Origin of the sequence: Peribacillus loiseleuriae (assembly GCF_001183985.1) — a bacterium.
Classification (GTDB): Bacteria; Bacillota; Bacilli; order Bacillales; family DSM-1321; genus Peribacillus; species Peribacillus loiseleuriae.
Genome location: NZ_LFZW01000001.1, coordinates 3147730 through 3263072, shown reverse-complemented (window position 1 = coordinate 3263072; position 115343 = coordinate 3147730). Strand labels below are relative to the sequence as shown.

Annotated in this window: 118 protein-coding genes, 1 pseudogene and 1 riboswitch (1 of these 120 running past the window's edge); of the genes and pseudogenes, 100 read left to right on the top strand and 19 right to left on the bottom strand. The window is 38.5% G+C overall.

All coding sequences use genetic code 11. From position 1 onward, the window contains the following. Positions 1-52: 52 nt before the first annotated feature. Positions 53-1234, top strand: coding sequence for an acetyl-CoA C-acetyltransferase (locus tag AC625_RS15215; RefSeq protein ID WP_049682045.1), 1182 nt, complete (start codon positions 53-55; stop codon positions 1232-1234). 244 nt (positions 1235-1478) lie between these two features. Here the strand turns inward: AC625_RS15215 and namA are convergent, their stop codons facing one another. Both namA and proC read right to left on the bottom strand, forming a co-directional pair. Then, the gene (gene namA / locus AC625_RS15210; protein WP_049682044.1) at positions 1479-2495 is read right to left on the bottom strand and encodes an NADPH dehydrogenase NamA; all 1017 of its coding nucleotides are present in this window, start codon (positions 2493-2495) and stop codon (positions 1479-1481) included. A gap of 76 nt (positions 2496-2571) precedes the next feature. Then, entirely contained in the window at positions 2572-3423 is an 852-nt protein-coding gene (gene proC / locus AC625_RS15205; RefSeq protein WP_049682043.1) for a pyrroline-5-carboxylate reductase, read from the bottom strand. Between the two features lie 512 nt (positions 3424-3935). On the opposite strand from proC, the gene AC625_RS15200 reads away from it, so the two are divergent. The 11 genes from AC625_RS15200 (at position 3936) to AC625_RS15150 (ending at position 17536) form a co-directional block, all read left to right on the top strand. Next, entirely contained in the window at positions 3936-4901 is a 966-nt protein-coding gene (locus tag AC625_RS15200; protein WP_049682042.1) for an MBL fold metallo-hydrolase, read from the top strand. 17 nt (positions 4902-4918) lie between these two features. Further along, a complete protein-coding gene (locus tag AC625_RS15195) occupies positions 4919-5710 on the top strand; it encodes an SDR family NAD(P)-dependent oxidoreductase (RefSeq protein WP_049682041.1) in 792 nt (263 codons plus the stop codon). Between the two features lie 195 nt (positions 5711-5905). Next, positions 5906-6796 carry a nitrilase-related carbon-nitrogen hydrolase gene (locus tag AC625_RS15190; RefSeq protein ID WP_049682040.1) on the top strand — a complete coding sequence of 297 codons (891 nt, stop codon included), beginning with the start codon at positions 5906-5908 and terminating at the stop codon, positions 6794-6796. A 171-nt stretch (positions 6797-6967) separates the two neighbouring features. After that, positions 6968-8338, top strand: a complete 1371-nt coding sequence (locus tag AC625_RS15185) for an NAD(P)-dependent oxidoreductase (protein ID WP_049682039.1) — start codon at positions 6968-6970, stop codon at positions 8336-8338. 36 nt (positions 8339-8374) lie between these two features. Then, the gene (preA, locus tag AC625_RS15180; protein ID WP_049682038.1) at positions 8375-9652 is read left to right on the top strand and encodes an NAD-dependent dihydropyrimidine dehydrogenase subunit PreA; all 1278 of its coding nucleotides are present in this window, start codon (positions 8375-8377) and stop codon (positions 9650-9652) included. Positions 9653-9696: 44 nt separating this feature from the next. After that, positions 9697-11109 carry a dihydropyrimidinase gene (gene hydA / locus AC625_RS15175; protein ID WP_049682037.1) on the top strand — a complete coding sequence of 471 codons (1413 nt, stop codon included), beginning with the start codon at positions 9697-9699 and terminating at the stop codon, positions 11107-11109. A gap of 319 nt (positions 11110-11428) precedes the next feature. Then, entirely contained in the window at positions 11429-12901 is a 1473-nt protein-coding gene (locus AC625_RS15170; RefSeq protein ID WP_049682036.1) for an NCS1 family transporter, read from the top strand. Between the two features lie 58 nt (positions 12902-12959). Continuing rightward, the gene (locus AC625_RS15165) at positions 12960-13190 is read left to right on the top strand and encodes a hypothetical protein (RefSeq protein WP_049682035.1); all 231 of its coding nucleotides are present in this window, start codon (positions 12960-12962) and stop codon (positions 13188-13190) included. Between the two features lie 225 nt (positions 13191-13415). Continuing rightward, complete coding sequence (locus tag AC625_RS15160; protein WP_049682034.1) at positions 13416-14882, top strand: CoA-acylating methylmalonate-semialdehyde dehydrogenase; 1467 nt, start codon at positions 13416-13418, stop codon at positions 14880-14882. Positions 14883-14901: 19 nt separating this feature from the next. Beyond that, the gene (locus AC625_RS15155; protein ID WP_049682033.1) at positions 14902-16254 is read left to right on the top strand and encodes an aspartate aminotransferase family protein; all 1353 of its coding nucleotides are present in this window, start codon (positions 14902-14904) and stop codon (positions 16252-16254) included. 37 nt (positions 16255-16291) lie between these two features. Beyond that, positions 16292-17536 (top strand): M20 family metallo-hydrolase, encoded by a 1245-nt coding sequence (locus tag AC625_RS15150; RefSeq protein ID WP_180320109.1) that lies wholly within the window; start codon positions 16292-16294, stop codon positions 17534-17536. Between the two features lie 421 nt (positions 17537-17957). Here AC625_RS15150 and AC625_RS15145 read toward each other — a convergent pair whose 3' ends face one another. The 4 genes from AC625_RS15145 to AC625_RS15130 all read right to left on the bottom strand — a co-directional run bounded on the left by AC625_RS15145 (position 17958) and on the right by AC625_RS15130 (position 21432). Next, positions 17958-18491, bottom strand: coding sequence for a TlpA disulfide reductase family protein (locus tag AC625_RS15145; RefSeq protein ID WP_053178113.1), 534 nt, complete (start codon positions 18489-18491; stop codon positions 17958-17960). A 486-nt stretch (positions 18492-18977) separates the two neighbouring features. Continuing rightward, on the bottom strand, positions 18978-20252 hold the full coding sequence (locus tag AC625_RS15140; RefSeq protein WP_049682031.1) for an MFS transporter: 1275 nt from the start codon (positions 20250-20252) through the stop codon (positions 18978-18980). 155 nt (positions 20253-20407) lie between these two features. Continuing rightward, positions 20408-20902: a GNAT family N-acetyltransferase gene (locus AC625_RS15135; protein WP_049682030.1), complete on the bottom strand. Its 495-nt coding sequence runs from the start codon at positions 20900-20902 to the stop codon at positions 20408-20410. Positions 20903-21069: 167 nt separating this feature from the next. Continuing rightward, positions 21070-21432, bottom strand: a complete 363-nt coding sequence (locus AC625_RS15130; protein WP_342670996.1) for a hotdog fold thioesterase — start codon at positions 21430-21432, stop codon at positions 21070-21072. Between the two features lie 131 nt (positions 21433-21563). Here AC625_RS15130 and AC625_RS15125 point away from each other — a divergent pair, with 131 nt between their 5' ends. After that, positions 21564-22478 (top strand): LysR family transcriptional regulator, encoded by a 915-nt coding sequence (locus AC625_RS15125; RefSeq protein WP_049682029.1) that lies wholly within the window; start codon positions 21564-21566, stop codon positions 22476-22478. A 230-nt stretch (positions 22479-22708) separates the two neighbouring features. Here the strand turns inward: AC625_RS15125 and crcB (AC625_RS15120) are convergent, their stop codons facing one another. Next, positions 22709-23068 (bottom strand): fluoride efflux transporter CrcB, encoded by a 360-nt coding sequence (gene crcB / locus AC625_RS15120; protein WP_049682028.1) that lies wholly within the window; start codon positions 23066-23068, stop codon positions 22709-22711. Then, positions 23065-23460: a fluoride efflux transporter CrcB gene (crcB, locus tag AC625_RS15115; RefSeq protein WP_342670995.1), complete on the bottom strand. Its 396-nt coding sequence runs from the start codon at positions 23458-23460 to the stop codon at positions 23065-23067. Before crcB (AC625_RS15115) ends, crcB (AC625_RS15120) begins: the two co-directional genes overlap by 4 nt. A gap of 493 nt (positions 23461-23953) precedes the next feature. Here crcB (AC625_RS15115) and AC625_RS15110 point away from each other — a divergent pair, with 493 nt between their 5' ends. Next, positions 23954-24280, top strand: coding sequence for an iron-sulfur cluster biosynthesis family protein (locus tag AC625_RS15110; RefSeq protein WP_049682027.1), 327 nt, complete (start codon positions 23954-23956; stop codon positions 24278-24280). A 106-nt stretch (positions 24281-24386) separates the two neighbouring features. Here AC625_RS15110 and AC625_RS15105 read toward each other — a convergent pair whose 3' ends face one another. Further along, positions 24387-25304: an alpha/beta hydrolase gene (locus tag AC625_RS15105; RefSeq protein WP_049682026.1), complete on the bottom strand. Its 918-nt coding sequence runs from the start codon at positions 25302-25304 to the stop codon at positions 24387-24389. A gap of 127 nt (positions 25305-25431) precedes the next feature. On the opposite strand from AC625_RS15105, the gene AC625_RS15100 reads away from it, so the two are divergent. Next, complete coding sequence (locus AC625_RS15100) at positions 25432-25683, top strand: YqkE family protein (RefSeq protein ID WP_049682025.1); 252 nt, start codon at positions 25432-25434, stop codon at positions 25681-25683. A 100-nt stretch (positions 25684-25783) separates the two neighbouring features. Here the strand turns inward: AC625_RS15100 and AC625_RS15095 are convergent, their stop codons facing one another. Both AC625_RS15095 and mciZ read right to left on the bottom strand, forming a co-directional pair. After that, on the bottom strand, positions 25784-26704 hold the full coding sequence (locus tag AC625_RS15095) for an aldo/keto reductase (RefSeq protein WP_049682024.1): 921 nt from the start codon (positions 26702-26704) through the stop codon (positions 25784-25786). 147 nt (positions 26705-26851) lie between these two features. Next, positions 26852-27013 carry a Z-ring formation inhibitor MciZ gene (gene mciZ / locus AC625_RS25980; protein ID WP_082191128.1) on the bottom strand — a complete coding sequence of 54 codons (162 nt, stop codon included), beginning with the start codon at positions 27011-27013 and terminating at the stop codon, positions 26852-26854. Between the two features lie 75 nt (positions 27014-27088). Here mciZ and AC625_RS15090 point away from each other — a divergent pair, with 75 nt between their 5' ends. Further along, complete coding sequence (locus AC625_RS15090) at positions 27089-27640, top strand: NUDIX hydrolase (RefSeq protein ID WP_049682023.1); 552 nt, start codon at positions 27089-27091, stop codon at positions 27638-27640. Next, positions 27641-28828 carry an endonuclease Q family protein gene (locus AC625_RS15085; protein ID WP_049682022.1) on the top strand — a complete coding sequence of 396 codons (1188 nt, stop codon included), beginning with the start codon at positions 27641-27643 and terminating at the stop codon, positions 28826-28828. It begins immediately after the preceding gene. Between the two features lie 199 nt (positions 28829-29027). Here the strand turns inward: AC625_RS15085 and AC625_RS15080 are convergent, their stop codons facing one another. Beyond that, positions 29028-29591 (bottom strand): GNAT family N-acetyltransferase, encoded by a 564-nt coding sequence (locus AC625_RS15080; protein ID WP_049682021.1) that lies wholly within the window; start codon positions 29589-29591, stop codon positions 29028-29030. 158 nt (positions 29592-29749) lie between these two features. On the opposite strand from AC625_RS15080, the gene spoIIM reads away from it, so the two are divergent. The 18 genes and pseudogenes from spoIIM to lysA all read left to right on the top strand — a co-directional run bounded on the left by spoIIM (position 29750) and on the right by lysA (position 45619). After that, positions 29750-30397 (top strand): stage II sporulation protein M, encoded by a 648-nt coding sequence (spoIIM, locus tag AC625_RS15075; protein ID WP_049682020.1) that lies wholly within the window; start codon positions 29750-29752, stop codon positions 30395-30397. A gap of 85 nt (positions 30398-30482) precedes the next feature. After that, a complete protein-coding gene (gene fur, locus AC625_RS15070) occupies positions 30483-30962 on the top strand; it encodes a ferric iron uptake transcriptional regulator (RefSeq protein ID WP_049682019.1) in 480 nt (159 codons plus the stop codon). 233 nt (positions 30963-31195) lie between these two features. Then, the gene (locus tag AC625_RS15065; RefSeq protein ID WP_049682018.1) at positions 31196-31423 is read left to right on the top strand and encodes a YqzK family protein; all 228 of its coding nucleotides are present in this window, start codon (positions 31196-31198) and stop codon (positions 31421-31423) included. Between the two features lie 5 nt (positions 31424-31428). Next, on the top strand, positions 31429-32322 hold the full coding sequence (gene xerD, locus AC625_RS15060; RefSeq protein WP_049682017.1) for a site-specific tyrosine recombinase XerD: 894 nt from the start codon (positions 31429-31431) through the stop codon (positions 32320-32322). Positions 32323-32583: 261 nt separating this feature from the next. Then, positions 32584-33771, top strand: a complete 1188-nt coding sequence (gene deoB / locus AC625_RS15055) for a phosphopentomutase (RefSeq protein ID WP_049682016.1) — start codon at positions 32584-32586, stop codon at positions 33769-33771. 105 nt (positions 33772-33876) lie between these two features. Further along, the gene (locus AC625_RS15050; protein ID WP_049682015.1) at positions 33877-34689 is read left to right on the top strand and encodes a purine-nucleoside phosphorylase; all 813 of its coding nucleotides are present in this window, start codon (positions 33877-33879) and stop codon (positions 34687-34689) included. 31 nt (positions 34690-34720) lie between these two features. After that, positions 34721-36025, top strand: coding sequence for a pyrimidine-nucleoside phosphorylase (locus AC625_RS15045; protein ID WP_049682014.1), 1305 nt, complete (start codon positions 34721-34723; stop codon positions 36023-36025). A 565-nt stretch (positions 36026-36590) separates the two neighbouring features. Continuing rightward, positions 36591-36755, top strand: coding sequence for a GNAT family N-acetyltransferase (locus AC625_RS25975; protein ID WP_245645017.1), 165 nt, complete (start codon positions 36591-36593; stop codon positions 36753-36755). 2 nt (positions 36756-36757) lie between these two features. Continuing rightward, positions 36758-37164, top strand: a pseudogene (locus tag AC625_RS26865) (transposase); the annotation flags it as partial. Positions 37165-37599: 435 nt separating this feature from the next. Beyond that, positions 37600-38766, top strand: a complete 1167-nt coding sequence (locus AC625_RS15040) for a D-alanyl-D-alanine carboxypeptidase family protein (protein WP_049682013.1) — start codon at positions 37600-37602, stop codon at positions 38764-38766. Positions 38767-38897: 131 nt separating this feature from the next. Further along, positions 38898-39248 carry an anti-sigma F factor antagonist gene (gene spoIIAA, locus AC625_RS15035; RefSeq protein WP_049682012.1) on the top strand — a complete coding sequence of 117 codons (351 nt, stop codon included), beginning with the start codon at positions 38898-38900 and terminating at the stop codon, positions 39246-39248. Position 39249: 1 nt separating this feature from the next. Beyond that, complete coding sequence (spoIIAB, locus tag AC625_RS15030; protein WP_049682011.1) at positions 39250-39690, top strand: anti-sigma F factor; 441 nt, start codon at positions 39250-39252, stop codon at positions 39688-39690. Between the two features lie 13 nt (positions 39691-39703). Then, positions 39704-40462: an RNA polymerase sporulation sigma factor SigF gene (gene sigF, locus AC625_RS15025; protein WP_049682010.1), complete on the top strand. Its 759-nt coding sequence runs from the start codon at positions 39704-39706 to the stop codon at positions 40460-40462. Positions 40463-40607: 145 nt separating this feature from the next. Then, positions 40608-41225, top strand: a complete 618-nt coding sequence (locus AC625_RS15020; RefSeq protein ID WP_049682009.1) for a stage V sporulation protein AA — start codon at positions 40608-40610, stop codon at positions 41223-41225. Beyond that, a complete protein-coding gene (locus AC625_RS15015; RefSeq protein WP_049682008.1) occupies positions 41215-41637 on the top strand; it encodes a stage V sporulation protein AB in 423 nt (140 codons plus the stop codon). The genes AC625_RS15020 and AC625_RS15015 overlap by 11 nt, the downstream gene beginning before the upstream one ends. Positions 41638-41841: 204 nt before the next feature. Further along, positions 41842-42444: a stage V sporulation protein SpoVABEA gene (spoVAEA, locus tag AC625_RS15010; RefSeq protein ID WP_049682007.1), complete on the top strand. Its 603-nt coding sequence runs from the start codon at positions 41842-41844 to the stop codon at positions 42442-42444. Next, positions 42404-43882 carry a spore germination protein gene (locus AC625_RS15005; protein ID WP_049682006.1) on the top strand — a complete coding sequence of 493 codons (1479 nt, stop codon included), beginning with the start codon at positions 42404-42406 and terminating at the stop codon, positions 43880-43882. The genes spoVAEA and AC625_RS15005 overlap by 41 nt, the downstream gene beginning before the upstream one ends. 414 nt (positions 43883-44296) lie before the next feature. Continuing rightward, on the top strand, positions 44297-45619 hold the full coding sequence (gene lysA, locus AC625_RS15000; protein ID WP_049682005.1) for a diaminopimelate decarboxylase: 1323 nt from the start codon (positions 44297-44299) through the stop codon (positions 45617-45619). Between the two features lie 352 nt (positions 45620-45971). Here lysA and AC625_RS14995 read toward each other — a convergent pair whose 3' ends face one another. Then, positions 45972-46841 carry a DUF1002 domain-containing protein gene (locus AC625_RS14995; RefSeq protein ID WP_049682004.1) on the bottom strand — a complete coding sequence of 290 codons (870 nt, stop codon included), beginning with the start codon at positions 46839-46841 and terminating at the stop codon, positions 45972-45974. Positions 46842-47448: 607 nt separating this feature from the next. Between AC625_RS14995 and AC625_RS14990 the strand changes: the two genes are divergently transcribed. Beyond that, positions 47449-47808, top strand: coding sequence for a GNAT family N-acetyltransferase (locus AC625_RS14990; RefSeq protein WP_049682003.1), 360 nt, complete (start codon positions 47449-47451; stop codon positions 47806-47808). A 264-nt stretch (positions 47809-48072) separates the two neighbouring features. Here the strand turns inward: AC625_RS14990 and AC625_RS14985 are convergent, their stop codons facing one another. Then, positions 48073-48600 carry a DUF309 domain-containing protein gene (locus AC625_RS14985; protein ID WP_049682002.1) on the bottom strand — a complete coding sequence of 176 codons (528 nt, stop codon included), beginning with the start codon at positions 48598-48600 and terminating at the stop codon, positions 48073-48075. Positions 48601-49022: 422 nt separating this feature from the next. Then, a complete protein-coding gene (locus AC625_RS14980; RefSeq protein ID WP_049682001.1) occupies positions 49023-49112 on the bottom strand; it encodes a YjcZ family sporulation protein in 90 nt (29 codons plus the stop codon). Positions 49113-49368: 256 nt separating this feature from the next. Here AC625_RS14980 and AC625_RS14975 point away from each other — a divergent pair, with 256 nt between their 5' ends. The 16 genes from AC625_RS14975 (at position 49369) to AC625_RS26860 (ending at position 65370) form a co-directional block, all read left to right on the top strand. After that, positions 49369-50136: a segregation/condensation protein A gene (locus AC625_RS14975; protein WP_049682000.1), complete on the top strand. Its 768-nt coding sequence runs from the start codon at positions 49369-49371 to the stop codon at positions 50134-50136. Next, a complete protein-coding gene (gene scpB, locus AC625_RS14970; RefSeq protein ID WP_049681999.1) occupies positions 50123-50704 on the top strand; it encodes an SMC-Scp complex subunit ScpB in 582 nt (193 codons plus the stop codon). The genes AC625_RS14975 and scpB overlap by 14 nt, the downstream gene beginning before the upstream one ends. 115 nt (positions 50705-50819) lie before the next feature. Then, positions 50820-51308 (top strand): DUF3907 family protein, encoded by a 489-nt coding sequence (locus tag AC625_RS14965; RefSeq protein WP_049681998.1) that lies wholly within the window; start codon positions 50820-50822, stop codon positions 51306-51308. Positions 51309-51665: 357 nt separating this feature from the next. After that, entirely contained in the window at positions 51666-52541 is an 876-nt protein-coding gene (locus AC625_RS14960; RefSeq protein ID WP_049681997.1) for a superoxide dismutase, read from the top strand. Between the two features lie 189 nt (positions 52542-52730). Continuing rightward, on the top strand, positions 52731-53888 hold the full coding sequence (locus AC625_RS14955) for a D-alanyl-D-alanine carboxypeptidase family protein (RefSeq protein WP_049681996.1): 1158 nt from the start codon (positions 52731-52733) through the stop codon (positions 53886-53888). Continuing rightward, complete coding sequence (locus AC625_RS14950) at positions 53881-54474, top strand: nucleoside recognition domain-containing protein (protein WP_049681995.1); 594 nt, start codon at positions 53881-53883, stop codon at positions 54472-54474. The genes AC625_RS14955 and AC625_RS14950 overlap by 8 nt, the downstream gene beginning before the upstream one ends. Before the next feature lie 5 nt (positions 54475-54479). Continuing rightward, the gene (locus AC625_RS14945) at positions 54480-55016 is read left to right on the top strand and encodes a spore maturation protein (RefSeq protein WP_049681994.1); all 537 of its coding nucleotides are present in this window, start codon (positions 54480-54482) and stop codon (positions 55014-55016) included. Positions 55017-55505: 489 nt separating this feature from the next. Next, entirely contained in the window at positions 55506-56249 is a 744-nt protein-coding gene (gene rluB, locus AC625_RS14940; RefSeq protein WP_049681993.1) for a 23S rRNA pseudouridine(2605) synthase RluB, read from the top strand. A 105-nt stretch (positions 56250-56354) separates the two neighbouring features. Continuing rightward, a complete protein-coding gene (gene resA / locus AC625_RS14935) occupies positions 56355-56885 on the top strand; it encodes a thiol-disulfide oxidoreductase ResA (protein ID WP_049681992.1) in 531 nt (176 codons plus the stop codon). A gap of 18 nt (positions 56886-56903) precedes the next feature. Continuing rightward, positions 56904-58547 (top strand): cytochrome c biogenesis protein ResB, encoded by a 1644-nt coding sequence (gene resB, locus AC625_RS14930; RefSeq protein ID WP_049681991.1) that lies wholly within the window; start codon positions 56904-56906, stop codon positions 58545-58547. A 12-nt stretch (positions 58548-58559) separates the two neighbouring features. Beyond that, complete coding sequence (ccsB, locus tag AC625_RS14925; RefSeq protein ID WP_049681990.1) at positions 58560-59738, top strand: c-type cytochrome biogenesis protein CcsB; 1179 nt, start codon at positions 58560-58562, stop codon at positions 59736-59738. Positions 59739-60296: 558 nt separating this feature from the next. Next, complete coding sequence (locus AC625_RS14920; protein ID WP_049681989.1) at positions 60297-61013, top strand: response regulator transcription factor; 717 nt, start codon at positions 60297-60299, stop codon at positions 61011-61013. After that, on the top strand, positions 61010-62785 hold the full coding sequence (locus tag AC625_RS14915; protein ID WP_049681988.1) for an ATP-binding protein: 1776 nt from the start codon (positions 61010-61012) through the stop codon (positions 62783-62785). The genes AC625_RS14920 and AC625_RS14915 overlap by 4 nt, the downstream gene beginning before the upstream one ends. A 363-nt stretch (positions 62786-63148) precedes the next feature. Beyond that, positions 63149-63718: an RNA polymerase sigma factor SigX gene (gene sigX / locus AC625_RS14910; RefSeq protein ID WP_281177245.1), complete on the top strand. Its 570-nt coding sequence runs from the start codon at positions 63149-63151 to the stop codon at positions 63716-63718. Then, positions 63696-64877 carry a hypothetical protein gene (locus AC625_RS14905; protein ID WP_049681986.1) on the top strand — a complete coding sequence of 394 codons (1182 nt, stop codon included), beginning with the start codon at positions 63696-63698 and terminating at the stop codon, positions 64875-64877. Before sigX ends, AC625_RS14905 begins: the two co-directional genes overlap by 23 nt. A gap of 334 nt (positions 64878-65211) precedes the next feature. Next, the gene (locus tag AC625_RS26860; protein ID WP_156187552.1) at positions 65212-65370 is read left to right on the top strand and encodes a hypothetical protein; all 159 of its coding nucleotides are present in this window, start codon (positions 65212-65214) and stop codon (positions 65368-65370) included. Between the two features lie 201 nt (positions 65371-65571). Here AC625_RS26860 and serA read toward each other — a convergent pair whose 3' ends face one another. After that, entirely contained in the window at positions 65572-67146 is a 1575-nt protein-coding gene (serA, locus tag AC625_RS14900) for a phosphoglycerate dehydrogenase (RefSeq protein ID WP_049683763.1), read from the bottom strand. Positions 67147-67819: 673 nt separating this feature from the next. Further along, positions 67820-67950, top strand: a riboswitch (FMN riboswitch). Positions 67951-68120: 170 nt separating this feature from the next. On the opposite strand from serA, the gene AC625_RS14895 reads away from it, so the two are divergent. After that, positions 68121-68702 (top strand): ECF transporter S component, encoded by a 582-nt coding sequence (locus AC625_RS14895; RefSeq protein WP_049683762.1) that lies wholly within the window; start codon positions 68121-68123, stop codon positions 68700-68702. Between the two features lie 162 nt (positions 68703-68864). Here AC625_RS14895 and AC625_RS14890 read toward each other — a convergent pair whose 3' ends face one another. Further along, on the bottom strand, positions 68865-69113 hold the full coding sequence (locus tag AC625_RS14890; protein WP_028391585.1) for a ferredoxin: 249 nt from the start codon (positions 69111-69113) through the stop codon (positions 68865-68867). A gap of 285 nt (positions 69114-69398) precedes the next feature. Between AC625_RS14890 and AC625_RS14885 the strand changes: the two genes are divergently transcribed. The 10 genes from AC625_RS14885 (at position 69399) to AC625_RS28625 (ending at position 79029) form a co-directional block, all read left to right on the top strand. Next, complete coding sequence (locus tag AC625_RS14885) at positions 69399-70478, top strand: YpbB family protein (protein ID WP_049681985.1); 1080 nt, start codon at positions 69399-69401, stop codon at positions 70476-70478. Continuing rightward, a complete protein-coding gene (locus tag AC625_RS14880) occupies positions 70475-72001 on the top strand; it encodes a RecQ family ATP-dependent DNA helicase (protein ID WP_049681984.1) in 1527 nt (508 codons plus the stop codon). The genes AC625_RS14885 and AC625_RS14880 overlap by 4 nt, the downstream gene beginning before the upstream one ends. Continuing rightward, on the top strand, positions 71982-72581 hold the full coding sequence (locus AC625_RS14875) for a CPBP family intramembrane glutamic endopeptidase (RefSeq protein ID WP_049681983.1): 600 nt from the start codon (positions 71982-71984) through the stop codon (positions 72579-72581). Before AC625_RS14880 ends, AC625_RS14875 begins: the two co-directional genes overlap by 20 nt. After that, the gene (locus tag AC625_RS14870; protein WP_049681982.1) at positions 72581-73198 is read left to right on the top strand and encodes a LysM peptidoglycan-binding domain-containing protein; all 618 of its coding nucleotides are present in this window, start codon (positions 72581-72583) and stop codon (positions 73196-73198) included. Before AC625_RS14875 ends, AC625_RS14870 begins: the two co-directional genes overlap by 1 nt. A gap of 69 nt (positions 73199-73267) precedes the next feature. Next, positions 73268-73726, top strand: a complete 459-nt coding sequence (locus tag AC625_RS14865) for a YpbF family protein (RefSeq protein ID WP_049681981.1) — start codon at positions 73268-73270, stop codon at positions 73724-73726. Positions 73727-73857: 131 nt separating this feature from the next. Then, positions 73858-74664: a metallophosphoesterase gene (locus tag AC625_RS14860; protein ID WP_049681980.1), complete on the top strand. Its 807-nt coding sequence runs from the start codon at positions 73858-73860 to the stop codon at positions 74662-74664. 275 nt (positions 74665-74939) lie between these two features. Next, a complete protein-coding gene (locus AC625_RS14855; RefSeq protein ID WP_049681979.1) occupies positions 74940-75515 on the top strand; it encodes an adaptor protein MecA in 576 nt (191 codons plus the stop codon). A gap of 433 nt (positions 75516-75948) precedes the next feature. Next, complete coding sequence (locus AC625_RS14850) at positions 75949-77226, top strand: Glu/Leu/Phe/Val family dehydrogenase (RefSeq protein WP_049681978.1); 1278 nt, start codon at positions 75949-75951, stop codon at positions 77224-77226. Between the two features lie 189 nt (positions 77227-77415). Next, positions 77416-78384: a YpdA family putative bacillithiol disulfide reductase gene (locus AC625_RS14845; protein WP_049681977.1), complete on the top strand. Its 969-nt coding sequence runs from the start codon at positions 77416-77418 to the stop codon at positions 78382-78384. Between the two features lie 360 nt (positions 78385-78744). Continuing rightward, entirely contained in the window at positions 78745-79029 is a 285-nt protein-coding gene (locus tag AC625_RS28625; RefSeq protein WP_082191271.1) for an HXXEE domain-containing protein, read from the top strand. Positions 79030-79074: 45 nt separating this feature from the next. On the opposite strand, the gene AC625_RS14840 is transcribed toward AC625_RS28625, so the two are convergent. Further along, positions 79075-80046 carry an asparaginase gene (locus AC625_RS14840; protein WP_082191125.1) on the bottom strand — a complete coding sequence of 324 codons (972 nt, stop codon included), beginning with the start codon at positions 80044-80046 and terminating at the stop codon, positions 79075-79077. A 112-nt stretch (positions 80047-80158) separates the two neighbouring features. On the opposite strand from AC625_RS14840, the gene prsW reads away from it, so the two are divergent. The 7 genes from prsW to rpsA all read left to right on the top strand — a co-directional run bounded on the left by prsW (position 80159) and on the right by rpsA (position 86610). Continuing rightward, positions 80159-80824: a glutamic-type intramembrane protease PrsW gene (prsW, locus tag AC625_RS14835; protein ID WP_049681976.1), complete on the top strand. Its 666-nt coding sequence runs from the start codon at positions 80159-80161 to the stop codon at positions 80822-80824. A gap of 198 nt (positions 80825-81022) precedes the next feature. Continuing rightward, positions 81023-81874 (top strand): spore cortex-lytic enzyme, encoded by an 852-nt coding sequence (sleB, locus tag AC625_RS14830; RefSeq protein ID WP_245645103.1) that lies wholly within the window; start codon positions 81023-81025, stop codon positions 81872-81874. Between the two features lie 13 nt (positions 81875-81887). Further along, positions 81888-83240, top strand: a complete 1353-nt coding sequence (gene ypeB / locus AC625_RS14825; RefSeq protein WP_049681975.1) for a germination protein YpeB — start codon at positions 81888-81890, stop codon at positions 83238-83240. 273 nt (positions 83241-83513) lie between these two features. After that, the gene (locus tag AC625_RS14820; RefSeq protein ID WP_180320107.1) at positions 83514-83762 is read left to right on the top strand and encodes a YpfB family protein; all 249 of its coding nucleotides are present in this window, start codon (positions 83514-83516) and stop codon (positions 83760-83762) included. Positions 83763-84029: 267 nt separating this feature from the next. Then, the gene (cmk, locus tag AC625_RS14815; protein WP_049681973.1) at positions 84030-84704 is read left to right on the top strand and encodes a (d)CMP kinase; all 675 of its coding nucleotides are present in this window, start codon (positions 84030-84032) and stop codon (positions 84702-84704) included. Positions 84705-84706: 2 nt separating this feature from the next. After that, positions 84707-85288, top strand: coding sequence for a lysophospholipid acyltransferase family protein (locus tag AC625_RS14810; protein ID WP_049683759.1), 582 nt, complete (start codon positions 84707-84709; stop codon positions 85286-85288). A gap of 185 nt (positions 85289-85473) precedes the next feature. Next, a complete protein-coding gene (gene rpsA / locus AC625_RS14805) occupies positions 85474-86610 on the top strand; it encodes a 30S ribosomal protein S1 (RefSeq protein ID WP_049681972.1) in 1137 nt (378 codons plus the stop codon). 154 nt (positions 86611-86764) lie between these two features. Here rpsA and AC625_RS25960 read toward each other — a convergent pair whose 3' ends face one another. Continuing rightward, positions 86765-86899 (bottom strand): YpzI family protein, encoded by a 135-nt coding sequence (locus tag AC625_RS25960; protein WP_082191124.1) that lies wholly within the window; start codon positions 86897-86899, stop codon positions 86765-86767. Between the two features lie 141 nt (positions 86900-87040). On the opposite strand from AC625_RS25960, the gene AC625_RS14800 reads away from it, so the two are divergent. From AC625_RS14800 to AC625_RS14655, 30 genes are all read left to right on the top strand, one after another. Continuing rightward, complete coding sequence (locus AC625_RS14800; protein WP_049681971.1) at positions 87041-87649, top strand: YphA family membrane protein; 609 nt, start codon at positions 87041-87043, stop codon at positions 87647-87649. A 517-nt stretch (positions 87650-88166) separates the two neighbouring features. Beyond that, positions 88167-89477 (top strand): ribosome biogenesis GTPase Der, encoded by a 1311-nt coding sequence (der, locus tag AC625_RS14795; RefSeq protein WP_049681970.1) that lies wholly within the window; start codon positions 88167-88169, stop codon positions 89475-89477. Positions 89478-89493: 16 nt separating this feature from the next. Then, positions 89494-90546 carry an NAD(P)H-dependent glycerol-3-phosphate dehydrogenase gene (locus AC625_RS14790; protein WP_049681969.1) on the top strand — a complete coding sequence of 351 codons (1053 nt, stop codon included), beginning with the start codon at positions 89494-89496 and terminating at the stop codon, positions 90544-90546. Positions 90547-90930: 384 nt separating this feature from the next. Continuing rightward, positions 90931-91128, top strand: a complete 198-nt coding sequence (locus AC625_RS14785; protein WP_049681968.1) for a DUF2768 domain-containing protein — start codon at positions 90931-90933, stop codon at positions 91126-91128. A 13-nt stretch (positions 91129-91141) separates the two neighbouring features. Beyond that, positions 91142-91861, top strand: a complete 720-nt coding sequence (locus AC625_RS14780) for a hypothetical protein (protein WP_049681967.1) — start codon at positions 91142-91144, stop codon at positions 91859-91861. A gap of 199 nt (positions 91862-92060) precedes the next feature. Next, on the top strand, positions 92061-93539 hold the full coding sequence (gene spoIVA / locus AC625_RS14775) for a stage IV sporulation protein A (RefSeq protein WP_049681966.1): 1479 nt from the start codon (positions 92061-92063) through the stop codon (positions 93537-93539). An 873-nt stretch (positions 93540-94412) separates the two neighbouring features. Then, the gene (locus AC625_RS14770; protein ID WP_028391560.1) at positions 94413-94685 is read left to right on the top strand and encodes an HU family DNA-binding protein; all 273 of its coding nucleotides are present in this window, start codon (positions 94413-94415) and stop codon (positions 94683-94685) included. A gap of 287 nt (positions 94686-94972) precedes the next feature. Continuing rightward, positions 94973-95539: a GTP cyclohydrolase I FolE gene (gene folE / locus AC625_RS14765; protein WP_049681965.1), complete on the top strand. Its 567-nt coding sequence runs from the start codon at positions 94973-94975 to the stop codon at positions 95537-95539. 20 nt (positions 95540-95559) lie between these two features. Further along, complete coding sequence (gene mtrB, locus AC625_RS14760; protein ID WP_049681964.1) at positions 95560-95793, top strand: trp RNA-binding attenuation protein MtrB; 234 nt, start codon at positions 95560-95562, stop codon at positions 95791-95793. 237 nt (positions 95794-96030) lie between these two features. After that, positions 96031-96861, top strand: coding sequence for a heptaprenyl diphosphate synthase component 1 (locus tag AC625_RS14755; protein WP_049681963.1), 831 nt, complete (start codon positions 96031-96033; stop codon positions 96859-96861). A 2-nt stretch (positions 96862-96863) separates the two neighbouring features. Beyond that, positions 96864-97568, top strand: coding sequence for a demethylmenaquinone methyltransferase (locus AC625_RS14750; protein WP_049681962.1), 705 nt, complete (start codon positions 96864-96866; stop codon positions 97566-97568). A gap of 34 nt (positions 97569-97602) precedes the next feature. After that, positions 97603-98565, top strand: a complete 963-nt coding sequence (gene hepT / locus AC625_RS14745) for a heptaprenyl diphosphate synthase component II (RefSeq protein ID WP_049681961.1) — start codon at positions 97603-97605, stop codon at positions 98563-98565. A 270-nt stretch (positions 98566-98835) separates the two neighbouring features. Next, a complete protein-coding gene (gene ndk, locus AC625_RS14740) occupies positions 98836-99282 on the top strand; it encodes a nucleoside-diphosphate kinase (protein ID WP_049681960.1) in 447 nt (148 codons plus the stop codon). 264 nt (positions 99283-99546) lie between these two features. Continuing rightward, the gene (locus tag AC625_RS14735; RefSeq protein WP_049681959.1) at positions 99547-100323 is read left to right on the top strand and encodes a CheR family methyltransferase; all 777 of its coding nucleotides are present in this window, start codon (positions 99547-99549) and stop codon (positions 100321-100323) included. A gap of 488 nt (positions 100324-100811) precedes the next feature. After that, entirely contained in the window at positions 100812-101984 is a 1173-nt protein-coding gene (gene aroC, locus AC625_RS14730; protein WP_049681958.1) for a chorismate synthase, read from the top strand. 3 nt (positions 101985-101987) lie between these two features. Next, on the top strand, positions 101988-103064 hold the full coding sequence (gene aroB, locus AC625_RS14725) for a 3-dehydroquinate synthase (RefSeq protein ID WP_049681957.1): 1077 nt from the start codon (positions 101988-101990) through the stop codon (positions 103062-103064). A gap of 41 nt (positions 103065-103105) precedes the next feature. Beyond that, the gene (gene aroH, locus AC625_RS14720; RefSeq protein ID WP_049681956.1) at positions 103106-103468 is read left to right on the top strand and encodes a chorismate mutase; all 363 of its coding nucleotides are present in this window, start codon (positions 103106-103108) and stop codon (positions 103466-103468) included. 61 nt (positions 103469-103529) lie between these two features. Beyond that, positions 103530-104642 (top strand): histidinol-phosphate transaminase, encoded by a 1113-nt coding sequence (hisC, locus tag AC625_RS14715; protein WP_049681955.1) that lies wholly within the window; start codon positions 103530-103532, stop codon positions 104640-104642. Between the two features lie 130 nt (positions 104643-104772). Continuing rightward, entirely contained in the window at positions 104773-105876 is a 1104-nt protein-coding gene (locus tag AC625_RS14710; protein ID WP_049681954.1) for a prephenate dehydrogenase, read from the top strand. Between the two features lie 30 nt (positions 105877-105906). Continuing rightward, positions 105907-107193 carry a 3-phosphoshikimate 1-carboxyvinyltransferase gene (gene aroA / locus AC625_RS14705; RefSeq protein ID WP_049681953.1) on the top strand — a complete coding sequence of 429 codons (1287 nt, stop codon included), beginning with the start codon at positions 105907-105909 and terminating at the stop codon, positions 107191-107193. Positions 107194-107575: 382 nt separating this feature from the next. Continuing rightward, positions 107576-108448 carry a hypothetical protein gene (locus AC625_RS14700; protein WP_049681952.1) on the top strand — a complete coding sequence of 291 codons (873 nt, stop codon included), beginning with the start codon at positions 107576-107578 and terminating at the stop codon, positions 108446-108448. Positions 108449-108479: 31 nt separating this feature from the next. Beyond that, positions 108480-109739, top strand: a complete 1260-nt coding sequence (locus AC625_RS14695; protein WP_049681951.1) for a tetratricopeptide repeat protein — start codon at positions 108480-108482, stop codon at positions 109737-109739. 55 nt (positions 109740-109794) lie between these two features. Beyond that, on the top strand, positions 109795-110331 hold the full coding sequence (locus tag AC625_RS14690) for a ReoY family proteolytic degradation factor (protein WP_049683758.1): 537 nt from the start codon (positions 109795-109797) through the stop codon (positions 110329-110331). A gap of 587 nt (positions 110332-110918) precedes the next feature. Continuing rightward, positions 110919-111371: a YpiF family protein gene (locus AC625_RS14685; protein WP_049681950.1), complete on the top strand. Its 453-nt coding sequence runs from the start codon at positions 110919-110921 to the stop codon at positions 111369-111371. A 160-nt stretch (positions 111372-111531) separates the two neighbouring features. After that, positions 111532-112038 (top strand): QcrA and Rieske domain-containing protein, encoded by a 507-nt coding sequence (locus AC625_RS14680; protein ID WP_049681949.1) that lies wholly within the window; start codon positions 111532-111534, stop codon positions 112036-112038. A gap of 3 nt (positions 112039-112041) precedes the next feature. Beyond that, entirely contained in the window at positions 112042-112716 is a 675-nt protein-coding gene (qcrB, locus tag AC625_RS14675) for a menaquinol-cytochrome c reductase cytochrome b subunit (protein WP_049681948.1), read from the top strand. 149 nt (positions 112717-112865) lie between these two features. Further along, positions 112866-113630, top strand: coding sequence for a menaquinol-cytochrome c reductase cytochrome b/c subunit (locus AC625_RS14670; protein WP_049681947.1), 765 nt, complete (start codon positions 112866-112868; stop codon positions 113628-113630). 181 nt (positions 113631-113811) lie between these two features. Then, positions 113812-114402, top strand: a complete 591-nt coding sequence (gene lhaT, locus AC625_RS14665) for a lipoprotein heptaprenylglyceryl N-acetyltransferase LhaT (RefSeq protein ID WP_049681946.1) — start codon at positions 113812-113814, stop codon at positions 114400-114402. Positions 114403-114479: 77 nt separating this feature from the next. After that, positions 114480-115274, top strand: coding sequence for a sporulation protein YpjB (gene ypjB / locus AC625_RS14660; RefSeq protein WP_049681945.1), 795 nt, complete (start codon positions 114480-114482; stop codon positions 115272-115274). Between the two features lie 54 nt (positions 115275-115328). Further along, on the top strand, positions 115329-115343 hold the start of the coding sequence (locus tag AC625_RS14655; RefSeq protein ID WP_049681944.1) for a zinc metallopeptidase. 663 nt of this gene lie beyond the right edge of the window; 15 of the gene's 678 nt are visible here — the first part of the coding sequence; it begins with the start codon at positions 115329-115331; its stop codon lies beyond the right edge, outside the window.

The following is a 115343-nucleotide window of genomic DNA, read 5'->3' as shown; positions in this document are numbered from 1 at the left end:
ATCTTGTCCTATATTGAGAATTCTGATAGTTGGCAAAGGAGGAGGTAGAAGCATGAGTGATGTGTACGTAATTGAAGGAGCACGAACGGCATTTACGAGTTTCGGAGGATCCTTTGCATCAGTTCTTGCAGCTGATTTAGGGGCAGCAACTGCGCGGGAGGCTTTAAGAAGAGCAAAAATAGCGGCAACAGATGTAGATCATGTCATTTATGGGAATGTGATTCATACTTCTACGAATGCATCCTATTTGGCGAGGCACATTGGCTTAAAGGCTGCTGTGCCCTATGAGGTTCCCGCATACACTGTGAATCGTTTATGTGGCTCAGGAGCACAGGCCATTGTATCGGCTGCCCAACATATATTATTAGGCGAGGCCCAAATCATCCTTGCTGGGGGTGCAGAAAATATGTCAATGTCCCCTTATGCAAATTTTACTGCCCGTTTTGGCGGCTCTGAATTTGGCTCGCTTGTTTTGGATGATATGCTGAAATGTACATTAACGGATGAGTATGCAGGTAGTGGAATGGGCATGACGGCAGAGAAATTGGCATCCATCTACTCGATTTCCCGAGAAGAACAAGATTCGTTCGCTTTGTTAAGTCAAAAACGTGCAGTGAAAGCGAGAGATACTGGTGTATTTGCGAAAGAAATTGTTCCTGTTGAAGTTCCACACCGAAAAGGCAACATGTCTGTTTCTGTGGATGAACATATAAAAGGGGATGTAACACCAGAGAAAATGGCGTCATTAACCCCGTCATTTAAAAAGGATGGAACCGTGACACCAGGAAACGCAAGTGGGATTAATGATGGCGCAGCTTCTGTTATTGTTGCTAGTAAAAGAGCAGTGGAGGAAAGAGGCTTATATCCACTAGCGAGAATAGTGTCATGGGGAGTAGCTGGTGTGGATCCATCCATTATGGGAATTGGCCCTGTGCCAGCAATCCATCAAGCGTTGGAAAAGGCTGGATTGACAATCGCGGAAATGGATGTAGTCGAAGTAAACGAAGCATTTGCTGCACAGTATTTGTCAGTTGAGAAGGAGCTTGGACTTGACCGTGATAAAACGAATGTCCATGGTGGAGCGATTGCATTAGGTCATCCAGTTGGTGCTAGTGGGGCACGCATTCTATTATTGCTAACGTATGAGCTTAAACGACGGGGTGGACGATTTGGAATTGCAAGTCTTTGTATTGGTGGTGGCCAAGGAATCGCTGTTGTTTTAGAAAACGTCTAAAGAATGTATATTTTACAGGCTCAAGTATTTAGAAACTAAAAAGGGGATTTTTTCTGGTTTTGGAGAAATGAATGTACTCGTTGACAGGAATCCCCTTAACAATGAGTTTTTGTTTCTAGCTAAAGCAGGCTAATTCTAGGGAATCAAATACAGGCAAGAAATATGTAGAGGAAACGGCCTCTCATATTTCTTGCCTGGCTTATGTTAGCCTTTAGTTAAGAAAAAGGCGCTTGTGTTGTTGTTCTTACCAGCCTCTCTCATACTGTACAGGTGGTGTGAGAGAGGCATTCAGTTCTTGTGCCGCTGTTCTGGGCCAGTACGGGTTTCTAAGTAGCTCCCGTGCAAGAAAAACTAAGTCTGCACGGTCATTTTGCAGGATTTCTTCTGCATGAATGCTAGATGTGATTAGGCCAACTGTGCCAGTCGCAATCTCTGCGCCGTGTTTAATGGTTTCACTGAATGGAACTTGATAACCTGGGAAGACATGAATGCGGGCAGGAGCCACCGCGCCAGAGCTTACGTCGATTAAATCTACGCCATCTTCTTTCATCCATTTGACAATTTCGATATACTGTTCTGGAGTCATGCCATCTTCTAAATAGTCATTAGCTGAAATTCGGATGAATAATGGTCCATCCCATACTTCTCTTACAGCGGCAATCGTCTCTTTAACGATCCGATAGCGATTTTCAGCAGAACCGCCGTATTCATCCGCTCGTTTGTTACTGATCGGTGAAAGAAATTGATTGAGCAAATAGCCGTGGGCACCGTGCAATTCAATCACTTCAAAGCCTGCTTTTTTGGCACGTTCAGCTCCTTTTTGAAAAGCGGCAACCGTTTCTTGAATCGTTTCTTTGGTCATTTCTTTTGGAGTTTGATAACGATCATTAAAGGCAATGGCAGAAGGAGCGATAATATCTTCTTTCAGCTCAGCTTTACGACCGGCATGAGCAATTTGTATGCCGGTTGTTGCTCCTTGTTCTTTGATGAGTGAGACTAGTTCCGATAGTCCTGATACATGCTCGTCACTCCAAATACCAAGATCATTCGGAGAGATTCTTCCCTGTTCCGTAACTGCTGTCGCTTCCACGATAATTAAGCCTACGCCGCCGACTGCACGACTTGTATAGTGGGTCTTATGCCAGTTTTGGACGATTCCGTCTTCATCTGGACAGGAATACATACACATTGGAGACATAACAATCCTGTTTTTCAACGTAATATTCTTGATTGCATAGGGAGAAAATAGCTTAGCACTCAATTTGTTCAACTCCTTGGATTATGTTATGGCTAGTATATCAACTTCATTTCGATTCTGCCAAAAATTTGATTATCTGTTAGAAATGAAGACTGGAAATCTCCTTTTTAATTTCTTTAGAAATTTCATCACCCATTCGTTTCGCTTGGTTGGTTGCTTCTTCAATACAAGCGATAAAAGCATTCTGCACATGGTGTTGTTCCAATACTTTTAGCCCTGCTTCTGTAGTGCCTCCAGGTGAGGTTACTTCTTTACGAAGCGTTTGAGGCGTTTTTGGTGATTGTTTAAGCATTTCTGCTGCCCCTTGAATCGTTTGGATAATCAACTGTTTGGCTGTAACAGGATCAAGGCCGATTTCTTGGGCAGACTTTTCCATTGCTTCTACAACGTAATATATATAGGCTGGGCCGCTCCCTGAAAGGCCAGTTACGGCGTTCAATTTGTGTTCCTCGACAACAGAGACTGTGCCAATGGTTGTGAAGAGATCAATGGCTGTTTGAAGCTGTGCATTTCCTGCTAATGAATTAGCGGCAAGAGCAGTAGCCGATAAGCCGACAGCAGCGGAGGTGTTTGGCATGGCCCGGACTATCGCCATTTTCTTTTCAATAATACCTTCAAGGCTTGCTAGATTAATACCTGCCGCTACGGAAATAAGTAGCATATTTTCCGTTAAATAGGGGCGGGCCGCTGTTAGAGCAGCAAGCACATCTTTAGGTTTCACCGCAAGAAATACGACATCTGCATCAGTTAGAGCCGCTTCAAGAGATGTGTGACCACAAACACCATACTGTTGTTGGATATAAGCTAACCGTTCTTGATTTGATTTATTGGCTACTTTAATTTGCCTAGGGTTGATACCTCCTCTTGCAATCATGCCTGATATAATCGCTTCTGCCATTGAACCGATGCCGATACATACGATATTGTTCATTTCATTCGCTCCTTTTTTGATCAATAAAAAAGCCTTTCATCCAATAAAGGACGAAAGACATGACTTCCGTGGTACCACCTTTGTTCATCTTTCTTTTGAAAGACGCAGCTCATAGTCCGTTATCGCCGGACGGACGTCAGGTTTGCCTGATGGCTCATAAGGAAGGTTCGATAAACAGCGGGTGGTGAAGCCTTGCAGCCTGTTGAGCTTCACTCTCTTGCACCATTTTTTATGTACTAGCCTTATTCACAGCCTACTATTTGTGGGATTTGTATGGGATGTAGCTGTTCTGTATCCCTTTAATAGGATACAGTTGATTTCTAATTATAAATTATGATGGAAGTTTCAACTTGTTGTCAAGAACTATGTCGATAATCTGATGAATCGTTATGGAAAAATCATGACAATTCTAGCATGTAGTTGTAAACTATAGACTACATCTTATTAAAAAAAACGATTCTTATTGAAATCTTACATATGATTTTTTATTTTATACTAAAGGTGGTATCCACATGACAAGATTAGACACGGAAATTAAAAAACTATCGATCCCGACTCCTTATGCTGTTGGCGATGTAAATGTTTATGTGATAAAGGGGGAGGCGCTTACACTTGTGGATGCAGGACCGAGAACTCATGAGGGAAAAGAGGTTTTAGAAAAAAGTCTTCGTGATTTAGGGCTCTTGATAAGTGATTTTGATCAAATCGTGCTCACACATCATCACCCTGATCATGCTGGAGGCATTGATTTTTTTCCTGAACAGGCAATCGTATTTGGACATGCTTACAATCAAAGATGGCTTGAACTGACAGCGGAATTCAGAGCGGAACTTGATCAATTTTACCTAAATATCGGAAAAGAATTGGGTGTTCCAGAAGAAAAGGCCGCTTCGATGAATAATTATCGCGGTTCAGGAGGGTATATCAGTAAGCGCACAGTACAGTCGTATTTGAAAGAAGGAGATGAAATTCCTGGTCTTTTTGGCTGGCAAGTGATTGAAACACCAGGGCATGCCCAAAGTCACATTTCGCTTTTTCGGGAAAGGGATGGGGTGATGATTGGCGGGGATCATCTGCTGAACAAAATCTCACCAAATCCGATATTGGAACCGCCATTTTCGCCTGCTGAAAGCCGTCCCGAGCCTCTAAATCAATACAATAACTCACTTAGAAAATGGCTGGAGGTTCCCATTTCACTCACTCTTACAGGACATGGTGGGGACATTTCCGAAACGCGTAAATTGATTAGGCATAATCTAGCTCGGCAGCATGGGCGTGCTATGCGAGTTAAACAAATGCTTGAAGCTAAGTCTCAAACAGGGTTTGAGATTTGTAAACAGCTTTTCCCGAAAGTATATCACAGAGAGCTTGGCTTAACGATTTCTGAAACAGTCGGTCAGCTTGACTATTTAGAGGGTTTAGGCGAAATTAAAAAGGAAGATCAAAATGGGATTTATATGTATTCAGTACATAGCTAAAAAAAGAGAGGTGGACAATGAGTAGATTACATAACAAATGCGTCGTCATTACAGGTGCTTCTGGTGGAATTGGTAAAGAAATTGCGAAGAAGGCAGCAGAACAGGGAGCTCGTGTCGTTTTGCTTGCACGAAATACGGATAAATTAGAGGAGTTAAGGAACGAGCTAAACAACCAGTATGGCGATGTAGCTTATGCGTATACATTAGATGTTTCAGATATGAAAAAGATTGTTAATGTGTTTACAGATATTTATGCACATATTGGTGAAATCGATGTTCTCGTAAATAATGCCGGGTATGGCACATTTAAGGAAGTCGATGAGACAGATACCGAGGAAATCCAAGCCATGTTCCGTGTAAATGTAATCGGCTTGATGGCTTGTACGAAAATGGTCGTTCCTGCGATGAAAAGGCGGAAATCCGGTCATATCATCAATGTCGCTTCAATGGCAGGGAAGATTGCCACTCCGAAGTCTACCCTGTATTCTTCAACGAAGTTTGCCGTGATTGGCTATTCCAATGCGTTGCGTTTGGAATTAATGCGCGATGGAATTCGTGTCACAACCGTTAATCCAGGACCGATTCAAACAAACTTCTTCGACATTGCTGATGAAAGTGGAACATATGTGAAAAATATTGAAAAGTTCATACTCCAGCCAGCTTATGTAGCGGATAAAATCGTTGCAGCGATGCTTACGAAAAAACGCGAAATCAATTTACCACGCTTCATGAATGCAATTAGTAAGATGCATACACTTTTCCCCAATACCGTTGAAACGCTTGGAAAAAATGCGTTTTTTAAAAAATAATGGCTGTAATTTGGTAAGACCAGTTTGAGTATTCGCTGGTCTTATCATCTTTCTTCACTTCATTTTTTGGTACAAACCCTCCATTTTAGTAATCACTTACTTTTCAAGATTATTTGTAAGCGTTTTCTTTGCGGCGATAAAATAATTCATATATACCTTTGGTACATGCATAACATAATTGAGGAGGGATTATTTATGGCAGATAACGTGAAAATTGGTCTTATTCAAGCTTCGAATGATGTGGATGGAAATCAACCTGTGGAAGTCCACAAGCAACAGGCAATTGAAAAGCATATGAAGCTTGTTAGAGAAGCAAAAGAAAAGGGTGCACAAATAATCTGTTTACAAGAGATTTTTTATGGACCTTATTTTTGCTCAGAGCAAAATACAAAATGGTATGATGCAGCGGAAGAAATACCGAACGGCCCGACAACAAAATTGTTTCAGGAGCTAGCAAAAGAACTATCTGTAGTGATTGTTTTACCAATCTATGAGAGGGAAGGGATTGCAACATACTATAATACGGCAGCCGTCATTGATGCAGATGGATCGTATTTAGGAAAATATCGAAAACAACATATCCCACATGTAGGAGTAGGAGACGACGGCTATGGGTTCTGGGAAAAATTCTATTTTAAACCAGGTAATTTAGGATATCCGGTGTTTGACACCGCCTTTGCAAAAGTAGGGGTTTACATTTGCTATGATCGTCATTTTCCAGAGGGTGCGAGAATACTAGGATTAAAAGGTGCGGAGATTGTGTTAAATCCATCTGCAACAGTAGCTGGACTTTCTGAATACTTATGGAAACTTGAACAACCTGCACATGCTGTAGCGAATGGATACTATCTTGGAGCCATTAATAGGGTAGGAACAGAAGGCCCTTGGAATATGGGGGAATTTTACGGACAATCCTATCTTGTTGACCCAAGAGGGAACTTTGTAGCAATGGGAAGTCGTGATCGTGATGAAGTAATCATTGGGGAAATGAATAAAAAAATGATTAGAGAAGTTCGTGATACATGGCAATTTTACCGGGATCGAAGACCGGAAACGTATCAAGAAATGTCTGAGTTATTACCTTAATAAATTAATTTTCAAACGAATAACGAAAGGGTCAGACCCACAGCTACTTTATATCGTTTATATGAATTGTAAATGACACAATAATCGGCATATAGAGTGTGAGGTCAGACTCTAATGTGTAGTATGGCCCTTTGCAGCTATTAAGGATCGTCTCTCAAGGAGGTTTTTATAGTGAGTAACGTAAATCAAGCAAGAATCTCAGTTGAAGATTTAAGCGGGAATTTCCAAGAAGTTCATCCGGGGTTAACGAATCAGGAAGCAATGGAAGAATCGAACCGTTGTCTCTATTGTTACGATGCTCCATGTATCACTGCTTGTCCAACTGGAATTGATATTCCGACATTCATTAAAAAAATTGCGTCAGGGAATGTGTTAGGGTCGGCCAAAACGATTATGACGGCGAATCCGATTGGGGCAAGCTGTGCCCGTGTATGTCCGACTGAAGAATTATGTGAAGGTGCTTGTGTACTAAACCATTCGACCAAACCAATCATGATCGGCAACTTACAGCGCTATGCAACAGACTGGGCCATACAACATGAACAGATTTTGTTCCAACCAGGGAAGAAGAACGGTAAAACAGTCGCCATTATTGGAGGAGGTCCAGCTGGCTTGGCTTGTGCCCGCGAACTTGGACGATTAGGCTATGAAGTGACTATTTTTGAAGCAGAAGAAAAAGCGGGTGGATTAAACACCTATGGCATTGTTTCATTCAGACTCCCTAAAGAAATCTCTTATTGGGAAGTGAAGCAAGTAGAAAGCTTACATGTGAGAATTCGTACAAATACACGAGTAGGTAAAGATATTTCAGTAGAAGAAATTCTTGAAAATCACGACATTATCATTCTAGCAATTGGCATGTCTAGTGTTCCAGATATAGGGGTTAGCGGAGAAGATTTAAATGGTGTATATGATGCGATTGAATTTGTGAAGGAAACGAAAACAAAGCCTATTTCAAATCAATTTCTCGGCAAGCGAGTCGTTGTGATCGGAGCAGGCAATACAGCGATTGATGGAGCAACTTGTTCCGTTCGTCTTGGAGCTGAAAATGTAAAAATTCTATACAGACGTACAATCGAAGAAATGACAGCGTACGAGTTTGAATATGAATTTGCGAAACAAGATGGGGTTGAATTTAGATGGCTTACTGCTCCAAAACGGATCATCGGCGACGGGCAAGGGCGTGTAAAGGGAATCGAATGTATAAAGATGGAATTAGGTGAACCTGGAGAAGATGGCCGCCGCCGTCCAGTTCCAATTGAGGGTTCTGAATTCACACTTGAAGTAGATGCAGTCATCAAAGCAATTGGACAATCAAGATATGTAGACCTAATTGAGGAATTTGCGTTAGAGCATAATGGTGGCGTAGTGAAAATTAATCCAAACACCTTTCAAACATCCAATGAGAAGGTGTTTGCATGTGGGGATGTGATTTTTGGAAAAGGGCAAGGCGAGGCAATGGTTGTCTCAGCTGCACAGCAAGGAAAAGAAACAGCTTATGCTATTCATAAATTGTTTCATTCCGTCTCAGAAACAGCATAAGTAAAAACACACCTTACTAATAAGGGAGGTAAAATCATGGCTGATTTATCTATTAATTTAGCAGGTATTGAATCCCCCAATCCATTTTGGTTAGCCTCTGCTCCTCCAACAAATTCAGGCTATCAAGTTCAACGTGCATTTGAAGCAGGTTGGGGAGGAGCCGTTTGGAAGACATTGGGTGACCCTATATTAAATGTTACATCGCGTTTTGCAGCAGTTAGCTTCAATGGCCAAAAAGTAGCGGGGTTTAACAATATCGAATTAATCACCGATCGACCGCTGGAAGTAAACTTAAAGGAAATTTATGAAACAAAAAAGCGGTTTCCTAATCATACAATCATCGCATCACTGATGGTGGAGCCTAACCAAGAACAGTGGCATGAAATTGTCAAAAGAGTAGAAGACGTCGGGGTAGATGGTTTAGAACTCAACTTTGGTTGTCCACATGGTATGGCTGAAAGAGGGATGGGTTCTGCTTCAGGTCAGGTGCCAGAACTAGTGGAAAAACAAACGTATTGGGCAAAGGAGGCTGCAAAAACGCCTGTAATCGTTAAGCTGACACCTAATATAACAGATATTACGGTTACAGCTGAAGCGGCCGTAAAAGGTGGTGCTGATGCGATTAGCATGATCAATACGATTAACAGTTTAGCAGGGGTAGATATTGATTCTTGGAATACGATACCCCATGTCGGTGGGAAAGGGGCTCATGGTGGCTATTGTGGACCTGCTGTCAAACCAATTGCCCTTCATATGGTTGGCGAATGTGCGAGAAATCCTCGAATCAATATCCCGATATCTGGAATAGGTGGCATATCTAACTGGAAAAATGCGGTTGAATTCCTGTTAATGGGTGCAACGGGCGTGCAAGTTTGTACAGCGGCTATGCACCATGGTTTTAGAATTGTCGAGGATATGATTGAAGGATTGGATCATTACTTAGATGAAAAAGGAATCGCCTCTGTCATGGAATTAGTCGGAAAATCTGCGGCGAGATATTCAGATTGGGGCAATTTAGATCTCAATTATAAAGTTGTTGCCAAAATTAACAATGATGTCTGTATTCATTGTAATAAATGCCATATAGCCTGTGAAGATACGTCACATCAATGTATTGATATGTTGAAAGACCCATCGGGAACTAGCATTTTAAAAGTCAGAGAAGAGGACTGCGTAGGCTGTAATTTATGCTCCATCGTATGCCCAGTGGATGGTGCCATTGACATGATTGAAATCCCTAGTGGACTTCCGCCCATGACATGGAATGAACGCGAAGCAGCGCTCGGAGCAGCTTCATGTGAATCAACCAAATGAATAAATCTGAATATTCGTGATTATTTTAAAGGTGGAGGATAAATATGAAAAAATTGATAAAAAACGGTACGATTGTCACCGCAACGGATACGTATCATGCAGATCTATTGATTGAAAATGGAGTGATTAGCCAAATTGGCAAGCAGATTTCCCTTGACGGGGCAGAGGTTATTGATGCAAAAGGCTGTTATGTCTTGCCTGGTGGCGTTGATCCACATACTCACTTGGAAATGCCGTTTGGGGGGACGGTAACAAAAGATGATTTTGAAACGGGTACAATTGCAGCAGCCTTTGGTGGTACAACAACAGTCATTGACTTTTGTTTAACCAATAAAGGTGAAACATTAAAAAGCGCCATCGAGACATGGCATGCAAAATCAAATGAAAAAGCGGTCATTGATTACGGATTCCACCTGCAGATTGTTGAAATGAATGATGCTGTGTTACATGAACTTCCTAAAGTGATTGAACAGGAGGGAATCACGTCTTTTAAAGTATTTATGGCATATAAAAATGTGCTGCAAGCCGATGACGAAACACTTTTCCGAACACTTCTTTCAGCAAAAGAATTTGGAGCGCTCGTCATGGTCCATGCAGAAAATGGCGATGTCATTGATTATTTAGTGAAAAAAGCATTAGAACAAGGGAACACTGATCCAATCTACCATGCGTTAACAAGACCTCCTGAAGCGGAAGGGGAAGCGACAGGAAGAGCAGCAACCTTAACAGGACTAGCAAACTCTCAACTTTATGTTGTCCATGTGTCTTGTGCAGATTCAGCTAGAAAAATTGCTGAAGCAAGAAATAATGGCATCGATATTTGGGGTGAAACTTGTCCGCAGTATTTAGTGTTAGATCAGTCTGATTTAGAAAGACCGAATTTCGAAGGAGCAAAGTATGTGTGGTCCCCGCCCTTACGTGAGAAATGGAACCAAGATGTGTTATGGAATGCTCTAAAAACCGGGCAACTGCAAACGGTAGGTTCCGATCAATGCTCGTTTGACTTCAATGGACAAAAAGATCTCGGAAAAGGTGATTTTTCAAAAATCCCGAACGGGGGACCTATTATCGAGGATCGGGTTAGTCTCCTATTCTCTGAAGGGGTAAAAAAGGGCAGAATTACACTCAATCAGTTTGTAGACCTTATTTCAACAAGAGCAGCCAAATTATTTGGCTTATATCCAAGAAAAGGAACCATTGCTGTTGGGGGTGATGCGGACATTGTCATCTTTGATCCAACAGTTGAGAGGACGATTTCAGCTGAAACACATCATATGGCTGTAGATTACAATGCATTTGAAGGAATGCAAGTCATAGGAGAACCAGTTTCCGTCTTATCACGAGGCGAATTTGTTATCCGAGATAAGAAATTTGTCGGGCAATTAGGAGCTGGACAGTATTTAAAACGAGAGAAATATGGTGCAAACAATCAATCAGTAACAACAAATCTAGTTTAACTTTCCGTTGATAACAATGTTTAAATTAGCGAAGCTCGGTTCCCTTTTCCGTTCTAAAAAAATGAAACAAATTGAGTTAGTGGAGGCACAAATATTTAGTGGCCTCTCCTTGCTTTCTGCGAAAGAGGGGCGGGGCTTCGCAAAATCCGTTCCGCACTGCCACCTTCATAAGGTGATACAATTTTTAGAACCTGAACCTTTTTCAACGTTTTAGTTTCAGAGCAGACGCTCATGGATTTTTTTCTCAAAAAATAGCTAACGTGTCAAATGTGATAATGCCCAGAGGATTATAAAAACAACGAAGAAAAGGGGTGCTTCAATGAAAAAGAGTGGGAATTATCTCAAGTCTCCAGATTTACTGCCAATTTCGCATAGTGATAGAAAGATAGGGACTAAAGGTTTTGCGGTTATATGGGTGGGGATGGCTGTTGTATTAGCCGCATTTGCTATTGGGGGTGCGGGTGTACAAAGTTTACCGCTAGGATGGGTGATTGTTGCGACGATTATAGGGTCTGTTGCGATTGGGATATTCATGACTATTATTGGTGATATCGGCATTGAACACGGTCTTTCCTTTCCTGTGTATATGAGGGCGCCATTTGGAACAATAGGCACACATATCCCTTCCTTAGTACGTGGTGTAACCGCTGCTTGTTGGTTCGGTATCAATACGTTTTTCGGAGCAACTGCCATGAATGGAATCTTAAATATCCTCTTTGATTTTGATAATTGGTTTGTTTGCTTCCTGATATTTGCAGCCGTTCAATTAGTAAATACAGCTCTTGGAATCAAGGCAATTGAGCGATTTGCCGATTTGGCAGCGCCAATCATTATTATTATTTCTGCCTGGATGTACACTTCCCTTTCTGATAAAGCAATGGAGCAAGGAAGAGAAATCTGGTCATGGGTGGAAAGTCCTGTTGTGGGCGGAGCCGCTATAACCGCTTTTATGGTCGTAGTTATGAGTAATATGGGCTTTTGGGCAACGTTGGCAGCGGATATGCCTTCTTTATCCAGATTTTTTAAAGCGCCAAAAAACGAACGGAACTGGTTTAAACGAAATAAATCGCAAATTGTAGGAAGCATTATTGTCATGCCGATTGTCAACACATTTATGATCATTATCGGGGCCGTTTCTTACATTGCTGTATCTAATTTTAATCCTGTTGCTGCCCTTCAAGAAGCGGCAAGTGGCTTTATCTTAGGAATTCTTTTATTGATGATTGTGTTTGCCCAATGGTCTACGAATACGTCTGCCAATGTAGTCCCAGCTGCTACTATTTTTTCCAATATTGGTGGTCCAAAGGTGCCGTTTTGGGCAGGGGTTATTATAGCGGGTATCATTGGGATCGTTGTCCAACCGTGGAGTTTATTTGATGTCATTATCCCAGCTCTCCTTGTTATTGGGGGAATCTTGTCTGCGATTGTCGGTATTTTATTTACGGACTATTATGTGCTTCGTAAGAGACGAGTAAATGTGCATGAGCTCTATGAAGATCATGGCCAATTTAAATACATGAATGGATTTAACCTAGCTGGAATGATTGCGTGGGTCATTGGCGGTTTTGCTGCCTATTGGTTACCCGCCTATTCATTTCTCGTTGGCTTTGTAGTTGGTGCTGTTATTTACTATTTCTTAGCAAAATATTGGTGGTTTAAGAAATATCAACAAGCAGAAATTGCAGACCCAAGTGATGAAAAATATTTGGGTATCACGGTTGGGCGCGATTGGGTCATTGATACAGGGGAAGAAGCGGTTGTCGTTCCTGAAAGTGTCGATACACCATTGTAACAATTGATGGTCTTTGTCCTTCATTTTTGAATATAAATGTGATAAAGGAGAGAAAGCAATGTCCGAGTACCAGCAGTTTTTACAAGAGCGAGATCAAATCGATATCCTCCTACAAAAGGGATTCAAAATCAAGCATATTACGGAAAACTTGAGTGGTGCTTTTGTAGAATTTGAAAAAAGGGAAAATCATGACGGGGAAAGTGATAATGAAACATTACACATTACAACACCTGAAGCACGTAAATATTTTTCAATTATTATGATAAAACAACAAACAGAAGAAGCCTAAGCTGTTTTCTAATGAATAAGACGTGGTTGTCTAAAAAGGGTCTGACCTCACACTCTAAGCACAAAATATTGTGTCATTTATACGTCAGATAAACAATATATCGTAGATGTAGGGTCTGCCCCTTTCGTGGGGACAGCTCCGCTATTTATGAATTTGGAAAGTGAACATATTCTTTTCTTGCACATACCGGTTTTAAAAAACAAATGAAAGGAAGGCTGCTTATTCATGACAGAAATCAAAAAAGAAACAATAGTTTTAAAAAATTATATTAATGGAGAATGGGTAGAGGCAAGAAGTACGGAAACAGCTGTTGTACCAAACCCAGCGACTGGAGAAACATTAGTAAGAGTTCCTATTTCCTCAAAAGAAGATGTCGATCAAGCGGTACGTGCTGCTGATGAAGCATTTAAGACTTGGAAAAATACGCCTGTACCAAAACGGGCGAGAATTTTATATAAATATCATTATCTTTTAACAGAGAATCATGAAAAACTAGCCAGACTTGTTGTGGAAGAGAACGGAAAAGCATACAAGGAAGCGTATGGTGAAGTGCAAAGAGGGATTGAATGTGTAGAATTTGCAGCAGGTGCTCCAACCTTAATGATGGGGGAAACGTTATCCAATATTGCTGAAGAGATTGATTCAGAGATGTTCCGATATCCGCTTGGTGTTGTTGGCGGAATAACACCGTTTAACTTTCCGATGATGGTTCCTACTTGGATGTTTCCATTGGCAATTGCCTGTGGGAACACATTTGTGCTGAAGCCTTCTGAACGTACGCCGATTTTGGCAAATGAGCTCGTTGAACTATTTACTCAAGCAGGAGCTCCAAAGGGAGTTTTAAATATCGTTCATGGTGGACACGACGTTGTAAATGGGCTATTAGAACATAAAGATATAAAAGCAATTTCGTTCGTTGGCTCCCAGCCAGTTGCTAAATATGTATATAAGCGGGCAGCGGCAAATGGAAAACGTGTTCAAGCTCTATCTGGTGCGAAAAATCATCATATTGTTATGCCAGACGCGAATATTGAAAAGGCGGTAGCGAATATTATCAGCTCTGCTTATGGCAGTGCAGGTCAGCGATGTATGGCTTGTAGTGCGGTCGTCGTTGTAGGAAACGGTGACGAGTTTGTTAATCTGCTAAAGCAGAAAGCAGATGAGTTAATGATCGGAAACGGGTTAGATGAAGAAGTATTACTAACACCAGTTATTAGAGACTCTCATCGTGAGAAGGCATTGCATTATATCAAAATAGGTTTAAAGGAAGGAGCATCTTTAGTCCGAGACGGTCGAAAAGAAATGGCTGAAATGGAGGAAGGAAATTTCTTAGGTCCGACTATATTTGACCATGTTACCCCCGAAATGACGATTGCAAAGGATGAAATCTTCGCACCCGTTCTCAGTTTATTACGGGCAAAGGATTTAGATGAGGGGCTTGAATACATTCGCAAGTCTCGCTATGGGAACGGTGCAACAATCTATACGAAAGATGCAAAAACCATTAGAAAATTTAGAGAAGAAGCAGATGCAGGCATGTTAGGGATTAATGTGGGTGTACCAGCCACGATGGCCTTTTTCCCGTTTTCCGGATGGAAGGATTCCTTTTATGGAGATCTGCATGTGAATGGAAAAGATGGTGTAAACTTTTATACGCAAAAAAAGATGATTACGTCTAGATATGACTATTAAATGTGAGAGGTGGAACAAAATGGCGAATATTAAGCAAAGTGAAGATATCCAAGCGCTGGATCAAGAATATGTTTGGCATGCAATGAAGCCCTATAGCCCTGACGCTACAATGGTTATTGAAAAAGCGGAAGGCTCTTGGATAACGGATCACACTGGCAAACGCTATTTAGATGCTATGTCGGGTTTATGGTGTGTAAATATTGGCTATGGAAGAACGGAACTCGCTGACGCTGCTTATGAACAGTTAAAAGAAATGGCTTATTTTCCACTTACTCAGAGTCATACTCCAGCCATTAAATTAGCAGAGAAGCTAAACGAAATGTTAGATGGCGAATATGTCATATTTTTTTCCAATAGCGGATCAGAAGCAAATGAAACGGCATTTAAATTAGCGAGACAGTATCATCAACAAAAAGGCGATCATGCTCGTTACAAATTTATTTCTAGGTATCGAGCCTATCATGGGAATTCAATGGGCTCGTTAGCGGCAACAGGTCAAGCGCAACGCAAATATAAATATGAACCGTTGGCTCCTGGATTCATCCATGTTGCACCGCCAGATTCATATCGTTCTAAAGACGATGCAGACTGTACACCTACAGAATTGGAGTCCGTGAAAGATATTGATCGCGTGATGACATGGGAGTTAAGCGAAACAATCGCTGGTGTTATCATGGAACCGATCATTACGGGGGGCGGCATTTTAGTCCCACCTGATGGCTATATGGCAGGAGTCAAAGAGGTTTGTGAAAAGCATGGCGCCTTACTAATTGTAGATGAGGTAATCTGCGGATTTGGTCGTACAGGGAAACCATTTGGCTTCATGAATTACGGCGTCCAACCGGATATTATTACAATGGCCAAAGGGATTACAAGTGCCTATCTCCCATTATCAGCGACTGCCGTGAAAAAGGAAATCTATGAGGCGTTTAAGGGCTCAGAAGAATACGATTATTTTCGCCATGTTAATACTTTTGGGGGGAATCCTGCAGCATGTGCTCTTGCCTTAAAGAACCTTGAAATGATGGATGATGAAAAATTATATGAAAGATCAAAAACATTAGGGGAGCGCCTGAAACAAAGCTTATCATCTCTTACAGAAGAACATCCATTTGTCGGCGATGTAAGAGGAAAAGGTCTGTTGGTAGGAATTGAACTTGTAAAAGATAAGGTAACGAAAGAACCACTAGAAATCGGGTTCGTCAATAAAGTTATTGCAGGCTGTAAACAAAAAGGACTCATTATCGGAAAAAATGGAGCCACGGTTGCTGGATATAACAATGTAATAACCCTAGCTCCACCATTAAACATTGCGGAAGAAGATTTAGAATTTATGATTAAAACGTTAATAGAAGAGTTGAAAGCGATTTAGAATGTCGCTCTTAGAAGGAGGTGGGACGTACGACGTTATGCAAACTTTAACGATAAACAAAAAACGATTAGAGCAAAAAATAAATGCTCTCTCGCAAATTGGGAAAATTGCCGAGACGGGAGTTTGTCGACTTACACTGTCAGACGAGGATCGGCAGGCAGTCGAGACAGTGAAGCAATGGATGGAGGAAGCTGGACTAACGACAAGAATCGATCATTTCGGTAATCTAATTGGCCGATTAGAAGGAGAAAATCCGGAAGTTCCGATTTTGATGCTAGGTTCACATATCGATTCACAGCCATATGGCGGAAGATTTGATGGTGTTATCGGAGTACTTGGTGCACTTGAAGTCGTTCAAACGATGAAGGAGCAAAACATTGTACCGAGCATGCCCATTGAAGTCGTAGCGTTTTCGGATGAAGAAGGTTGTCGTTTTAATAAGGGGTTATTTGGGGTCAGAGGGATACTAGGGAAACTAGAAGACGGTGAATTAGAACGGACTGACAAAAATGGAATCACAAGAAAAGAGGCATTAATTCATTTCGGATGTGACCCTACTAAATTAAAGGAGTCGGAATATCCAGAAGGAAAGATTGCAGCGTTTCTTGAGATGCATATTGAACAAGGACCTGTTCTGGAAGCGAAGGATAAACCTGTTGGAATTGTTACGGGTATTTCGGGACCATTATGGTTAACGGTAGAATTAGAGGGCTTTGCTGGTCATGCCGGCTCAGTGCCAATGCCAATGCGAAAGGATGCCCTTGTTGGAGCAGCGAAGATCATTGTAGCGCTAAATGAACTAACTAGCGCAGATTGTTCGGCTCCTACAGTAGGTACTGTAGGAAGTATGAATATTTTTCCAGACTCACGGAACATCATCCCAGAGAAGGTGAGTTTTACAGTCGATTTAAGAGATATTGATATCGACCGACGACATAGAATTGAAAAGCAATTAAGAACAAGAATTACGGAAATCACAGAGGAGCATCAATTAATTTGTAAAATCACAGAAGATACCAATAGTGAGCCACGCTATTGTTCCGAAAGAATTATGAATGTCATGAGAGAAGAAAGTGAGCAAATCGGTTTAAATCCAATTGATTTAATGAGCGGACCATTTCATGATTCTCTCGCGATGTCATACGTTTGTGAATATGGAATGATCTTCGTGCGCTGTAAGGATGGTATTAGCCATAATCCGAAAGAGTTTTCCACCATTGAGGACATATCGTTAGGAACGGAACTGTTGTACCGGACGACTATTAAGATGGCGAGTGAATAACTGTTATCTATAAATTGAACGATTGAATTCCCTCTTTTATTTCGAAAGCTATGTAAAGTCAAAGTAAAAATCAGGGTAATAGGAAAAAACGCATTCAAATCCGACCTTCTCATCAGGAAAAGTAGGGAAGCCCAGTACAGTTGATTAAGATTACGAGTCGGAATCAAGATTTGCGCGCGGGAATGAGCAATTTTCGATCCAGAATCGAAAATTACATGGAAAAATCGTTTTATCGTTCGTGTGCAACACCCGCCTTCAGTGGTCTAATGAATGACCTGTGAAGGTAGGTGTTTTTTTCTTCCACATAGGATACAGAAGGCATTCTGCTTCGAAGTCGGAACAAAAGATATGGAAAAATCAGCGAGTAGTCTTTATCCACAGCGAAACAATGGGGAAATTCTTTGTACTGCTTTCAGATTTTTCAGCTCGCCCCGTGTGCCAAAATAGCCAATTTCTCTTCATCCATCGGCCCAATGATCTTTTCTCTAATGATGCCCTCGCGATCGATAATATAGCTTGTTGGGATGGAAATGGTTTTGTACAGCTTCCCAACAGTGTCTGTTTTGTCTAACAAAATCGGGAATGTTAATTGATAGTTTGCAACGAAATCAGCGACCGCTTTTTCATTTTTTTCTTGAGCTGTTAAATTTACTGACAACAGCGTAATATCGGAATTACGACTTTTTTCATAAAAACTTTGCATTTCCGGCATCTCTGCTTTGCAAGGCGGACACCATGTCGCCCACAAGTTTAGAATTACGACTTTGCCTCGATAATCCGAAAGCTTTATTTGCTCTCCTGATAACGTCGTTAATTCAAAATTCGGAGCAGGATTACCTATTTTTACAACAGGCCGAGTCTGTCTGGAGTCCGTTAGCTCCTCAGCACTGACGTATGAGTTTGCGGCTATTAGTCCAATCCATACAAATAGGATTGTATAACATAGTTTTTTCACTAACCTATCCCTCCTTGCTAACACCATCTTTTCTTAATTTCCCCTGAACGCTGTCAAATATGAAAAATGATTTATAACAGAAATGTTAGGCGACAATAAAGTTATTTAATTACAAATAAAATCGTTACATTTACAATATAGAAGTATTTGTATATATTATAAGTACTCTTTCCAAGTCAATAATAAGAGAATGTGAAGAAATGAACTTAAATTAATGACGCAGGTTAGTAAAAGAAGGAAAAAGATAATTAAGATAGCGTTAGGAAAATGCAGATATACAACATTAAGGAAATCCAAATATAAATGCCTGATTTCTGGCTTCTAGCATCTGGGAATTAGGCTTTAGTTACTCCAGAACAGCACCTTTTAGTAATTAAAATATAGATTCTCTTGAATACAGGCTGCTTGCCAGAATCTATAAAAACTTTGTCAATCCTGTGCGGTGAGAGTAAAGTAAATACATCAGTTTTAGCTTTCTATGCATTGCTATATATTCATTAATCCTTCTTTTGTTAATTGACTTGAATGTTGTTTTTTAATAATAATGACAAATAAGCTTGCTAATAAACAGAAAACTCCTGCCAAGAAGAATCCCCAAGTGTAAGTGTTGAAAAATTTATAGATCAGCCCCCCTCCATAAGCAGCAACTGCTGCGCCTGCCTGATGGAATGCATAAATCCAACCATAAACTATTCCACTTTTATTGATGCCGAAGATTTGTCTTGAGATACTAATCGTTGGTGGAACAGTTGCAATCCAATCTAATCCATAAAACACAGTAAAGATAACTAGCATAGTAATGGAACCTTCATTTAATGCATAGGGAAGAAATACAAGAGAAACCGCTCTTAAACCGTAGTACCAAAATAATAGCCATCGATTATCGAATCGATCTGACAGCCAACCGGATAGAGTTGTTCCTACTAGATTAAAGATTCCCATAAACGAAAGAATCGAAGCTGCTGTAACTAAAGGTACTCCAAAACTAATACAGTAAGAAACAAAATGTGTACCAATTAAACCACTCGTTGAAAGCCCACAAATAAAGAAACTACCAGCTAATAACCAAAATTCCTTTACTTTCACAGCTTCGAATAAACCATTGAAGGCGATAACAATAGGATTTTCCTTTAGTCCTTCATTGCTCTCTTGTATTGCCTCTTCAAGTCCATATGGAAGAATACCAACATCCTTTGGTGTGTTTTTCATAAATAAAAAAATTATGATAAGCATAATGAAACTAAGGATCATCATTAAACCAATCGCTGGGCGCCACGAATAATTCTCTATAATAGCTGCTAAGACAGGAAGTAGAATTAATTGGCCTGTCGCTGTACTTGCCGTTAATATTCCTACTGCAAGACCTCTTCGTTTCTCAAACCAATGATTCGCTACATATGGACTTAATACCGTTAAAAAAAGACTTGATCCTAGCCCAATAATAAAGCCCCAAATGATGATCAGCTGCCATGATTGATTCATTATGACGGTTAGTATGATACCCGTCAGCAAAGTTGCCATAGAAACAATCATCATTTTCTTTAAGCCAATCACATCAAGTAATGCTGCTATAAACGGACCTGATATACCATATAAAAACATACTAATGGCAAAAGCTAGTGCAATAACAGATCGATCCCAACCAAATTCATTTTCGAAAGGATTTATGAAAACCCCTGATGATGACATGACAATTCCGGCTACAATAATGGAGAAAAATGTTACGGTAAGAATAAACCAGCTATAGTGTATACGTTTCAAAACTCAACCCTCATTCTATGGATATTTTTTCATCATGTTCTACATTCTTGGTGTAAGATGCAATCTAATTCCCAAGGAGTTACTTAAAATATTTTTCTGACTTTTTAGATGCACGGTGGCTATTTAATCGTTTCTAACTACATATTCTCAAAAGTTCAATATTCTTTCTTAGATAGGTCTAATTCAAAAATAAGTGAATCTCTATCAGGGTAGTCATATTTAATCGGCAAATCCTCTTTGACAATCTCCTTAAATCCAACTTTTTTATAGAAACGATGTGACCTAGTAGCTTTGGATGGAGTATCCAAAATTACCTTAGTAAACCCTTGTTTCTTCGCAAAAACAAGTAATGTTTCATAAAGACCTGTTCCTATCCCAACCTCTTTACCACGGTAATCTTTATAAACGAAAAATTTCTTTAATACTGCAACCTCATTGTTTTTTTTCTGCAAACCAATAGAACCTACAACCTCTCCGTTATCATTTAACGCTACCCAAAAGTTACCACCGTCATATATATAATTCGATTGGATGTCTAGAATATCTGGCTGTTCTTCGACACGAATACCCACTTCATACTCCACATTCTGTACATGCAATATTAATTTAATGACTTTTTCTTTATACCTATCATCGTAAACCGTAATCATTTATTAACTCCCCCAATTGTGTTTATAAAAAGATATACTATTTATCTTTTTGTAATGGAAATATTGAATTAATCTACTTTACCTACTGAAATCAACAACAATGTTTAACAGAGTACGGGTCAACTTAAAATATTGGTTTAAAGTTGTTGTATTACTAGTTGAACTATTTATGAATTATTTTTCTTTATCCTTTTGTTGACAGCCGTTGTACATCTAGAAAAACAGATAGGCTTATCATTCTCATCTGTAATTTGAATTTCCCAAACCATGGTTGTTTTGTGGATGGGAAAACCAGTAGCTTTTACAGTTCCTTCACTCTCTCCACGAATGTGATTGGCACTGATCTCCAATCCAATTGCATATTCATTCTCCATATCCAAGAGATTCCAACTTCCTACACTTGCCACAGTTTCACTATTGAAGCTCCCCATGAAGCTGTCCAAAGTGTTGTCTGGTTGCATCATGAACGGGCATCGGGCGACTACCTTCTCATTTGACACTTCAACAATTTCGATTCTAAGGGCATCCAATATGTATCCTCCTGTTTTCTATTTTTCTTAACATTAACTCGTACCTGATTATTAGTAAAATTGAAGTTTATGAAGTTATCCATTGATTTTTTTGATACTATAGAAGTAAGAGTAAAATAAAGGTTGGTGAAATGATGGAAATACGCCATTTTGTTACGTTTAACAAGGTCATTGAAACGGGTAGCTTCACACAAGCAGCAGAACATTTAGGTTACACTCAATCCACGGTGACTTCTCATATTCAGGCGCTTGAAGAACATTTAGGCGCACCTCTGTTTGATCGGATGGGCCGAAAGATAAGATTGACTGATATTGGCAAGAAGTTGTTGCCCTATACTCAAGAGATTTTAGATACCTATGGAAAGATCGAAAGCATTACCAGTGATGGAGAGGATATGAGAGGGGAGTTAAAGATTGCGGCTCCGGAATCACTAACGGTATATCGCCTAGAACCAATATTAAGAGAATATAGAAAGAAGTTTCCTCATGTAAGCATCAGTTTAAGTAACGCCACCTGTGGAGATAACAAGAGAGCAATATTTAATGGTAGTGCAGATATTGCATTTGTCATGTTGCCACAGTTGCAGGATTCAGATTTAATCGTCCATTCGTTATTAGACGAACCTATTGTCCTTGTTGGAAGTCCTGACTGTTCGCTGAATAATTTAGATAAAAGCTACGAAAATCAAAAGATAAGCGAGTGTTTGATTGCGAACGAGAAAGAATGCAGTTATCGAACGATGTTTGAAAAATACCTCGGAGAACGGGGGATCGTACCTTCCCACACGATGGAGCTTTGGAGTATAGAAGCGATGAAACGTTGTGTAATGAGTGGGCTTGGTATGGCTTGTTTACCTTTAATGACAGTAAATGATGAAATCAAGGAAGGAAGGTTAAAAATAATTCCCTGTGTTGGTGGCTTTAAACAGATTTTCTCCCAAGTCGCTTATCACAAAAACAAGTGGATTTCCCCAGCTTTATCAATGTTTATCGATATTACTTTGAAACATGCAAGAGACTGGTCATGTGCGGAGACTACTTGTTGAGCGAAAATGGTGCTTTTCTTGAATAAGGTTGAAGAACACTTAGATTTATATGATTTTATTGTTATATGATTAAGCGTAGTGAAGATTTTACATTTAAAAAGTAACCAACTTTATTTTAACCCCATCCTAAAATCAGAACGGGGTTATTCGTGTTTGAGGTTGTAAAATTAAATAACTTTATTGTCACTTTACAGCTGGTTTAGTGAATCCTAATAGATACGTTTCTTTCTTTAAATAACTAGACCAGCCCATGCTGAAATACCACCTATTATGACTGAAGTTAATACATAAATGATTGCTAATTTTATTTTATTCGTTTGGATTAACGTTATGGTTTCATGTCCAAAGGTAGAAAAGGTTGTATATGCACCACAGAAACCAACCCCCAAAAACCCCCATACCCAATCACTGATTTGATTTGTCTGATGAAGACCGGCAATAATTCCAAGTAAAAATGAGCCTGTAATATTAATAATCCAAGTACCGATTGGGAATGGATGCACTCTTTGAGCTTTGTTCGTAATAAAACTGCCTAATAAAAATCTAGCAGTAGCACCTAATGAACCACCTAGTCCTATTAACCAAATCATACTACATCTCCTTTTGCTTTATATGTTACTGCCAATTTACGACCTAAATATGCTAATAGTAAGCCGAGTATTGTGGTAGTTAAAATATAGAGTAGGGCTAGAAAAACAAGACCTTCTTGGAATAAATGAATCGTCTCCACTGAAAAGGTAGAAAAGGTTGTAAATGAACCGATAAATCCTGTTCCAATAATTAAAGTAAATTCAGGTCTTATTGTTTTCTTTTGGCTCACAAATGTTAGAAACCAACCGAGGAAGATGCACCCAATCAGATTTATTAGTAAGGTACCCAAAGGAAACCCATTAGTTGTAGGTATCCATTCTCCCAAAGCATACCTACATACAGCACCGAAAAAGCCACCAAGCATAACTGCTAATACATTTATTTTAATCACCTATTTCTTTTTTTTGGACGTATTTTTTTAAGAAATATAAAGGATATTATCGATTTCAAGTTCAAGCCAAACTGAAGCATATCTAATGGACAAAAAACAATTACATAACTTATCCCAATAACTAAAAAAGGAAGGGGGTACTAAGTCGCATAGACTTTTACCAATAATGGCAACATCATACACTATTTGATAATCCCTCATTCATATTTCTTCACTCTATTTTACTCTTTTTTTGAATGTGAGATTAAAAATACTTAACCTACTCTTTTTTCGCTATAATTAATCATGATCAGCTCATTGTTCTCAGAAAAAGTACTACGACTAGATGATTATAGTAGATCAAGAAAAGGGAGCTTCTTCATCACAGAATAAATGAGTTCGATAGGCAGTACATAAAGTACACATTGAAGATGTAGATAATCGGCTTATAAGCAGATTAATTAACGCAATAGGAGAGATTCGGTATAATAGGGCTCGATAAGGAGTGGAAAGTATGAAAATCGAATGGACAGAGACGGCTCAACAGAAAATGATGGAAATACTTAATGGACAGAATGGCTATATGAAATTAAAGTATGATACAGAAGGCTGCGGCTGTGTGATGAGCGGGGTAACGGCATTATGGCTGGTGCGTGAAACCAATGCAGACGACGAGCTAATTGACACGAATCATATGCCTGTATATATAGAGCGTACAAAGGCCATTTTTCTCGATGAAGTAATGAAAATTGATTTTGTACCGGAAGTGAACAGTTTTCAGCTAAAAAGCCCAAATGGCATGCTGAATCCGCGATTAAGCTTTCATAATAAAATGGTATGAAAAAAGCCGTTTGCAGGAGAGAATTCCTACAAAGCGGCTTTTTCGTTGAAAGATAAGGATAAGTTTTTTTCATGGAGTTTAGTGTCTAACTTTACAATAAAACAGATTATGTCTCCTTGGCCAATACATAGTTATTAAGAAATTCATCAATCGCCTGCTCATACTCTTCGCGATTTTCATTGTATGATTGAGCATGTGCGCCGTTGACTGCTAAATATAGCTGCTTGGGCCCTTGTTTCTTTTCGAATAGATCAACGGTCATCGAAGCTGGAATGAACGAGTCATTTTGACTATGAATGAACAGAACCGGTTTCTTAATATTTTGCACAAAGTCAATCGGCGAGATTTCACTCGTCCAATAATGGTCGCGAATCCTGATGAAGGCGCGGCCAATTGGAAGTACTGTCCAGGCAGGCAAAGGAATCTCCTTCGTAATTTGATACTGCAACTGCTCGTCAAAATTAGAAAATGGACAATCGGCGATATAAAAATCAGCTCCGTCTTCAACCATTCCAGCATACAAAAGTAAAGTTGCCGCCCCCATAGATTCACCATGAATGCCAATAAGAAGATTGTCACCTTTTTGTTTCTTTAATTTAGTAATTACCGCCTGTAAATCGAATTTCTCATAATGGCCATAGCTGCTTGTTTTACCACCAGATTCCCCGTGGCGGCGGTGATCATAAATGATTGTATTAAAGCCACGTTCAAGAAAAATTGCACTATATTTAATCGAGTTTACCTTATTTTCCGTCACCCCATGGCAAATAATTACCCATTTATTCGTATCATGTGGCTCAATAAATAAACATTTCAATGGATAGCCTGAAGGCGAATCCACCCAGCTTTCCGTTTTTGGTAGCGCCGCAAAATCTTGTGGATTCAAGCGCTTTGCTGTAATTTCACGATTTTTAATAAATTCATCTTCTTTTTTCTTCATAAACATGACTCGATTGGAAAAATAGATGCCGATTCCGATTATGTAAATCAGCACTCCGGCTAACGCAAAAAACCACTTTTTCAAAGTACATCCCTCGATTTCCATGAAATACTATTATTATATAGCTGGCAGAATCAGATGACAAATGAATCCAAACAATGAAGCAATCGTGATATACTAATAGATACGAATTTAGAGGAGGTTTTTAACGATGAAGAAAAAGCAAACGAAGCAACAACAACCCAAAAGAGAAAAAGACGATTCGTTAAAGCTTGGCGATTTAATCGGTGGGGATATTATGGCGCAGCTTAAAAGCAAACAGAAAGAGCTGACTGAAGCTCAAGCGGCGGAAAAAGCAGCGGAAGAAGCGAAAAAGAAAGAAGAACGAAGATTACGTGAGAAAAACAAGTCGTTTGAAGAACTTCTCGGTGAAAGTGATCTAAATTGGAAGAATTATAAATAAACACGAAAAGGGTCTGACCTCGCACTCTATGAACAGGTTAAAGCGTTACTTACGCTTAATTTGAGGTGGATATGTAGTTGCGGGGTCTGACCCTTCTTAGTTAATCACGGTGGTTGTCGTAAATTCCTGCTTTCGTCAATTGTTTTACGAAAAGAATCTCAACTTCAGAAAGTGGAGTACCACAAGCGGCACGGCAGTTTTCACGAAGCTGCTGTACGGAGCTTGCTCCTGGAATAACTGCGCCGATCTCTGGTTGTGATAGAACATATTGTAGTGCTGTTTCATTCATATTGCGTGGAGATAGTTTTTCTTTTATCTGTGGCAGGATGTCTTCTAATTCTGTAAAGCTATAATCTAAGTATCCGTTCTGTGTTATATTTTCAGAAGCTTTCTCAAGCATTTTTTCGCTTAGAATCCCTTTCGCAACGGGTCCTCGGGCAATCATGCTGATTTTATTATCAAAAAGCAGCGGTAGCCATTCTTCAGGTCGACGATCAAGCAGGCTGTATTGCATCATCACGGATTCAATGTTGGAATTCGCAGCAAATTCTTTAATGACATTCGGTCGAATGGAAGAAATGCCGTAATAGCGGATATAGCCTTCTTTTTTTAATTCTTCGAACGCATCAATCGTTTCCTCAATATTATCTTCCATCGTGCCTCCGTGGAGCTGGTAGAGATCGATATAGTCCGTCCCCAGACGGTGCAGGCTATCTTTTACCGCTTTTTTAATATAGCCTGCGGAAGGATCCCAGCCCCAGCTGTCATGATTTTCATTCCAACGATTGCCAACTTTTGTGGCAATCACCACATCATCGCGGACAGATTGGAGCGATTCCCCAACAATCTTTTCATTTTGACCAAAATGATATAAATCTGCCGTATCAAAGTAATTGATTCCTTCATCAAGCGCAGCCATAATGATTTCCTTTGCTTGGTTTTCATCTGTCCCTAGCGACATACAGCCCAGACCAATCTTAGAAACATGTAAGTCAGAATTCCCTAACTTTCTCTTTTCCAATGTATTCACTCCTCATCATGACTGTTTCATTATACAATTTAATTATAAATCAATTGTAAAGGAGGAAGGTAACTTACTCAAAGAATTAACATTATCGGAATAGAAAGTGGTGGTTCTCTTTAAAATAATCAAGAAACAGTCTGTTTTTCACTTGATACGTGTTAGAACTCGTTCTTTTTTCGATGAGTGAATGTCGTGAATCCAATCGCTGACAAATTCATATTTCAATTGAAATTCTTTGAGCTTTTGCTTAATTTCCCAACTCTTTCCCGTAAGAACAATCCCTTTTTCCAATACATACAGCTTCATAAAAATCACTCTCCAGCATTATTATGGTAAAATATATGAACGATCATGCTAGAAGTAGAACAAGGAGTGGATAAAATGAAAAAGTTTGAAGAAAAAACACTTACGTCTCAATCTATATTTAAAGGAAGAATCATCAGCTTACAGGTGGATGAAGTCGAGCTGCCAGACGGGAATACGAGCAAACGGGAAATTATTAAGCATCCGGGGGCAGTTGCTGTCATTGCGGTAACCGATGAAGGGAAGATTATCATGGTCGAGCAGTATCGAAAGGCAATGGAGAGAAGTCTCGTTGAGATTCCTGCGGGTAAGCTTGAACCAGGAGAAGATCCTGCTGCTTCGGCTGCACGTGAATTAGAAGAAGAAACAGGGTATGGCTGTAAGAAAATGGAGCATCTTACGTCTTTCTATACATCACCTGGGTTTGCCGATGAAATTGTGCATATGTATGTGGCTCATGGTTTGCGAAAAATAGAGCAGCCAGCAGTAACAGATGATGATGAATTTGTCGAACTGATGGAATTAACCTTAGAAGAAGCTATTAAGTATGAAACAGAAGGAAAAATCAAAGATGCAAAAACGGCATATGCGGTTCAATATTTACAACTACAAAAAGCGATCAACAAATAAATGAATGAATATTATGCAGATCTTCACATTCATATCGGGCGGACATGGACGGGCAAAGCAGTTAAAATCACTGGTGCTAAATCCTTAACGTTAACGGAAGTGTTAAAGGTCTCAAGTGAACGTAAAGGGCTGGATATGATTGGTGTCATTGATTGTCATTCACCAGAAGTCATGGAAGAAATAGAGGAGCTGATGAGGCAGGGAAGTGTAGCTGAAATAGAGGGGGGCGGTTTGCAGTTCGGCAAAACGACCCTCATTCCTGGTTCAGAAATCGAAATCTATGATAGCCAGTGTCAGGGACCAGTCCATGTACTAGTTTATTTTCCAACATTAGATAAGATGAAGCTTTTCTCAAATTGGATGGCGCAGCATGTAACAAATATTCAACTCAGCTCGCAACGCATTTATTGTGATGGAAAAACACTGCAGTTAAAGGTGAAAGAGCTAGATGGTCTGTTCATCCCCGCCCATGTGTTTACCCCATTTAAAAGTTTGTACGGAAAAGGGGTCAGTGAAAGTTTAGCAGAAGTATTTGACCCGAAACTAATTGATGCGATAGAACTTGGATTAAGCTCAGATACAAGCATGGCTAAAGAGATGAATGAGCTAAACGATTATGTATTTATTACGAACTCTGATGCCCATTCACTCGGAAAAATTGCTAGGGAATATCAAAGACTGGAGCTTGAAAAACCAAGCTTTTCCGAGCTTAGCATGGCACTTCGAGAAACCGGTGGCAGAAGAGTTGCCACGAATTATGGACTGAATCCAAAGCTAGGCAAATATCATAATACCGTCTGTGCGAAATGTTTGACACCGGCTGAACCAAATACGAAATTGTGCTTGAATTGCGGAGCAAAAGCAATCGTCAAAGGTGTTGCATTACGGATTACAGAGCTTGCGAAAAATAATCACACCCACAACTACCGCGAGAGGCCACCATATATTCACCAAATTCCACTCGATTTCATTCCAGGACTTGGACCGAAAACAATGGACAAACTTCTGGATTATTTCGGTACAGAAATGAATATTTTGCATGAAGCAACCTTTGAACAATTAAAGCAGGTCGTCCCTGAAAAAATCGCTCGTTATATTGATTTAGCACGTAAAGGGAAATTGCTAATTGAGACAGGTGGCGGTGGAAGATATGGCAAAGTAAAGGCAAATGATGAGGAATCTCATTGAAGAATTTTCCATCTAGTCATAAACTAGCTACTAAAAGAGTAGAAATGCGAAAACAATGAACAAAGATTGCGACGATACGATATAGCTGCAAAGAAAGAGGATGTCCCAAGAGAGTTTGACCCAACACTCATCACACAGTTTATTTAAACTATATGTAGCAGTTGCGGAGTCTAACTTTTCTTATGGGACATCCTCTTTCTTATTTTGTAATTTTCGAAAACACGCAAGTATCCCGCACTGATTCGCCATCCACGCTCACACTATCATTTCTGAGAATCGCCTCAAGAACAAAGCCTAATTTCTCGGGAATCCGTCTGCTATTGACATTGTTCGGGTCACAGCGGATTTCAATTCGTTTCGCTTCATAATAGTCAAAGACGAAATCGGTTAAAGCTTCTACGGCCTCTGTAATATACCCTTGTTTGCTATGGCGAGTATCAATCCAATAGCCGATTTCAAATTTAGGAACATTCCAGTTGATTCTGTGAAGTCCGGTTGACCCTATAAAAGAATCGTCCTCTTTTCGGTAGATATGTAGCCGAATATCTTCCATTAAAATAAAATCAGCATAAGAACGGCGAATATTTTCTTCCGTATGTTCCAAAGCAGGTTCATGGATAGCGAAGGGAAGCCATTCTTTTAACTGATCACGGGAATGCACAATGGCCCGATAAACATCATGTCCATCTCCTGGCCGACATGGTCTCATATAAAGCCTCTCTGTTTCAATTCTCTCCGGGAAATCCTTTAGTATCGCCTTCATTTCATTACCTCCTACGTGAAAATGAGCTTGGGAAATTATAACACGAAACCTATCCGTTATCCGAAAAAACAAATAAGTTTTTAAATTCGAAAAATACAGAGTCATATTGAACACAACTCGTCATACAATCTAGTAAGCAATAGTCGGGAGGAAAAAAGATGAAGAAAAAATCCGTCGTACAAAACGCAGCAATTAATCATATCAACGAACATTCCTCATTGTACGTGTTTATTACCGTGCTATTTTTAATGGGGGTCATCTTTGGGGCCATCCTTGTAAATAGTTTGAGCTTCACTCAGAGCGATGACTTATTTTATTATCTATCGCAATTTTTTGGACAAGTATCCGAGGCGAAAATTACGGCTGATTGGGACATGTTTACTCAAAGCGTTTCTCATAATGTGAAATATATAGCGGTTATGTGGATATTAGGAGTGTCTGTAATCGGCCTGCCTGTAATTTTGGTTTTACTGTTTTTAAAAGGAATAGTAGTTGGATTTACGGTTGGCTTCTTGGTTAGCCAAATGGGGTGGGGGGGCTTTTTGCTTTCGTTTGTTTCGATTCTGCCGCAAAATATTATTATCGTTCCTGTATTTATCATCATCGCCGTCATATCCGTTTCGTTATCGACGAAAATGATTCAAAGAATTCTAATGAAACAAATTCGCGAGCCTTTAAAGCCGATTATCATGCGTTATATATTTGCGTTGACCGTATCGGTCGTATTCCTAGCCGGAGCTGGTGCAATTGAAGCCTACGTATCACCATCTCTAATGAAAAATGTTGTTAGTTTATTAAATAGGTAAAAAATAAACAGATAGCGATTTTCTCTTTTGACAGTTTACCCTCTTTTGATATAATAGAAACGATACGGCGCGGGAGGGAAAAGGTATGGAGACTAGAATCGATCGAATAAAAAAGCAGTTGCACTCGTCCAGCTATAAATTGACGCCTCAGCGAGAAGCGACGGTCCGCGTTTTACTTGAACATGAAGAGGATCATTTAAGCGCTGAAGACGTTTACCTCCTTGTCAAAGAGAAGTCGCCGGAGATAGGCTTGGCAACAGTATATCGTACGCTTGAATTGCTTACTGAATTAAAAATAGTTGATAAAATTAACTTTGGTGACGGAGTGTCCCGATACGATTTAAGACAGGAAGGCGCAGCACATTTTCATCATCATCTTGTCTGTGTGGAATGCGGAGCAGTGGACGAAATTCAGGAAGATTTGCTTGAAGATGTAGAAGTAATCGTTGAACGTGATTGGAATTTTAAAATAAAAGATCATAGATTGACCTTCCACGGAATTTGCCACAGATGTCATGATAAAACAGAAGATGATAACACAGAAGATGATAAAGCAACTGAATGAGTCACGCAGCCTTTTCCTACACAAGGAGAAGGTTTTTTGCATATTTCCCTTATTTAAAGCAAAAACCCGTATAAAACCTGTCTGACTTGGCATAGATTGAAGTAAGACAAGTTATTCGAACTGTGAACCAAAGAGCACAGACTCGAATAAAGTGAAACTTCCATCAGTGAGGTTTTTTCATCCTCCCACAGATGGTTAATTAAAGCGGGATAAATAGGGGACGGAGGGACGAAATGAAGACATCATTATCCATGTTACTTCATACGGCAAAAGTATTGCTGCTCTTTGTTAGCTTTACTGTTCTTTTTTATAGCGGCATGGTATGGTTAAATCAAGAGTTTGAAGGGTATCATCGCTATGATGAGCCGAAAGGAACAGCGATTAAAGTAACAACAGCGGAACATCCGGAAGAAGAGACCTGGTTTAGCAGGCTCATGCTGTTTTATTTAAATGGGGAGTAATGCATATGGAAGACCAAATAAGAGATTATATTCACTTTCTGACCGTAGAGAAAGGGCTTGCTGCGAATACTCTTGTTTCCTATGAGCGAGATTTGAAATCGTATCAAACCTACTTGAAAAATGTCTGTCAACTGGCAAGCTGGAACGATTCACGCCGGACGAACATTATCCATTTTCTTGCTCATTTGAAAGACCGAGGGAAATCCTCGAAAACTATTGCCAGGCATATTGCTTCGATACGGTCCTTTCACCAATTTCTCATCCGTGAAAAAGTAACAGATCAAGATCCGTCTGTACATATTGAATCACCAAAGCCAGAGCGAAGCCTTCCAAAAGTGCTAGGCATGGAAGAAGTTGAATCATTGCTTGAATCACCAAAGCTTATCGAGCCATATGGATTTAGGGATAAAGCGATGCTTGAGCTCTTGTATGCAACTGGAATGCGGGTGAGTGAATTGATTAATCTCAATGTATCTGACGTTCACTCGACAATGGGCTTTGTACGTTGTATCGGTAAAGGGAATAAAGAAAGAATTATTCCGATTGGAAAAACAGCACTTGGAGCAATTGATCAGTATTTAGGTCAAGCTCGCGGAAAATTTGTTAGTAAAAACTATAAAACCGATTCACTGTTTCTAAATCATCATGGAAATCGACTGACCCGCCAAGGCTTTTGGAAAATTTTAAAGAAACTTGCGAAAGAAGCAAACATTGAAAAAGACCTAACGCCACATACATTACGCCATTCGTTCGCCACGCACTTATTAATGAACGGAGCCGATTTAAGAGCGGTGCAGGAAATGCTCGGGCATGCTGATATATCAACAACGCAAATCTATACACATGTGACAAACGTTCGTTTGAAAGATGTGTATTCGAAGTTCCATCCAAGAGCTTAATAGATTGATAGGAATGTACCAAAAGGTTCAGACCTCGTACACTACACTACACTTTGCTTATCGGTTAAAGTACTGCAATTAGACTGTAAGTAGTGGTTGCGGGGTTTTTAAAATATAAAATCGTTGAAAAAAGGATAGCAAATCGATTACAATGTAGTTGTCAGACTTCTGACTTCAAAGAACGCTTACATATTTAGAGATTTAATCAATATTGTTACGGGTAGTATAAAAGATAGAGACAAAAAGCAAGGAGGAATGAATATGACGCAAGGAGCTAGTTTTAAACGTATCTTCTTAGTTGTAATGGATTCAGTAGGTATTGGTGAGGCACCTGATGCTGAATTATTCGGTGATAAGGGTGCAGATACATTCGGTCATATCGCGCAGAAAATGAACGGATTGAAGATGCCAAATTTAGGTAAATTGGGCCTTAGTAATATCCGAGAAATTCAAGGTGTAGACAAAGCGGTACAACCATTAGGGTACTTCTCAAAAATGCAAGAAGCATCAACGGGAAAAGATACAATGACTGGTCATTGGGAAATTATGGGTTTGAATATTACGAAGCCATTCCAAGTTTTCCCTGATGGATTCCCTAAGTTGCTTATTCAGGAATTAGAAGCAAGAACAGGACGTGCAATCATCGGGAATATCCCAGCAAGTGGCACAGAAATTCTTGACCAACTTGGTGAAGAGCATATGAAAACAGGGGCGCTGATTGTTTATACTTCCGCTGATTCTGTCCTTCAGATTGCCGCGCATGAAGAAGTCGTCCCACTGGATGAATTATATAAAATTTGTGAAATTGCGCGTGAATTGACATTGGCTGATGAATATAAAATAGGTCGTGTCATTGCTAGACCGTTTATCGGGGATCCAGGCCACTTCCAAAGAACGTCAAATCGCCATGACTATGCATTAAAACCGTTCGACCGAACTGTTATGAACGAATTAAAAGATGCAGGTCTTGATGTTCTTGCACTCGGGAAAATTTCCGATATTTTTGATGGAGAAGGAGTGACTAAATCCTTACGAACGGTGTCCAATATGGATGGCATGGACAAATTACTGGAGACGCTAGACATGGACTTTACGGGTCTAAGCTTCTTGAATTTGGTTGACTTCGATGCATTATTCGGACATCGCCGCGATCCAATCGGATACGGAAAAGCCTTAGAGGAATTCGACGCACGTATGCCAGAAGTGTTTAGTAAGTTGAAGGAAGATGATTTATTAATCATTACTGCAGACCATGGGAATGATCCCGTTCACGCAGGAACCGACCATACACGTGAATACGTGCCATTACTTATTTATTCAAAACGCTTTACAAATGGTAAGGAATTGCCAATTAGTCAAACGTTTGCAGATCTCGGCGCAACAGTAGCAGATAATTTCAATGTGAAGATGCCGGCATTCGGAAAAAGCCTGTTAGGATATCTTAAGTAAAAGGGTGATGATGTTGATTCATCTCACATGAATTAGTGAAAAAAGTGTTATCAACCATTTTGTTTAGCAAAATCTAATAAAAAGAATTTAAGGGAGAGTAGTGAAATGTACGGAAAAATTGAAAAAGCAGCATCATTTATAAAAGAAAAGTTTAATGCTACACCAGAAATCGGCTTAATTTTAGGATCAGGTCTAGGGGTATTAGCGGACGAAATTGAAAATGCGGTGAAAATTCCGTACAGTGAAATTCCAGAGTTTCCAGTGTCAACCGTTGAAGGTCATGCTGGGCAGCTTGTACTTGGCGAGCTAAGCGGGAAAAAGGTTGTCGCTATGCAAGGACGTTTCCATTATTACGAAGGATATCCTATGGAATTGGTCACGTTCCCTGTTCGTGTTATGAAGCTTCTTGGTGTTGAGAAGATGATTGTGACGAATGCTGCAGGTAGCGTGAATGAAAGTTTTGTTCCAGGTGATTTAATGCTCATTACAGATCATATAAATTATACAGGTACAAATCCATTGATCGGACCGAATGATGAGCGCTTTGGCCCACGCTTCCCGGATATGTCTGAAGCCTACAGTAAGCAGCTTCGTGCAAAAGCGAAGGAAATTGCTTCTTCTCTTAAAATCGATACAAAAGAGGGAGTTTACTTAGGATTTAGCGGTCCAACTTATGAAACACCAGCAGAAATCCGTCTCGCGAGGGTTATGGGCGGAGACGCAGTAGGGATGTCTACTGTACCAGAGGTGATCATCGCTCGTCATTCAGGGATTGAAGTGCTAGGTATTTCTTGTATTACAAATATGGCAGCCGGTATCTTAGATCAGCCATTATCGCATGAAGAAGTGATTGAAACGACGGAGAAAGTAAAAAGTAGTTTCTTGAGCTTTGTAAAAGAAATTGTTAAACAAATGTAAATAAAAAATATTTTAAGAAGTGGTGATTTCAATGAGAATGGTTGATTTAATTGAAAAAAAACGGGATGGCTTTGAACTATCAACAGAGGAAATTAACTTTATAATAAATGGTTACACTGATGGTTCAATTCCTGATTACCAAATGAGTGCGTTAGCAATGGCTATTTACTTTAATGGCATGGGTGAAAAAGAGCGTGCTGACTTAACGATGGCGATGGTCCACTCTGGAGATACGATTGATCTATCAGAAATTGAAGGAATTAAAGTGGATAAGCATAGCACGGGTGGTGTAGGTGATACGACAACGCTAGTTCTTGGACCTCTTGTTGCTGCAGTTGGCGTACCAGTTGCGAAAATGTCAGGCCGCGGTCTTGGTCACACGGGTGGTACTATTGACAAATTAGAAGCGGTAGAAGGCTTCCATGTTGAAATTGAAAATGAAGAATTTATCAATCTTGTCAACAAAAACAAAATTGCAGTAATCGGCCAAAGTGGGAATCTGACTCCAGCTGATAAAAAGCTCTATGCTCTTCGTGATGTAACAGCAACAGTTGACAATATTGCGTTGATAGCAAGCTCGATTATGAGTAAGAAAATTGCCGCTGGTGCTGACGCTATCGTCTTGGATGTGAAAACAGGCGCGGGTGCATTTATGAAAACAGTAGAAGATTCTGAACAACTGGCTAAAGCGATGGTAAGTATCGGGAATAACGTAGGTCGTAATACAATGGCCATTATTTCAGACATGAGTCAGCCGCTTGGCTTTGCCATCGGTAACGCATTAGAAGTAAAAGAAGCCATCGATACATTAAAAGGTGAGGGACCAGAAGATCTAACGGAACTTTCCTTAACGCTTGGCAGCTATATGGTCTATTTAGCGAAGAAAGCGGAATCGATTGAAAGTGCTAGAACGATGCTTAAACAAGCAATCAAGGACGGCTCAGCACTAGCTTCTTTCAAAACTTTCCTTGAAGCCCAAGGGGGAGACGGCACGATCGTTGATAATCCAGAAAAACTTCCCAAAGCCCAATATACATTTGAGCTTGAAGCAAAAGAAGATGGCTATGTTTCTACAATCGTAGCAGACGAAGTGGGTACAGCAGCGATGCTTCTAGGAGCAGGACGGGCTACAAAGGAATCTGAGATTGATTTAGCTGTAGGTCTTATGCTAAATAAGAAGATTGGGGATAGCGTCGTCAAAGGGGAATCCCTTGTTACGATTTATAGTAACTTTGAAGATGTGTCTGCTGTCAAAGAAAAACTATATGCTAATATAACAATTTCTTCAGAAAGAGTTGAAAAACCAACCCTTATTTATAAACAAATTACGGAATAATCTTGGGTGGAACTAAGTCGTTTCTTAAAGCATGTTGAGCTTTAAGAAACGGCTTTTTTGTTTTAATTAAAGGATCATACGACTCGGTGATGAAGTAATTTGGAATTGGTTGATATACTACCTAGGCCATTATTTTGACAGTTAAACTTGGATGAATCAGTTCTATATACAAAAAATTCCACATGATCTATAGAAAATAAATGGGGAAATTTATTAATGCGTCAAAGAGAGCAGATGCCAATATAATTTTGGTATCTGCTCTTTGGTTACAATGATCAGTTCTAAAGAATGAGTTTCATTTACGGTAAATTGGAAAGCGTTCCACCATTAAGCAACAGTTAGATAAATCAGAGTTTCAATCAATTCATCCTATTTTAGTCGGTGAATTAAAAGCCATTGATATGGTAATCAACGAATTTATTTAATTATTTGAAATACATGAGATTGAAGCAATGGACATACCCAAAAAAAGTTAATAAATAGAAAACTCAGTGTTTTATAGTAAAAAGTCTATAGATACTGGTGAGGAAGGAATTGGATGTAATAAAATAAATTAACAGTTATTTTGATTCAGTGTTTCATATCAAATATTGGTAATTTAAAAGAATACAGAAGGCGTGGTATAGGTACAAAACTATTCCAAAAGTTAGAAGAGTGGGCAATAACTCATAATATATTACGATTAGAACTTACAGTGGCCACTCAAAATGAAATAGGAGTATCTCTATAAGGGAAGAATATAAAATGATCCAATCGATTCTCGGTATAAGAGAAAAAAATTGCAGCCACGATTATCTTTGGAATTGGTGAAATTGATCGGTTTAATCATCTGAAAAAACTCGTTGCCTACACTGAAATCGACCTTAGTGTTCACTCATCAGGAAAGTTTACGGCAACAATTAAACGTATTACGAAAAGAGGTTCGAGCAGACTGCGCCATTCCCTGTATCTTGCCGTTTTATAGAGTATAAGGAGTTCAAGAAACAAAAGCTTAAAGCTTTCTATTATAAGAAAAAATCAGAAGGAATCCAGCCAAAGTGGCACTCGTTGCCTGTATAAATAAACTCCTTCATTGGATTTACGCTTTATTAAAGAGAAAAGAAATGTTCCTCGATTTAGCCCAATCAACGGTTTTGTGAAACAGAGAAAAATCCTTCCAAAATGGTTTTGGAGGGTTATTTGGCATAGCTGAAAATTGTATATCATAAGGGAAATGAAAATTTTAGAGAAAGATATTGATATCCTAATTAACTGATTTAGATCTATAAGGAACATAATAATGATCGATCTTTTTTATAAAAGAATAACCTGTTTAAATATTATAAGAGCATGTTTTAATCAATCTATTTTCAAAACACGTTCTTTCAATTTGTTCTTATATCAAGTTTATTAGGGTTAGTTTAATCAAACTTTATTATCAAGATAAATTTAGCTCTTTTAATTGGAATATTTTTCTGATTTATACTTTTTCCACCTTCATAACTTCCATCATTCCCCTTTTTAATTATCGGAATCTGTATATTAATGATTATTTTGGAAAAAATAAAACTAACAAGAATAGGAGGGGTTTGCAGATGAAGCGGATAGTGAGTATATGCGCAGCCATTCTACTACTAACAAGCATGAGCATTCCACATAGTTTTGCTGCTGAGACAAGAGGCGTTGAATTAGCAGAACAGGCGAAGTCGGCCATTTTAATTGAAAGAGATACTGGAACAGTTTTATATGACAAAAACGCAGAAGAGCAGCTGCCGCCTGCTAGCATGACAAAAATTATGACTATGTTGCTAATCATGGAGGCACTTGATAAAGGTGAGTTAAAGCTAAATGAAAAGATTAGCACAAGCGAATATGCAGCCTCAATGGGAGGGTCGCAAATCTTTCTAGAACCAGGAGAAGCCATGACCGTTGAACAGATGCTCAAAGGAATTGCGATTGGCTCTGGAAATGATGCATCAGTTGCAATGGCAGAAAGACTGGCAGGATCAGAAGAAGCTTTTGTCGAAAAAATGAATAAAAAAGCGAAAGAATTAGGAGCAACACATACCAAATTCCAAAATTCTACAGGACTTCCAGCGTCTGATCATTATAGTACAGCACATGATATGGCGGTTATGGCCAAAGAATTATTGAAATATGACTTAATTACCAAATTTACAGGTACATATGAAGCATTCCTCCGTGAAAATACGGACAAGAAATTTTGGCTTGTAAATACAAATAAACTGGTTAAATTTTATCCAGGTGTAGATGGATTGAAAACTGGATTTACAAATGACGCGAAATATTGCTTAACTGCAACAGCAAAAAAAGGGGATATGCGTGTCATTGCAGTTGTGATGGGGGCCCCGACACCGAAGGAACGGAACGCACAAGTGACGAAAATGCTTGATTATGCATTTTCACAATACATGACCCACCCACTATATAAGCGCGGTGTTAGCCTTAAGACGGTTTCTGTAAGTAAAGGGAATAAGAAAATGGTTACAGGTGTTACGAGTGAGCCGATTTCTGTATTAACTGCAAAAGGCGGATCAGTCAAAGATTTCACAAAAAAAATCACACTTGACAAACATATAAAAGCACCGATCAAGAAGGGTGAAAAAATTGGAACACTTGAAATCTTAAAAGATGGAAAAAAAATTACGAGCTCACCCGTTGTAGCGAAAAACACAGTGAAAAAAGCAAGCTGGTGGGATCTATATAAACGCTCTTTCGGTATGTTAACAAAAACGGAGTAGCATTTTGTGTCAAAATTAAGCCCAATTCTACTATTTTAGCCGAAAAACCACTAGTTTTGCCAATAAGAAGGAATTGACCCTCTAAAAGTAGAAATTCACTCCTTATACGACAGATAAGGAGGCATGGAGTTTTGAGCCTGATAATTGAAATGGAAACGAGAAACCGAGTCTTATGTATTCGCCTAAAAGGAGAATTGGACCATCATACAGCTGCCAACTTAAAAAAACAGGCAGAATCAGTGTTGGAGCAACAGGAGATTAAACATATCGTGCTTAACTTAGAAGAGCTAACATTTATGGACAGCTCAGGGTTGGGTGTTATTCTTGGGCGGTATAACCAGATAAAGAAAAACGAAGGTGAAATGGTCGTCTGTGCAATCTCACCATCTGTAAAGCGTTTGTTTGATATGTCAGGATTGTTTAAAATTATCAAGCTTGATATTTCAGAAGAAAATGCTTTACAAAGATTGGGGGTTGCCTAATATGAAAAATAAAATGGAATTGACATTCTCGGCACTCAGCCAAAACGAATCCTTTGCGAGAGTGTCTGTCGCATCATTTATCGCACAATTAGATCCGACGTTGGATGAATTAACAGAGATTAAGACCGTTGTATCTGAAGCAGTGACGAATTCCATCATTCACGGTTATGAAAATGACCCAACTGGTGTCGTTTATATTTCTGTCATCCTCGAAGAAGACATGGTTGAACTGGAAATTCGTGATGAGGGTCTTGGTATCGAAGACTTAGACGAAGCGCTTCAGCCGCTTTATACGACAAAGCCAGAACTCGAAAGATCGGGAATGGGCTTTACGATTATGGAAAATTTCATGGACGAAATGCATGTCATTTCTCATAAAGGCGAAGGAACCATCATTCGACTAAAAAAGCACTTAACTAAAACCAAAGCTTTGTGCAATTAAGGGAGACACGCTTATGGATGTGGAGGTTAAAAACAAGAAGAACCAGGTCCATTTAAAAGATGATGAATTACGGAGTCTAATCCGACGCAGCCAGAGTGGGGACCAAGAAGCTAGGGACAAAATTGTAAATAGTAATCTAAGATTAGTTTGGTCGGTCGTGCAGCGATTTTTGAATCGAGGCTATGAGCCAGATGATTTATATCAAATCGGCTGTATCGGTCTTCTGAAATCTGTTGACAAGTTCGATCTATCATTTGAAGTTAAATTTTCTACGTATGCAGTTCCGATGATTATTGGTGAAATTCAACGTTTCATTCGTGATGATGGGACCGTAAAAGTAAGTCGATCGTTAAAGGAAATGGCTCATAAAGTCCGTCGTGCCAAGGAAGAACTTTCGAAGACATATGGGCGGGTTCCGACATTAGCCGAACTGGCTGAGCACTTGGAGCTAACGCCAGAAGAAATTGTTCTTGCACAGGAAGCGAGCCGTAGTCCATCATCGATTCATGAAACCGTATATGAAAATGATGGAGATCCTATCACCCTGCTCGACCAAATTGCAGATACGAATGAAACAAAATGGTTTGATAAGATCGCCCTAAAAGAAGCGATTCATGGATTGGATGAACGAGAGCGATTAATTGTCTATTTGCGCTATTATAAGGATCAAACTCAATCAGAGGTGGCAGTACGTTTAGGCATCTCTCAAGTGCAAGTATCCCGTTTGGAAAAGAAAATTCTTCAACAAATGAAAGACCATATGAATCAATGATTCATATGGTTTTTGGCGTGTAAAAAAAGAATATAGTACGGTTGAATTAAATGGTAATTTTTAGTCTTCACTATTCTCCCGTATGCTCCTCTGATTTCCAATCCATACTACAAATATAAGGAAAATAACGTGCGGGGTGAGTGAAATGGAATTAATTTATGTACGAATGCGAAACCGCGTACACGTCAAATTAAATCAGGAAGTGAAGGTTAAAGATGTAGTAAAAGTAATTGGTCCTGAGGATATAGTCAGAAAGCTAGAGGATATTACGCTGCTAAAAGTAAAAAAAGAGGACAAAAATATCATTATTATTGATCTAGTTCAAATTATCCAGGAAATAGGGGGAATGGATGCTGAGCTTGAGGTACAGACGTTTGGTCCTGCCCAAACGATCGTTGAAGTAGTCTATGAAAAAAGAAAATTCTCGTTTTTATTTTTCATTGGAGTATGGATGCTTCTGTTTATAGGTACAGGAATCACGATTATGAACTATCATGTCGATGTGAGTATGCAAGAAGTCCATCAAAAATTATTTAAGCTTATTACAGGCAGGGAAGATAAAAGTCCGTTGTTGATTCAAATTCCTTATAGCATTGGCTTGGGACTAGGGATGGTCCTGTTTTTTAATCACTTTTTTAAAAAACGATTCAATGAAGAACCAAGTCCGCTTGAAGTAGAAATGTTCAATTACCAGCAAGATTTAGACCAATACGTGATTATGAATGAAAATAAGGAAAGTATTCGTCAGATTGATGACAGGTAATTTGATTTTAGTTGCCATTATCGGTTTTGCAGGCGGACTTTCTGTTGGTGCTGGATTTGTCGCTTTCTTGACTGTTCTCGGACTACTACCAAGGCTAACTCAACTGACAAAAACGACGAAAATGATTCATTATTACGAATGGGCCGTGGTATTCGGAGTGCTTGCTGGAGGATGGCTTGGCCTGCAAGGAACTATTTTGCATTGGAATCAATACGTATTGCCAATCATTGGTGTGGCAAACGGCATATTCAATGGAATGCTAGCAGCTGCATTAACGGAAGTGCTAAATGTGTTTCCGATTCTATCTAAACGGATTGGGATACAAGATAAAATGGTTTATCTAATTATGGCAGTTGTTTTTGGAAAGGTGATTGGATCATTGTTTCAGTGGATTTATTTCGTAAACTTGTGAAGGAAGATGAACATATGGAAAATGACTTTATCAAAAATTGAAGAAATGACTTATGCATGAATGTAACTATAAACCTTTATTCTGCTCATTTCATTTTAACAAGCTATAAGATCCCCACTTCAATTTTGATGAGAGAATCAAGAAAAAATAGGTAGGAAAAAACACTAATCGAAATTTCACTTTAACATAGAAAGGATACTTTTAATGATCAACAAACGAAAAGTAATCCTCATAACCGATGGTGACGAATATGCAAGAAGGGTTGTTGAGATTGTAGCCAAGGAAATTGGCGGTCGATGTATCTCCATGTCTTGGGGGAACCCTACCATTCTTTCAGGCCAGGCTATTGTTAAGTTAATAAAAAAAACCCCCAATGATCCCGTATTAGTGATGTTTGACGATAGCGGGATTGTAGGAGAAGGTGCAGGAGAGACTGCCATGCGCTATGTAGCTAATCACGAGGACATTGAAGTACTCGGCATCATTGCTGTTGCTTCAAGAACACGGCACGAAGAATGGACGAAAGTGGATGTTAGTATTGATCGTGACGGTAAATTAACAGGAAATGGCGTAGATAAGTTTGGGTCAGAAGAGTTTGAACCAGGCAAGATTACCGGAGATACCGTTTATTGTATCGATCAGTTACATGCACCGATTGTCGTAGGAATTGGTGATATCGGAAAAATGTCAAAAAAAGATGATTATGTAAAAGGAGCGCCAATTACAAAGCTTGCAGTCGAACTTATATTAGAAAGGAGCGGGCATAATGACGAACGAAAAAAAGCAAGAAATGACCCCGATTCCTGAGCGGGTAGAACAAATTGAAGCCTTTATGGAGGAGAGAATTGGTTTAGGAGTAAGTTTTGATTTAGGGGTTAGGAAACTAATTGTTCTAAAAAAGCAAGTTCATATTTATTATGTGAACGGACTTACAGATACGGAATTTATCATTGAAATTCTTGATCAGCTGATCGATCAAAATGATACCGAGAGGCATACTCAAAAAGTATTTGAAAAAATCGAAAATAATCTTATTCATCAATCAGTCGAAGAGATTGATACACTTGATGAGTTAGTCGATCAGGTTCTTTCTGGGCTGATTGCAATCGTTGTGGATGGAGTTCCAAAAGCTCTTATTGTAGATGTTAGAAGTTATCCAGGGCGAAACCCAGAAGAGCCGGATACAGAAAAGGTTGTCCGTGGATCTCGTGATGGTTATGTTGAAAATATTATCATCAACACTGCGCTAACACGTAGAAGAATACGAGATGAAAGGCTCCGCTTTGAAATGTTGAAAGTAGGGGAACGCTCAAAGACGGATGTTGCCATTGGCTATATTAAGGACCTTGCGGATCCAGACCTTATTGAGATTGTTCGCAAGGAATTAAATAATATAAAGATTGATGGATTGACCATGGCTGATAAAACTGTCGAGGAATTTATAGTCAAACAAGGCTATAATCCATATCCGCTAATTCGGTACACGGAACGTCCGGATGTTGCGTCAGCGCATTTATTGGAAGGACATGTCATTATTTACGTGGATACGTCACCTAGTGTCATCATTACACCCGCGCCAATTTTTCATCATATGCAGCATGCTGAGGAATACCGACAAGCTCCGGCTATTGGTACAATGGAAAGGTGGGTTCGGTTTTTAGGGATTTTTGCTTCTGTTTTTTTATTACCGGTTTGGCTCTTATTTTGTCTAGATCCATCCTTATTGCCTGAAAAACTTGCATTTGTTGGACCGAACGAAACAACGAATATTCCGATAGTCTTGCAAATTATTATTGCGGACATCGGAATTGAATTTCTGAGAATGGCTGCCATTCATACACCAACCCCACTTTCAACAGCCATGGGACTAATTGCGGCCGTCTTGATTGGACAGATTGCCATCGATGTTGGATTTTTCGTACCGGAAGTCATTCTCTACTCGTCTATTGCTACAATTGGAATATTTATTACACCAAGTTTGGAACTGGGAATTGCAAATAAAATCTCACGGTTCTTTCTTTTGATATTAGTTGCATTATTTAAACTGCCTGGTTTAATGATTGGCATAACAATATATATTATTTTGCTAACTAGTATAAAAACATTGAATACCCCGTACTTATGGCCGTTTATCCCGTTTCGACCTAAAGCGCTTTCGCATATTTTGTTTAGAAGACCTGTTCCAGGTTCAAAAATTCGACCGAGCATTGTGCATCCACAGAATCGCTATCGTCAACCGAAATAAATGGAAAAACTAAAGGACTCCCTTTATAAAAGGTTATGGTAAACTGTATTATTGGTTCATTCGTGCGAATCTGTGGTTTCACATGCCTTTTAGCTAAAATAAGCCAAAAATCAACAGCGTGATCAAAAGAAGTTTCACATAAGTATTGCTGTTGTCGAAAAGTTGTGGTAATTTAACTTTATTCTAAAATCAATAGTAAAAGCTAAGTATAGCTATTGATTGAAACAGATTCCAAATGAAAGAGAGTGTCCCAATAGGCAAGAGTCAGACCCCACAACCACAAAATACAGTTCAAATGAAGCATAAGTACCACTATGAACTTTGTGTGTATAGAGTGCATGGTCAGACCCTTTGAGACACCCTCCTGATGAATTTCGGGAATTGGCTTTAGAGTCAGGAAAGGGAGAGACACATATGCACTTTTATGGAACAGGAAAAGTAAATGATGCAAACCATCTTGAAATAGGCGGAGTAGATACTGTACAGCTTGCTGCCGAATATGGAACACCTCTATACGTATATGATATCGAATTAATTAGAGAAAGAGCGAGAGGATTCAAGCAAACATTTGAAAAACTGGGAATCTCTGCTCAAGTAGCATATGCAAGCAAAGCATTTTCTTCAATCGCCATGATTCAACTAGTGAAAGAAGAAGGACTTTCTCTTGATGTTGTTTCTGGAGGAGAGCTTTATACGGCATTAAAGGCTGAATTTCCAGTAGAACGGATTCATTTCCATGGCAATAACAAGAGCGAAGAAGAACTAATGATGGCATTAGAGCATCATATCGGTTGTATTGTCGTAGATAATTTTTCCGAACTGGAATTATTAGAAGAATTATGCGTGTTTAGAGAGCAGAAAGTAAATATTTTACTAAGGGTAACACCTGGGATTGAAGCCCATACACATGACTATATTCTGACAGGGCAAGAAGATTCGAAATTTGGCTTTGATTTACTAAATGGGCAAGCAGAGCAAGCGTTAAAACAGGCTTTAAATAGTAAGTGGATGAATGTACAAGGACTTCATTGCCATATCGGTTCACAGATTTTTCAAACGACCGGTTTTGTCTTAGCTGCAAAAAAGATTATCGGACAATTAAAGAAATGGAATGAAGACTTCGGCTATCAACCTCCAGTGCTAAATTTAGGAGGAGGTTTTGGGATTCGCTACACAGAAGAAGATACTCCCATCCCTGCTTCTCAATATGTAGAGGAAATTGTTCGTGAAGTTCAAAATGAGCTTCAAGGAACAAACATTCCAATGCCTGAAATTTGGATTGAACCAGGACGTTCCCTTGTAGGGGATGCGGGGATTACTTTATATAAAGTCGGTTCTGAAAAAGAAGTTCCACAAGTCCGTAAATACGTTGCGGTTGACGGTGGAATGAGTGATAATATTCGTCCAGCGCTGTACGAAGCAAAGTATGAGGCTGTCCTAGCGAATCGACCATTAGATGAAGTAGAAGAGACGGTTTCAATTGCCGGCAAGTGCTGCGAAAGCGGCGATATGCTTATTTGGGATTTGCCTTTGCCAAAGTCTGGCCGCGGTGATCTTCTAGCGGTATTTTGTACAGGAGCGTACGGGTATTCGATGGCTAATAACTATAATCGGATTCCACGTCCAGCAGTGGTCTTTGTGGAAAATGGTGAGGCGAAACAAGTGATTAAACGAGAAACATATGAAGATTTAGTCCGTTTGGATTTAGAATTAAAAGAAATCGTCAAAACAAAATAAAAAACGAGGCTGCCTAAAAGGGTCTGACCTTACACTCTATACACTGTTCATAGCATAACTTGCTTAAATTAAACTGTATATAGTAGTTGTTGGATCAGACCCTTTGGTTTTACAGCCTCGTTTTGTCACTTTTTAGGGGTTGTTCAAAAAGTCCGGTAAAAATAGCTTGCGAATTGCATCAAAGCTCATGAATGACCATCTGTTAAAATCGCGCACGTCATGACGAGCAACACAGAAGTCAGCACATCCTGTGCAAGTCCGGTCCCAAGCGTTACTGCATACGCGGAAGGTTTGAGACGATTACTCGCAGGACTTCTAGGCTCTTTTTATCCTCTTTTTTGAACACACACTTTTAAGAGAAGAAGGATTTTATCGCATCAATCAAGCTACTAAAAAAGCTTTTAAGCTTATCGAGGAAAGATTGACCTTCTTCAGAGTGAAGGAAGGTAGACAATTTTTCTTTTGCTTCTGTCAATTGATTGCCGACAGCATTCCAGTCAATATTTAAATCTTTTAATTTATTAAACAAATCAATAAGACTTTGGATTTGTTCCTCCGTTAAGGTAATCCCGAGTTCTTTTGCAGCGGACTCAATGATTGCTCGAACATCCGCTTCTGTTTTCGGAGGATTTATTGCCATTTTTTCTTTTATCTTTGTAATAAGAGCAGTGGCTTCGTCTGTACCAACCTGGTCACCGAGTTGAGCGGTTTTTACCATCTCCTCGTTCGCCGCTTGTTTTACTTCTTCAGGTATCGTTTTATCTGATGAAAGTTCATAGGCTTTAATCACACCAGTTAACGCTGCCGTCCCTGAAACGGGAATCGGAGCCGTTACATGAACGGTAGCATCTTTGACTCCAGCAGTAGCAAGTGCATTAACGTACATCTCTTCTGTAACCCAGTTAATATTCTTTGAATCAACTTTCAATCCCGTACCGGCTTTTTCTAATGTAATGGAAGAAGAAGAGATTGCTTTAGTTCCGATCAATCGGCTTGCGATATAACTTCCTAAATAATCGTGTTCTTCCTTATTGGTGACTGTTAAAATCTCAGCGTCAGCCGGTGCACCCATTTCTGCAAGTAGCATCTGTTTCTGCTCTGCTGTAAGATTTTCACCAAGAGTAATAATCATGTCGCCTACCGCGGCATCGGCAAATGCACGAATTGGTAAGAACATACAGAGTATCAGGGCCAATAATCCCCATTTCATTATTCTTTTCATTGTATTTCCTCCTTCAATTTAGTAGACGAACGTTTTTAGAAAAAGTTTCATAGTGTGAGAGGAACTATCACCAGTCATGGTTTACAGAAAGCTGGATCCTAGCTCAGAAGCTATTAGATTGGTTCAACTAACCATCAGTGGAGACCACTGATGGAAGTTTCACTTTTATAGTATAAGCAGATTGTAGAGAAGTTTCAAAATAAAAGTGGAAAAGTATCTGCTTTTATGGTAGAAAATTGAAATAATATTGTCAGAAAGTAAAGATTGTAGTAGAATGGAAGCATATGCAAATTGAGAGCGGCTGCCATATGCCGAAAGTTTATTTATATGTACTATACAAACAATTGCTGGGTGATAAGGGAGTTCATGAATGAGAAAAAATAATCTAGCTCTAATCTTCATATTGATTGCACTTGGGCTTACTTGGGGAATAGTATACTGGATATGGATCGCGTAATGCTAAACTTTCATCAATTGGAGTCAAACTGTTTGTAAAACCGGGGTAAAAAGGAATTTTGGCGGATGTTGAAACAAAAGAAGTTTTTATGTATGATGAATATCAGTTCAATTATTAAAATACAACGTTCTTTTAGTAACGAGGGATATTATGTTAATCAAATATAAAAAAGCATACGAGAAATTTGCGATGGGTCTATTGTCGTTTATGCCAGAGGAAAAGGATATAAAAAAATTGCAAAACACTATGAAAGAGTACGAAATCAATGATAATATGCAATTGTATCTTTGGAAAGATGAGGAAATCATCGGTGCGATTGGAATCGACCTATCATTTTCTGACGTGATTATCATTAAGCATATTTCTGTTAACCCTTCTTTTCGTCAGCAAGGCATTGGTAAGACCATGATAAAAGAAATTCAAGAGCTTTTCCCAAATAAAGAAATTAAGCCGAATGAAAATACCGTATCCTTCTTTGAAAAATGCGAGAATATCAAAGAAGTTGAATAATAAGAAAGTGCAAGAGATTTAGTATTCATGTAAATAAATGATTGTTAAAAACGAGGATGAACCAAAAGATCTGACCAAGCAACCTATATATACACAATAGATAGTGGTACTGAGGCTGACCTTTTTTATGGGGCATTCTCGTTTTTATAACTTATTGGGATAATCGAAAATCTATGGGCAAAGGCTGAAAAAATCAGTCTTTTTCTTTTGGACAAAAACCTCGATTCACTTACATATAGATTATACCTTTAAAACTTGGAAGAATCAGTCATTTTTGGTTTTTCGTATTTGTAGCTGTTTGTTGCGTTCCGTAATGACCTCTGAACGATCGCGAAGTACATGCCTGTTAATAAGGAGAGAATCATTGAGATCACTTTCCTTCATCCATCGATAACCAGCTTCACGGCAACCAGCAAGACAGGCTTCAATTAATTTTTTGTCGCAAATCGGCAAACTTACACTTTGATAAGGTTTTTTTAAGGTGATTTTTTCGGTTATATCATGGATGAGTTCCATTAATTCATCATACTCTATTCCAAGCTTGCGGATTTGAGCAGGATTCATTTGAAGAATACTATCTGCTTTTCGAATAGTCTTTATTGCTCCAGCAAGATTTCCTCTACGGTAATGATAGAGCGCCACGGCTATTTGGATGAATCCTACCCAATAGGAGTCCCTTTCGCGAGGTGATACCTCTTTCCAATATTCTTCTAGAATTTCGTGGCATTCGAAGTAATCCCTGCTAGCATGGAAATGAACTAAATAAGACACATATTCTTTGGGGTAGCACATTTTTGTCCACTCCTTTATTCACTTATTACTGTGATTGTAGCATAAGCCCTGTTTAGAAGTGAATCGGTACAGTCATAAAGACTTTGTTAAGGAACATAAGAAGAGCGAAGAGCCTTGTTCAATCAAAAGACTTGCAAGTAATATGGAGAGTGGGTTTCTTCCCATCAGATGATTGGCTATGGCTTTTAGGAAGTATCAGCTTACGTTGGATATGGGCGGACATATAATGTTATACAAATAGATAATTTCGTATAGTACGCCAAGCAATGAAAAAAGAGGATTTGACTTATAGTCAAATCCCTTTTTGTAAAATAATTTGATACATATTAACTAGGCAAAGTATTTCAAGTTGTTCTATTCAGTTTAGTACTGTTATTTTGGAGCTCCTAGTCGCCTTTCTAATACGGCATATGAGTTAGAAATTAAAACCAAGACGCACCTACGATAATTAACAAAATGAATAATACAACAATCAAAGCAAAGCCTCCACCGTGAAATCCTCCATCGCCCATGTTAGTACCTCCCTTAATTCTAATTTCTTTACAGTGTCAGAGTATGCAATTTTTAAGAAAAGTGTTTGGGCAGAAACCTAAATTGGAGAAATGTTCCTAGAAAAAAACAACCTCTTTGTTTTTGCACACTATTGGATAACGGCCGATAATCCACTATACTATAGTGTGGCATATTATGAACAAGGTAGAAAAGGAACGAATCTCAATTCGGTTTGCCAGGGATTTGCTACCGAAAATGATGTAATGGGGTTTTAAAATGGCTTATAATATTAAAATTGATGCTTTTGAAGGGCCAATGGATTTACTGCTTCATTTAATCAATCGGCTCGAAATAGATATTTATGATATTCCGATGGCTGAGATAACCGAACAGTATCTTAGTTATATTCATACAATGAAGCATCTAGAATTGGATGTAGCGAGTGAATATTTAGTAATGGCTGCCTCGCTGCTTGCCATCAAAAGCAAAATGTTAGTACCAAAACATGAAGAGGAACGCTTATACGATGAAGAAGGCATAGAATATGAAGAAGATCCTCGTGATGAGCTTGTAGAGAAATTGATTGAATACAAGAAATACAAACTTGCAGCTCATGAACTAAAGATGCTTGAAGAGGACAGAAGTTTAATGTTTATGAAGCCTCCAAGTGACCTGGGGGAATTTGCAAAAGAAGCCGAAATGAATCATCCAAATCTTAATGTAAGCTTGTATGATATGCTTGGCGCACTGCAAAAATTGCTTCGCAGGAAAAAGCTTCAGAAACCGATGTATACAAAAGTGACGAGACAGGAAGTATCTATAGAAAAACGGATGGATCAAATCATGGCGGATCTACAAGCTATTAAAGGCAGAAAAAGCTTTTTTGAATTATTCCTAGAACCAGAAAAAGAGCAGATTGTTATTACTTTTTTAGCGATATTAGAGTTAGTGAAACTAAATGAAATCTTTCTCGAACAAGAGCAGAACTTTGCTGAAATATTCGTTGCAACTAAGGATGGTGTAAGAAAAGTTGGAAGTGATTAATTGGAAAGGTATAGTTGAAGCTCTGTTGTTCGCAGCTGGGGATGAAGGATTATCTCTGAAACAATTAACTTCAGTGCTTGAAATGGCTGAACTTCAGACAAAAGAGGTTCTCCAAGATCTTAAAGAATACTATGAAGAAAATGAAAGTGGTCTTCAGCTAGTTGAAATAGCTGACGTTTATCAATTGGCTACTAAAAAGGAACATTCAGATTATATTAAGAAGCTTGTGGAATCATCCGGTTCGGGTGGATTGTCTCAAGCTTCTCTGGAAACACTGGCCATCATTGCATATAAACAGCCAATAACGAGGACTGAGATTGAGGAAATACGTGGTGTAAAAACTGATCGGCCTTTGCAGACGCTTATATCTAAAGCGTTAGTCAAAGAAATAGGTAGGGCCGAGGGAGCTGGAAGGGCATACTTATTCGGAACAACAAAAGAGTTTCTCGATTATTTTGGACTGAAAACACTTAAGGAATTACCCGCTCTCGGCGCCTCTACTGAGGAAAACTTTGAACAAGGTGAAGCTGATTTATTTTTTGAAAAATTCCAGGAAACACTTGAATGACATTATTATCATAATTGTGTTAATATACTAACAATACCATCTTAGCCAGACCATAATAGATCGTTGAAGACTAAAATGGATTGGCGGATGAAATTTCTTTAAGGAGGTTTCGCTGTTGGATAATACAATGATTCAGTCCCAGCTAATAAATGTACGAAACTTTTTAGAGATAACGATAAGTGAGCTTGAGACATATCTTAATGAAACGACCATGCATGAGCTGAAGCAAGAAAAACCAGGGGATGAAACGTATTACAAAGGGATTTTATCGACCATTCGCCGCTTGTTGGTGAACAGTGAACATTGTTTGGAGGAATGTCAGATTATCCTAAAGAACACCACCTTTCATAAAGCGGCAGCTGAGAAAACGTTATATCAAATTTTTCATGGGTGTGTAGAAGAATTCTTTACCCCCAGATCAGATGTTTGGTATGAAGACAGTCGTTCTGCCTATACAGGTGCACACGCGATTAGATTCCAAAAGGAAGCCCCTGACAGTGTAGACAGGTTGTTGAAAAATCTTGAAGGTAGCTTTCAAAGAATACGTGAAGAGCTGGAATTTTATGAAACCGATTATCGAACTAAAATGACGCAGTCCAATTGATTATAAAGTGAAACTCCAATCAGTGGGGGTTTTACTGCCTGTTAATGCGGAATAAATGAAAAGCCGATTTGCGTAGAATCCACTAGCAAATCGGCTTTTTATATAGAAGTAAGCATAAGTTTTTAAAAGGTGGTTCAGTGTCTACCATACGCATGCTTGGACTATTACAGGATGTGTTGGCTAGAACAAACAAAAGAAGCTATTCAAGGCGTTTACGCTTTTGTTCTTTCGATAATTTCTCACACAACTTATACCTTTTCATAGGATACTTCTGTATGGGCGGAGTCGATTATGATTGGTCCATAATCCACTCCGTTAAAAAAGGAAGATTCCAGTAAAAATGGGGGAACTAAAGCGATGAATAAACAGTATATAGAAGATGTAGTAGAATGGCTTAAAGGTATGGAGATTTATCTTGAAACAAGACAGGGTGGTGCTGGCCAATTAAATGATGAACTACATCAGCTTTTAGAACGGGCATCTAGAATAAGTGAAGAGGACCGGCCTGCTTCTGAAATCGAGCAGTTTCAACAGCGTATCTATACTCTCCATCATAACGTAACCAAACCTTCACAGGGGCAAGCTCAGCAGCCAGATTTAAATAAATCCGTGCCGATTGGAAAACACACCCTTCCGCCGCTCCCATACTCCTACAATGCATTAGAACCGGTCATATCAGAAGAAATTATGAAACTTCATCATGATAAACATCATCAAGCCTATGTAGATGGACTTAACAAAGCTGAACTTATGATGCAAAAAGCTCGTGAAACCAATGATTTTTCCTTAATTAAGCACTGGGAAAGAGAAGCAGCTTTTCATGGATCAGGACATTACTTACACACACTATTTTGGGAAAATATGAGTCCGAAAGGCGGCGGAAAACCAAAAGGGAGTTTGCAAAAGCAATTGGTGCATGACTTTGGTAGCTTTGAAGCCTTTAAAAAACATTTTAGTGAAGCGGCAAAAGCGGTTGAAGGGATTGGTTGGGCGCTATTAGTATGGGCTCCTAGAGCGAAGAAGTTAGAAATTCTTCAGTCGGAACGACATATGATATTGACGCAGTGGGATACGATACCCTTACTTGTTTTGGATGTTTGGGAGCATGCCTATTACTTGCAATATAAAACAAATCGAGCAGGCTATGTAGATAACTGGTGGAGAATCGTGAACTGGCCAGACGTGCAATATAGATTTGATAATGCAAGTCAACTTACATGGAAAACTCAATAATAAAACAATGAAAAAAACAATTGTAAAAACCAAGTTGGTTCATACTATGCTTGGTTTTTTGCGATTTTAATGAATCTTGGTGAGTTTAGACCCTCGAGGACATAAGACGAGCACTTTACGCTTTTCTTATCATATCCGTTGACTTTATGCATAAACTTGTACAAAACCATAAAGGGACGAGGGGACTGCATGCGTTTTCGATATCGAGTTTTTCCATATATATGCATGATGATGATCGTCTTTACACTCTTTCCAGCCAAAGCCAAAGCAAGCCTTCCTGTTGTAAGCGCCCATAGTGCAATTTTGATGGATCAGGAAAGCGGACGAGTCATTTATGAGGAGAATGCCCATGAAAAAAGCCGCATTGCTAGCATAACAAAAATCATGACAGCAATCTTAGCCATAGAATCCGGTAAACTAGATCATACAGTAACAATAAGCCCAAATGCTGTTGGGACGGAAGGTTCTTCTCTTTATTTAAAAAAAGGGGAAAAAATCACATTGGAAAACTTAGTTTATGGCTTAATGCTACGATCCGGAAATGATGCAGCTGTCGCCATCGCAGAAGAGGTAGGCGGCAGTTTGGACGGATTTGTCTGGATGATGAATCAAAAGGCAGAAGAAATTGGCATGACAGATAGTCATTTTTCAAACCCGCATGGACTCGATAACACGGAGAACCATTACTCGACTGCCTATGATATGGCACTATTAACACGCTATGCCATGAAAAATGAGGCATACAGAGTGATTTCAGGCTCGAAAAAGCATCGAGCTTCGAATTCAGAAGAAGACTGGGACTATGTATGGAAAAATAAAAATCGTTTGCTTACTGAATTATATGAATACACAACAGGAGGCAAGACAGGCTATACAAAACTTGCAAAGAGGACACTTGTTACAACAGCCACTAAAGATGACCTAAATTTGATTGCGGTCACACTAAATGGTCCAGATGACTGGAACGATCATATTTACATGTATGAACATGCCTTTTCGGATTTTAGACCAATTGAATTGTTACAAGCAGGACCTGTTAAGGATGTAGGGATTAAGCAATATAAAGGGAAAATCTATGTAAAGCACGCCTTTACCTATCCGCTTTCGGATGAAGAAGAAAAAAATGTGGAAGTGAAAATCAAACTAATTAAGCCAAAGGAAGAATGGAAAGACGAACGGAGTACTCCAGAGGTTGTCGGGAAAGCAGAAATATTTTATGACAATAAGCGGGTCGGATCCCGATCAATCTATTATGGGGAATCTAAAGAAGCGTACAGTGAACAAAACTGGAGCAAGATATGGAAAGACTTCATACAATCATTTGTAAGGATTGGTCGCCATGATTAATTATATATGGGTAGGCATGACTTTGATTGGTGTCATATTTGCCATGGTAAATGGGACAATGGATGCTGTTAATGAGGCATTGTTTAAAGGTGCGAAGGAAGCTGTTACGCTTTGTTTTGGTTTGATGAGTATCCTTGTGTTTTGGCTTGGCTTAATGAAGATTGCACAGGATTCAGGACTACTGGATAAGTTATCTGCATTATTCCGTCCGTTTATCAGATTGTTATTTCCGGAAATACCAGCAAATCATCCTGCAATGGGCTATATTTTATCCAATATGATGGCTAATTTCTTCGGGTTGGGCAATGCCGCGACTCCGCTCGGAATAAAAGCGATGGAGCAATTGAAAATATTAAACGGCGGCAAGGACTCAGCGAGTAGATCCATGATTACCTTTCTTGCTATTAATACGTCAAGTATTACCCTCGTTCCGACCACAGTCATCGCGATTCGTATGACGTATGATTCAGCCTCACCAACTGATATTGTATTTCCTACAATCATTGCAACGGCGATATCAGCTGTAGGGGCCATTTTGATAGACCGTTACTTTCATAGAAAACGAGTCCGGAATGGAAGGAGGTAGCTTGTATGTATTGGATGACCGTTATATCCATCTGGATGATTCCATTTTTAATTTGTAGTATTTTGTTATATGGAACGTATAAAAAAATTCCCACCTATGAGACGTTTGTGGAAGGAGGAAAGGAAGGAATCCAGATGTCCTTTTCAATCATACCTTATTTAGTTGGTATGCTTGTCGCTATTTCCGTTTTTCGCGCTTCTGGAGCACTAGAATTTTTTGTCCAATTTCTCAGACCGTTACTTGAATTACTCCATGTACCTGCAGAAATCGTCCCTCTTGCTATTATCCGCCCCATTTCAGGTACGGCTGCACTCGGGATGACGAGCGATTTAATATCCGTTTATGGACCGGATTCTTTTATCGGCAGACTTGCCGCAACGATACAAGGAAGTACGGATACAACGTTTTATGTATTAACCGTTTACTTTGGTGCTGTTGGGATTAAAAAAATGGGTGACGCGTTAAAGGTTGGATTGCTGGCAGATCTAGTCGGTCTGGTTGCAGCAATCGTAGTAGTTACTCTTGTATTTGGTGTTAAATAATGAAGGGACGGGGATGGATTCCGTCTCTTTTTTTTCTGAAAAATTAGTGAAACATAATAAATGAAAATATTTTCAGCATATTGGCAATTTGTCGAAATATCGTCATCTTTTTTTGGCTAAGTATCAGATGTCTGTGGTAAACTCATATTGAATAATTCTCCATATTTCTGTGGGAAATGGGCGGGACTTCGCAAAATCAGCTCCGCACCGCTACCTTCATAAGGTTATACAATATGAGAACCTGAATCTTTTTCATCGTTGGATTTTAGAGCAGACGCTTATGGGTGTTTTTAATGAAAAAACTGTAAAAAATATTGTCTTTGTTAGAAAAATAGCGCTGGTTGGTAAGTGCTCAAATTTAAAGTAAAATCATCTCTTTTCTTTAAAAAATTTCAATCACCTTCTTTTTTTCGGTACAATGTGTAATAATTGTATGATTGCGTTACAACTACAAACATGTTAAACAACATTTGATGAGGTGAAAGATAGATGGAGAGATTACAAAAAGTTATTGCACATGCTGGCATGAGCTCAAGAAGAAAAGCAGAAGAGTGGATTCAAGAAGGAAGAGTAAAAGTAAACGGTACAGTCGTGAAAGAATTAGGAATCAAAGTAGGCCCGAATGATAAAGTAGAGGTAAATGGTGTCCCTCTTGAAAAAGAAAAACCTGTTTATTTCCTATTTTATAAACCACGAGGTGTCATCTCGGCTGTATCGGATGATAAAAACAGAAAGGTCGTAACAGATTACTTTTACGAAATTGAGGAGCGAATTTATCCGGTTGGACGCCTTGACTATGATACATCTGGCTTATTGTTGATGACAAATGATGGAGACTTTGCTAACGTTTTAATGCATCCGAAGCATGAGGTGGATAAAGTATACGTGGCAAAGGTAAAAGGAATTCCACTACGTGAAAGCCTGAAAAAGCTTGAAAAAGGTATCGTATTAGAAGATGGAAAAACAGCACCTGCGAAAGTGAAATTCCTTTCCAGTGACAAGAAAAAACAGACTTCAATCATTGAGATCACGATTCACGAAGGAAGAAATCGTCAAGTAAGAAGAATGTTCGATGCAATTGGTCATCCGGTTCAGAAACTGAAAAGAGAACGTTACGGATTTTTAACATTACAGGGACTTACTACAGGGGATGCACGTGAATTGACGCCTCATGAAGTGAAACAACTGAGAGCATTAGCAACCACTGATGGGAAAAGCAACAGATTAAAATAGGGAGAACTTCCACCTAAGGCATTCCTGTCTGTTAAACTGGGATAAGTGCCAACATGTGCAATTTGCAACATTGAAATCATTTATGAAGTGCGTAGGGGGATGGATATGGATAAAAAACAGCGCCGTCTTATTATGAGAACATCAATCCTTGTTCTTTTAGGTGCAGCTTTAGTTTTTTCACTGTATGCGAATTTTACAAAAGAGAAAGTAGCAGCCGTACAAAAGGGTGAAATGGCTCGAGATTTTGTGTTAACCGATATGGATGGAAATACGCATAAGCTTTCTGATTATAAGGGGCAGGGAGTGTTTTTGAATTTTTGGGGGACATGGTGTAAGCCATGTGAATATGAAATGCCGTATATGGATAAACAATATCAGAAATATAAAGATCAAGGCGTACAAATTTTGGCAGTAAACGTTGGAGAATCCAATTATTCTGTCAAGAAATTTGTCGAGAAGCATTATTTAACATTTCCCATCATGATTGATAAGAACAAACAAGTACAAACGGCTTACAAAATAGATCCGTTGCCGGTCACCTTTTTAATAGACAAAAATGGAAAAATTATCGATAAACTTACCGGTAGCCTAAGTGAAGAAAGCATTCAAAAACATATGGAGAGAATTAAACCATAATATTGGGGAGATTTTGACATGAAAGAAGTGGTGAATTGTGTTTGTGGCCATGTGAATCCGCATGGCACTATTCTGTGTGAATCTTGCGGTCGGGTGCTTGACGAAACACAAAAAGACTCAAAGATGATTGATATGCGTTATGAGGGGAGCGCACGTCGGTCACAAACCTATAATAAATCGATCATTGATAAGATTTGGAATTTCTTCTCTTCTGTAAAGGTAGGCGTCAGTTTGATTGTGATCCTACTCATTGCTTCATCTGTGGGAACGATTTTTCCTCAAGAACAGTACATCCCGCCCACAGAATTACCTGAAGTTTTTTACGAAAAAGAGTATGGTTTTTCAGGCAAGTTGTACTATTTATTAGGGTTTCATAACTTATACAGCTCGTGGTGGTATTTAATTTGTATCGCGATGCTTGGGACATCTCTCCTGATTGCAAGTATTGACCGAGTGGTTCCGCTTTATCGGTCGTTGAAAAAGCAGAAAGTTTCAAGACATGATGGTTTTTTAAAGAAGCAGCGAATCTTTGGGATAACGAAAACAGATCAACAGGACATCGAATTTGCAGAACTCAAGAAAATATTAGAATCTAGACGATATAAAATCAAAGAAGAAAACGGTAACTTACTCGCGGAAAAGGGACGATTCGCAAGATGGGGTCCTTATGTCAACCATGCTGGTCTCATCATCGTTTTGATTGCTGGAATGCTTAGATTCTTACCAGGCATGTATGTGGATGAAGTTCTTTGGCTCCGTGAAGGTGAAACGAAAGGAATTCCTGGAACAGATGGACGATATGCCTTGAAAAACAATCAATTTAAAGTAGAAATCTATGATAAAAAAAACAAGGAAGATCAAACATTCAATGCTGCTATTGATAAAGTGGGAACAATCGTAAAAAATTATCAAGCTGATGTAACACTTTATGAAAAAGAAGGCAATACCCTTCCAGGAGAAGAGGCAAAGTTTAAAAAAGTCAAAGACCATTCAATCAAAGTGAATAATCCATTAAAACACGATCATTATGCACTCTATCAAGTCGATTTTAAACTAGATGAATTAAGTGAAATGTCATTTAATTTAATGAATAAAAACACGAAAGAAACGTTCGGGATGATAACCATTTCGTTGGACGACCCGAAAACTATGTATAAATTGAAAGATGGCTATTCAGTTGAGCTGTTGAGCTATTTTCCTGATTTCGAATTTGATGAAAATCAGGAACCGGTTACTAAATCACCAATTCCAAACAATCCAGCATTCATATTTAACATGAAGACACCAGATAAACCAGAAGGTGAAGTCAGTTTTGTTGCAATTCAACAAACGCTTGAACCGTTAGGAGAAAATACATATAAGATGGCTTTCGCAGGAGTAGATACACGAAATGTCACGGCGCTTACTGTTAGAAAAGATCTTACACTCTGGATCTTTTTCCTTGGCGGGGCCATATTCATGATTGGTGTTATTCAAGGGGCATATTGGAATCACCGACGTATTTGGATTCAAAGAAAAGACGGGGAAATTTGGCTTGCAGGACATACGAACAAAAACTGGCATGGATTAAAACGTGATATATCCATGACACTTGAAGGCACCAATATAGACGAGCCTGAAGACCAGTTGGAGCCAAAAAATTTAGGAGAATTAGAGAAATAAGGTGGGGTATACGTGGTAGAACTAAGTGGGAACTTGTTATATGCTTCTTTTATCCTTTATTTAATTGGTACATTTTTCTTTGGTGGTGCAATTAGGGATAAAAAAGGAGCATTGGAGAAAAAACAAAATAAATGGGCCGTAATTGCCATTGGATTAACAATATTGGGATTTGTTGCGCAGCTCGGCTATTTTATTACAAGATGGGTTGCAAGCGGGCATGCACCTGTAAGTAATCTATTTGAATTCACAACTTTTTTTGGAATGATGCTTGTTGCTGCATTTATTCTGATTTATTTTATCTATAAAACACCTGCACTAGGATTATTTGCTTTACCAATTGCCCTTCTTATTATTGCTTATGCAAGTATGTTCCCGCGGGAAATATCACCGCTCATTCCGGCGCTTCAGAGCGATTGGCTGCATATTCATGTAACGACGGCAGCTACAGGACAAGCCGTACTATCGATTAGTTTTGTTGCGGCTATTTTATATCTTGTAAAGTCTGTTGATCAGACGCGCCGGAGCAAGAAAACAGCTTGGCTCGAAGTGATTATGTTCGCCATGGTAGCAACTATTGGTTTTGTCATCATCACATCGACTTTTTCGGCAATCGATTATAAAGCAAATTTTAAATGGGTGAACAAATATGATGAAGAAGCCGTATTTGAATATCATTTGCCTGCATTGATTGGTCCACATGAAGGGGAATTAATGACAGAAGGAAAAATGGAACCGTTTGTAAAAATGCCGGCAATTATCGATGCAAATAAAGCAAATACAGTTGTATGGTCGCTTTTTTCCGGATTAATCTTATACGTGTTAATTCGCTTACTTTTCCGTAAAAGGGTGGCGGCCATTTTCAAGCCACTAGTTAAGAATGTGAACTTAGATTTAGTCGATGAAATCAGCTATCGATCCATTTTAATTGGGTTCCCAATCTTTACTCTCGGTGCCTTAATATTCGCGATGATTTGGGCACAAATTGCTTGGACACGTTTCTGGGGATGGGATCCTAAAGAAGTATGGGCACTAATTACCTGGCTGTTTTATGCTGCGTTTCTTCATCTTCGTCTTTCGAAGGGGTGGCAAGGTGAAAAATCAGCATGGCTTGCGGTAGTCGGCTTTGCTATCATTATGTTCAATCTAATCGTCGTGAACTTGATTTTAGCTGGACTCCATTCATACGCATAACTAAATCAAGAGGCGCTCTCCATTCAACAGAAAAGGATCGCCTCTTTTCTATGTGATAGACTAGTTTTCTCGCAAAAGGCTCTTTATCATTTCAGGCGATTCAACTCCCACTTCAATTTTGTGCAAGGCGACGCCCAAAAATAAGTGGGAGATGAATCGCCCTTTTGCATAGAGGAACGCTTGTTTGTGCGATGTAATATTCCTGTACAAGTTGTTCTTCGAAGACTTAAGATATGAGGTTGTGACAGGAAAAACGTCTGTCATGTAAAATCTTCAACGTTCTTTCGCTACCACACGTACCGAAGTTGCTAATCTTAGCTAAAGTAGGGCATGTGGCGAGTCAACGTGCGAGATATTAAGCTATCACTGTAAGGACTACGGGGTAGTTCAAGGGAAATAATATCTACATGAGTGCTTGTAGTAGATTGAGACATAAAAGCCTGTATAAGTGAAAGATTTGTGACAAACTAAGCCATTCAATCCGTACAAAAACAGAAAGAGAATAGAAATATCGGCTTTCATTTTGTAAAATAGAGGTAAGAAGGGGTGCATATATACATGGGAAATCCTATTAAAGTTTTAGTTGTAGATGATGAAGAGAGAATTCGTCGCTTATTACGAATGTATCTTGAAAGGGAGGACTATGAAATTGATGAGGCGGAAAATGGTAATATAGCGCTCATGAAGGCAATCGCAATCGATTATGATGTCATTCTTCTAGATATTATGATGCCTGGTAAAGATGGAATCGAAATGTGCCAGGAATTAAGAGAGAAAAAGGCGACACCTATTATTATGCTGACGGCAAAAGGAGAAGAGGTTAACCGCGTACAGGGCTTTGAAGTTGGCACGGATGACTATATTGTGAAGCCATTTAGCCCTAGGGAAGTTGTTCTACGGGTAAAAGCATTGCTGCGTCGTTCCTCGAGAATTACCTCTGTTCAAGCCGATACAACTACGAGGGATATTATTGTGTTTCCTCATTTAACGATCGATCATGATGCACATCGGGTAACGGCTGTCGGAGAAGAAGTATCCTTGACGCCAAAGGAATATGAATTATTATATTTCTTAGCTAAGTCTCCTGACAAAGTGTTTGATCGTGAGCAATTACTAAAAGAAGTATGGCATTATGAATTTTTTGGAGACCTTCGAACTGTAGACACCCATGTAAAACGACTGCGTGAAAAACTGAATCGCATTTCAGAAGATGCTGCTAAGATGATAACAACCGTATGGGGTGTTGGGTATAAGTTTGAAGTTATACAAGAATGAGGCTGTGGAGAAGTGTAGTTGGGAAACTATGGGCGACCATTTTATTATTGGTATCCCTCGTTTTGATTATTTTAACGATTTTACTCGTTGAGTTTTTTGGGAATTTTCAAATTGATGAAGTGGAAAATAATTTAATGAAGACCGCAAAACGAATTGTTGAAATAACCAATACCCATGCTGATACAGATGAAGTGTTACAGATTGCCTCGGAAATGATTGGAATAGAAACTAAAATGCTCGTTTTGAATGATGACAACATTATTTTCAGCTCAGAAGCAATGGAGGAATATGGTGTTAATCCAGAATTTCTTAAAAATGACCCTAATCTAATCAAGGTATTCACAAAAAGAGAAATGGTGAAAAAGGAACTGCTGCTCCCGCTAAAGGTTGGTAATCAGGAGATATCGGCAATTGTTGTTGGAGTTCCGCTTGATTTAAATGGTCAACAAGATGAAGTCTTTCTCTTTCAATCATTAGAAATAATGGAAGAAGCTATTACATCCACTACAAAATTCATATTGCTGGCAGCTGGCGTCGCAATTATCCTCACAACCATCTTTGCGTTCTTTTTATCAACGAGGATCAATGCCCCATTAACGAAAATGCGGGAAGTGGCGTTTGAAGTGGCAAAAGGCAAATTTGATACGAAAGTTCCAATTTTAACCGGTGATGAGATTGGCGAATTGGCCATTGCATTTAACCAAATGGGTAAACAGCTGAAGTTTAACATTAGTGCCTTAAACCAAGAAAAAGAGCATCTAGCAAGCATTTTAAGAAGTATGGCAGATGGCGTCATTACGTTTAATCGAGATGGAACCATTTTGCAAACAAACCCGCCTGCGGAGCGTTTTTTGCATAGCTGGACTTTCGAAAAACTTGAGAATAATGGAATGGTTCCGTCTGTACTTATGAATTTATTCGATCGCTCGGAGCTACTTGACAAAGAACAAGTTGGTGAAATTTCTCTACAAGGTCACGATTGGGTGTTGATCGTCAGTCCTTTATATGGAAGCGAGAGTATCCGGGGAGCTGTGGCAATTATCCGTGATATGACGGACGAAAGGAAAATGGATAAACTCCGCACTGACTTTATTGCAAACGTCTCCCACGAATTGCGAACACCGATTAGTATGCTCCAAGGGTATAGTGAAGCAATCATTGATGATATTGCCGAAAGTGAAGAGGACAAAAAGGAAATGGCAAAGGTAATTTATGATGAATCGCTCAGAATGGGACGACTCGTTAATGATTTGCTTGATTTAGCCAGATTAGAATCGGAAAATATGCAACTTTGTTATGACTGGGTTCAAATGGAAGATTATTTAGAAAGAATCGTCTATAAATTTTCCGGGCTTGCTAAGGAAAAAGAAATTATTCTGATAACAACCTTGAGGAATCCAGATCCTGAATGGACATTCGATCCAGACCGAATTGAACAAGTATTAACGAATTTAATTGATAATGCCATTCGTCATACACCAATTGGTGGAAGAGTTGAAATCATACAACGGATAGATGAGCAACATGGGTTGATGATAGAAGTGAAGGATTCAGGTTCTGGGATTCCCAAAGAGGATTTAGCCTTTGTGTTCGAACGCTTTTATAAAGCAGACAAGGCAAGAACTAGAGGGGGTTCAGGTACAGGTCTGGGGCTTTCTATTGCTAAAAATATTATCAATGCACATGAAGGGAAAATATCAGTGAACAGCTTACATGGAGTTGGAACCACTTTTACCTTTAGTTTGCCTCGAAAAATGAAAGAAAATGAATAAAACACAAAAAGCTTGCCGGAAAATCTCGTTTCATAAGAAACTTTCATCATGTTAAAACGTCTTCACCTAGTATTCAGTTAGATTGATTTCAAACAGAGAAGCCGACTTCAATTAGGTGGTGGAGCGGAGCAACATATTTGTAAATGTCCACATGAAATCCAGTTTACTTTCGATGTAATGGGTAACAGTTTTTAGTTAATGAAGCCCGCCCACTTGTATAAAAAACTAGAAAGACGATAGAGGAGACTGCTCATGCTATCCTCTATTTGTCTATGGAAACAGCAATAATCCTCATTATAATTTGATAAGGTGTTTTTGCTTCCTTACAGGTGTAACCTTTTTTATGGAAATCCGACTAATAGTATGAACGGAGGGGAGGAAATTATGGACTCCGTTTTCGATGAATTATATGACAAATATCATCAAGAACTATATCAATTTTTATTTTATATGGTGAAAAATCATGAAACGGCTGAAGATCTAGTACAAGAGGTTTATATAAGAGTACTTAAATCATATGAGCATTTTGAGGGTAAAAGCAGTCAAAAGACTTGGCTTTATTCGATAGCGAAAAATACAGCAATCGATCACTTCAGAAAACAAAAAGGATGGAAGCAACGATTATTAGACAACTTTGATTGGGATAAGCAGCCGCTTAAGGATGATCATCCTCTTCCAGAAGAAATTGCACTATTAAATGATGAGATGCAATTCATCTATCACAGTTTGAATCGATGCACAGTCAATCAGAAATCTGTGATTATTCTCCGTTTTATTCAAGGTTTATCTATTTTTGAAACAGCCGAGATATTAAATTGGAGCGAAAGTAAAGTGAAAACAACCCAGCATCGCGCCTTGAAAGCAATCAAGAAGTACATGCAGAATCATGCAGAAGAGGAGGGCCATCACAATGAAGAAATCCCAATGGAATGATGAGGAAATTGAAACCTTATTGAGAAATTTTCCGAAAATCCGGGATAAACGTGACTCTCAAGAAATTTATCAGCACATCATCAAGAAGGAAAGCCGTAAACAACGATATTGGATTCCTGTTCTGGCAACAATGGCCACTATTTTCCTGCTTGGCATCCTTGCTGCGTCCATGATAGACAATCGAAATGAATATGTAGGTTTTGAAAACAAAGCCATAGAACAGGTGAAAAGTGATTCTGATAGTGGGTATAGAGTACTGCAAAATAAAAAAATAGAGTCTACAGAAGCTCCATCAGATTCTATCGATATGAATGAAAAAGGTGAACAAGTAGACATAGCGAATCAAGAAGTGACACCTATTTCCGTTTATCACATAGATTCTGCCACCCAATCACTTGTTATCATTCCATTATTTGATAAAAGAAATGTCAATTATTTTGTACCTGTTACAAGGCTTGTAGATAAGTTTGCAAAAGGTCAGCTTGGAGAGAATACGGTACAGACACTATCAGAATTGGATGTAGCTGCACTCGGACTTACTGAACTCGATCTAGATGGAATCAAAATAACTGAAGGTGAAAATGAAAAAACGATAAATATCGATTTTCCGAAAGACAGTTCACTTCTTAAAAATGATTTGAATGTAGAAAGTCTTTTCATAACCATGTTGAAGTATCAAAATATCGACAAAATTACGTATTCTACAGAAGGTATGCCAGGTGCGGAATTTTCACATAGGGGATACCTAACTGAAGATAATATTCCTCATATTGAGAAAAAAGCGTATGTAGCTTATCAATTTGATAAAAAATCGCCACAATTTCTCGTACCTACTAATGTGAGCTATGAAAGAATCGAAGAAGCATTAGAAGTTACAAAAACCACGCAAGCTGGAGATGGTATATCTTCGTCAGTACCGAAAGAGTTTATATGGAAACAAGTATTTGACGAAGGAGAACAATTAACCGTGGTGTTAGCAGAAGAGGCAATTCTGCAAAACACTAAATCGGATATGTTAGCCTTAGAAGCTATTTTATTAACGGCTAAGGATTTTGGATTTGAAACCGTTGAAATTCAGAATTCGACAATTGAACATGTGGGTTCGTTTGATTTAAATGAGCCAATTCAGGTTCCGCTCGCACCAAATAGAATAAAGTGAGACTTCCATCAGTGTTTTTTTCATCCGCTACTTATGGTTAGTCCCGTTCAAGAGTCGCTAAATCTTCAGTTAACACTTCGATAAATCGACACTACGAATACAAAGGTTCAGTGAACACAGACTAAATACGTCGTCCCTCATGTCATCGTCTGTATAATCTACATCTGTGGACAAAACTTTACCTCTGCTTAACTCACGGTAGGTTTCACTGACTTTCACCAATTGGGAGATTACAACTTTGTAGATCCGGAATAAAAAATGAACTAAGTGGTCTACATTTCAATTATATCTCATACAAATAGAGGGTTAATGAAATCGGTGTGAGGGGATAAATATGCTAGATTATGGAAAACGTTTATTGATCGTGTTGATTTTTGGAATTTGTATCAGTTTGATGTTTATTGGTGGGAAAGGTAAACATGAAGTAGACGAAGGATTCTTTACTAGGAATCTTAACGAAAATGTGAAGGACAAATATGGATACTTCATGTGAATTTTGTGTTTCTGACTATGAGTAACTACACGATATGATTCATGAATTGGCAAAAGAAGAAATCCCAAAATGGTCAGACCTCACACTCTATACACCGTTTAATCTGTCATGTATCTGTCATATAAACGATATAAAGGTGGGTTTTGACCATTTGGTTATGGGACAGCCTCTTTGTTTATTCGTCGATATTTAGTTACTTCACTATAACGTGATTCGATATAAGAATGTAATATCCTCGAGTTGTTTTAGTTTCTCTAGCATGTCATCACTTAAAGGATTATCAAAAGAGAGAACCATGATGGCTTCTCCACCAGCTTGTTTACGACCGACTTGCATGGTCGCGATGTTCTCACCATGGTCACCGAGAATTTTACCAACCCGCCCAATGACCCCTGGGCGATCCATATGCTGTACATACAGCAGATTTCCTTCAGGGTGGAAATCGATTGTGAAATCATTTAAACGAACGATGCGTGAACCATAGTTCTCCACATAAGTTCCACTAATATCAAGTTGTTTGTTATCTCCCTTGGCTGTAACAGTAATTAAGTTACTGTACCCAAACGTATCGTGGGAAGTCTTTTCGCCTATTGTCAGTCCACGTTCTTTAGCAATCAAAAGAGCATTGACCTCATTAACGGGGACATCTAATCTGGGCTTGAAGAACCCAGATAACAAGCTTTTTGTCAAAATACTTGTATCAAAATCCAATGCCTCACCTGCATAATTCACTGAGATTTCATGAATTCCCTCAGGCATACTTTGACTGATAATAGATCCCATCTGTTTTACTAGTTCATAAAAAGGTTGAACCTTCGCAAAAACTTCTTTGGATATCGCCGGAAGATTGATAGAACTCGTGACAGGTTTGCCAGTAAGGAAAGATAGAACTTCCTGGGCAACTTGAGTAGCAACATTTAATTGCGCTTCTTTGGTAGATGCCCCAAGGTGAGGTGTCGCAATAACTGAATCAAGTTCGAGTAACTTATGCCCTAGTGGCGGTTCTTCTGCAAAAACATCAATAGCAGCACCAGCAACATGCCCTATGACAATTAATTCGTACAAATCATCTTCATTAATAATGCCGCCTCTAGCACAATTTAATAGATAAACACCTTTTTTACATGTTAATAAATTATCTTTATTAATAATGCCTCTTGTTTCTGGTGTAAGAGGGGTATGTACCGTGATAATATCAGCCAAGGTTAGTAGTTTTGCCAGGTCAAGCGAAGTAACTCCCATTTTCTTCGCCCGATCTGTCGTTAAGAAAGGATCATAGACGAGTACGTCCATCCCGAAAACTTTTGCACGTTTCACGATTTCACTACCGATTCTGCCCATACCGACAATTCCTAGGCTTTTCCCATAAAGTTCTGTACCTGTAAAAGAAGATCGTCTCCATTCCCCATTCTTAAGTGAAGCATGAGCTTGAGGAATATGGCGCATTAAAGAAGCCATCATGGCAAAAGTGTGCTCAGCTGTAGATATTGTATTTCCATCTGGCGCATTAACAACGACGATTCCACGTTTAGTAGCAGCGGGTACGTCGATATTATCGATCCCGACTCCAGCACGGGCAATGATTTTAAGATTTGGCATAGAAGAAATTAATTCTTCAGTTACTGTTGTTGCGCTTCTAACGAGGATTGCATCAATTTCATGAAGTACATTTTTTGCTTCTTCTACAGTTTTTTCAATTAGATTCACCAATGGCGCTTCTAATAATGGTCCTAGTCCCTCTGGTTTAATTGCGTCTGCTACTAAGATCTGAAACAACATAAAACACCACCCATGAAATAATTTTCTTAAATTTCAGTTAATTTTACAGGATGGATATACAAGTGTCAATTTGAGAAAAATGATGAGAGTGTGCAATATTTTTTGCTTTTTCTCAAATACCCCGAGTATGAACATATTTAGATCCAATAATAAAATAGCAACGAATTTTTATTACAATTTTTCAGGGTCTTCACCAAAACATGTACTTGACGAAACTAACTTACGTTCTGTTCATCCTAGCACCTTAGTAAATCCCTTTGTTTATAACAAGTTGGATTGAATGTACAAAGTTGTTTTTTATGTCAAGAACAGACTTTGGTGTTGAGCCATTTTTCAATATGGAATTTTTGTATCGCTCGTTTTTTAGAGAATCAGAGAAAAATAATAATGTCCCTATTTAGAAAATGTCCCAAGTTAAAAACGAAGAGGATTTAATTACTTAACATTCATTCGGTCATGATGCAAATTTAAATCCTTGCTTTTTATTCCATTCGATGTTAAATTAAAACCAATCAAGGCAGTATGAATATTTGAGAATGTATGTGAAATAGATTAGTAGCCGCTCGTTATCAATCTTAAGATAGGTAACAGAGGATAATCTGGTCGCATAAACTACTACTTGTATCGTCCTGCTTGGAACACGTTTTGGAAACGGAAAAAAATCGAATAGGTCTATCTTCGGGGCGGGGTGTAATTCCCCACCGGCGGTGATGAAGGGACACCTTCAAAGCCCGCGAGCCTTCGGGTTGATTTGGTGAGAATCCAAAGCCGACAGTATAGTCTGGATGGGAGAAGATGGAGGTCTCTTGAGAAATGTTCAAATTTACTTGAATTGAACGTTTATTTGACGATACCTTTAAAGCTCCCTTTAGTTCTATGAATTAAAGGGTATTTGAATGGGCGCAAATAATTTCGATGGAACCAATCCTCTTTTTCGTGGGGTAGATCACAAAAAAGAAGGAGAGAGATCTATGAAGGTGTACAATGTAAAGAAGCTGGTCATTTTGGCAATGCTGGGGAGTATTTCTTATGTGTTAATGGTATTGAATTTTCCATTTCCTGGTTTACCGCCGTTTTTAAAGATTGATTTCAGTGATATTCCCGCGATAATAGCTGCGCTGATTTTCGGCCCTGTCGCAGGGATTATAGTTGAATTGCTGAAAAATATATTGGATTTTGTCATGATTGGAAGTCCGACGGGTGTTCCTGTAGGGCATATTGCTAACTTTGTAGCTGGAATACTATTCGTTCTGCCAACTTATTATATCTTTAAGAAGTTAAATTCAAAACACGGAATGACAATTGCTTTAGTTATGGGTACTATTATCATGTCCTTGTTAATGAGCGTGCTAAATTATTATGTGGTTCTTCCAGCGTATACGTTATTTATGAACTGGGATGCGATGTCATCTCAGGAAACAAGACAATTTGTTACAACTGCAATTCTTCCATTCAACATTTTGAAGGGTGGATTGATTACAATCGTATTTACGCTGCTTTATATTAGAATGAAAACATGGATTCATAAACAAGCATTATCTCATAATGGTTGAAGCGAATAGGTGAAAAGAGGATGTCATAACAGGGCCTGACCTATTGCGGCAGCCTCTTTTTCATTAACAACATTGATTAATAATTACTTTGAAAAACTCCACCTTACATATACAAGGTGGAGTTTTTCAAAATAGTATAGAGTTGTTTGCTCTTATTTGTACTTACTCAAATTTAGTAGCATCTCCATCAAATGGTTCATCTGCAATTTTGATGGAATCTGTTGGACAGCCTTCGAAAGCGTCCATCATATCATCTAAAAGAACATCAGGAACTTCAACAGTTCCTTCATTATCATCTAGTATTACGAAAGCAATGCCTTCATCATCATAATCATAAATGTCAGGCGCTGCAGCTCCACAAGCACCACAAGCGATGCATGTATCCTTGTCAACGATTGTATATTTAGCCATTACAAAACTCCTCTCGGTAAATCCGCACTTTTCTACTTCTAAATTGGTTCATGCCCTTCATACTTCCTTATTGTAAAACTGAATGTAGAAATTTTCAATATAAATGTAATGAAAACACTTTTTATATCAGGTTTTGTCAAACGATATTAATAGGATATTGTGACAAAATTATTATTGATATTCAAAAAAATGACCAATTTTTTATAAATCAATCAGGTTTCATAACCAATAGGCTTCAATGTTTTGGTACAATGATAAGAGGTAAAGATTATAACAAGGTTGTGAATGTATAAAATGCAAAATTACTTTGAAATGATCGTCCTATATTGTATTCGTATTTTTAACGGTGAACGCTCTGTTTACGCTATTTTGCATATGCTAAAGGGGAAAAAGTCATCTCAAACGATTCAAGATGTTCATCTGTTTGGACTAACGAACCTGTTAGGTACATTACCTGATATAACGAGAAGACAGCTTGAAATAACTGTAGATAAACTGCTTCAATCAGGGCTACTTATTGTATTACCTCAAAATGGCTATTATCTGATAACCTCAATCGGTCAAGAACTACTACAACAGCATGTGAAAAAGTACCCATTCCCAGAAACTTTGAATGGATTCAGATTTCAAAATCGTACCCAACCGTATTGGAGTAGATTAAGCCTCTTGATTCAAACTATATCACATATTATTCACAAGCAAAATCGTTTCTATCCGATTCAACGGAATTTCCAAACACAAACATGGGTAAAACGGTATTTAGCCCAAAATCGGCAAAATAGAGTGGAAATTGGCCGTCATTTATTTGACGAATTATCTACTCTTTTAGAAAAGAGACCTGAAAAGGAACGAGCCATTTTTGTAAAAAGATTAACAGGTATTCATCGCATAGGAAGTACTTATTCGCAAATTAGCAAAGAATTACATGAAGACGAATGGTATGTGCGGTACTTATTTCTCGGAACGATTCATTTTATGTTACAGGAATTTGATGATTCATCTGTGCAGTATCCTTATTTATATAGCATTATTAAAGATATTCAAGGCAATTCTCACACTCAGTTAACTAACTCGACGCAAATGACTTTAAAGTATTTACAGACAGGCAAATCGTTAGAAGAGATTGCCTTTATTCGAAGATTGAAGCGAAGTACAATTGAAGATCATATTGTGGAGCTCGCTTACTCTGATCCACTGTTTAATATTTCGCGCTTTATGTCTCAAAAAATTGAAGAAGTAATAAGAATAGCTTCTAAAACGAGCCGAACGAAACAATTACGTGCTATTAAAGAAATCGTGGCCAATGATGAAATCAGCTTTTTTCAAATCCGCCTTGTCCTGGCAAAAGCAGGTGATGATCAGTGAACGTAGAAGAAATTTTAGTCAAACAGTTTGGGTATAGCACGTTTCGTCCCGGTCAAAAAGAGGTTATCGATTCTCTACTTGAGGGCAATCATACATTGGCAATGTTACCAACTGGTTCTGGGAAATCATTATGCTATCAGCTCCCATCCTATGTATTAAATAAAGTAGTTATAATTGTTTCGCCTTTACTTTCACTTATGCAGGACCAAGCAGAGCAGCTTAAAATGCGAGGCGAAAAAAGCGTAATTACACTGAATTCATTTTTGACCTCGGTTCAAAAAAGGGAAGCGATTGAGCGTTTAGACTCGTATCGCTTTATTTACTTATCGCCCGAAATGCTTGCCATTCCTCGTATTATCGAACGGTTGCAAAAGCTTGAAATTGGATTGTTCGTCATTGATGAAGCGCATTGTATTTCACAATGGGGGTATGATTTCAGAACGGATTACTTGAACTTAGGAAATATAAGGAGTAAATTGAATAATCCGCTTACGTTGGCATTGACGGCAACTGCTACAAAAACGGTTCAAGCAGATATTAAAGAAAAGCTGAAACTTGAACATCCAAATGAAGTCATTACTTCCGTAGACCGCAGTAATATTGCTTATATTGTCGAGGAGCACTCTTCGTATGATGAAAAACTTGCAAGGCTCAAGGAATTGGTGAATAGCTTCGATGGCTCAGGGATTATTTACTTTTCAAGTAAGAAAGCGGCAGAATCAGTTACGAGATTTTTACAAGAAAATGGTGTTAAGGATATTGATTATTATCACGGGGGTATGGAACAGGAGCAAAGGATGCTGATTCAACAGCAGTTTCTCCATGGACAATTACGTATCATTTGTGCGACGTCTGCATTTGGTATGGGTGTGAATAAAAATAATGTAAGAGTCGTTATTCATTTTCATTTGCCAGGAGGGATGGAAGCTTATTTACAGGAAATAGGCAGAGCAGGCCGTGACGGAAAGCAAAGTGCAGCCATCCTATTGTATTGTGACGGTGATGAAGGGTTACCACTCCATCTAGCAGAGCAGCAGTTGCCTACGTTTTATCAAATTGAAGAGACTTTGGCATCTCTTCATATACTTGAAGCGGGGATCTGGAATATTGAACCGAAACAAGAAATAGAATTAAGAGAAATGTATGCTTTAACAGATGTGCAGTGGAGATGGATTACGCATTTTGTAAAAGAATTTGAATATGAAGATCAGTTTATGATAACTGAGAAGTTAAAGGGAATTTCTAAAGCGAGAAGGATTGAAAATCAAAATAAACTTGAGCGTTTCTTTCGTTGGGTTTCTGTTTCTTGCTGCAGACGGGTAAATATTCTGTCTTACTTTGATGTGGCGCTGACAGAAAAAAATCAAACATGCTGTGACCGTTGTGGAGTGGTGACGGATGAGCTTTTAGCATCCTTACCACATGATGATCTAGAGGTTAAAGAGTTGAAAAAAACATGGAGGCAGGAATTGGCTGCCATTTTGATAGGAGAAGCAAAAACTAATGAAGAACAAACAAGCTGAGCTCATTGCGCGGCTTTCCAATCATGAGCTACATAAGCAGTTATTTTTAACACAAATTCTGCTTTTGGTCATTTCCGCCATACTTGGGATCATTCTGTTTGATTATTATTCATCCTTCATGAAGCTTTTTCGAATGGAATGGAAAATAATTTATATCGGAGTTAGTGCAGGACTCATTGTTGTTTTGCTGGATTTAGTGATGATGAAACGACTGCCAGAAGCTTATCACAATGATGGGGGAATCAATGAAAGAATCTTCACTAGTTTGTCATGCCCGATGATTGCCGTGGTCGCATTATTGGTTGCAATAAGTGAGGAACTTCTATTTAGAGGTGTATTACAAACTCATATTGGCTTAATATGGACAAGTGTTCTCTTTGCTCTTGTTCATTATCGCTACTTATTTCATCCATTTTTATTCATCAATATTATTTTATTAAGCTTTTTTATTGGTTTCATTTTTGAAATGACAGGTAATTTATATGTGACGATTAGTATGCATTTCACGATTGATTTCATTTTAGGGCTAATTATTAAACTGACAAAAGGAAAGAACCTAGATAGAAAGAGGGAAGAATGATGAATCCCGAGAATATAACAAAAGAGTATCAAAAAAATAATGTAGGAATGAACTCGAAACCTTTACCAAGCAGGAGCGAGCTTCGAGCAAAAAAGAAAAAAAAGCGCAAGAATAAGTTTCCGTTAATTAAGATATTAGCTGCTTTTTTTATTGCTATGCCGGTTGCGATTTATTTTTTATTACCGTACTTAGAAAAACAAGAGCCTATTTCATTAACTCCACAAAAGAAAATAAGTGGGTTTGAAACGGTAGAAGTTACAAAGCGCATAAACAGTGTAGAATCAAACGAAACAGTAGGTCCAGAGCAAGGAAAAACGACTGATATGAAAGCGGTCCCTGCTGTTTCTAAACTACCTAAAGGGATTGAAGAACCTGAGGGGAAATCTTCAGCATCTGTTTCAGAAATGAAAGAGAAGAAAGACAAAAAACAGGACTCCAAAGATGGATATCAAATTGTTTACCATACTGTTTCACCAAATGAAAGTTTGTTTATTATTGCAATGAACTATTATAAATCTGCTGCTGGTATCGAACGGATTAAAGAATGGAATCATATAAAGGGAGATGAAATACAGGTAGGTCAAGTTTTAAAAATCCCTGTTAAGGAAAACGAATAAGAGTTTTCAGTCATAGTTTTTGGACAAGTACATATAGTGATGGTGTAGACGCATTGGAGGGGAAAATGAATGGAGTCAGCCATCCTATTATTGGACGATAATACTGATCAGGCGACGAAACAAATGCTACAACATGTCGTAGAGCGAAAAAGAAAATATGAAACATTGAAAAAAAAGCATATCATGACGATGTGGGCAACAATTATTTCCGCAGGCTCATTGTTTGCCTACCTATATGCTGCTATAATTATTCCCTATTCTTATTCTTTTTTTACAATGTTTTCTGTGTTCGTTGATCAGTTTACACATATGTTATTTTTACTAATGACAGTGGGCCTGTACGGCTACATGGGAATCATGAAGAAAAAGGTTGATAAAGCAGAGCTTGAATACCATACGATGAGAAAAGAAATCATTCATAAAAGCAAAGAGCTGTGGAAACCTGAAATGAAATGGAAAGATCGGCATAAGGTGTTTGAAATGATGAAGAAAAATTATGATATAAATCTGTATCATGAAAGTAAATAGTGTCATAATAAACGTGCTTTTTCAGTATGACGTGTAAATTGTTTCATCGGGGGCATGACTCTTTGACTTTGAGTCAGCCTATTTTTGTTTAAAATCAATTGGTAAGTGACTAGAAAGAAGGCAGACAATAGATGATATTGAACGGAATAATTATAGGTATTGCCATAATTGTATTCCTGATTTTGTATATGTGGCGAATGGCATTTTTAAATAGAATTTTAGTACAATCCTTGAATTTCGAAGATTTTTCGGAATCGGCACATCCTTTTTCTTTATTTTTTATATCTGACATTCATAGAAGGAAGATTTCTCCTAAACTAATTGATTTTGTTCGTAATAAAGCGGACATTGTTATCATTGGCGGCGATTTAAGAGAAGGTGGCGTTCCATTGAAACGGGTGACAGAGAATATTGAAAAGCTAAAAGAAATTGGACCTGTCTACTTTGTATGGGGAAATAATGATTATGAACAAAATGAGCAAGAATTATGGACTATGCTTGAACGGCAAAACGTGACAATCCTTAACAATAAATCAGCGAGACTTAAAAATTCAGAACATCTAAAAATCACACTAATAGGTATTGAGGATATAGGTGAAAAAAAGGCGAATTATGAATTAGCTCGTAAAGATGCTGCTGAGAATGATTTCAGAATATTAATCAGTCACAACCCACTTATTTCCAACGAAGTGAAAAAGGAACATAATATTCATCTTGTTTTATCAGGCCATACTCACGGAGGACAAATCCGGTTTTTCGGAATCGGACCATATAAGCATGGAGGAATAACTAAAACGGAAAAATCGCTTTTTTTAACGAGTAATGGGTACGGAACAAGTTCGATACCGTTACGATTGGGGGCAAAACCAGAGACCCATTTGCTGACGCTTCGCAATGGAAAGAATACGGAATATAACCCAAAAGTTATTGAACTGTAGCTTGGATAAATGTCGATTTTACGGTTTCTAAATCTTTGAATTACCTTGTATTAATTGTTACATGAAAGGATAAGACTATTAGAAATTGTTAAACTAGATTTATTATAATTATCCTGTGCTTGGGATGGAAAAAGTGAAACATGCAAACCCTGAAATAATAATTATCGGAATCAGTGGTGAGAATGAAGGATCATTTAGAGGCGAAAAATGATATGCACCGTGAATAATCGTTTTCATATGATGTATGAAAAAGGTTATTCAGGGGGCATTCTTTTATGAAGCTTGAGCGATTGACGAATAACAAGATTAAAATATTTTTAACATTCGATGACTTGTTTGATCGAGGGATAACCATAGAAGATATTAAAGCTAATTCGCTTAAGGTTCACAAACTTTTTCAGGAAATGGTGGAAGAAGCATGTGAGGAAATGAACTTTAAAATGAGCGGATCGATTGCGGTTGAGATTTTTTCTTTACAGGCACAAGGGGTAATTATTGTTGTGTCTAAGGACGAGGAAGACATTTTGATAGATGAAGATGAATATCTGGATTTAGATGTTCGGATTGGTGAGCATCCTTATATACTTTATACGTTTGCAGATATTGAAGCAGTTATTCAGCTCGCACATTGTGTAAAACAAATGAATGTTTGCATAACCCTTTATAAATTTGAAAGTCAATATTATTTGCTGATTGAAAAGGTGCCGGAAGAGTTGTATGATACAATCATTTCGCTTTCTGCTGAATATGGGTATGCATCTACGTTGACTTTATACAAATTAAAGGAGTATGGAAATTGTATAATATCGGAAAACGCTCATTTAATACTTACGAAGTATTTTTCCAAATAATTATGTTTTAAAAGGTTAAGAGCAATGGCAAGAAAAACAACGTTCAATTGCTCTTTCCTGCTTTGTAAATCCAGGGCCTAACTGTTATATTATGAGGTATAAAGCAAGATGAATGATACCGCTTTCAAAAAGGTTTGTGATTATTCTTCTTTTCCCAATTTTAAAGCTTTGCAGAAGTGATACAAAGGTGTATACTTTTGAATGAAGGACATGGGGACGGGGCTTCGCGACTTACTCATATAGCTAATCCATTTAACGGGTATACTTATAAAGTATCCGATATTCCAGCTTTGCACCGCCACCATTGTGATTAAGCGAGTGTAGCGTGCTTAATGATCTATCCTTCATTGTAGCAAGTGGCGTTTTAAAGCCATTCAGGTTTTGTATGAAAGATGACTCAAAGTAATTACTGAAGATTCTAGGAGGTATACAGATGGTAGCCGAGAAAGGTACTGACCATACTAACCAAGAACAAGAATATGATGTGCTGAAGTCTACTCAGACTGTAATACATAAAGCATTGGACAAGCTTGGTTATCCTGAGGAAGTTTATGAGCTGCTTAAAGAACCATTGCGTTTGTTAACAGTGAAGATTCCAGTAAGAATGGATGATGGTTCAGTAAAAATATTCACTGGATATCGTGCACAACATAATGATGCGGTAGGACCTACTAAGGGTGGAATCCGCTTTCATCCGGATGTGACTGAAAAAGAAGTGAAGGCATTATCTATTTGGATGAGCTTAAAATGTGGAATTGTTGATTTACCATATGGAGGCGGAAAAGGCGGAATCGTTTGTGATCCTCGTAATATGTCGTTCCGTGAGCTAGAAAGATTAAGCCGTGGTTATGTGCGTGCGATTAGCCAAATTGTCGGACCAACAAAGGATATTCCTGCTCCTGATGTATTTACCAACTCGCAAATCATGGCTTGGATGATGGATGAATATAGTCGAATGGATGAATTCAACTCCCCTGGTTTCATTACGGGTAAGCCGCTTGTTTTAGGCGGTTCACACGGTCGTGATTCAGCTACGGCAAAAGGGGTTACAATTGTCATTCATGAAGCAGCTAAGAAAAGAGACATCGATGTAAAAGGTGCGCGCGTCGTTGTTCAAGGATTCGGTAACGCTGGAAGCTATCTTGCGAAGTTTATGCATGATGCAGGTGCGAAGGTCGTAGGGATTTCTGATGCTTATGGGGCCCTTTACGACCAGGATGGACTGGATATTGATTATTTACTTGATCGCCGTGACAGTTTTGGAACGGTTACAAAGTTATTTAAGAATACGATTACAAATAAAGAGTTGTTAGAGCTTGAATGTGATATTCTTGTGCCAGCAGCTATTGAAAACCAAATAACAGAAGATAATGCTCACAATATACAGGCGAAGATTGTTGTCGAGGCAGCTAATGGTCCGACAACAATGGAAGCTACACAAATCTTAACTGACCGCGGCATTCTACTTGTACCAGACGTACTTGCTTCATCCGGTGGAGTTACCGTTTCTTATTTTGAATGGGTTCAGAATAACCAAGGGTACTACTGGAGCGAAGAAGAAGTAGAAGAGAAACTAGAAAAAATCTTGATCAAAGCGTTCAATAATATTTATGACACTGCACAAACAAGACGTGTTGATATGCGATTGGCTGCCTATATGGTCGGCGTAAGAAAAATGGCAGAAGCTTCACGTTTCCGTGGTTGGATTTAAGCCTTAAGCTTAATTAATTGATGAAAGTGACAAAATCTCCTATTCTTAATGAAAAGGAGATTTTTTTTTGAAAAGTTTCTTGAAATGTAAGGGATCGTATCTAACAACAGGCACCTTGCGCCAGCAGCTCGAGATCAAAAGCTATTAAGAGGACGCCTTGTGCTTTGATAACAAGAAAGAGGGTAAAACATGATTCAAGAAGAAGTGATTATTATTGGCGGGGGACCATGTGGACTCGCTGCAGCCATTGCATTAGGAGAGGTTGGAATTCAGGCCCTCGTGATTGAAAAGGGTAATATTGTGAATTCCATTTACAACTACCCGACTCATCAAACGTTTTTTAGTACGAGTGAAAAACTTGAAATTGGCGAAGTTGCTTTTATTACAGAAAATCGAAAACCGGTCCGGAATCAGGCTCTGGCCTACTATCGTGAAGTGGTGAAAAGAAAACAATTACGAATTTCATCATTTGAAAATGTGATCAGTGTTGAGAAAAAAGAAAGTGGTTCCTTTGTCGTTATTACTTCTAAGGCAACATATTCAGCTAAAGCCGTCATTGTGGCAACTGGTTATTATGATCACCCGAATCACCTAAATGTTCCAGGTGAAAATCTTCCACATGTATTCCATTATTTTAAGGAAGGTCACCCATACTTCGATAAAGACGTAACAGTGATTGGTGGGAAAAATTCAAGTATAGATGCTGCGTTGGAACTGGTGAAGGCAGGTTCCAGGGTTACCGTTCTCTATCGCGGTATGGAATATTCTCCAAGCATTAAACCGTGGATCTTACCGGAGTTTGAATCACTAGTTAGAAATGGAACAATCGTAATGGAATTTGGGGCTCATATTGATGAAATTACAGAAAACCAAGTAATTTACCATACAGCGGAGCGTGTCGAAACCATTAAATGCGATTATGTATTTGCTATGACAGGCTATCATCCGGATTATTCCTTTTTAGAAAAAATGGGGATTCACATTGATGAAGAAAGTGGACGGCCAACATTTGACTGTGAGACAATGGAAACAAATGTACCTGGTATATACATTGCTGGAGTTATTGCTGCTGGGAATAATGCGAATGAAATCTTTATTGAAAATGGTCGTTTCCATGGTGGAATGATCGCTACAGATATCGCTTCTAAAATTCACTAATTCGCACATGTCAAACAAAATAGAGTGCTAAATCAAAATTCGATTAAGCACTCTATTTTGTTAACTCGTACATGCATGAAGACAATCTAGATTCACTATCCAAAAGCTGAGAAACCTAATGTCGGGGTAATTCAGATAGAGTATTAAGTGGTAAACTTCGCGAAATTAAATTGATTAATTTGACTATCCCCGCACCTTTATTCCATTCACGATTTGGAAGAAATTTTGACTGTAGAGACATTTCTTTTTAATCATTCCGATACAATCCCTTTAGTCTAACAACAAGGCATTTACATTTTCCTTTTTTATACTATGGAACATATCAGTAATTGGATGCTGTCAAGCGTTAAAGAATAGAATATATTTAGGAATGGAACCTATTCCATTTTTTCATTCTTAGTATCTGGTCTCTTTTTAGCAAACGGTGTAAGTCATTTATTTCAATTCATTAGTTTAAAAGACTATGTTCCAGGTATCGTTACATTTATAATTGTCATCTATCCATACTCTATTTTCACTCTCAAACACTTGCTCAAAGAGAAGTTAATCACGATGAAAAAAATTTTAGGGCATCTGTTTTTAGGTTTTATTTTACAAGTTCCTTTTGCGCTATTATCCCTTTGGTTGGCCAGATTATTGTTTTAATTCAGCTATTTTTCTTTGAAACGAGTAAGTGTCCTCTGTTAAAATTTACAGAGAAAACATTCGCTGAATTTCTAATTGTGATTCCGTGTTATGAAGGCCAATCAATAATTTGATCCGAGCTTTCTGACCATTTAGGCCATTTGAGAAAATGATGCCTATATCTTTCAAATGCTTTCCGCCTCCGTTATACCCATACACATCTTGCACGATTCCGTTAAAGCAACGGGACACAATAACTACAGGGATATTTGCCGCTAATAAGGCCTCGATTCCTTTTATTGTTTGGGGAGGCATATTTCCTTGGCCGAGGGCTTCAATTACTAATCCATCAATATTCATATCCTTTAATGCATAAAATAAGGAAGAGTCCATTCCGGCATGCGCTTTAAGCAAGGTTACTCGTTTTGATACTTTTTCCAGCGGGTATTTTTCTTGATGCTCAGGATGATGGTGGAAAAAAACCGCACGCTTTGTCACAATTCCAATAGGACCATATTGTGGACTTTGAAAGGTAGAAACGTTGCTAGTATGCGTTTTGGTAGCATTGGCGGCTGTATGAATTTCATCGTTTAAGACGATGAGGACACCTTTCCCGATAGCCTGATCACAGATTGCGACCTTAATGGATGAAATGAAATTGTATAATCCGTCAGAGCCAATTTCATTGCTCGAACGCATAGCACCTGTGACAACAATGGGGATACTTGTCTGTATCGTCAAGTCAAGAAAATAGGCTGTTTCTTCAAGCGTGTCTGTACCGTGCGTGATCACAACGCCATCGATTGGCTGTTCTAGAATTGATGCCTCTACTAGCTTCTTAATCGAAAGCATTTCTGCAGCTGTGATATGTGGCGAAGGCAAGTTAAAAGGTTCCTTAACGATTAAATTAGCCATATCGTGTATCGTCTCAGACGTTATTTTAATTGGGTTTTCATGGGCTAGCTTTACAGCTCCAGCTGAATCCTCCATCATAGAAATTGTCCCGCCTGTATGAATAATTAACACGTTTTTTTTCACAAATAGTCACCTCCGGGTTGGTTAAAAAAGCCAATTACAGAAATTAAGCTGTCATTTTCTTTTTCCTTATTCCATGATACGATTAAATAAAAGATAAGAAAAGGGGTCAGCCATGCTGGTCATTTTAACTGCAGGCATTGCACCCGGTTTAGCATTGCTGAGTTACTTTTATTTAAAAGATCAATATGACTCTGAACCGGTTTCTGCCGTGTTTAAGACGTTTTTATATGGAGTTTCACTAGTTCTTCCGATTATGTTTCTCCAATATGTGATGCAAACGGAAAATGTCTTCACATCCCAATTTGGCGAAGCGTTTCTAAAAGCTTCACTGCTGGAGGAATTCATGAAGTGGTTTTTCCTTTTGTATATTATTTATCCGTTTGCTGTATTCGATGAACCGTATGATGGAATTGTTTATGGTGTTTCTGTTTCACTAGGGTTTGCGACGATGGAGAATATATTATACTTAATTGCGAATGGAGTTGAACATGCATTAGGCAGAGCGATACTTCCTGTGTCTAGTCACGCTTTATTTGGTGTAATTATGGGGTACTATTTAGGTAAAGCCAAATTCTCCAATACACATAAAAAACTATTCTTGTTCTTATCATTAGGAATATCGGTGTTTCTTCATGGCTTGTATGACTTTATTCTCTTAACAGATCGATTCTGGATTTATTTGATCTTGCCATTTATGACTTTTCTTTGGTGGTTAGCTTTGAAAAAAGTAAAATCAGCACGACGTTTATCTGAATTTCATGATTCAACAAGTTATTAAATAATAGGCAATGCTAGAAGCCAAATATCGATTTTTTAACTCAAATAATTTAAAACTGAGAAAAGAGGGAGACCATTTGGTTTTCCTCTTTTTTCTATTAAGATTTTTCTACTTATCATGGAATAAAAACGGCGCTTAAGAAGAAAATAGGTATACATTACATCATGAGAAAAAGAGGGTGTGTAGTTGATGAAAGGAATTTCGTCAAAATGGAAAGGTGTAATAGCGACAGGCTTAGCTGTTTGCTGCATAACATTTTCCGACTTCCATACTGAGGCCTTTACGAGCCAAGTTATTCAAAAAGGTGCGGTCGGAGACGATGTCATTGAGCTTCAGGCACGTTTGCAAAATATCGGCTATTATCATGGTAAAATCGACGGGGTGTATGGGTGGGGGACGTATTGGGCTTTGCGAAACTTTCAACAAAAATTTGGGCTACCTATTGATGGTTTAGCTGGTTTTGCAACGAAAAAAAAGCTTGCAGATGCATCGAATTTTAATGCGAAATTTGTCCATGAACAAATTCAAAAAGGCAACGAGTTTACGTATTATGGTGGCGTAGATATTGAAAAGCAAATTAAGCCAAATACAAATAAGAAGAATACGAATACGGCGGGGAAAACGAATACTAGTACGAAACAAGCTACCAAAAGCAATCAAAAAACAAATACCGCATCGAATCTCCCAGCTGGGTATTCACAGAATGATATCCAATTATTAGCGAATGCAGTGTACGGTGAATCTAGAGGTGAACCTTATATAGGACAGGTTGCAGTTGCTGCTGTAATCTTAAATCGTCTGGATAGTCCTTCGTTTCCAAATACGATATCTGGGGTTATTTTTGAGCCTGGAGCGTTTACGGCTGTAGCGGATGGCCAAATCTGGCTGACTCCCAATGAGAGAGCAAAAGAAGCAGTAATTGACGCAATCAATGGCTGGGACCCAAGTGGAAATGCGGAGTATTACTTTAACCCAGCAACAGCAACAAGTAAATGGATTTGGACAAGACCGCAAATTAAACAAATCGGCAAACATATTTTCTGTCATTGAGAGGTGAAACGAATTGATTAGAAACGTAGTGATCGGTGTATTAGTATTAGCTGTAGCGGGTTCTGGCTTTTGGGGCTACCAAGAACATAAGGAAAAAAACGCAATCTTGATTAATGCTGAAAATACGTATCAACGTGCATTTCATGATTTATCGTATCAGGTAGATATTTTGCAAGATAAGATTGGTAATACATTAGCGATGAATTCTCGGACATCTCTTAGTCCAGCCCTTACGGATGTTTGGAGAATTACATCCGAAGCACAAAATGATGTAGGTCAGCTTCCATTGACATTACTTCCGTTTAATAAAACAGAAGAGTTCTTGTCAAATATCGGTGATTTTAGCTATCAAACAGCTGTAAGAGATTTGGAAAAAGAACCGCTTAATGATAAGGAATATGCTAGACTTGAATCTCTTTACGGACAAGCTGGAGAAATTCAGAAGGAATTAAGAAAGGTCCAATATCTTGTAATAAAGAATAATCTTCGTTGGATGGACGTTGAAATGGCGTTAGCATCAGGGAAAGAGAATACAGACAACACGATTATTGATGGGTTTGAAACGGTTGAAAAAACAGTGTCAGGTTACTCGGAATCTCAATCAGGGGACCCTACATTTACAAGTGCGAAGCAAGAAAATAAAAACTTTCAAAACATAAAAGGGGAAGTCATTTCGAAAGAAGAAGCAATTAAAAAAGCTAAGAAATATGCAAAAATGACAGAACCGATCGAGGTGAAAATTGAGGAAAATGGAAAAGGGTCGAAATACGGATTTTATAGTATAAGTCTCGTTGAAACAAAGACGAATAACGAAGTAGATATGGACTTAACTAAAAAAGGAGGCTACCCAGTTTGGTATATTAACAATCGTGACATTCAGAACAGTAAATTGGATTTAAGTACAGCCAGTCAAAAAGCGGTTCAATTTCTAAAAGAAAATGATTTTGAATCATTGGATCTGTTTGAAAGTGCTCAATATGATCATGTAGGATTATTTAATTTCGTTACTTTACAGGATGGTGTAAGAATCTATCCAGATTCGGTGAAAATTAAAATTGCACTTGATGATGGATCGGTGCTTGGCTTTTCAGCTGATGACTTCTTTCAATCACATAAAAAACGTGATATTCCTAAAGCTACACTAACTGCTGAAGAAGCAAAAACAAAAATTAATCAGAAAGTAACTATTATGGAGGAAAGAAAAGCGTTAATTATTAACGATCTTGATCAAGAAGTTCTTTGCTATGAATTTTTAGGAACCATTAATCAGGATACGTATCGGATTTTTATCAATGCCAATTCGGGCAGAGAAGAAAAAGTGGAAAAATTAAAAAATGCTGAGCCGGTTTACGAAAATTTATTATAAGAAATGATTATGTAAAAAAAAGAAGTCCCAACGGCAAGACCAATGGGATAGAGGGTCTGGGTGTGTGTAGTCCACCGATGTGACAGCACCGTTGCTCGTTAATCGTTCCGGTTCACGTAGAACTTTTAGGTGAGCACATCGATACGACAGAAACCCCTTCCTCAAAAATGCGTTAGCATTTTAGATGGGGGAGAATGCATGACTGAAGAAATGCATAAAGCAATGGCAGTAGAGATTGAGGATAGCGGATTATAATTTAAAGAGTTTGAATGAATGACATATCATTACTCCATACTGTTAGAAAGACTTGATCGCAGATGGAGGGGTAGAACAAACTTGGAAATGGTAGAACGATTTATTATTAAATTGATTTGGATTCAATTGATTTTCTTACTTGCCTTTCAACTTTTTTTGAATCGTGAAGATACTTTTGTTCAATTTAAAAAACTTGCTCGGTATGAAGGGGTCAATAGCAATAATTATACGAAAGTCATTGAAACATTCGATGATTTGAAAGACTAAAAGAAAGCGAATTTTTTTCGCTTTTTTTTGTTGAAATAACCTTTGAGGATTAAAAAGGTCATTTAGTTCTTGACGTACGGAACCGTTATTTTATATGAATGAGCTAAAAACGATTTAACAACAATAACGTAGCCTAGTTTTTATGGTTCTTCACTTGGGAATATGAATTCTATTTGTTAGGCAAAAGTATTTCTGTTTCCTTAAGTGAATGTGATAAAATAAACAGGATAAGATACTACAGCATTAGATAGGATTTTAGGAGGATTTATGATAAAGAAAATATCTGTTGCCATTGATGGACCTGCAGCAGCGGGGAAGAGTACCGTGGCAAAAATAGTGGCAGAAAAATTTAATTATATTTACGTGGATACAGGAGCCATGTATCGCGCATTAACATACAAAGCTTATAGTGAAAGCATCAATCCTGCAAATGAGCTAGAACTTTTTTCATTGCTGACACAAACGGAAATTGAGTTAAAGCCAAGTGAACATGGACAGCTTGTGTTTCTTGATGGTGAAAACGTCACTGCACAAATTAGGAATAACGAAGTGACAGCTGCAGTATCTGAAGTATCTAAGCATCGTTCGATTCGAGAAGAAATGGTTCGCAGACAGCAACAGCTAGCAAAAGGCGGCGGGGTTGTCATGGATGGGCGCGATATCGGTACACATGTACTTCCGGATGCAAAAGTAAAAGTGTTCTTAATTGCTTCCGTAGAAGAACGTGCACACCGTAGATACCAGGAAAATTCACAAAAAGGATTTTCAGCAGATATAGAGAAATTAAAAGAAGAGATTGCTTTACGCGATAAGCTGGATTCGGAACGAGAAGTATCCCCATTGAGAAAGGCGAAAGATGCCTTGGAACTAGATACTACCTCTATGTCGATCGAAGAGGTAGCAAAAACAATCATTTCGCTCATAGAAGAAAGGATAAGATGAATTTGAATTTTTACACATTTGCCAAAAACGCTGTAAAAATTGTTCTATTGCCATTCTATAGGGCTAAAGCGATAGGAAAGGAAAATATCCCAGGAGAGGGGGGAGTACTAATCTGTTCCAACCATATTAACAACTTAGATCCGCCAATGGTTGGAATTGCATCGAAAAGAGATATTCACTTTATGGCTAAAGAAGAATTGTTTCAGATTCCTATTTTGAAGGGGATATTACCTAAAGTTCATGCATTTCCAGTAAAACGTGGATTAAGTGACAGGGAGGCATTGCGAAAAGGCCTAGCGGTACTTAAAGATGGGCAAGTATTAGGGCTTTTCCCAGAAGGAACACGAAGTAAGGATGGTCAATTAGGTGAGGGATTAGCCGGAGCAGGCTTTTTCGCTCTCCGATCAAAAGCAGCGGTCCTCCCATGTGCCGTTATCGGCCCTTATAAAGCGTTTAGACCTGTAAAGATTGTCTTTGGACAACCGATGGATTTTGAAAGATTGCGTGAAGAGAAAGTTTCAGCAGACGTCGCAACGAAGGCTATCATGGATGAAATTCAAACATTGATTAATGAGCATAAATAATTCATCTTGCTTGACAATTTATCGTTTTTATTAGAGTTTATATAAATGGGGGATTAATTCCGAATTATGAATTAATATAAAATCTTTATTCGCTCTTAGACAGGCCAGCTAACTTATTCTTAGATCAGGAAAAAGCCTGGAATAGAAATTCTGCAGTGCAGTCATGGGTTAAGGAGGAGTTCGTAATGACAGAAGACATGAACCAAATTGAAGTAAACAATTATGTAGTGGGAGACAAGGTGAATGCAACGGTATCCAAGGTAGAGGAAAAGCAAGTCATTGTAGCTGTGGAAAACGCGAAAGCCGATGGAATTATCCCTATAAGTGAATTATCAAGCCTGCACATCGAAAAAGCATCTGACGCAGTGGCTGAAGGCGATGTACTTGAGCTTGAAGTAATTAAGGTGGAAGAAGAAGCTCTTATTCTATCAAAAAGAAAAATGGATGCTTTACAAGCTTGGGATAAACTTGAACAGATGTTCGAGACACAGGAAGTATTTGAAGCGGAAGTTCGGGACGTCGTGAAGGGCGGTCTTGTCGTCGATATGGGAGTAAGGGGATTTGTACCAGCATCTCTCGTTGAAGACTATTTTGTAGAAGATTTCTCAGATTATAAAAACAAATCATTAACATTTAAAATTGTTGAGCTGGACAAAGAGAAAAATCGTTTAATTCTATCACATCGAGCTGTCGTTCAAGATGAAAAGAAAAAACAAAAATCTAACATACTTGATAAAATCGAAAGCGGGCAAGTGATTGAAGGAATCGTTCAAAGACTGACAGATTTCGGAGCTTTCGTAGATATCGGCGGTGTAGACGGTCTTGTTCATATTTCCCAGCTTTCTCATGAACATGTTGAAAAAGCATCTGATGTCGTGTCAGAAGGCGATCAGGTAAAAGTGAAAATTCTTTCCATTGATCGTGATAATGAAAGAATCTCTTTATCCATTAAAGAAACACTTCCTGGACCTTGGGAAGGTATTGCTGAAAAAGCTTCAAAAGGATCGGTGCTGGAAGGGACAGTTAAGCGTCTCGTTTCATTTGGAGCGTTTGTTGAAATTTTCCCTGGTGTAGAAGGTCTCGTGCATATTTCGCAAATTGCACATAAACACATCGGCACGCCGCACGAAGTTTTGCAGGAAGGTCAAACGGTTACGGTGAAGGTGCTTGAGGTGAATGAAGTAGATCAACGGCTATCCTTAAGTATTAAAGATTTGCAGGAGCAAGACTCTTCACATTATGAGGAGTATGAATTACCTGAAGAGTCAAAAGGGTTTCAATTAGGTGAAATTCTTGGAGATGCATTTAAAAAATTAAAATAAAAATAAGCCTGTCATATACTGAATGAGTCAGACCTCATACCTACTATATTCGTTTATCCAATCTAATAAACGGTGTATAGAGTGTGAGGTCAGACTCATTTTTTTTAGAATAGATTCGTTCCTTTAAAAAAATAAGTAATTTTCAATTAAATTTTTACAGTTTATTTCTTCTTCTCGCCTCTTCAGGCCCTTCCAATTTTGTTGCACCAGAATATTTAAGAGACTGATCACGGTCTGATTCCACCCTGTTGCTCATCTTTAATTTTTTCTCTTGTCGATCTTTTCCCATTATTAACACCTCCTCCTTTTAACCTAACTAAAGGCCTCTTTATTTATTCACAGAATCCATATGAATTATGAAAAACAAGTTATGCCAAGGTTTAACCTCTGATTAAAGCAGACATACTGTTTTATAAGAGGGGTGTTGAAAATGGAAGGGTTACTTTTTTATTGGATTGCTTGGATTACGTGGGTCATTGTCATGTTCTTTTTTTCAAAGGCACAGGTTTATCGTTTTCCATTATTAGTTCACCTATTAGCTGTAATGGGAATCGCTGGATATATTATTCATATCGGAAGGTATTCATTTGGGTTCGCTGGAATTTATTTATTATTTGTCGTTCTCATCTATCATCGTAGACTTTCGTTGTATCAGTTTGCCTATTTCATGCTTTCTTGTTCGATAATTGCATTAAGTTATGCTTCTTTTCAGTTATTTACACTGCTCGATCCGCTTTGGGTCTTTGTTAATCCTACATGGTTAGCTGCGCTTGTGCTTCATTTTTTAACATTATTTTTATACAAAGGCTGGAAACAGCGAATAAGTAGCATCCTTGTCGGCATGATTTTGGGTGATGGGATTTATATGATTACTATGGTACATAATTCACTTCCCTATACCGCGATATCTTACATATTGCTTGATATGATGACCATTTCAGTCAGTGCAAGTCTTTTTTGGTCAGGTCTCGAATGGTTAAGTGTTTTTGCAATGAACTATATGCAAAATAAATTTCAGACAGGACAAAAACAATTGTAGAGGTTGTTCAAAATGACTGTTGAATGGCAAAGAAGTGCAGGTAACAAATGTACTAAAATCAGCTGCTACTATACGGAAACTAGGATTTTTTCTAGTGTTTGCCTGATCCTTATCGTGTAACTACCTCCATTGATTCGCTTCCATATGAACTAGAAGCATACTCATTTCCATAGTACCCCTTAGGCTTGCTAATAGATGTTCATTGGTATAGATTATTGTAGCTTTGGAATGGTTGCAGTTATTCTATATTGTTGATTGTTGAAAAATTTGATACTATATGATAGTTAGTGAAGGCTTCTGAAAAGCTTTGCAGATAACGAATGAAGAACAATTAGAGCGTATGCCCAAAGATTGTCTTCTTTAAGGAACCTGTCAATATTTTATGAAAGTTTGTGGACTCTTTTCATTAAAATATATTTGATTATCTAAAAAAGGCAGGGTTTAATACGATAATGGAATGCATTCATGAATGTAATGATGGAAGCGATACATGTAAAAAGAGAGGATGACAAACAGCATGCCAAAACCGGTAGTTGCCATAGTTGGCCGCCCGAACGTTGGGAAATCAACCATCTTCAATCGAATTGTCGGAGAGAGAGTTTCGATTGTAGAAGATGTACCTGGTGTTACGAGAGATAGAATATATAGTTCAGGCGAATGGCTGACATATGATTTTAATATTATTGATACAGGTGGAATTGATATCGGAGATGAGCCATTCCTTGAACAAATCCGCCAACAAGCTGAAATCGCTATTGATGAAGCGGATGTCATTATTTTTATGACAAATGGACGTGAAGGAGTTACTTCTGCTGATGAGGAAGTAGCGAAAATCCTTTATAAATCAAAAAAACCTGTTGTTTTAGCAGTGAACAAAGTGGACAATCCTGAAATGAGAAATCAAATTTATGATTTTTACTCGCTTGGTTTTGGGGAGCCGTATCCGATCTCTGGATCACACGGTTTAGGACTTGGTGATTTGCTAGATGAAGTTGCTAAACATTTCCCAGAATTCGATGGCAGTGATTATGATGAAGGTGTCATTAAGTTCAGCTTGATTGGACGTCCAAATGTCGGCAAATCATCACTTGTAAACGCCCTATTAGGTGAGGATCGAGTGATTGTCAGCGATATTGAAGGAACAACAAGGGATGCAATTGATTCCCCTTATAAATTTGATGGCAAAGAATATGTCATCATTGATACGGCAGGTATGCGGAAAAAAGGGAAAGTATATGAAAGTACAGAGAAGTATAGTGTACTAAGAGCTTTACGAGCGATTGAACGTTCTGATGTAGTTCTTGTAGTCTTAAACGCGGAAGAAGGAATTCGTGAGCAGGATAAGAAAATCGCTGGATATGCTCATGAAGCAGGTCGTGGAATCATCATTGTTGTCAATAAATGGGATGCGATTGAAAAAGATGAAAAAACAATGAAGGAATTCGAAGAAAGTATCCGGGCTCATTTTTTATTCATGGACTATGCACCAATCGTTTATCTATCTGCATTGACGAAAAAACGGATTCATACGGTCATGCCAATCATTGATCAAGTCAGTGAAAGTCATGCATTAAGAGTTCAAACGAATACTTTAAATGAAGTATTAATGGATGCGATTGCTATGAATCCAACACCAACACATAATGGTACTCGTTTGAAAGTGTATTATACAACTCAGGTTGCAGTTAAACCGCCAACATTCATAGTTTTTGTAAATGATCCAGAGCTCCTTCATTTTTCATATCAAAGATTTTTAGAAAATCGAATTCGAGATGCCTTTGGCTTCGAAGGAAGTCCTATCAGGATGTTCGGTCGCCAAAGAAAATAACGGAGGCGGTGTAAGCATGTCAGAAATTAAACAAAAAATCGCAGTGATTGGCGCAGGGAGCTGGGGGACAGCTCTTGCCATGGTTTTAGCCGACAATCAGCACCAAGTCCGTCTATGGGGTCATAATGAAGTGCAAATCACTGAAATTAATACACATCACACAAACTCAAAGTATTTGCCTAATATTGAACTACCTACGAATATTGTTGGATACCATTCACTTGAACAAGCAGTGGAAGATATTGAGACGATTATCATGGCGATACCAACAAAGGCTATCAGAGACGTGCTGAAAGATATTGTTCCATTAGTAAAACGTCCTATGACCATTGTTCATGTATCCAAAGGTATCGAGCCAGATTCACTTTTGCGCATATCGGAGATGATTGAAGAAGAGGTTCCGGCATCAAAGCTTCAAGCGGTAGTCGTATTATCAGGGCCAAGTCATGCTGAGGAAGTCAGTTTGCGTCAGCCGACGATCGTAACGGTTTCATCAAAAAACATGAAAGCTGCTGAGAAAATTCAGGATTTATTTATGAATCAAAACTTTCGTGTCTATACAAATCCAGACATAGTGGGTGTTGAAATTGGCGGTGCGTTGAAAAACATCATCGCATTGGCTGCGGGTATCACGAATGGCTTAGGGTATGGCGACAATGCGAAAGCAGCGTTAATCACACGGGGACTTGCTGAAATATCAAGGCTAGGAACCGCGATGGGAGCGAATCCTCTGACGTTTTCCGGAATCACTGGGATTGGTGATTTAATCGTTACTTGTACAAGTATTCATTCTAGAAATTGGCGTGCGGGTAATATGCTTGGAAAAGGAAATAACCTTGAAGAAGTACTTGCGAATATGGGCATGGTTGTAGAGGGTGTACGAACAACGAAAGCTGCCTATCAACTGGCCCAAAAGATCGGAGTCGATATGCCTATCACGAATGCATTATATGATGTTTTGTTTAATGAACAGAACGTGAAAGATTCGGTCGATTCATTGATGACGCGAGTGAAAAGAAACGAAATTGAAGATTTGTTTAATGCTTGGGGCGAAAAACAAGAACTGTAACATAAATATTTATCCTAAAATAGGCGATAGACGGTTCGAGTATGTGCACACCTGCATACAATGCTACGACAGTAAACTAGCAATATGGCTTGGTATTAGGTGGATTTAGTCAAATGGCGGAAGATAAGGGATTTCTTTATCTTCTGTCTTTTTTTATAATTGACTATGTTAACGAATAAAGTTGATAAAACAAATAGGCCTAGAGCTAGAATGAGTCAAAAGTCAATATCGCAAAATCATATAACCAATTATTTATAACAATTTGAAGGTACGTTTTGCCTGAGGATCTTATCCTTTTTCAAATATTTCTACAGGAATCGATAATTCTCTCCCATTACTGGAAATTCATATGATATAATGATTCGGAAAAAGGAGAGGATTTTAATGACACCAGCACTGCAGAAAATGTGGATTTCGTTTGTTGCCATGGGATTTATGGCAATCTCCATATTTTCTATTTATTTTAGCCGTTATAAATTAAAAGGAATATGGCGTACGTTAACCGCAATAATTGCATACATATTAATGATTTTGGCCGGTCTGATTATTTTTGTAATAGTTGTCAGCGGGCCAACGAATTAAAGAGGATACCGACATGAAATCGATAAAAAAGTTCTTAAGTATTTGTACAATTCCCCTCCTATTATCAGGATGTTTATATCCAGCTGAAAAAAAAGTGGAGAATCGAAACCCTTATAAAGAGCAAATTCAGTCTGTGCAAAGCGCAGTCGATCAATTTCAAAGTGATCAAGAGGTTTTGCCGATTTTAACGAAAGAGAATGATACGCCTATTTATCAGAAATACGTAATTGACTTTAAGAAAATAGCGCCAAGGTATATGGCTGAAGCTCCAGGAAACTCCTACGAGGCGGGAGGAGTGTTTCAATACGTACTAGTCGATGTTGAGGATAATCCAACTGTGAAATTGATTGATGTTCGTATGGCCCAGCAAATCCAAGAATTGGTGATAAGGATTACTCTTTATCGTCAAAGTAATGGATACCCGCCATTCGGTGAGAGAATTTCCGACTATGTGTATGCGTTGAATTATAAGAAGTTAGGCATGAAGGAAGCGCCAACAGTGACAAGTCCATACAGTCAGAAACCACTCCAAATTGTTATCAATACAAATGGTGAGCTGTTTGTCGATTATACGCCCGATTTATACGACGCCTTACAAGCCCATCAAGAAAATTACAAGCCTGGAGAAGATATTCGCAATCTCCTAGTGGAAAATAGCGAGTTTGTTCCTGCATTTTCATTACCATACACCTATGATGCTGAATCAAAGGTTCCAATTTTCTTGACAAAATAGTCATAACCCTTTCCCTGCAAAATATACTGTAGGGGAAGGGTTATTTTATTTTCTTCTACTATCCACAAACATAAATGCCTGCCTTTATAGAGTAAAAAAACAGGTATATTTTTTTAGGACAACATCATACATTTATATTGTCCTAGAAATAAAAACGGATGAAGTTTATCCCGAAGACTTCAATTCAGGAGGGGATACCTTGGAAAAGGTAAACATTTTTAAAGATATTGCTGAGCGTACCGGCGGAGACATTTATTTAGGTGTCGTCGGTGCAGTAAGGACAGGAAAGTCTACATTTATTAAGAAGTTCATGGAACTTGTGGTCATCCCGAATCTCGGAACTGAATCAGATCGGGTACGAGCGCAGGATGAACTTCCACAAAGCGCAGCAGGAAAAACGATTATGACGACAGAACCGAAATTTGTTCCGAATCAAGCTGCTTCCATTCATGTTGCAGAAGGTCTTGATGTGAATATCCGTCTAGTCGATTGTGTCGGCTATACTGTACCAGGGGCAAAAGGCTATGAAGATGAAAATGGTCCCCGAATGATTCACACACCTTGGTACGAAGAACCGATTCCGTTCCATGAAGCGGCTGAAATCGGAACGCGAAAAGTAATTCAAGACCATTCCACTTTAGGCGTGGTCGTTACAACAGATGGTTCCATTGGAGAAATTCCCCGCAGTGATTATGTTGAAGCAGAAGAACGAGTAATTGAAGAGTTGAAAGAAGTAGGTAAACCTTTTATCATGATTATAAATTCTGTACAGCCGCATCATCCTGATACTGCAATTTTAAAGGAAAATCTACAAGAAAAATATGATATTCCTGTATTGACGATGAGTGTAGAAGGAATGCGGGAATCTGATGTACTAAGCGTTCTACGTGAAGCGTTATACGAATTTCCAGTGCTTGAGGTAAATGTGAATTTACCGAGCTGGGTCATGGTTTTAAAAGAAAACCATTGGTTAAGAGAGAGTTATCAAGATGCGGTAAGAGAAACGGTCAAAGATATTAAAAGGCTTCGGGATGTGGATCGGGTCGTCGGTCACTTTAATGATTTCGAATTTATTGATCGCGCAAGTCTTGCAGGAATCGAAATGGGTCAGGGTGTAGCAGAAATTGATTTATACGCACCTGACGCATTATATGATGATATTCTGAAAGAAATTGTAGGCGTTGAAATCCGCGGGAAAGATCATCTACTCGCGCTGATGCAAGATTTTGCTCATGCTAAAGCTGAATATGATCAAGTATCTGATGCGTTAAAAATGGTAAAGCAAACGGGGTACGGAGTAGCGGCACCTTCATTGCATGATATGAGCATAGATGAGCCGGAAATAATCCGACAAGGGTCACGATTTGGCGTACGCCTAAAGGCGGTAGCCCCATCCATTCATATGATAAAAGTGGATGTAGAGTCCGAATTTGCGCCAATCATTGGCACAGAAAAACAAAGTGAAGAACTGGTCCGCTATTTAATGCAGGATTTCGAGGACAACCCGATGTCAATTTGGAATTCGGAGATATTTGGTAGAAACTTAAGTTCTATTGTACGAGAAGGAATACAAGCTAAACTATCGTTAATGCCTGAGAATGCAAGGTATAAACTGAAGGAAACGTTAGAACGAATCATCAATGAAGGCTCTGGAGGTCTCATTGCGATTATTTTATAAAATGGAAAAGGTCATTCCTAGAGAATGGCCTTTTTGGAATTTGAAAACGTCTGATTAGGATAGTTGGCATCTTCGTGTACAGGAAAAGGGGCATTTGAGTTATACTCCCTTAAAGAGGTTGCTCAAAAAGTCCGATAAAAAAGCTTGCGAATTGCTTCAAAGCTCATGAATGACCTTCTGTTAAGATCGCGCACGTCCTGTCCTCACGTAATACTGGATACGCGCAGGTCTAGAGACGATAGTTCCTCGAACTTCCCGGCTCTTTTTATCCTCCTTTTTGAATACTACCTAAAAGTATGATTAAATCAAGTGATTTTGTGTCGTGAACTTCAATCAAATCCGTTTATTAGTCTGTTTATCCATTTAACTTGTTTTTGATTATCACATAAAGTGATGTAGGATGATTGTATCTACTTACTTGTAAATAAACTACATATTCATTTTTATCCTTAATATTTGCATATTTATTGAGGTTGGAGTAGAGTATGAAAAGTTAGTTCTAAAGTGAGCCTTACTCTTGCAACACATCTAGTGTTTATAAAGTGCATATAAGGGTAATGATGAATGGTATGAAGTCAAATTTATACTATATGCATTTTCTCATGAAAAGATTCCCATTATTTTATGAAATTCCTTGCTATCTGAATAGGAATTGTGATAATCTACATTAAGAAAACGCATTGTATAGCCATTCTTGCAGGTTTAGGGACCTTTTCTAAAACGTTCCGGTGAGCTGCAAATTCATCCGGAATTCCTTGAGGTATTTTTAATAAGAACATTGACACTGTGAATTTTTCAACTAGGTAACAAATCACTATTATAGTTTGTAATAATGATTTTTTATAAAGATCCTTTTGGGAGGAGGTGAATGGCATGAACAAAACGGAATTAATTAACGCAGTTGCTGAAACAGGTGAGCTTTCTAAGAAAGACGCTACGAAAGCTGTTGATGCTGTTTTTGATACAATCTTAGACGCTTTGAAAAGTGGAGATAAAGTACAACTAATCGGATTTGGTAACTTTGAAGTTCGTGAGAGAGCTGCTCGTAAAGGGCGTAACCCGCAAACTGGTGAAGAAATCGAAATCGCAGCAAGCAAAGTACCAGCTTTCAAACCTGGTAAAGCTCTTAAAGACGCTGTTAAGTAATTACATAACGGTATTTGAGCATAAAAGAGAGGATGTCCCATAAGTAAAGGGTCGGCCCTGCAACTACTATACAGTTTAAAGTAATGTGTAAGTAACACTATTAACTGTATGGTAAGTTCTGGATCAGACCCTTTGGGATATCCTCTTTTGCCTATTTTTTTACGAGTGTGTTACAATTGAAGAAGTTGTGCTTATCTTAAGTTAATCTTTTCACAAATTTTATAATTAAAAATAAAAAATAATGACCTACATAGAATGAATGTTACTAAATCTAGGGAGGTAAAGAAATGACAAAAGTGAACCATGCAAAAATTGAAGAAGCTGTAAGGATGATTTTAGAAGCGGTTGGTGAAGATCCTGAGCGAGAAGGATTGTTGGATACACCGAAACGTGTGGCAAGAATGTATGAAGAGATATTTGCGGGGTTAGAACAGGATCCAAAAGAGTATTTTGAAACAGTGTTTGGAGAAGACCATGAAGAGCTTGTATTAGTGAAGGATATCCCATTTTATTCAGTATGTGAGCACCATCTCGTCCCCTTTTACGGTAAGGCACACGTAGCTTATATCCCGAAGAACGGAAAAGTAACGGGTTTAAGTAAACTAGCTCGAGCAGTTGAAGCCATTTCAAAACGACCTCAGCTTCAAGAACGAATTACGTCTACAATTGCAAGTTCAATTATGGAGAAGTTGGAACCCCATGGAGTGATGGTTGTTGTGGAAGCGGAACATATGTGTATGACGATGCGCGGTGTGAAGAAACCTGGCGCCATGACAGTCACGTCAGCAGTAAGAGGTATTTTTGCTGAAAATCACAGCACAAGAGCAGAAGTTTTATCGTTTATTAAAAATTGATAGAATCGGGGGGGAATGGGATGGATGAGAAAACATTTAAAGATTATCTTGTGATAAAAGCAATGGAAGATAGCGTTAATGTAATTGGACTAACGAGAGGGTCAGATACGAAATTTCACCATTCTGAAAAGCTCGATGCAGGAGAAGTTATGATTGCGCAGTTTACTGAGCATACTTCCGCGATAAAGATCAGAGGCAATGCCAAGATTTATACCCCATACGGCGAAATCGAAAGCGAATCAAAAAGAGGGTAAACGAAAACAGCCTGTATACATATTTGCAAGTTTTAAAACAAATTCTGCTATTATATTATGAAATACCGATGTTAGAGTTTTTATTAAGTAATTTAATTTTACAAGTGTTGTTACAAAAATAAAGCATTCAAGGATAATTCCTATTATTTTTATGTTATACTAATATGTGCTTCTAACCCAATCTAAAGAAGGTATAGAGCGTCAATATTATCTTACGGGATACAAGGGTGATCTCAATTGTTAAACATAGACGATCTTTTGATTGAACTGAAAGAATCAACTGAATCAAAAGCTTATCATCCATACTTGCTTAAGTATCTTGATAAGCCCAATATAGATTATGATAAATTACTCTTGCTTTGGGGAATGTTTAATGAGCTGGATATTCCAAAGCAAGAACGAAATACGTATATTTTGGCTACCTTACTTGTTCAGAGCGCTTTAGATACACATGAATTAGTAACGAATACCAATGACAATGAGAATAGCAAAAGTGGCCGTTTGCTGAAGGATCGACAATTAACTGTGCTTGCAGGTGACTATTATAGTGGTCTCTATTACCAGTTATTGGCTAATTCGAATAATATCGAATTAATTAGCGTTTTATCGAATGCAATTAAGGATATAAATGAACATAAAATCATGCTTTATCAAAATACTATCACCAATGAAGTTGAATTAATTAGGAGTACGAAAGTAATTGAATCTTCTTTAATTGGTAAAGTGGCCGATTATTTAAACATGCCCTTTTGGAAAGAAATATCAGGCGCGTTACTTTTGTTAAAAAGGCTTCATTCAGAAAGGTTGAGCTATCTAAAGAACGGCGAATCCATCGTAGTTGCAGCCTTTGATTCAATAGCCGCTCGAAACCTCGATCGGCATACCTTTCATGAAGGGGAATCAAATCGGATACACGCAACCATTGATGAGCATATTTTACAAGCTCATAGGTCTGTAGAACATACAATCCGGAAGTTTGCTCCCCGAAATAAATGGGTCAACGAGAGAATTCATCGTATTTTGGAAGTAACAGCCGCCCATACAAATACATTTGTGGAAGAAGGGTGAACATGGAACAATCTAAAGAACAAAAAGTTCACCATGTTTTTGAAAAAATTTATGGGAACTATGACAAGATGAACTCTGTCATTAGTTTTAAACAGCATATCAAATGGCGTAAAGCAACGATGGATTATATGAATGTAAAACCAGGCACTAAGGCATTGGATGTTTGTTGCGGTACCGCAGATTGGACTATAGCTTTAGCAGAGAAAACGGGTAGCGAAGGAGAAGTAACAGGTCTCGATTTCAGCAAAAATATGTTAAAAATCGGTGAAGAAAAAGTAAAAAATATAAAGCAAATTACTCTTCTTCACGGGAATGCCATGGAATTGCCTTTTGAAGAAAATACCTTTGACTATGTCACGATCGGCTTTGGCCTTCGAAATGTTCCTGATTATATGCAAGTGCTTAGAGAAATGTATCGTGTTTTGAAACCAGGTGGAATGGCAGTTTGTCTAGAGACGTCACATCCGACAATGTTTGGATTCAAACAAGGTTTTAATTTTTATTTTCGTTTTATTATGCCGCTTTTTGGAAAGTTATTTGCAAAAAGCTTTAAGGAATATTCTTGGCTACAAGATTCGGCCCGTGATTTTCCAGGTATGAAGGAGCTTGAAAGTATGTTTAGCCAAGCTGGTTTCGCTAATGTAAGCTATAAGGCACATACTGGTGGAGTAGCTGCTACACATTTCGGCTACAAGCTCAAACGATAGAAAGGGTTAGTGACTACAAAGCTGGGTGGAATGTATGAAATTTAAAATGTTGTATTCTTTTTTGAATACGGATCTGCAATTAATTGAGAAACAATTGGAAGCTGCTATCCAGGCGGATTCCCCTGTACTTAGACAAGCATCACTGCACTTACTTCAATCTGGAGGGAAACGCATTCGCCCAGTCTTTGTATTATTGGCTTCTAAATTTGGCAATTATGATATTCATGTTATTAAACATGTAGCCGTAGCTCTTGAGCTTATTCATACAGCATCTCTTGTCCATGATGATGTTGTAGATGATGCTGATCTACGAAGAGGTTCAGCCACAATAAAATCAAAATGGGATAATCGTGTCGCTATGTATACAGGCGACTACATTTTTGCGCGTGCACTTGAAGTCATGTCCCATATTGACAATCCATCTGCCCATCAAATTCTTGCTAAGACAATGGTTGAATTGTGTTTGGGGGAAATTGAACAGATTAAAGATAAGTTTAATTTTGAACAAAATTGGCGGACTTATTTCAGACGAATTAAACGAAAAACAGCTTTATTAATCGCTTCAAGTTGTCAATTAGGTGCGATTGCTTCAAGCGCTGACAAAGAAGTGTGTCAGAAGCTTTATAAGTTCGGGTATTATGTTGGGATGTCTTATCAAATCACAGATGATATTCTAGATTTTACAGGCTCAGAAGAAGAATTAGGCAAGCCGGCAGGTGGAGATCTTCGGCAAGGGAATATTACTTTACCTGTACTAATTGCAAGGGAAGATCCAAAGCTTAGAATGATAATTGAAACAGTCCATGAAGCGATTTCAAATAAAGAAATGGATATCATTATCAAGGCGATAAAAGATTCAGGGTCGATTGAAAAAGCTGCAGAGGTTAGCAATCTTTATTTAAAAAAAGCGTTTGCTGAGCTTGAAGGACTTCCTTCCAACCAAGCGAGAAAAACTTTATCCCAAATTGCAAAAAATATTGGTAAACGTAAATTCTAATGAGTACATAAAGATTGAGTCAGGATGATTCACATAGTGGATGATCTAACTCTGCTCTAAACAAGTAGAAGCGCATTCTCGTTTCTACTTGTTTAGGAAATAGAAACGAGAATGAGTTGTAGGTAACTTTGTTTATAGGGTCGTAACATCACTTGTGTTTTCGCGAAATGAATACGCTTCCAAAAATTGATTGCTATATTTTTAGAAAAGTGGTAATATTTTGATGGATAGTCGAATAGACAAACAGATGATCATATGGGAGTGGGAGAAATGGAACAAACATTTTTAATGGTCAAGCCAGATGGTGTACAACGTAGTTTAATCGGCGAAATTGTCGGCCGCTTCGAAAGAAAGGGTTTTCAACTTATTGGGGCTAAATTAATGGTAATCTCAAAAGAACTTGCCGAACAGCATTATGCTGAACATAAAGAACGTCCTTTTTTTGGCGAGTTAGTAGATTTCATCACTTCAGGCCCTGTCTTTGCAATGGTTTGGGAAGGTGAAAATGTTATTGCAGCAGCACGCAAAATGATGGGTACGACAAACCCTAAAGACGCAGCAGTTGCAACAATCCGCGGTGATTTCGCTATGAAGGTCGAAAAGAACATTATTCATGGTTCCGACTCACTAGAGAGTGCAGAGCGTGAAGTGGCATACTTCTTCAAAGAAGAAGAATTGGTTTCTAGCAAAAAACTAATCAATGAGTGGGTTTATTAATCATTTGCAATATACTTATTTAAAAAGCCTGGATGATGAGTGAATTCGCTCTTGATCCAGGCTTTTTGCTCATGGTTTAATAAACTGTATGACCCCGTTTGAAATTTGACGAATAAGTTAAGAATAAATAAGTGGAGGGAAGAAAAGCAGGATGAATGCAACGCTTTATTTTTTCGGAATCAGGTTGAAAAGTACCATTCTCTTCCGATAAGAGTATTAGATTGTATAAATAAAATATTCAAATGTTGTGGGGAGTCGTTAAAAATGGTACAAGAGTACGAACAATTTATTTTGAAGATAAAAAAACTAACGGGTATAGATTTATCATTATATAAAGAAGCGCAAATGAAACGGCGTTTGACCTCCCTCTATGAAAAAAAAGGATATCAATCATTCGATGCTTATTTCCAAGCGATACAACAAGACACAAAGCAACGAGAAGAATTTCTTGATCGGATGACGATTAATGTGTCAGAATTTTTTCGAAACGCAAAGCGCTGGGAAGTGTTAGCAGAGAAAATTTTGCCTCGGCTGCTTTTATCTAAACGAAAGTTGAAAATTTGGAGTGCTGCTTGTTCGACAGGGGAAGAGCCGTATACGATTGCGATGGTGCTTTCAGCCTTTCTTCCGTTGCAGCAGATAGAAGTGTATGCGACTGATATTGATGAAAACGTCATTGCGAGAGCGAAGCTTGGTGTGTATCCGGAAAGGTCATTAAATGAAGTGCCTGCTGAGGTGAAAAAGAAATTTTTTATAAAAGAAGGCAATTTTTATCATGTTGCGGATGAAATTAAGAAAACTGTTACATTTAAAAAACAAAACTTATTATCTGAAAAATTTGACACAAACTATGATTTAATTGTTTGCCGAAACGTGTTAATTTATTTTACTGAAGAGGCTAAGCACTCTCTATATACAAAATTCAGTCAAGCTTTAAAAACCGACGGCGTGTTCTTCGTTGGAAGTACAGAACAGATTTTCAACCCAAACCAATACGGCTTTGAGACGGAAGATACTTTTTTTTATAAAAAACTTCCATGAGCGTCTACTCTAAAACTAAAGCGGTGAAAAAGGTTCAAGATCTCAAATTGTATAACCTTATGAAGGTGGCAGTGCGGAGCTGACTTTACGAAGCCCCGCCCCTTTTCCACAGAGAAATCTAAGTCTACAAAAGTGGCCAGCTAAAGGTGAGTGTTCAAAAAGGAGGATAAAAAGAGCCGAGAAGTTCGAGGACCGGAGAGACAGAGCGACGAAGAAATTCGACAGCTATTTTTACCGGACTTTTTGAACATCCTCTAAAAGAGTTATTTAGCAGTAGCGGAACCTTCCGTTTTGTTAGGTAGCCTCTTTTTATTTAGCTTGCTTATTCCATAATAAGTAATTGGTTTTTCCTAAAAAATGATAGATGAATCGTTACTTGGATAAAACGGCAGTATTTTTCTTGAAATCAAATTCCCATTTTTCATAAAATTGTGGTATATTGTTACTTAAATCAAAATCCTTTAACGGTTTAAATGGGGGCAGAGAAAATGAGATATTTAACAGCAGGCGAATCGCATGGTCCACAGTTAACGACAATTATAGAAGGACTTCCAGCAGGAATGCCGATTACGGCCGAAGATATTAATAATGAGCTAGCGCGCCGACAAAAAGGTCATGGTCGTGGAAGAAGGATGCAAATTGAAAAAGATGAAGCATTTATCGCATCTGGAATCAGACACGGCTATACGCTTGGTTCTCCAGTGGCTCTTGTTGTTGAAAATAATGATTGGAAGCATTGGACAAAAATTATGGGTAGTGACCCCATTTCTGCTGAAGAAGCGGAAGAGGTCAAACGAAAAATCACACGACCACGACCGGGACATGCAGATTTAAATGGTGGGATTAAATATGGTCACAGAGATTTACGGAATGTACTCGAACGATCGTCAGCAAGAGAAACGACAGTCAGAGTGGCTGCGGGAGCAGTTGCCAAAAAACTCCTTTCTTTGCTAGGGATTGAAATTGCATCACATGTGCTGGAAATTGGCGGAATCAAAGCAAGTCCGACTCCGTATTCTTCAATAAAAGAATTACAGCAGATCTCGGAAGATTCCCCTGTCCGCTGTTTAGATAAAGAAGTGGAACAAAGCATGATGGATGCCATTGATCAAGCAAAGAAAAATGGTGATTCCATCGGTGGAGTTGTCGAAGTAATTGTCGAAGGAATGCCGGCTGGAGTGGGGAGCTATGTACATTACGATCGTAAACTGGATGCTAAGCTAGCTGGGGCAATTGTGAGTATAAATGCATTTAAAGGTGCAGAAATAGGCATTGGCTTTGAAGCAGCTCATCTATTTGGCAGTCAGGTTCACGATGAGATTGCATGGGACTCAGAACAAGGTTACTATAGAAAAACGAATCGTCTAGGTGGATTTGAAGGTGGAATGACAACTGGAATGCCGATTGTCGTCCGTGGTGTTATGAAGCCGATCCCAACACTGTATAAACCATTAAAAAGCGTTGATATTGATACGAAGGAAGAGTTTGGGGCAAGCGTAGAGCGTTCGGACAGCTGTGCAGTTCCCGCGGCGGCGGTAGTCGCCGAAGCAGCAGTAGCGTGGGAATTAGCATGTGCAATTGTTGAACAGTTCCCATCTGACCGATATAATCAATTATCAGAATATATCGAGCGATACCGTCAAGAAGTAAAGGAGTTTTAAAAGATGGAGTCAATCGACATTAAAACACCTTCCAAAGAGTATCCTGTTTTTTTAGGACAGCATGTGATTGAGCAACTTCCTTTATTTTTAGAAAAAAATTATTCAGATATCACGAAATTATTGATTATTAGTGATGAGAAAGTTGCTAGTATTCATTTGCATAAAGTGAAGGAATTGGCTGCAAAATCAGGTAAACAAGTATTGGAATATATAGTTCCTGAAGGGGAACATGCAAAGACATTCGATGTGTTTTATCAATGTCAAAGCTTTGCCCTTGCGAATGGGTTAAACAGAAAATCGATGATTCTAGCCTTGGGTGGTGGAGCGGTCGGCGATGTTGCTGGATTCGTTGCAGCGACATTTATGAGAGGGATCCCGTTTATTCAGCTGCCTACGACATTGCTTGCCCATGATAGTGCAGTTGGTGGGAAAGTTGCGATTAATCATCCAGAAGGAAAAAATATGATTGGCGCTTTTTATCAGCCGGAAGCTGTATTTTATGAGTTATCTTTTTTACATACGTTACCGATAAAGGAACTGCGATCAGGTTTCGCTGAAGTCATTAAACACGCGCTTATTCAAGATCCGGAATTTTACAAATGGCTTCTTACAGAAATTCAAGATTTAGCAGCCATCACAGATGAACAATATCTTTACATGATCAAAAGAGGCATTGCAATTAAAGCTTCAATTGTCAAAGAAGATGAGAAGGAAAATGGAGTACGTGCTTATTTGAATTTTGGGCATACATTAGGTCATGCTGTGGAAGGATTAATGGGCTACGGCAATTTCACACATGGTGAAGCTGTTTTAATTGGCTGTGTGTACGCCTTGAAACTAAGTCAATACAAAGGGTTAAGTTTTGATTTAGTAGAATTTATGGAGTGGGTGCAATCATTAGGGTACTCTACCAATATTCCTAAGCAACTTGATCACACATCATTAATCCAGAAAATGAAAAAAGATAAAAAAACAATTTCTGATACGATTACATTTGTTTTGCTGAACGAGGTAGGATTTCCGGAATTAGCAGAAATCAATGATGAGATCATTCTTAAGCAATTAGAAGAGATATTCTAAAGCTAATCAAAGAAATATAAAACGCTGGAGAGTGAATGATAATGATAAGAGGAGTTAGGGGAGCTACGACAGTTCTAAAAGATGAAGAACATGAAATTATACAAGCAGTTGAAACACTTCTCGTTGAAATGATTCAGGAGAATGAGATTCACCCAGAAAAGGTAGCATCGGTTTTCGTTTCAGTTACTGAAGAATTGCAATCAACTTTTCCGTCAAAAGCGCTTAGAAATATTGAGGGATGGAAGTATGTTCCGGTTGTTTGCATGCAGGAAATACCAGTTGAAGGATCGCTTCCTTTCTGTATTAGAATCATGCTACATCTTAATACTGATAAAACGCAGCAAGAAATTCAACATGTCTACCATGGTGAAGCAGTGGCATTACGACCTGATTTAAAGAATTAAAATGCTCATATAAAACAATAGAAAACTAAGAATTTCTATATAAAAAATGAGGTGTAAGAGAATGAAGTGGAATCAATCGGTATTATCATTAAAACCATACCAACCAGGAAAATCAACGGATGCAGTAAGAAGAGAGTATGGTCTGGATGAAATTGTGAAGCTTGCTTCCAACGAAAATCCATTTGGCTGTTCAGAAAAAGTAAAACAAGCTTTATCAGAATCCGCTTCTTCATTAGCGATATACCCGGATGGTTATGCTACTGCGCTTCGAGAAGCGGTGGCTAAACACACAGGCGTGAAGGAAACACAGCTGATTTTTGGGAATGGTTCAGATGAAAATATTCAAATCATTTCACGGAGTTTGTTAAGTGAAGGAAAGAATACAGTCATGGCGACACCAACTTTTTCCCAATACAAGCATAACGCCGTTTTGGAACATGCTGAAATTCGTGAAATTCCCTTAATAAATGGGGATCATGATTTAGAAGGAATGCTTGCGGCTATTGACGAAAATACGGCAGTAGTATGGGTGTGTACACCTAATAACCCGACTGGTACATATATTGGGGAAAAGCAGCTTCGTGAATTTCTTGAGAAAGTTCCAAAAGACGTACTCGTTGTCCTTGATGAAGCGTATGCGGAGTATGTTGTGGCAGAAGATTATCCGAAGACGAATTCATGGCCTACTACATACAAAAACTTAATCGTTTTACGTACTTTTTCAAAGGCGTATGGTTTAGCGAGTATGAGGATTGGCTACGGAATAGCGGATGAAGAAGTCATTTTGAAGCTGGATCCTGCAAGACAGCCTTTTAACGCAAATACACTAGGTCAAGCAGCTGCTATTGCTGCTATTTCTGACCAGGATTTTATTCAGCATTGTAGCATTGAAAATCGACAAGGACTTGCCCAATATGTTAGTTTTTGTGAATCTGAAAACTTATTTTATTACCCATCACAAACGAACTTTATTTTGATTGATTTTAAAGTAGACGCTGACCAACTATTTCAACATTTATTAGAGCATGGGTATATCGTGCGTTCTGGCAAATTCCTTGGCTTCCCAACCAGTCTGAGAATCACAGTTGGCACAAAGGAACAGAATGAAGGTATGATTGCTGTTTTAAAAGAATTCACTGCCTCACAAGTTGAAGTTTTCAGCAAGAATATATAGAACGATTGAAATAAATTAGTAAGGTGGGCGCTATGCCATAACGAAAATAATGGTAAGTGGCTCACCTTTTTTTAAACAATGCTTTTAGAAATGATCGTTAGGATTTTAAAGAATGAAGCAGGTGGCATGAATGAACGGAAATGTATGTGTAATCGGTCTTGGTTTAATAGGTGGATCGCTGGCGATGGCGATTAAACATGAACATCCGGACGTGAACATTGTAGGGTTTGACCGGGATGATAACAACGCTCATTTGGCAAAAATTCTTGGAATTATTGATGAAATTACTCCATCGATTGAATGGGGAGTACAAGAAGCTGACCTTATTATTCTTGCCGTACCAGTCAATGAAACCGAGCGAATTATAGCTGAATTGGCAAATATGAACCTGAAAAAGGACTGTATCGTGACCGATGCCGGTAGCACAAAAGGTTCAGTTGCAAGAGCGGCAGCAGGATTACTAGATAAAGGAATTACGTTCATTGGAGGTCATCCGATGGCAGGTTCCCATAAAAGTGGCGCGGGAGCTGCTAAGCGTCAATTATTCGAGAATGCTTTCTATTTATTGACCCCAGCAGAGGGAATTCTTGATTCAGACATCAATAGACTCAAAGAATGGCTAAAAGGAACAAATGCTAACTTCTTACTCGTAACACCGGATAATCATGATTTATTAACGGGTGTCATCAGTCATTTTCCACATATTATTGCTTCAGGGCTTGTCAAACAAGCAGAACATTACAGTACTAGAAATCCGCTTGTCTCGCGTTTGGCGGCAGGGGGATTCCGGGATATTACCAGAATTGCGTCAAGCAGTCCAGAAATGTGGCGGGATATTCTTATTCATAATAAATCAGTATTAGTTGAACTAATGGATAATTGGATAGATGAAATGCTTCAAGTGAAAGATTTGATTACATCAGAGGATCGTGTTGGTATATATCGCTTTTTTCAGGAAGCCAAAGAATTTCGTGATGATCTTCCTGTCCACGGAAGAGGGGCAATACCCGCTTATTACGATTTATATATTGATGTTCCGGATTACCCTGGTGTGATTTCGGAAATTACGGGCTATTTTGCAAAAGAAGAGATAAGCATTACTAATATTCGAATAGTCGAGACAAGAGAAGATATATTTGGAGTCTTGGTCGTTAGCTTCCAAACAGATATTGATCGGACAAAAGCTGCTGCATGTATAAAAAAATATACTAGCTTTGATACTATTCTCGTCTAATGTCGAATTAATTACAAAGGAGACCAATAGATGGATACACAAACATTACAAACAAACATTACATCACTTAAAGGAACAATATCTATACCAGGGGATAAATCCATTTCACATCGCTCGATCATGTTTGGTGCTTTGGCTGAAGGAATTACCAACATTGAAAACTTTCTGCCTGGGGCGGATTGCATAAGTACAATCGATTGCTTTTCTAAATTAGGTGTCAGCATTCAGCAGAACGGTGACCTTGTCGAAGTGATTGGCAAGGGTTTTTCTGGATTAAAAGCACCAAGTGAAGTTCTTGATGTTGGTAATTCTGGCACAACGATTCGACTTATGCTCGGAATCTTGGCAGGTCAGGCTTTTCAGGCTGAGTTAATTGGTGATGATTCAATCGGCAAGCGTCCAATGACTCGGGTCGTGAATCCATTGAAGCAAATGGGAGCGGATATTGAAGGTAGGAATAACGGTGAATTTACACCATTAACGGTTAATGGAACTGAACTTAAAGGGATTCGGTATGAGCTTCCAGTAGCAAGCGCACAGGTGAAGTCTGCGATCATCTTAGCTGGTCTTCAAGCTAAGGGTACGACAACCATTGTTGAACCTGAAAAAACACGTGACCACACTGAGAGAATGATTGTCCAGTTTGGTGGTAAGGTGGAAAGAAAGGGAAACGAAATTAGTGTTGAAGGTGGCCAAAGTTTACAAGGGACATCCATTTACGTTCCTGGAGATATATCTTCAGCAGCCTTTTTCATGGTGGCCGCTGCGATTACGCCTAATAGTGAAGTAAAGCTATTAAACGTAGGCTTAAATCCTACCCGTACTGGAATTATTGAAGTGCTTCAAAGAATGGGTGCTGATATCGAGATTGAACATATAAATGAAAAAGGAGAGCCGTATGGTCATATTACAGTACGATCGTCCAAACTTCATGCCATTACGATTGAAGGCGATTTAATTCCTCGGTTGATCGATGAAATTCCTGTTATCGCGCTGTTAGCTGTTAGTGCAGAAGGAACGACTGTCATTAAGGACGCAGCGGAATTGAAAGTGAAAGAAACGAACCGAATTGACACGGTTGCTGATGAGTTATCCCGTCTTGGAGCTAAAATCAAGCCAACTGAAGACGGATTAGTTATTACAGGAGGTACGCCAATACATGGTGGTGAAGTTTCAAGTCATGGAGATCATCGCATTGGTATGATGCTAGCCATTGCAGGATTAGTTGCGAGTGATGAAATAATCCTCACTGATTCAAAGGCGATAGAAGTTTCCTATCCTCAGTTTTTTGACCACTTGACAACACTAATAAAATAAGATAATTGTGATGATTCAACTAAATTTACCTTTCGAATGAGGAAGGTCATAAAACAGGTTGAATCATCATTTTTTTATTGAGAGAGATTGTTCAAAAAGTCCGGAAAAAATAGCTGTCGAATTTCCTTGTCGCTTATTAATGATCTTCTGTTAAAATCGCGCACGTCCTGTGCAAGTCGGGTCCCCACGTATTAACTGTATACGTGATAGATATAGAGACTCACTCCTCGAACTACTCGGCTCTTTTTATCCTCCTTTTTGAACTCGCACAGATTGTATCTTTATTTCTGTAATCGTAAAAGTACTTCAATTTTCATAAATGAACATATCTTTGCGTTCCTTTTCATAAGCTGGTCATAAGACAAGGCTAGGGAGGGGTTGTATGTCGAATTATATCATTGATAAAGTAATGGTATGGCAAGATGGCAAGACGTCAAATAAGTCCATTGTAGTGAAAGGCGATAAAGTGGATTCTGTTCATAACTCCGTCAAGCAGCTACGAATGATGAAACAAAATCTAGAAAATTTTATTATGAGCCCTGTTACAACGACAGTCTTTAACGAATCGAATCTGCCTGCCTCCTGGTCACTTTATGAACAGCATGTGTTAAATGGTATAGGGATGATCTTAATCCCTGTAGAAGTTCCTTATGAATATCTCCTCGCTCCTCGTCTAGAAGAAATACGAAAGCTTATGAAAGATTCACCACTTGATTATCTACTTGCGATTAAAGTTGCCCAAAAAACGGTTTCTCCAAAGCTCATGCAACGCTGTATTAAAGAACGTATCTCCACTGTGTTTGTAAAAATTACGAATTTAGATGAACTACAACGGCTTCCATGGAGCTGGATTCGCCAATTTTCCTTTCCATATAATCCAACTTTTATCCCTATATTTAGACAAGAAATTGCAAATGACAAAGCGAAAACTATTTGGAGTAAGATTATGACTGACACTAAACTTTCACACAGTAAAGAGTCCCTCACTGAAGGCGAACCTATCTCTATTCAGATATTAAAAAAAATTGGTTTGTATCCGATTAAAGGATATTTACGCAATAATGGAGAATTAAGCTATAACTTATTTTATTCTTCACACGATACAAGTGATTTCAATGGAATTTCAGAAGGGGAATATGATAAACTGGTTGTCACCGTGTTAAATGGGAAGGTTGTGAGGGCAGGGGCGACACTATCCCTTGCCGAGAAAAAAGGGTCTGAAATAAAAATCAGGATTCCTGGATTTTTAATATGAAGAAATTGTTAGCAGGAGGAAGGTTTTTATTATGAACACAATTGAAAAAGTGCTCAACAATCTAAAAAAAGGCGAATTAGAAGAAGCATTTCTACATATAAATCGAATAAAATCATCTGAAGCAATTGAAGAGATGCTCCTTTTAGCGGAGGAATTATTACAGCTGGGATTTATGGAGCAAGCAAAGGATTTATACGAACATTTACTTAAGCTGTTTCCTAATGAAGGAGAGCTCCTCGTTACACTCGCTGAAATTCTCGTCGATATGGACCAAGAAGATGAGGCATTCCTATTGCTTGAAAAAATTAGCGGGTCGGATGACATGTATCCAAGTGCTCTGCTCCTTTTAGCGGATTTATATCAAATGCAGGGAATGGATGAGGTCAGCGAACGAAAGCTTAAACAAGCAAAGGAACTGCTACCAACAGAACCATTGATTGATTTTGCTTTAGCAGAACTGTATTACCAGCAAGGGAAGGATCATGCTGCTGTTGCGAATTATAAAGAGGTACTTAAGCAGCAAAAAGAAATAGGCGGTGTAAGTATCAACCAGCGGCTAGCGCAGACCTTAAGTAATTTGGGTGAGTTTGAAGAAGCCATTCCTTTTTTTGAAAAGGCGTTGGAAGACAAACTCGAAATTAACACATTATTCGAATTTGCATTAACTGCATACCAAGCAGCCATGTTTGAAACGGCGATTCAAAGGTTTACCGAACTCAAGGAGTTAGATCCGGAATATCATTCCCTTTATCTGTATCTTGCGAAATCTTATGAAAGCCTAGAGCGTCTAGATGAAGCTCTAGAAACGGTAAGGGAGGGGATTCACAAGGATGAATTCAACAAAGAGCTGAATCTTTTTGGGGGGAAAATTGCTTTGAAAAAGGGTCTGACAAATGAGGCAGAATTGTTTTTCAGGGAAGCTCTTGCCATTGATCCAGGCTATTTAGAAGCTACGCTTACATTACTTAAACTGTTCATGCATGAAGAAAAGTATGATGATATTATTGAAACGATTGAAAGTGTTAGGAAATACGGCGAAGACGATCCGCAATTCGAATGGATGCTGGCTATAAGCCTGCAAAAAAATGAACGGTTTAAAGAAGCTTTAGAAAGCTTCCAGAAGTCGTATGAATTTTTCGCCAGTAACCAAGATTTTTTAGAAGATTACGGATTCTTTTTAATTGAAGAAGGAGTACTAGCTACCTCTAGAGAAATATTTAATAAGCTTCTCGAGCTGGATCCGGCAAATGATGAATATGTGCTGATTTTGGATCGATTAGCTGAGGAATAAGAAATGGTAAAGAATGCTGATTGATACAATATCTGTACAGAGGAGGGAACTCATGGTGGCAGCCCCTGTATCTGTTAACGAAAAGAAAGACTTTATTCGCTGGTTTTTAAATCATTATCAGTTGAAGCGCAGGGAATGTGTGTGGATTTTAAATTATTTAATGAGCCATGATCAGTTAATGAAAAAGGTTCATTTTGTGGAAAGTGCTCAATATTGCCCACGAGGGTTGATTATGTCAACGCATTGTGTGGATGAGGCACCTTTCCGATTTTATAAATCCAATATCATGACCACTGACGCAGAGAAGTCGTTTCATGATATCCGCCTGAATCGGGATGAAGACATCTATATCCAGTTAAATTTTAAATCATCCTACTCATCCTACCACTATGCCGCGGTTTTAGAAGAAAATCCATTTATGCCAAAAAGCACAGGAAGTAATGAGAGAGATAAGCTCATGGCAGAGAAGTTTTTAGAAAATTCGTTGGCGACATTTCAGAAAGAGCGGATATTGGAAGCGATTGATAATGCACTCGACCAGAATGATAAAGAAACTTTTTATTCATTAACAAAAGAACTGAATAAGCTGTAAAGCGAGGTTTCAATTAAGCTATGGTATTAGATGATGTTGATTTACTTCCTAGAGTATTTTTTCAGCATAACAGGAAGAGATATGACATCATGGTTACACACCAATGAACCTAAAATCGTTTTATCAACAAATATGTATAACCTAGTTTACAATTAAAGAGAAGAGGGTGTCCCAAAAGGGTCAGACCTTACATTCTATACACCGTTTATATAAGCCATATAAACGATATATAGTAGATGTGGGGTTTTTCGATCCTTTCGTTATGGGACAGCCTCATTTTTTTATTTTTTGGTTATGTTAAACAATATTGTTGATAAAGTGATTTTTGATTCGATCAATCTGGTGGGGGGGAGCACACCTTATCCATCCTGCTTGTTTTGTGAGGTTTCGTTCACAGCATCACCCTTAAGATGTTATTTAAACTTCACCTTTAGAATTTGACGTTCTACTGCCAAGTTCATTTCTTATCTTAATTAATTAATGAATAGTTTGTTAAAAAGAAGAATAACTGGTAATGATATATGAAACAGGAATTAATCATGATAAAATGGTAAGAAGATGATTGATAACTGTAAGGAGTGAGTAAGTTGAAGTGGACTTATAAGGAAATTGGGATGTATCAAGAGTCGAAAGAATATGTGGACAGTCTGATCATTCCAATGAATCCGATTTCATTCGGTGCACAGATGAAACAATTTTCGTCCATGCATGAATTTATGGGGATTTTAATGATGGAAGTTGAGAAGCAATTGAAAGGTAGATTGCTTTTAATGCCAGGGTTAACGTACTGGTCTGAAGGTCAGGAGAGAGCGGATCTCATTGAGATATGGAAACTAAAATTATTGGAAGCAGATTTCAAGCACGTTTTTTGGATTACATCTGACAGTGAGTGGAAAAAATATGAAGAACAGCTTCCTGGTTCACTTTTATGGATTCCTTCCATTCCTCTCGAACATTTAGAAGAGGGACAAGCAAGGCAGATGATGAACGATCAAGTTCGCCAAATGCTCGATATGCTTACTCAAAGCTGGAATAAATAGCACTGGGTACAAAGGAAATATACCACAATGTTGCCATCATTTAGGACTAACATATATTGACCTTCATGAAATATTGAGATATCATTGTAATGTCCTAGTTTTATAGTGTTGCTATTTATTGGCTAATTGGTTCAGAATAGTAATAGAGGGGGGGAAAAGCATGAGTAAGCGTAATGTTTCACGACGTCAATTCCTTAATTACACACTTACAGGTGTAGGCGGTTTCATGGCTGCAGGAATATTAATGCCAATGGTTCGATTCGCGATTGATCCAGTGTTGAAAGCAAGTGCATCAGGAGGTTTTATCGCAACAAGTCAGAAAGTTTCGGAATTGACAGCGGAACCAATCCGTGTTGATTACACATTCGATCAAATCGATGGATGGTATGAGTCCCAAGTGACAAACACGGCATGGGTATACAAAGCAGATGATGGTAACATCGTTGCATTATCACCTGTATGTAAGCACCTAGGATGTACTGTTGCTTGGAATACAGACAAAGAACATCCAGAACAATTTTTCTGCCCTTGTCACATGGGTAGATACGAAAAAAGTGGGGTAAACGTACCAGGAACTCCACCTAGTAAACCGCTAGATGTTTATGAAACGCAGGTAAAAGACGGAATTCTTTATTTAGGTCTACTAAAACCGCATAAGGGGGCGTAATTATTGTTTAACAAGATTTATGACTGGGTTGACGAACGTTTAGACATTGCGCCCATATGGCGGGATATTGCTGACCATGAGGTTCCTGAACACGTAAACCCTGCACACCATTTTTCAGCATTTGTTTATTGTTTTGGGGGCTTAACCTTCTTCATCACAGTTATCCAAATTCTCTCGGGTATGTTCTTAACCATGTATTATGTACCTGATATCGTCAATGCATGGGAGTCTGTTTACTATTTACAAAATGAAGTAGCATTTGGACAAATTGTACGAGGGATGCATCACTGGGGAGCAAGTCTAGTTATCGTGATGATGTTCTTACATACTCTCCGTGTTTTCTTTCAGGGGGCTTATAAAAAACCGAGAGAGCTTAACTGGGTTGTTGGAGTACTCATTTTCTTTATCATGTTAGCTTTAGGCTTAACCGGCTATTTATTACCTTGGGATATGAAAGCGGTTTTTGCGACAAAAGTTACATTAACGATTGCTGACTCTGTTCCATTAATTGGTCCAGCTATTAAAACGTTAATTGCTGGAGATCCGACAATTGTTGGAGCACAGACGTTAACACGTTTCTTTGCGATTCACGTATTCTTCCTACCAGCTGCACTATTAGGCTTAATCGCAGCTCACTTTATAATGATTAGAAAACAAGGAATTTCAGGTCCATTGTAAGAAATAAAGAAGCACGATGATTAGAAAAATCTAGTGGCTATAACTAGACAAGCTTCTGACTCGCGTGTGTAGTCGGCTTTTGCAGGATATCGAAAAATGTATCCAGTAATCTAAATAATAACCTTTTCATAAAGGAGGGGGATTGTTCAATGCATCGTGGAAAAGGTATGAAATTTGTAGGTGATTCTCGAATCTCGGCAAATGGTAAACCGTTTATCCCGAAAGACTATTCGGAATATCCTGGTAAAACTGAAGCGTTTTGGCCGAATTTCCTATTGAAAGAATGGTTGGTTGGAGCCGTATTCCTTGTTGGGTTTCTTTGCTTAACAGCAGCGCATCCAGCGCCGCTTGAAAGAATTGCCGACCCAACAGATACTGCATATATTCCGCTTCCTGACTGGTATTTCCTATTTCTTTACCAGTTGTTGAAGTATTCGTATGCATCTGGTCCATATAATATTGTAGGTTCAATAATTATTCCTACACTTGCATTTGGAGGTTTGATGCTTGCGCCGTTTCTTGATCGTGGTCCAGAGCGTCGTCCTGCGAAACGTCCATTCGCAACTAGCTTCATGCTATTAGCTATCGCGGGGGTTGTGTTCTTGACTTGGCAATCTGTTTATTACCATGACTGGGATAAAGCAGCTTCACAAGGAAAGATTGTTGAAGGTGTAGCGATTGATAAAGAGGCTGGTGGATACAAAGCTCTTGAAGCAAATACTTGTCTTTCATGTCATGGCGCTGAATTGACGGGTGGAGCTGGTCCAGCGCTTATCGATACTGGACATACTGCTGATGAAATTAAAGACATTGCCAAAAATGGTACTGGTGGAATGCCTGCTGGTATTTTTAAAGGTTCTGATGAAGAACTAGAAGCTCTTGCTGAATTTCTTGCGAATTTATCAGCTAAATAAAGTGTGAAGAAAGAGGATATCCCATAGTAAGGGTCAGACCCGGTAACCAATCCAAACAGTTTTTTAGGAAGTGTAAGTAACACTATCAACTGTGTGGTGGTAGCCAGGCCAGACCCTTTTGGGGCATTCTCTTTTTTGCCATCTCATTTACATGATTATCTTGAAAGAAAGAGGTATATATATGAACATGTTCTATCCGATTCTGGCAAATAAGAAGTTTATCATGATGTTGCTATTGATTAATATATTCGGAACATTATACGGTTACATTTGGTATGGAAGCCAACTTGCGGTTACCCCTACCATTTTTCTACCATTCGTTCCGGATAGCCCAACTGCATCTTTGTTTTTTGTATTTGTTTTACTCGCATTTCTATTGAAAAAAAACTGGGGACTAATGGAAGCACTTGCGATCATGAGCCTTTTTAAATATGGAATATGGGCTGTAGTGATGAATGTATTGACATTATATACGACAGGGGAGTTGCCATGGGAGGGGTATATGCTGATAGCTTCTCACTTGGGAATGGCGATTCAGGGAATTTTGTATTCACCATTTTATCGAATCAAGCCATGGCATTTTATTATCGCAGGAATCTGGATTTTACATAATGATATTGTTGATTATGTTTTTGATATGATGCCAGTTTATCGGGATTTACTTATACATATGAATGAAATAGGCTATTTTACATTTTGGCTCAGCCTGCTTTCGATATTTATTGCCTACTATTTTGGATATAGAGAAAAAAGATTTACGTTATCCCTTTGAAATTTTTATGAAACAGTGGTCTACTCCACCTTCCCTTCTCATATTGATTAATAGAGAAATAAGGAGGGACAAGGAGTATGGTGAAAAAAATCCTGGTGCTTGCATTGCTGCTAGTAATCACCGTTTCTTTTTATAAAGTTCGTGCTGAGCCTTCTGGAAGTTTGAGGCAGTTGGATTCCATCTCCGACGAAGCACTAAGACTTGTAGAAATGAAACGATATAAAGAAACAGAGAAGGTTCTTCAAAAATTTTCAGAGCGTTATCTACTTTCAGCAAAAGAAAAAGAGCTCTTTAGCATGGCTGAATTAAGAGTTGTTACCGTTGCTTATGATGATGCATTGGCGACCGTACAAACCTTAGAAAAAACAGATTCTGAAAAAATAAATGCTGTGACAAAGTTTCGATTAGTACTTGATGCCGTCAATTCGAATAATCAGCCATTGTGGATGGCTTTAGAAGATCCAATCATGGATGCCTTTAATGAGACAAAAGCAGCAGTCAAAGCAGGGAATTCAGAAGGATTCAATGATGGGTTGAATAATTTGTTATCACAGTACAATATCATTTATCCAAGTTTAAAAGTTTCAGTATCATCTGAGAAACTTCAACAGCTTGATGCTCGTGTAACATATCTGGAGCAATATCGTCCGGTTATGTTAACGATGGAGTCAAACGAACAAGAATGGGATGCATTGGAAAAGGATTTAAAGTCTATATTTGATGAGCCTAATGAGGATGAAGCAGATCCATCATTGTGGTGGGTAATTATTTCAACAGGAAGCATTATTATCCTGACATTATCTTATGTAGGCTGGAGAAAATACAAAGGCAATGAGAAGACAGTAAAACCACGGAAAGATCACAATGTTTGACAGAGATGATCGCTACTCTTACAATTGAAATAATCATTCTTATAGGAGGAAACAATGTTTTTACTTTAC

Bases quoted from the DNA above. Each gene is read 5' to 3' on its own strand.
- AC625_RS15215 (WP_049682045.1), top strand. From the start codon at position 53: ATGAGTGATGTGTACGTAATTGAAGGAGCACGAACGGCATTTACGAGT.
- proC (WP_049682043.1), bottom strand. From the start codon at position 3,423: ATGAACAATATCGTATGTATCGGCATCGGTTCAATGGCAGAAGCGATT.
- AC625_RS15200 (WP_049682042.1), top strand. From the start codon at position 3,936: ATGACAAGATTAGACACGGAAATTAAAAAACTATCGATCCCGACTCCT.
- AC625_RS15195 (WP_049682041.1), top strand. From the start codon at position 4,919: ATGAGTAGATTACATAACAAATGCGTCGTCATTACAGGTGCTTCTGGT.
- AC625_RS15190 (WP_049682040.1), top strand. From the start codon at position 5,906: ATGGCAGATAACGTGAAAATTGGTCTTATTCAAGCTTCGAATGATGTG.
- preA (WP_049682038.1), top strand. From the start codon at position 8,375: ATGGCTGATTTATCTATTAATTTAGCAGGTATTGAATCCCCCAATCCA.
- hydA (WP_049682037.1), top strand. From the start codon at position 9,697: ATGAAAAAATTGATAAAAAACGGTACGATTGTCACCGCAACGGATACG.
- AC625_RS15170 (WP_049682036.1), top strand. From the start codon at position 11,429: ATGAAAAAGAGTGGGAATTATCTCAAGTCTCCAGATTTACTGCCAATT.
- AC625_RS15165 (WP_049682035.1), top strand. From the start codon at position 12,960: ATGTCCGAGTACCAGCAGTTTTTACAAGAGCGAGATCAAATCGATATC.
- AC625_RS15160 (WP_049682034.1), top strand. From the start codon at position 13,416: ATGACAGAAATCAAAAAAGAAACAATAGTTTTAAAAAATTATATTAAT.
- AC625_RS15155 (WP_049682033.1), top strand. From the start codon at position 14,902: ATGGCGAATATTAAGCAAAGTGAAGATATCCAAGCGCTGGATCAAGAA.
- AC625_RS15150 (WP_180320109.1), top strand. From the start codon at position 16,292: ATGCAAACTTTAACGATAAACAAAAAACGATTAGAGCAAAAAATAAAT.
- AC625_RS15135 (WP_049682030.1), bottom strand. From the start codon at position 20,902: ATGATTACGGTTTACGATGATAGGTATAAAGAAAAAGTCATTAAATTA.
- AC625_RS15125 (WP_049682029.1), top strand. From the start codon at position 21,564: ATGATGGAAATACGCCATTTTGTTACGTTTAACAAGGTCATTGAAACG.
- crcB (WP_049682028.1), bottom strand. From the start codon at position 23,068: ATGATTTGGTTAATAGGACTAGGTGGTTCATTAGGTGCTACTGCTAGA.
- AC625_RS15110 (WP_049682027.1), top strand. From the start codon at position 23,954: ATGAAAATCGAATGGACAGAGACGGCTCAACAGAAAATGATGGAAATA.
- AC625_RS15100 (WP_049682025.1), top strand. From the start codon at position 25,432: ATGAAGAAAAAGCAAACGAAGCAACAACAACCCAAAAGAGAAAAAGAC.
- mciZ (WP_082191128.1), bottom strand. From the start codon at position 27,013: ATGAAGCTGTATGTATTGGAAAAAGGGATTGTTCTTACGGGAAAGAGT.
- AC625_RS15090 (WP_049682023.1), top strand. From the start codon at position 27,089: ATGAAAAAGTTTGAAGAAAAAACACTTACGTCTCAATCTATATTTAAA.
- AC625_RS15085 (WP_049682022.1), top strand. From the start codon at position 27,641: ATGAATGAATATTATGCAGATCTTCACATTCATATCGGGCGGACATGG.
- AC625_RS15080 (WP_049682021.1), bottom strand. From the start codon at position 29,591: ATGAAGGCGATACTAAAGGATTTCCCGGAGAGAATTGAAACAGAGAGG.
- spoIIM (WP_049682020.1), top strand. From the start codon at position 29,750: ATGAAGAAAAAATCCGTCGTACAAAACGCAGCAATTAATCATATCAAC.
- fur (WP_049682019.1), top strand. From the start codon at position 30,483: ATGGAGACTAGAATCGATCGAATAAAAAAGCAGTTGCACTCGTCCAGC.
- AC625_RS15065 (WP_049682018.1), top strand. From the start codon at position 31,196: ATGAAGACATCATTATCCATGTTACTTCATACGGCAAAAGTATTGCTG.
- xerD (WP_049682017.1), top strand. From the start codon at position 31,429: ATGGAAGACCAAATAAGAGATTATATTCACTTTCTGACCGTAGAGAAA.
- deoB (WP_049682016.1), top strand. From the start codon at position 32,584: ATGACGCAAGGAGCTAGTTTTAAACGTATCTTCTTAGTTGTAATGGAT.
- AC625_RS15050 (WP_049682015.1), top strand. From the start codon at position 33,877: ATGTACGGAAAAATTGAAAAAGCAGCATCATTTATAAAAGAAAAGTTT.
- AC625_RS15045 (WP_049682014.1), top strand. From the start codon at position 34,721: ATGAGAATGGTTGATTTAATTGAAAAAAAACGGGATGGCTTTGAACTA.
- AC625_RS15040 (WP_049682013.1), top strand. From the start codon at position 37,600: ATGAAGCGGATAGTGAGTATATGCGCAGCCATTCTACTACTAACAAGC.
- spoIIAB (WP_049682011.1), top strand. From the start codon at position 39,250: ATGAAAAATAAAATGGAATTGACATTCTCGGCACTCAGCCAAAACGAA.
- sigF (WP_049682010.1), top strand. From the start codon at position 39,704: ATGGATGTGGAGGTTAAAAACAAGAAGAACCAGGTCCATTTAAAAGAT.
- AC625_RS15020 (WP_049682009.1), top strand. From the start codon at position 40,608: ATGGAATTAATTTATGTACGAATGCGAAACCGCGTACACGTCAAATTA.
- AC625_RS15015 (WP_049682008.1), top strand. From the start codon at position 41,215: ATGACAGGTAATTTGATTTTAGTTGCCATTATCGGTTTTGCAGGCGGA.
- spoVAEA (WP_049682007.1), top strand. From the start codon at position 41,842: ATGATCAACAAACGAAAAGTAATCCTCATAACCGATGGTGACGAATAT.
- AC625_RS15005 (WP_049682006.1), top strand. From the start codon at position 42,404: ATGACGAACGAAAAAAAGCAAGAAATGACCCCGATTCCTGAGCGGGTA.
- lysA (WP_049682005.1), top strand. From the start codon at position 44,297: ATGCACTTTTATGGAACAGGAAAAGTAAATGATGCAAACCATCTTGAA.
- AC625_RS14995 (WP_049682004.1), bottom strand. From the start codon at position 46,841: ATGAAAAGAATAATGAAATGGGGATTATTGGCCCTGATACTCTGTATG.
- AC625_RS14990 (WP_049682003.1), top strand. From the start codon at position 47,449: ATGTTAATCAAATATAAAAAAGCATACGAGAAATTTGCGATGGGTCTA.
- AC625_RS14985 (WP_049682002.1), bottom strand. From the start codon at position 48,600: ATGTGCTACCCCAAAGAATATGTGTCTTATTTAGTTCATTTCCATGCT.
- AC625_RS14980 (WP_049682001.1), bottom strand. From the start codon at position 49,112: ATGGGCGATGGAGGATTTCACGGTGGAGGCTTTGCTTTGATTGTTGTA.
- AC625_RS14975 (WP_049682000.1), top strand. From the start codon at position 49,369: ATGGCTTATAATATTAAAATTGATGCTTTTGAAGGGCCAATGGATTTA.
- AC625_RS14960 (WP_049681997.1), top strand. From the start codon at position 51,666: ATGAATAAACAGTATATAGAAGATGTAGTAGAATGGCTTAAAGGTATG.
- AC625_RS14955 (WP_049681996.1), top strand. From the start codon at position 52,731: ATGCGTTTTCGATATCGAGTTTTTCCATATATATGCATGATGATGATC.
- AC625_RS14950 (WP_049681995.1), top strand. From the start codon at position 53,881: ATGATTAATTATATATGGGTAGGCATGACTTTGATTGGTGTCATATTT.
- AC625_RS14945 (WP_049681994.1), top strand. From the start codon at position 54,480: ATGTATTGGATGACCGTTATATCCATCTGGATGATTCCATTTTTAATT.
- rluB (WP_049681993.1), top strand. From the start codon at position 55,506: ATGGAGAGATTACAAAAAGTTATTGCACATGCTGGCATGAGCTCAAGA.
- resA (WP_049681992.1), top strand. From the start codon at position 56,355: ATGGATAAAAAACAGCGCCGTCTTATTATGAGAACATCAATCCTTGTT.
- resB (WP_049681991.1), top strand. From the start codon at position 56,904: ATGAAAGAAGTGGTGAATTGTGTTTGTGGCCATGTGAATCCGCATGGC.
- AC625_RS14920 (WP_049681989.1), top strand. From the start codon at position 60,297: ATGGGAAATCCTATTAAAGTTTTAGTTGTAGATGATGAAGAGAGAATT.
- AC625_RS14915 (WP_049681988.1), top strand. From the start codon at position 61,010: ATGAGGCTGTGGAGAAGTGTAGTTGGGAAACTATGGGCGACCATTTTA.
- sigX (WP_281177245.1), top strand. From the start codon at position 63,149: ATGAACGGAGGGGAGGAAATTATGGACTCCGTTTTCGATGAATTATAT.
- AC625_RS14905 (WP_049681986.1), top strand. From the start codon at position 63,696: ATGAAGAAATCCCAATGGAATGATGAGGAAATTGAAACCTTATTGAGA.
- AC625_RS26860 (WP_156187552.1), top strand. From the start codon at position 65,212: ATGCTAGATTATGGAAAACGTTTATTGATCGTGTTGATTTTTGGAATT.
- AC625_RS14895 (WP_049683762.1), top strand. From the start codon at position 68,121: ATGAAGGTGTACAATGTAAAGAAGCTGGTCATTTTGGCAATGCTGGGG.
- AC625_RS14890 (WP_028391585.1), bottom strand. From the start codon at position 69,113: ATGGCTAAATATACAATCGTTGACAAGGATACATGCATCGCTTGTGGT.
- AC625_RS14885 (WP_049681985.1), top strand. From the start codon at position 69,399: ATGTATAAAATGCAAAATTACTTTGAAATGATCGTCCTATATTGTATT.
- AC625_RS14875 (WP_049681983.1), top strand. From the start codon at position 71,982: ATGAAGAACAAACAAGCTGAGCTCATTGCGCGGCTTTCCAATCATGAG.
- AC625_RS14870 (WP_049681982.1), top strand. From the start codon at position 72,581: ATGAATCCCGAGAATATAACAAAAGAGTATCAAAAAAATAATGTAGGA.
- AC625_RS14865 (WP_049681981.1), top strand. From the start codon at position 73,268: ATGGAGTCAGCCATCCTATTATTGGACGATAATACTGATCAGGCGACG.
- AC625_RS14860 (WP_049681980.1), top strand. From the start codon at position 73,858: ATGATATTGAACGGAATAATTATAGGTATTGCCATAATTGTATTCCTG.
- AC625_RS14855 (WP_049681979.1), top strand. From the start codon at position 74,940: ATGAAGCTTGAGCGATTGACGAATAACAAGATTAAAATATTTTTAACA.
- AC625_RS14850 (WP_049681978.1), top strand. From the start codon at position 75,949: ATGGTAGCCGAGAAAGGTACTGACCATACTAACCAAGAACAAGAATAT.
- AC625_RS14845 (WP_049681977.1), top strand. From the start codon at position 77,416: ATGATTCAAGAAGAAGTGATTATTATTGGCGGGGGACCATGTGGACTC.
- prsW (WP_049681976.1), top strand. From the start codon at position 80,159: ATGCTGGTCATTTTAACTGCAGGCATTGCACCCGGTTTAGCATTGCTG.
- AC625_RS14820 (WP_180320107.1), top strand. From the start codon at position 83,514: ATGACATATCATTACTCCATACTGTTAGAAAGACTTGATCGCAGATGG.
- cmk (WP_049681973.1), top strand. From the start codon at position 84,030: ATGATAAAGAAAATATCTGTTGCCATTGATGGACCTGCAGCAGCGGGG.
- rpsA (WP_049681972.1), top strand. From the start codon at position 85,474: ATGACAGAAGACATGAACCAAATTGAAGTAAACAATTATGTAGTGGGA.
- AC625_RS25960 (WP_082191124.1), bottom strand. From the start codon at position 86,899: ATGGGAAAAGATCGACAAGAGAAAAAATTAAAGATGAGCAACAGGGTG.
- AC625_RS14800 (WP_049681971.1), top strand. From the start codon at position 87,041: ATGGAAGGGTTACTTTTTTATTGGATTGCTTGGATTACGTGGGTCATT.
- der (WP_049681970.1), top strand. From the start codon at position 88,167: ATGCCAAAACCGGTAGTTGCCATAGTTGGCCGCCCGAACGTTGGGAAA.
- AC625_RS14790 (WP_049681969.1), top strand. From the start codon at position 89,494: ATGTCAGAAATTAAACAAAAAATCGCAGTGATTGGCGCAGGGAGCTGG.
- AC625_RS14785 (WP_049681968.1), top strand. From the start codon at position 90,931: ATGACACCAGCACTGCAGAAAATGTGGATTTCGTTTGTTGCCATGGGA.
- AC625_RS14780 (WP_049681967.1), top strand. From the start codon at position 91,142: ATGAAATCGATAAAAAAGTTCTTAAGTATTTGTACAATTCCCCTCCTA.
- AC625_RS14770 (WP_028391560.1), top strand. From the start codon at position 94,413: ATGAACAAAACGGAATTAATTAACGCAGTTGCTGAAACAGGTGAGCTT.
- folE (WP_049681965.1), top strand. From the start codon at position 94,973: ATGACAAAAGTGAACCATGCAAAAATTGAAGAAGCTGTAAGGATGATT.
- mtrB (WP_049681964.1), top strand. From the start codon at position 95,560: ATGGATGAGAAAACATTTAAAGATTATCTTGTGATAAAAGCAATGGAA.
- AC625_RS14750 (WP_049681962.1), top strand. From the start codon at position 96,864: ATGGAACAATCTAAAGAACAAAAAGTTCACCATGTTTTTGAAAAAATT.
- hepT (WP_049681961.1), top strand. From the start codon at position 97,603: ATGAAATTTAAAATGTTGTATTCTTTTTTGAATACGGATCTGCAATTA.
- ndk (WP_049681960.1), top strand. From the start codon at position 98,836: ATGGAACAAACATTTTTAATGGTCAAGCCAGATGGTGTACAACGTAGT.
- AC625_RS14735 (WP_049681959.1), top strand. From the start codon at position 99,547: ATGGTACAAGAGTACGAACAATTTATTTTGAAGATAAAAAAACTAACG.
- aroC (WP_049681958.1), top strand. From the start codon at position 100,812: ATGAGATATTTAACAGCAGGCGAATCGCATGGTCCACAGTTAACGACA.
- aroB (WP_049681957.1), top strand. From the start codon at position 101,988: ATGGAGTCAATCGACATTAAAACACCTTCCAAAGAGTATCCTGTTTTT.
- aroH (WP_049681956.1), top strand. From the start codon at position 103,106: ATGATAAGAGGAGTTAGGGGAGCTACGACAGTTCTAAAAGATGAAGAA.
- hisC (WP_049681955.1), top strand. From the start codon at position 103,530: ATGAAGTGGAATCAATCGGTATTATCATTAAAACCATACCAACCAGGA.
- AC625_RS14710 (WP_049681954.1), top strand. From the start codon at position 104,773: ATGAACGGAAATGTATGTGTAATCGGTCTTGGTTTAATAGGTGGATCG.
- aroA (WP_049681953.1), top strand. From the start codon at position 105,907: ATGGATACACAAACATTACAAACAAACATTACATCACTTAAAGGAACA.
- AC625_RS14700 (WP_049681952.1), top strand. From the start codon at position 107,576: ATGTCGAATTATATCATTGATAAAGTAATGGTATGGCAAGATGGCAAG.
- AC625_RS14695 (WP_049681951.1), top strand. From the start codon at position 108,480: ATGAACACAATTGAAAAAGTGCTCAACAATCTAAAAAAAGGCGAATTA.
- AC625_RS14680 (WP_049681949.1), top strand. From the start codon at position 111,532: ATGAGTAAGCGTAATGTTTCACGACGTCAATTCCTTAATTACACACTT.
- AC625_RS14670 (WP_049681947.1), top strand. From the start codon at position 112,866: ATGCATCGTGGAAAAGGTATGAAATTTGTAGGTGATTCTCGAATCTCG.
- lhaT (WP_049681946.1), top strand. From the start codon at position 113,812: ATGAACATGTTCTATCCGATTCTGGCAAATAAGAAGTTTATCATGATG.
- ypjB (WP_049681945.1), top strand. From the start codon at position 114,480: ATGGTGAAAAAAATCCTGGTGCTTGCATTGCTGCTAGTAATCACCGTT.